This window comes from Acinetobacter sp. V104_13 (assembly GCF_031798995.1).
Lineage (GTDB): Bacteria > Pseudomonadota > Gammaproteobacteria > Pseudomonadales > Moraxellaceae > Acinetobacter > Acinetobacter pittii.
Genome location: NZ_JAVQNP010000025.1, coordinates 115,344 through 230,686, shown reverse-complemented (window position 1 = coordinate 230,686; position 115,343 = coordinate 115,344). Strand labels below are relative to the sequence as shown.

Genomic DNA, 115,343 nt, shown 5'->3' with positions numbered 1-115,343 from the left:
TCACTTTACTGGACGGGGTATATCTCAGCGCAAAGTAAATCCCATAGTCCTTATGGTTTTCATAATCTTTATACGCTGATGCATAAAAACCCCAGTTCTTGTCCAGGCTTCCACTTAAATTGGTAGACAGTAACTTATAAGAGTTATCGCTATATTTGATCTGGTTATAACCTAGATAAACCCCATAGCCTGCATAAAAGTTATAGTTAATCCCTGCCCTAAAAATCTCATCTGCCAATGCGCTATAGTTCAGGTAGTTCTGTGACTCGGCATTAATCTGGTTATCTTTTAAATATCTCACTTGAGACACACGGGCTAGGTCAAAATAGTTATCAAATACTTTGCGGTAACTGGTGTTAAATGAAATGTTCTTACTAATGCGCCCTTCCAAACCCAGCAATGCAGAATAGCCGTATTCTTCTTTATACTGGCTCGCTGCAATGTCGGCATTGATCACGCCAATACCCAAAATATTTTTGGCAAATCCTGTGCCTAGGTTCGATAACCCATCTGTTGAAGCTTCTGCACCACCGCTTAAGGTCAGAGAGTTACTGTAACCGTATCGGATCGCACCTGATGCAAAGGTGGCATCGTCATAATCATTTGAATAGAGTCCATAGTTATAACGTGGAACCCCCACATCTACTGAAAACTCATTTATGCCTTTTGCCAGAATCTTCGATGAAAAATAGTACGGCTTTTTGGTAATGCTCTGCTGTCCCGTTGCATCGGTAGTCACAAGGGTGACTTCGTTTCCTGAAATAAATGGGAGCTGTTTAATATCAAATGGACCAGATGGCACTAACCCTGAATAAATCTTTTGCTGGTTGACATATAAATCTAGGGTTGAAGGCAGTGCTGCCGAGCCAGAGAATTGCGGGAGTGCCGAAGTGACAATATCACCGCGTTGACTATAAGCACTCGACCACTGAAAACCGGCAAGACGGACACTGCTCCCCCAGTCTGGGCTATTAGAAATAAAATCACCTAGGGTATATATTCTGATCTTTTCAGGGTCGACATATTGCCACTTACTTTCCAGTCGTACCCACTTTTCATGGCTATAACTATTTTCATTACTACCGTTATATAAAACGCCTGATGAAAAGTTACCAATTGCACTGTTAAAAATACCCTCTGCCGTACCTGAGAAAACGTTCTCGTCATTGGTCATAGTCTGATACAGACTGTAATTCAGAATGGCTGCATTTAAGGGCTTCATCTTTAGCAAATTCGGGCTAGTGATCTGCTGGCCATTTAAGTCAACTGAGTAACCCGTTAACATGTTCGACGGAACTTTTAAGTTTAGAGACTGCTCATTTTCGAGATATTTAAACTGAATTCCGTTTAGATCATTAATACACACCCACTGGTTATCTGGGATATGTTCATCCATTTTTAGTCTTAAAGTTTTTAAATCACGAGAGCGGATATATAATTTTCTATCTTGATCCTGCCGTACAGATATTAAGTCTTTTGAAACATTTGAATTAACAGAAATATTTAAAAATAGCTGTATATATCCTTTATCAGAACCAAATGCATGATAAGAAGAGTCCGTGATTTCTGGAATACTTGGCAAAACAGCATTAGTACTATCTTGTAAAGATTCAGCAAAAGCATGAGTCGGCAAGTATGTAAGACATAAGGCACTTACGAGATATTTCATATGTGCCTCTTTAAAGAGATGTTTGCTTACCGTTAATATTTAATGAAATATTATATTTATGATCTGCTTGAAATTTAAAATCAGGACTAATATTAAAATTTCTCGCTTTCCCGGCAAGAATATAACCATTCACGGTGTTTACTTTAATGGGATAGCTTTTATTCGCAGTTGTATCCACAAGTATTAAGTTATTTAAAAGCGCATGTCGATTACCAACATTACTTATGGTGAGATAAGCGTTATTTTGTTCTTGTTGTATTGACCAATTCAGTTTAGTAATCGCATCTTTATTGACGACAAATACAGGTAATGACGAACGTAGTAGTACGTTAACGCCTTGATCAGCTTTACGACTATCAATTGGTTTTGGTAACTCATCAATAATAATACGATAAGTTTTTTCACCAGAAATAGGCTCTGGGTTAATTCTAACTACACGTAAGTTATAAGAGTCACTAGGTTGTAGTTTTAAAAATGGCGGACTAATTACAATCTCATCCGTAGGGATTAACTGATCTTGACCAGCATTTTGTCTCCATTCAAATACACGCACCTGCAAATCAGCACTTTCATTTGACTGGTTATATAAACTAATGGAAGATGCAGCCTGATCACTCAATATTTCAACACTAACAGGTGAAAGGCGGATTGATGCTGCATTTAGCATACTAGGCAAAAATAACAATAAACTTGTCATAACAAAGATATTTTTTTTCATGATTTGCCCAGAACGACTTTTCTCAAATTGAGCTAGCTCTCTAAATCAAGAGCTAGCAATGACGCAATAAAACTTATTAAAAATTAATAAGTCACTGTTACAGTCACAGTGTCAACATAGCTACCAGCACTTGGTAAAGTTGAGCCAGCAGGAATACGACCATAGACATTAACTGTTTGTGCTGCTCCAGTACCAGTACCGCTATATGCAGTTGTTGCAATACCAATTGCTGTTGCACGGTTAGTATCTGAGAAAAGGTTATAAGGAATATATTCGTTACTAGCCGCCCCACCAATCATACGACGTTGTGTCGATTGAGCATTTTTCCCTGCGTCAAAAGCCAAAGTCCATGGCACAGTGTTGTTACATAACACTTTAATTGCAGTCCCACCTGTTGTTGTGGTGTCTGCATCTACGTTGCTCGCAAGCGAACTTAACGTACCAAAGTCTAAAATTGCATTTGACGTAGTACCTGTTGCAGAAGTGTTGAGAACACAACTGTTTGTAATCGTTGCTTTAACAGTTAGTGTACCGGTTGCGTTAGCTGCATTTGCAACATTGATAGACGTTAAACCCATAGCAATTGCTGATAAACAAATGAGAGACTTATTCATGGTTAAAAACCTTTTTACATTACGCCAATAAAATTAATAGATGTAAAAATTAGCCTTCCCCATCACAATCACTAGTTCTTCTGACTGTTTTTTCAAAGCGTTATTTTTTTACTCTACTAATTGCGCATAATACAAAAAAACAACAAAAACACTAATGTTTGTTTCATTCCAAATATCAATTAATAATCAAAATTTTGATTGATTTCTCAATTATAAAAATTTTTATGGTTATCCCCACTCTTTTTATTAATTTTCGATAATTTCATTTACATTTTTATTAGTTTTTCTAAAAAATTTTAATTTTTCATTAGTTAAAATTTACCATCACCATTCATATTTTATAATTTTTTAAAGTTTGGTCAAAAAAAATAAGAACAAAAAGTAAGCACCTGATTATTCTATATATTTTAAATGAATAAGAAAATAATACTTTATGAATAAGAAATCTAAGTGTTTTATCACATCTTTAGAATTTTTTTAGAGATTTCAATGGCTAATGGCAGGTCTTCACTACTAAAAAGTATGTATTGCTAGCTCAACTATTTCTAAAAATTAAATGAAAAATCAAACCAAAAAATCCACCCACCATTGCAAAAAGTAACTGTACATAAGCTTTACCGTACCAAGCTAGTTCTCTAAATTGATAGTCTGTGTTATCAGAATTGATCAATAAAATATTTTTAATGTCCCAACTATGAAAGCCCTGGGGTCTTTCAGCAAAAAAGTCTAAAATAGGCATAAAACCAAAAACAAATAAAATACCAAGTAAGGGGTAAACAATACATCCTGGAAAGATAGGAGTCTTTCTCCTTTCCATATAATCAAATATTATGGCTACAACAACTAATAAACTTTGTATTAGGGTGACCTTCTTGAAAGTATCAAGATCGAAGCCTAAATAAAACATTAAAGTTAAGAAAAAAATTATTGTTAACAAAATAGAGAGTACTAATATTTTCCAATTCATTTCAGCCCTTAATAATTTTTATAAATTTATATAGTTGTATTTATATCTATTAAAATATCATTTCATTTCGCTTATATTATCAAAAAATTATTAAATAGCAAAAACAAACCAATTTAAATTAAAATAATTTTTATTATTAAATAAATCTAAAATTAACTTTCACCTATAATAATTAAAATTACTTAATAAAAAATCCCCCATCCGATGAATATTTTAATTTATCTCAGTTCAAAAAAATAAATGCCAAATTAAGCCCTATTTATGAATGTATTCTTCCTTATTCTCCAAAACTAACAATTCCATACTTGTAGTTTGACTTGCTTCTTGGCAAGGTATGTACCAGTAAAACATTAGGAATTTGTTCCAATATGGCGAGTCCAGCACAAATCATTCGACATAAATTTCTCAATACATTCTTTTCACGCCATTCTCTCTGGTTTTTATGTATTTTTACTGCGCTCAGCATCACATGGTTTCGAACCGTCTATACCCCTCATAGTATCTATTATTTTATTTCTGATACTCTCCTTAATGGTTTATGGGTAGTTACAGGCGCTTTAAGCCTATTAGGCCTCTATGATGTTTTACAAAATAAACATTCTATTTTAAGAAACTACCCAATTATGGGACATTTTCGTTTTTTGTTTGAAGATATACGCCCCGAAATTCGTCAATACTTTATTGAAGCGGATCAAGATGCTCTACCTTTTTCTCGCATGCAACGAAGCTTAGTTTATCAACGTGCTAAAAACGAAAATGCAGATAAACCTTTTGGCTCAATTATTGATGTCTATCAAGAGAATTACCGCTTTATTGTCCACTCAATAAGCCCTTGCCCACCAGCTGATCCAAAGAGCTTCCGCATTCAGGTGGGTAATGCACAATGCCTTCAACCCTATAGTGCATCCATTATGAATATCTCTGCCATGAGTTTTGGTAGTTTAAGTGCCAATGCAATTCGAGCACTCAATAAAGGAGCGCAATTAGGTGGGTTTTATCACGATACTGGTGAAGGTAGCTTAAGCCCTTATCATCTCGAAAATGGTGGAGATATTGTTTGGCAAATTGCCAGTGGTTATTTTGGATGCCGTACCCTAGATGGCAAATTCGACGAGCAAAAATTTGCTAAACAATCTCAATTGCCACAGATCAAAATGATCGAATTAAAGCTTTCACAAGGTGCAAAACCAGGCCATGGCGGTATCTTACCTAAGCATAAAATTACCGAAGAAATTGCCCAAATCCGTGGCGTTTCACGCGATCATGATTGTATTTCTCCTGCTAAGCATTCTAGTTTTTCTACCCCAATTGAAATGATGCATTTCTTACAGAAGCTGCGAACATTATCTGGCGGCAAGCCAGTTGGTTTTAAACTATGTATTGGTCAACCTTGGCAGTTTATGAGTATTGTTAAAGCAATGCTTGAAACAAAAATTGTTCCTGACTTTATTGTTGTGGATGGTTCTGAAGGTGGTACTGGTGCAGCACCAATTGAGTTTAGTGACAATATTGGTACCCCATTACGAGAGGGCTTACGCTTTGTCCATAATACTCTTGTCGGTGCAGGACTAAGAGATCAAGTTAAAATTGGTGCTAGTGGTAAAATCATTAGTGCTTTTGATATCGCTAGCACTTTTGCACTCGGTGCAGACTGGGTTAATTCAGCACGTGGTTTCATGTTTGCAGTTGGGTGTATTCAGGCACAAAGCTGCCACACCAACCAATGCCCTGTGGGTGTAGCGACTCAAGACAAAGATCGTCAAAAAGCAATTGATGTACCGACTAAATCAGAACGAGTATTTAATTTTCATAAAAATACCTTGCATGCATTATCAGAAATGATTGCTGCAGCGGGTTTACGCCATCCTTCTGATATTAAAGCTCATCATTTGGCTCAGCGAGTAAATGACCGTGAAATTAAGAACTATGCTCAGTTGCATTTTTTCTTGAAAGAAGGTGAACTTTTACAATCTGAACTTAATAATGACGATGATAATTTCTACTATCGAATGTGGAATATGGCTGATGCCAATCATTTTTAATTTATATTAATTTTTATAAGTTGAGCATCACCTTTATAGTGTGATGCTCTTCCATATTTAAACCTAATATGTGATTTTTGCTTAAATTTCACTCCCCTTTTAATTTGTATTTAATAGATTTTTCACCTAATATAAAAGTATAAATAACGTACACATTTTAATTTTATTTAATAAAAATTTTTTAATGCTTATAACAAGAAGGTACCTCATCATGTTGAAAAAAACATTCATCTCTTCTTTTGTTGCAATCGCTGTAGGCTTAAGTAGCTATGCTGTTGCTTGTACACGTGCCGTATATTTAGGTAATAATCAACATATTATTACTGCTCGCTCAATGGACTGGAAGGTTGATACAGGTACCAACTTATGGATTATGCCAAGCGGAGTTAGCCGTGACGGTAGTGCTGGTCCCAACTCAATAAAATGGACGTCGAAGTATGGAAGTGTAATTGCAACAGGTTATGAAGTTTCCACAACAGATGGGATGAATGAAGCAGGTTTAGTTGCTAATATTTTATGGTTAGTAGAGTCTGAATACCCAGATGCAAAAAAGACAGATAAGCCTTTATTAAGTATTGCAGCCTGGGCTCAATATGTGCTCGATAATTTTGCAACTGTAGATGAAGCCGTTAAGGCCTTAGAAAAAGAACCCTATACTATTATTACCGACAATGTTCCCGGTGAAACACGGCTCACCACCTTACATTTATCTATTTCTGATAAAACAGGTGATAGCGCAATTATTGAATATATTGGTGGAAAACAAGTGATTCACCATAGTCGAAGCTATCAAGTCATGACTAACTCACCTACTTTCGATAAGCAACTTGCACTTGCCGAATATTGGAAACAAATTGGTGGAACAATCATGCTCCCCGGTACAAACCGAGCATCTGATCGCTTTGCACGTGCATCTTTTTACATTAATGCTATTCCTAAAAATGATAATACAAAACAAGCACAAGCCTCTGTATTTAGTGTAATTCGCAATGCATCTGTTCCCTATGGGTTAAATACTCAAGAAGAACCTAATATCTCTTCAACTCGCTGGCGAACTGTTGCCGACCACAAACAGATGCTCTACTTTTTTGAGTCAGCACTATCACCAAATGTATTTTGGGTTGACTTAAAAAAGATTAACTTTAAAGATGGTAAAACACGTAGACTTGATTTAGGGCCTGATCAAAGCCATATCTATGCAGGTGATGCCACCTCTTCCTTTAAAATTGCAAAACCATTTGTATTTTTAGGTCCAACTACACGTTAATTTATGTCAAAATTTATTACTCTTAACATAAATAATATTAAACATACGATCTTGGAATTTATATGATGAAGAAATCTCTACTCTTATTGGGTTCATGTCTACTTACTGCAGCGTGTAGCACCACACAGGTTAGTACACCAGCTCCTAAAGAGGTAAAAACAGCTGGTCAACTAAACTGCTCACCAACTGAACTATGCCCAAGCTTATTGGTTAAATGGAATGAGAATCAAAAAAATCAGCTTCGAGTAGATGTTCATTTAAGTAGTAGTTATAACTTTTATGATATTAACGCTTTAACCTTTGATATTGATGGCAAACGATTCAATTACGAACCAACTCAAGCCACTGAAAAGACAAATGTGAGCCGATTAGTACCTAAACATTCAACCACTTACTTTGTTATTCCAAGTCAATTCCTACAAGAATTTAAAAATGCTCAAAATGTGAATGTTTTAATCAAAACAGATAAAGGAACAATCGAGCGCAATATGTATAGTCCACAAAAGCAGTCTTCGGTTTATAAAAACTTTATGCAGCTTTATCAAAATTCAAAATAAACTACAAAGATTAAATAATGCATCTATCTAGAATTTTGGATAGATGCATTATTTTTCTAATAATAAAAATGTTTTGGCTTTGCATGCAAAAAGGCTGGAATCAATCCTGTTAATGCCGCACGTATATCTGCACGTTCATTAATTAATTGATGAGAGCCTTCTTCAAGCATTAACAATGTCTGGAGTCTAAATTTACGACGAATAAATTCAATGTTGTAACGCCAATCAACCGTCTGATCTAGAGCACCTTGTGCAAGCCAGACTGGGATACGGCAAGCAGGTCGCTCTTCCATTTCTTGCATCCATTTTGACATTGCCAAAATCCAGTCCATGCCCATCATTCGAGGTTGCAGAGGATCTTTTAAACGAATAAAACGCAAAAATTCAGGATTATGATTATTACGTCTAAAATGCCTTGGTACCTGACGCTTAATACGGCGAATAATGCCTAATCCAACGGGGTTATGCCACCATGCGGTTTTTGCAGGGCGAATTAACGGAGAAAGTAAAAGTACTCGATCTACAATCGGATCTTGGCGTTTTTCAGCATATTCTAATAAGTGATGCATCCAAATTGCTCCACCTGTACTTTGACCAATACCGACCCATGGTTTAGGTAACTGATCTGCATGTTTCACATATTGATAAACAGCCATCAAAACTTGCTGGTAATGATCAAAGTTTTTAATGCTGGCTGGTGAACCATCACTTAATCCATGCCCCGGCAAATCATAAGTAATAATACTAAAGCCCTGCTCAAGAATTTCACGAATAATTGGCTGGTAAATACCGCTATGCTCAAGATAGCCATGCAATAGACAAACTGTACCTTGTATTTTTTCTACTTTGGGTTTGAAAACTTGCACATGCAAACGGAATAAAGGCATTTGGACATAGCCTTGCCAATGGTCACATTCAAGTAAATGTAAACCATACAATTTGCGATAGGCCAGCAAATCACGAGAAGGTTCTTCTAATGTGTTTAAATTGAGTGGACTCAAAACCTGCGGCGTAAGATCACGATTAGGAACCGGTAAATCTAATTGTTTTAATACGGCAGGATTGAGAAATGGAATATCTGACATTAAGGAACCTCTCGACAATCACTTGAGCCAAACAACATGTCACGAATTGTCGCAAGTAATTCATAATTTGCACGGCGGCTATGATCGTAATTTTGCACACTTGGTTGCCAACGTGTCAGTGGAGTTGGCATTGGAGCTACAACAGGAATAGTTTCTATACCATTTAAAGCAAACAGTCGGCGTGTACGTGGCATATGGTATTCATCTGTAACCAACATGACTGTCGGTGCTCCGCCTTTTTTCTGAAGCAATAAAGAGCTAAAACGGGTATTTTCACATGTATTCATACTCCGCTTTTCTAATAGCTTTGCATCAACACCGCGCTCTTTTAACCAAGCTTGCATATAAGGTGCTTCTACACCGCTAAGTACAATAGGCAGATGATTTTGTTTTTCAACTTCTAAAGTTTTTTCTAATCGCAAACGCGTATAGCCATTAACAACAATATCCTTACCATTTTTATCTAAGGTTAATCCGCCACCCAACACAACAATTGCATAAGGCTCTGATAACTTTTTAGGTTGTACGGGTAATGGATTTTTACGCACATACTCGACTTTTTGTTCAGGTTTACTGACAGCTTTTTGATGCTCTGGCACCACAGGTTTTCTTGCTAAAAACTCTGTATATTGCTCAGTAAGCGCTTTATTTTCAGAACTATTAATAAAGAGTGCTTCATCAACAGGACTACTCGCCTCATCTGCAGCATCAATTTCTGAGTTTTTAGCGACTAAAGGAACCGTTACAGATGCGGCTTGCTCTTCCGAATCCTGTTCCTTTTCTTCTAAAAGAATAATTTGCTGCAAAGCTTTATAATTCTCTTGAATATAGGTCAGATCAGATGTTCTTTTTTCACGTAACGCCTGCTCTGTCAGTTTTAAATAGGCTTGACGAGCGATCCATAAATTCGAACCTGGCTCTAAATTATCATGCTCACTTAAAGCAGCCTGTCTTTGGCTCTCAGCAGCGACTTGATTAACATCAACAGGTACAAAATAGTTAAGCCCAGCTACAATAAGTTTTGAATAAAATGGCGAATATAAAAAAACCACGAAACAGCCTAATAGTACAAATAGCACGGTGACTACTTGTACTAAACGTACCATTAAATGTACTTTTGGCATAAAACTATTCCGTATGATTTTCAATTAAACCTAAACTGTTATAAAGCACAGGCTCTGGTTCTAACATAATATGGAAAAGCTGATCAACATCACGTTGTACAGCCTGATAAGTTTTCCTTACATCAGCTAGAGATGCATTGGCATAATTCACCAGAACTAATGCCTGTTTATGGAACATCCCTACCATATCGAGTTGCTTCCCTTTCCAACCCGCCTGATCAATTAACCATCCTGCTGCAATTTTAACGTTTCCGTTAGCTTGAGGATAATGTGGAATTGTTGAGAATTGTGTGACTAAGCGATCAAACTCTTGAGGTTTAACAATCGGATTTTTAAAGAAACTTCCGACATTTGGATACTCTTTTGGATCAGGAAGTTTACTTTGTCGAATATGGATGACCTGATTTTGTAAATTTTCGGCAGTCTGATTGTCTCCAACTGCTTGTTTCAAGTCGCCGTAGTTAAGTTTTAAGTGCGGCTGTTTAAGCAATTTAAAAGTAACATGCGTGATAATGTAACGGTTCGGATCATCTTTAAAAATACTATGGCGGTAAGCAAAATGGCAGTCAGCCGCTAAAATTGTCTGAGTTTGCTTTAATTTACGGTCATACACTTGTACTGACTCAATAAACTCGCCTACCTCTACCCCATACGCCCCAATGTTTTGTACGGGTGAAGCACCAACTAAACCTGGAATAAGGGCTAAATTTTGCAAACCAAACCAGTTCTGTTCAGTGCTGTATAAAACAAAATCATGCCAGACTTGGCCTGCGCCAACTTTAACCCGCACAAAATCATCATCGTTTGATAAAACTTCAATTCCCTGAATATCAAGATGAATCACTAAAGCATTGATCTGCTGCGGTAATAACATATTACTACCGCCCGATAATACAAGTACATTTAACTTATGCTGCTCAGCAAACTCTAAAGCTGCTTCAATATCTTGAATATTGCCAACTTTAGTATAGTGAGAAACAGTTGCATCTAAACTTAGAGTATTGAATGGCTTAAGCTGTACTTGATTCTGAATTTGCATTGTGTTGAAAAACCTATTCTTAAACATTCAATTGTTTTTTTAAAATATTAACCCACGCCAAACTACTGGACTCACATTGATTGAGTACACGTTCAAAACCATCAGCACCGCCATAATAAGGATCAGGCAACGCTTGTTGTGGGTATTCAGGATCATGCTCACTCATTAAAGCTACTTTTGCACGAATTTGATGTGCGCCAAATTGGGAAACGGCTCTTTGCAACACGTCATGAATATCTTCAAAATTTTGATGATCCATTGCCAAAATCAAATCAAACTCTAAAAAGTCTTGAGTTGAAAGTTGTCTTGCACGTAAAGATGATAGGTCATAACCCCTTTTTTTGGCATGCAACTGACTACGCTGATCAGGCGATTTATTTGGATGATAATTACTCGTTCCAGCTGAATCGACAATAACATTGAGTTGATGCGCGTCACAATAATGTCTAAAAACCACTTCAGCCGTGGGAGAACGGCAAATATTTCCTAAACAGACACATAACACCTTATATTGTGTTTCCATTAGAAATTACTTCCAAACATTTGAATTACATAAAAATAAACGGGATCATGCACAATCTTAACAGACTATAAGTTTATAAGAACCAAATTGACCAGTGTGACTTGTTGCATTTTGTCAAAACTCACTTGGGTTGAAAAGGAAAATAATGTTTATCAATAGATTAAAAGTTGATAAATCAGACGATAAATTAGCTAATCTTGTATTTTTTGTAGTAATTAAATAAAAATAAAGCCCTAATTTATAGGGCTTTACAAATATCACTTTGATGCAGTGATTAATTCAATCATTTCCTTCGTAGGCCTAAAGCTGCCTAATTGCCAATGTTCAGGAGGATGCTCATCAATTCTTATCCAGACATGTTCTCGAAAAGCAGGATTTCCCTTTCCTTCTATTTCTACAAATAAATCCGTTATTCGCTTGAAAAGCTCAGCCTTACTATCTTTATCTAGTAAACTTTCTATAGTTTGTATATTTATAAATGGCATAATGCTACCTGAATTAAAGCTAGGTCTAAATTATAGACCCATACTAATTGGAGCTCCCACTGATGTCAAATCAAATTATTCCAGATCATAAATTTCCAGTAGATGTATGTGGGATCTTCAAAATTACAGAAATATTGAATGATAGATGGACGATCCTCTTGTTAAGAGAAGCTTTCTATGGGGTAACAAAATTTAATGATTTTCTAGAAAATACAGGCATATCAAAGCAAATTTTATCTAATCGTCTAAAGCATCTCATCCAATTAGAAATATTTGAATTATCAATTTATAAAGAAGTTGGTGAACGAGAACGTAAAGAATACTTACTCACTAAAAAAGGCAAAAGTCTAAATATTGTCTTACTCGCCATGCTTGAGTCTGGCGGTAATTTTATTGAAGCTGGTAAAGATGTGGTGAAAGTTTTTAATAAGAGTACTGATGATGAACTTAAATTAAAACTTGTTGATTCTTCTAATCAAGTTATAGATTTTAAGAATTTGGAACTTAAACTCATTCATTGCAAAAAATAAATTTTTATAAATTAGCTACTCTGATCATAAAGTCCTCAGTATGCTTTTATAAAGAAATAAAAAAAGCCTACTCTTTCAAGTAGGCTTTCCCCTTATGACTTTTGCGCTGATCATTCAGGTTTATTGTTGTTTAAAGCAACGGAAGGATCTTACAGAAATACTTAAGAATAAAAAAGCCAATTTACTTAACTGAATGTAAGTACTCATATGCTCCTTTTTCGTTACTTTCCAGTTTGATGACTGCATCTGTTTCGTCATTTAGTGTCAGGTTAAATACTTTTTCACCATCATATGAAATTTGGTGGCCCATACGAAACTCTGAATCAAGTGACTCAAGAATAATAAAATTTCCTTCGTTGTTCGAAGCGATATAGTAAGTGTTGTTCCGATGAACATATCTAATTGTGTACATCACTATTTAAATTCCACCTAAAAATTATGTTTTTTCTTAATAATAAAAAGATCCTTTTTCCCTTCCCAATCAAAAAAGATCCTACCGAAAACTAAACCCTCCCTTATTAATTATTCACCCTCATCACTTAGTATTTTTTCACCCTATACTATTAAATTGATATTACAGAAATACTTAATAATAAAAAACCCCGCCATTAGTCGATAGTTAGCGGGGTCTTTTGCGATTTAACTTTACTTTTACAGACTCATCTATCAGATGATATTTACCTCATTTCTGCAATAGAAAAATTATTTATTTTTAAAAAGCTTATCTGTCATTTTTCTATCAATTTTACTGCGATGCCCATTCTCAAAGTATCGATCAACATGGCATAGTTTTGTTTTAGTATCACAGAACACACCGTTTGAGAGCGTAAACGCTGAAGTATCAAAATCACCTTGAGAGAAGGCTTTATTCGCTTTATAAGTGCCTAAATATTTAGCTGTAAGCTTTTTAGAAACACCTTTTTTGTCAGCACAAATATATTTGTCACAAATTACACCTTTTGTAGGCGAATATACACTAGAACTGGTTTTCGCGATTGCTGCCGAGCTAAGCATCAAACACATACATCCCATAATACTGAGTAAAGTTTTAGAAATTTTCACTTTTTAGAACCGATAAAATTATAAATTGTTAAGGCATTATATAAATTAGAAGCTTGCCAGAAAATCTACAGAACCCTATAAATAACAAAAAGCCCACTTTTCGACGAGCGTTTAAATATCTTGGTAATCCTCACCTACATTTCGGACCCAACATTGCAAAAAAGTATTTATCTATGGGGGGCACAAGGCTTAAGAAAAGCATAGTCACTTCAGAACTACTTTATTTTAAAGTTTCTTATGCTAACTTATTCGGAGATAGAATCTTATAGAACCATTCAACAATAATGTTCAAAAATAAGGAAATAATGTATATGAGCCATTTTCAATTTCAAACTGTTCCAAATATCATCTCTGGCTTAGGCTCTATACAAGAATTACAAAATGTTTTTTCGTCAAAAGCTTACCGTAAGTTATTGCTAGTCACCGATGCAGGCATGGTTAAAAATCAATTACACCGTACCATCCTTCAAATTTTAGATACGCTCAATATTGAATATGTCATCTATGCCGATGTGCAAGCTGATCCCCCTGAACAGGTAGTACTAGATGCAGCCACTTATGCTAAACAGCAAAATGTTGATGCCATTATTGGTTTTGGTGGTGGTAGTTCTCTAGATGTTGCAAAAGTTATTGCTTTACTCGCCCACCCTAATCAGACCCAAAGTTTGCAAGAGATGTACGGCGTAAACCAAGTCACTACAGCTCGTCTTCCGCTTATTTTGATTCCTACTACAGCCGGTACAGGCTCAGAAGTAACGCCAATCTCAATTGTCACTACAGGTGAGACGACAAAGATGGGGATTGTCTCTCCAGTACTGTACGCAGACACTGCGATTCTTGATGCTACTTTTACTCAAAACCTTCCAGCACATATTACCGCTGCAACAGGTATTGATGCGATGGTACATGCTATTGAGGCATATACCTCTAAACATAAAAAAAATATTTATACGGATATTTTAGCCAAGCATGCTTTGAAGTTGTTAAATCATAACTTACCAAAAGTTCTTAAAGATGGTAATGATTTAGAAGCACGTCAAAACATGCTGTTCGGTTCAATGCTCGCAGGTCAAGCGTTTGCAAACTCGCCTGTTGCCGCTGTACATGCTTTAGCTTACCCATTGGGTGGACATTTTCATTTGTCGCATGGGCATACCAACGCCTTAGTGTTGGTTGAAGTATTAAAGTTTAATGCACCAAATGCAAAAAAATATTATGCAGAGCTTATGCAATGGCTCGACCCATACAGCAATGGCAGTACCGATGGTTTATGCGATCTGTTTATTGACCATATGCAGAACCATTTAGACCGTAGTGGTTTGACTTTAAGACTTAGTGATTTGGGTATTGACGAGTCCAGCTTACCTCGACTTGCTGAAGATGCCATGTTGCAAACCCGTTTACTACAAAATAACCCACGTGACATGACAGAAGCCGCTGCTTTGGCAATTTATCAGGCGATTCATTGATGACTAAACCAGTTTTAAAAACCCGTGATCAATTTAAGTTCTTTTTAGACATTCAAACGCGTTGGGCAGATAACGACATCTATGGTCATGTAAATAATGTGACTTACTATAGTTATTTTGATACAGCAGCCAATGCTTTATTGATTCAAAAAACAGGTTTTGATATTCATGAAGCAAAAGCAATTGGGTTAGTGGTCGATTCAGCTTGTAGTTTTCTTCAGGAATTGTCATTTCCAGAAATTATTCAAGTAGGTGTTGCGATTGGTAAAATCGGTACGACTTCATTACGCTATGAATTAGCAATCTTTAAACAAGGTCAGAACCAAGCCGCAGCTCAAGGACATTTTGTGCATGTGTTTGTTGATCGAGAAACGCGTAAGACTGTGCCAATTTCCGGGACAGTTCGTGAGATTTTAGTGAAATTTTTATTATAAGAAAAGAGGCAAAAAGAAAATAAGCAGCTCTTTTTACCTCATCTTAGCTTACATCATTGCAGGATCACTAAAGGAATCTTTACCTGTTTCGACCCGGCCAGCAAAACGTCGGTAATAATATGGATCACTCTGACTGGTGATTTCAAAATCATACCAATGCCCTACATCGGCCAAAGCCCAATGCTGCTTAACAACCTGTCCCGCTTTTACGGTAAGTTGTAACGGCGCATCTTGTCGATATGCACACGGTTTTACCGTCAATATTGCATCCTTAGTACCATCATTCATAAGTTCGACATAAACATCACCATTGGCAATGTCATAGCACACTCGAATTTCAGGTTTAACGCCACTATCAACAATACGTTGAGTATCCCCTTTGAAATGACGATGATAGCCATTTGGACCAAGTACCCATAGGTCATAACGACCTAAATTATCTTTTAAAACATCCCATTCATCATCTAAAGTTTTATTCGACTCTACAATATAACGCTTTGGAATACGGTCCAAGTTGAGCTTGTCATATACATGAAAAACCGCTGCTTGCGTACCTGTATTAGAGAAAATCAATTGCACTTTGCCATCAGTATTACAGCGTGCGCTGGTGTGTAGCTCGTAAGGTAACGCACGTGAAAGACGTATACCACTTTGCTGAATCGGTAACTTTGTATCCGTGGGTACAGGCACAGCTGGTAAAGCTTCTTGATTTTCTCTTAACTCATCTGCTTGCACACGTGTTTGTTTACCATTCAGCTGCGGTAAAATATCTGCATTTGGTGTTTTAAAGTTAAATGCACTAGTTAAATCACCACATACTGCGCGGCGATATGGACTGATATTCGGCTCTTTAACCCCAAAACGTTTTTCTAAAAACATGAGCACAGAAGTATGATCAAACACTTGTGCGTTCACCCAACCACCACGGCTCCATGGGGAAATCACATATAACGGAACACGAGGACCCGGACCATAAACGCGTCCATCAGGTGTTGGCTGTGAATGGCTTCCCTCAGGTGCAGCATGATCAAAATATTCGTCCTGCATATCGGCACTACTTAATGTCGATTTACCCGCGTACTGGCCGTTTTTAAGTCGTGATGGCGCTGATGGTGACGGTACATGGTCAAAGTAACCATCATTTTCATCAAAATTGATAATAAGTGCTGTTTTACTCCAAACCTCTGGCACAGCAGTTAAAGCATCAATAATTTCTTGAATAAACCATGCCCCTTGGACAGGACTTGAAGGGTCTGGATGTTCGCAATAAATTGATGGTGCATTAATCCAAGACACTTGAGGTAATTTACCTTCCCGAATGTCGCGTTTAAAAGCATCAAGATATTCTTCTGGTTTATTGCCCGGTAGCGTATTTGCAATGCCCTTATAAAGTGGATTTTTGGCATTATCGGTCGCAGCATCATAGGCTTTATAAGGTAGTTTTTGACCCGTATCAGCATATGGTTTATTCGGTTCGCCGCCACTTGAAACAGGATAGCCAGATGCAATGTTGGCCTTTCTAAACGAACGAAATGCACCCAACATATTATCGCCCCATTCATCTGGCATATTTTGATAACAAATCCAACTTACCCCTGCTTCTTCTAAGCGTTCGGCATAAGTTTTCCATGTATAACCACGGTCTGCCGTCGCTGGGTTACCATCAATCCAGTCCCACTCATTGTTTACAAATGAACGCTTGGTCGGTGTTGCACCATTTGTACCTGTTAAATGATAAGAACGGTTTGCATCTGTTCCAGTGTGCATAGAGCAATGGTAGGCATCACAAATCGTAAAAGCATTGGCAAGTGCAAACTGATATGGAATTTCTTTTTCTTTAAAATAACCCATAGATATATCAGTTTTGTGGGTTGGCCAGTTCGCCATACGCCCATTGTCCCAAGCCAGCTGACTGTCATCCCATGTGTGAGGCGTACCCTCTGCACGCTGTGCATTATTGGCTGTACCATCTAAATGAAAAGGCGTTAGAACTTGCCCATTACTTCTGAGCTGCTCCCAAACACGGCGGCCACTTGGCAAAGGAATCGTAAAACGATCAGCAAACCCTCGAACGCCTTTTAATGTTCCGAAGTAATGGTCAAAAGATCGGTTTTCCTGCATTAAAATAATAACGTGTTCAACATCCTGAATGGTCCCAGTTTTATTATTTGCAGGAATTGCTAAAGCTTTTTGAATACTAGATGGGAACGCTGCCAATGCCGCAGCACCAAAACCCATATTTAAAGAGTAATTTAAAAATTTACGACGTGTAATCATGATTAGGTTCTTTTTATTATTTAAGTTTATGGAGCACAGCGCATCACAGGTTTTTTCCCTGTATCTGGTGTATTTGAATTATCATTTGCCGAGTCGTTACAACCACTCAGCAGAATCGCGCCGATTAATAAAAAATATGAATATTTAAAGGAAGTCATTCCTGAGCATTGCCTTTTCATTGCTATGTACAATCCATTTAAAATCTAAAATGGCTAACATAGAAAAGTACAATGACAGTGACATGACCCCAATATTTCAATCCAGTGAAAAATATGAAAAGTCTATTATTTTCATATTCTGCACCAGATCAAAATCAGATGAATTTAAGGCTTTAATTGAATATTTTGTAGCTCGCCATCAAAAGTCTCTATAAGACTCTTAATAACTGGCTGTTGATGCAATAGCTCAGCTGCTCGGTGAAAGGCTTTTTCTTTACGCGCACTTTGAATGGTATAGGGTGTAGATGTATTTAAAGCACCATATTCAACTGTAAATTGAGTATTCGGCCATTGCTCATTTAATGCATCAATAAGGCCTTGTTGTAATTGGGTCAGCATATTTTCATATTCTTGAGGAATATGGAAAATAGTATTGCCACCAATTTCACCAGTCATCACACCATGTTGAGCAAGTTCTTGAACAGCTGGAGAAAGCTGACTATTTCTAAACCAATATTCCCACTTTTCGAGTGTCCATTCACCTTCTAAAACTTGAGGAGAAAGCTTCAAGATATCTTGAGGCATCAACTGACCGTGATCAGTTGCACTAGACTCTTTTACAACGGGAACTGTTTCAACAACAACTTCAGCCTGCACCAATGACTGCTGCTCAATAACAGGTTCAGAAGACAAATCAGGAGTTATAGGCGCATCTTGATCAAGAGAAAATTCAGCGCTAGATGTCTCAAACAAACCTTGAGGCTCAGTAGCAAAAGCTGGTTCTGGTTCAATTTGTTTTGCTTGGGTTTCTGCCTGAGCTTGTACTAAATTTTGTTCGGGTACCGGAATGAAATCTTCTTCCAGAACACTAACAGTCTTTTGAACAACTGCTGACTCAAGCCCAATCAACTCATGATGATTTGGGTCAAATACCATTAAATCCTGATTAGACTGAGGTTCATGTTCAGGTTCAGGTTCAGGTTCAGGTTCAGGTTCAGGTTCAGGTTCAGGTTCAGGTTCAGGTTCAGGTTCAACCATAGCGGGCTGGTTAATAACTTCAACAGGTTGAACCGCATTTACTGGAGTAATCTCTTGGACCGTTGGCTGAGCTTGTGAATTTAGACCTACTTCTGCTTGTCCATTTTGTTGAACAGGCTCTGACACCACAATTTCATTTGGTGCTAAAGGACGGAATGCCAACAAACGTAAAACACACATTTCAAAACCTTGCTCTTGCGTCACGGCAAGTTGCAAGTCTGAACGACCTTTACATGCGATTTGGTAATATAGCTGTAAATCTTGAGCAGAAATCAGCTTAGACAGTTGCATAATCTTGCGATTGATTTCATCGCTATATTTCAAACTCAAATCAGGTAGATATTGCAAAATTGCCAATTCATGCAATGTCGAAATGAGCTGATCAAGCACAAGTGAAACATCTAGCGCTTGGTGTCTAAATTGTAATAAAAGCTGACTAACTTTCTCACGTTGGTTTTGATGAATCGCCAAAATCAAATCATAAATGATCGTACGGTCGATTAGACCAAGCATTTCTTTAACATCTTGGTGATGTACAGAACCCTGCCCGTAAGCAATGGCTTGGTCAGTTAAAGATAATGCATCACGCAGTGAACCTTGGGCAGATTCTGCAATTTGCCAAATTGCATCCTGATCAGCATTAATTTGCTCTTTTTCAAGAATAGCGCCAAGATGCTTGGTAATTTCATCAACGGCTAAAGGTCGTAGAGTAAATTGCAAACAACGTGAAATGACTGTAATCGGTAGCTTTTGTGGATCAGTCGTTGCAAACAGAAACTTAACGTGTTCCGGTGGTTCTTCTAGTGTTTTTAATAACGCATTAAAAGAATGCGTTGATAGCATATGTACTTCGTCAATCAGGTAAACTTTAAAACGACCTTGCGTTGGCGCATACGGAACGTTGTCTAAAAGTTCACGCGTATCTTCTACTTTTGTTCTTGAAGCAGCATCGATTTCGATCAGGTCAATAAAACGACCTTCGTTTACTGCTTTACAGGTTGCACAGACTTCACATGGCGTGGAAGTCACACCCGTTTCACAGTTCAAACACTTGGCTAAAATACGTGCAATTGTAGTTTTACCTACACCACGCGTTCCTGTAAATAAATAAGCATGGTGAAGACGACCGCGTTCCAATGCACTACTTAATGCACGAGAAACATGGTTTTGCCCCACTAACTCATTGAAATTACGTGGACGGTATTTTCTAGCAAGTACTTGATACATGTATGCTCCTTGTTACAGGCATAAGCATACTTTGTTTTTAAAAGAGTGTGAACGCATAAAGCTCATATCCGTACAGATAAACTGCGAACTGACTTCTTTTCTCTACCAGAACCATTTATTTGTCTAAGGATGATCATGGTGTAACTCCTGATCTGTAACACCCTCATCCATCGTTTGCACGAGTCCCACACCATCCTTAATTTCAGCCGAATAATTTCCCTTCTCGGTAAAAATTTGCATGATCGTATAGTGGTCTTTTTGACTTTGAGTAATGGTAAAGAAATTTTGATTCGGATCGCCCTGATCAAATTTACCGATCCACCGAACAATATCTTGGTCAACAGGTTCGATCTCTACAATTTTACCCGTGCGATTAATGCCATATTCCAACATTTGGAACTTAACAGTGTCACCTACTTTTTTAAGTTCAATCACATTTGGATCATATTTAATGACCATACCTTCTGCATTTTTAATTAGTGGAAAATTAACATTAGAAGGTAGTTGATCCTTTTCTATTTCATTAAAAACAATCTGTTGCTGAGACAATCTTTCTTTTTCGGACGGACTCAAATTCAGTATATTTTGACGAGCAAATTCATTCTGATTCTCTGCCATTTTTTGCCCAGTCCCTTGCCCATTTTCTGAAGACGACGTTAAAGCAGAAGAGCTTTGCTGTGAAAAGGCAAACCAGATTAAAACTGCTAACGCCACACAAGCGATAGCAGTTCCTATTAACAATTTATTTTTCTTCATTATTTACAGCTAGAAATAGAGATTAATTATATAGAGAAATTTTCTGCGCATTCAGATTAATGACACTGACCGCATCAATTTTTCCTTCTACACCTAAACGTACGCCATATTTAGGGTTATATAGATAGGGACTCGAATAAAAATTAATGTTATTACCACCCATTGCTGTACTTCCTAACGGATGAGCAAAGCCTGAGCCAATATTGGTTGAACCATTATGGTATAGGCCTAGATTGTGCCCAACTTCATGACGCATAGCAGCGAAAGAACAACCTGCAATATCATTTGCGCCAATCATGTTATATGCAGAAGCATTAATCCAAGCCCAACCACAACCACCGTCACCAGGTTCATTACCTTGATAATAAACACCGTCTGCCAATACACGTTTACGCTCATTTTGTACCGTGGTGTCATCTCGTCCAGTCGAGATTGCTTCTTTTAAAGTGGTAGCAGGGATTTTATAAGTTAGATAACCTACATCTCTTAAATAAAAACGTGCATTCGAATTTTCAGCAGTTAAATTCGTTAAATTTACGCCTTCAATCATTCTAAGTTTTGCAGCGCTTTCTCCTAAAATTGAGTTTACCTCCGGGCTAGAAACCAACAACATATCAATTGTATAACTATCTACTGTCCAGCCTTGAGCGGTATAAATAAAACGGCGATTTTCACCATTTTTAATTGCGGTAGACAAGCCATTAGCAGCATTAATATAGGTGTCTGCCGATGCATTTGACACAATAACGACTTTATCGCCGACTTGAGCTTTAGCAGGTAGTTGTAAGGTCGGTTGCCAATTTGATGTAGACAGTTTCACCTTTAAAGTGGGCTGCGTCATATTCGGTAAAGTTGCTGGGATTGTTGCTGTAGAATCAATCACCTTTGTTGGTGAAGAGATCAGCTGCCAATATCCTTTGTCACTTACATACATAAACTCATATTGATCGCCTGTTTTAAGCGTTAAAGTCGCTTGGTTATTAATATTTGTATTATTAATTTTTGCAGACCAAGTTGCAGTAGACTTGATAATAATTCTATCCCTATCACTTGCAGTGGTCGGCAAAGTGAAATTGGAAACCCAGTTTCCATCTCCAAATGCAATTTCGGTAAGTGGACTATTAACTGTCGCTAATGACGTTCCAATTTGCTGAACATTTAGCTTCTGAGGCTTTATATATTCAGGAACCCATTTTCCTAAAGCAGAATAATATTTAAACCAATATTCAGATCCATTTTTTAATATAAAACTGCTTGGGAATAGTAAATTTGTTTTATCGATGTCCGAACTTGTACTTGCTGTAGAAATAACTTGTACGGTTGTTCCGTCACGTACATCACTTGGTAATGCAATGGTTTGTGCCCATTTGTCATTTTGAATAAGTACTTTTTGCATAGATGCAGTTGTTAATGGAACAACTTCATAGGTCGCACCATTAGTAGGACTCACAGTCGCTAACTGAGCGATCCATTTATTTTGACTGCTATTAAAGATGAATTGATAAACATCTCCACTATTTATCTTTAATACTTCTAACGGAATATTGGTATTAGAAGTATCTAAATAACTACTATAAGCAGCACTAGAACGAATTGTAATTTTGTCCAAATTATTAGCGCTTGTTGGTAAAGTAAGGTTTTTGACCCAATTCCCATTTGCTAGATTAAATTCTAAATCTGAATAACCGGATGGAATTGATCCACTATTATTATTCTGATTTGGTGAAAGTACAGTTGCGGCATATACAAGTGAAGACGCAACAATTGCTCCAATAATGAGTGATGTTTTTAATTTAAAATTCACAGCAGCCTCTTTTATTTGTTTTTAGATTTTTCGAATAGCAGGTTAGCAAACCATTTTTACGCAGTCAATTTCACAACAATTAATTTTTTATTAAATTTCAATTACATGACCACTGAATCATTTTGAAATAAAAATATGAACCTTTTTAAAGAATAGTTTGTTTATGAGAATTAAATAACCAATTTTTAATATGTAGAAAATATTAAAAAGATATTTAAGGATAAAAAGAAAGGTAGTCTCTCTTTTTATCCTTTAGTTTTAATTTACTTTCTTTGGAAAGCTAAACCAGACGAATACAGTTAAAAGGAAGAAACAAATAGCTGAGACAGTAAGCACCCAACTATGCGCATAGCTAAAAGCTTGCTGCGCAACTGCAATTAATTGCCCTCCTAAAGGATTTTCAAGGTTAGAGGCTAATTGCATGGTTTCACCAATCGAGATACTCGCTTTTTCAATTAAGTCCGTTGGGAGCTGTTCTGGCAAAATAATTGAACGACTATAAAACCAAGATAACATTAACCCAAATATAGCAACGCCCAAACCAGCCCCAAGCTCGTAAGCCATCCCTTCAATGGCACCTGCTGCACTCGCCTTTTGCGGAGGTACAGATGACATAATCGCAGCAGTTGAAGCAAGTAAGGCAATCTCAATGCTAAAGCCTAAAAAGACCATACACGTCCATGCTAAAAAGTGGTCGGTCGAAAAGTTAAGCTGGGCAAGTCCCCATAGACTAAATCCACTTATTAAAATACCAACAGTAGATACAAGTCTAAGTCCCCACTTATTCAAGCAAATTCCAGCTAATGGACCACCTAAACTAATCGCAATCATAAATGGAATAATAAACATGGCTGCCTGTAATGGAGAAAAACCATGTACAAACTGCAACTCTTGAGACAAGAGTAATTCAAAACCAACCAAAGCAATCATAGAAACAACTGCCATAACAATGCTGGTAGAAATCACTGGATGTTTAAATAACTCCAGATCAATCATTGGCGTCGTAGCTCTTTTTTGGCTTCGGATGAAGTGAATTAAAGTACTTATACCAATTACAAACATCACGATTGTAAGTACCGAGAAGTTGTACATCGCCGATTTGATTGAATAGATCAGGCTTAAAATGGCTACGACCAAAATTAAAGCTTGCCCTAAATTAATTGGCTGATCAGTCTTCTCTTGTTGTTTAGGGATAATCATCACAATCATGACCAGAACCACTAAAATAATCGGGATATTGATAAGGAATACAACTCCCCAATGGAAGTGTTCTAGTACAAAACCACCGACTAATGGACCAAAAGCTGCTCCACCACCACCCACTGTAGACCAAAGACCAAGTGCAAAATTTCTCTGCTTTTCTTCGGTAAAAGCATTACGGATGCCTGATAAAGTGGCAGGAATAAGCATAGCTGCCCCTAGCCCTAAGACAGCACGAGAAGCAATTAAGGCATAGGCAGTTGGAGAAAAAGCTGCAGCTAACGAACCCACACCAAAAACTGCGGTTCCAACAAATAATAATTTTTTAAAGCCGATACGATCACCGAGTGCGCCCATTGGCAAAATCAAACCCGCCATAATCAGTGAATAAATATCAATAACCCATAAAAGCTGATTGGCAGTTAAATTCAATGCTGCACTTAAAGATGGTGTTGCAACATGCATCACCGTTGCATCAATCGTAACTGGTAAATATATAAGGACGATAATTGTCAGGATTAACCATTTTTTTTGCATAACGCTCTTCAATATCCAAAACTTGGACATGTGTTCAAATCGTGGTTATTATATACACAATTGGACACTTGTCCAACTTTTAGCTTTAATGTATTTTGTGTCGAATTCAGTCAGGTGAAAAAACATGGCCTATCTTAATCGCGATCAACGCAGAGAAATGATTCTGCAAGCTGCCATGCAAGTTGCTTTGGCTGAAGGTTTTACAGCTATGACGGTACGTAGAATCGCAACAGAAGCACAAACCTCTACCGGACAAGTTCACCACCACTTTTCTTCGGCATCTCATTTAAAAGCTGAAGCTTTTTTAAAGCTGATGGAACAGCTCGATGAAATTGAACAAACTCTCCAAACAACCAGCCAATTTCAAAGACTCTTCATCCTATTGGGTGCAGAAAATATCGACAAACTTCAGCCCTACTTACGTTTATGGAATGAAGCTGAACTATTGATTGAGCAAGATGCAGAAATACAAAAGGCTTATAACCTTGCCATGCAAAGTTGGCATGAAACAATTGTGCAAGCGATTGAGTGTGGCCAAAAAGAAGGTGAATTTAAAAACAGATCAAATTCCACAGACATTGCATGGCGACTCATTGCCTTTGTTTGCGGCTTAGAAGGTATTTATAAACTTGGTTTACATGGTTTAGCTGAAGAAGACTTCAAGCGCCATACCGAAGCGATTATTCGCCTAGAATTATTATAAATATAGAAGCTGGCATTGATTAGAATGCCAGCTTTAAAATACTAAAATTAGAACCAGCCTTTACGACCTTTTAAAATTTGGTCGGTGCAACGTAAGGCTTCTTGAGTTAGTCCCCACAAACGATAATCGCCTGTGATTGAACCAATCTGGAAGTTATGAGTATAAGCAAAGCTGAGGTCACGCTCAGGATCACACCACGCTCCTGAACCATTGTAACCAATATGCCCAAACCCATTTTTAGCGCGTTTACCCATGGTAATAATGCGGTGATAGCCTAAACGCCAATTCATCGGAATTGGCATAACACGATCACGTGCATAACTTTGGATGGTGCTGAGCTCTTTAAATACTTCTGGGCGAATAATTTGATGTCCATCCCATTCACCTTGATTTGCTAGCATCGCATAAATTTTAGCAAGACTATTTGCAGTAAATGTGCCGTTTGCTGCTGGAATGACTGCTTGCAACCCCTCGTCACTAAAGAAACTAAGATGTTTCATTCCTTTTGGAATCATGGCATCTTGAAAGTCTTGAGGGTCTTGTCCAGTCCAAGTAATCATTTTTTCAGAGAGTGAACTCTTGCGCGTCTGTGGCTTTTTAGGTTTTTCAACTTGAGTAGATGCTGGTTTTTCTGGTTTTGGTTGAATAATTAAACGTGCTACACGATCCAACTCATTTGCAGGCGTCCCAAAATAAGCGCCGTCTAACTGCAACGGTTCAACAAGATATTTTTGCATGAGCTGATCTAAAGATTGGCCAGTTGCTTTTTCAAGTACACCACCCACAAGCCAACCAAATGTTAAAGCTTGATAAGCATTACCCTCTCCTGCAAGGAATCTTGGCTTAGTCGCCGCGACCACATCTAAGATGTGTGACCAGTCGAGCATTTCTCGCGCACTTTCGATGATATTTCGCACATCAAACATGCCACTTTGATGGCTTAGCACATGACGCAATGTCATTTGCTCTTTTCCATTTTGAGCAAACTCAGGCCAATAAGTCGAAATTGGTTTGTCGTATTCTAAAAAACATTCACTTACTAAAATATGCGCTAAAGTTGCAAGTATGCCCTTACCTGTAGAATAGCAGACTGCCAATGTGTCAGGTTGCCAAGCTTCGGTTTGTGATTTTAGACCAGTGTAGATATCTACAACTTTCTGACCTCTAAAATAAACCGCTAAAGCAGCTCCACCTTGTCCTGTTCTAGCATCTTGAAGACGGCTAAACTGGTGAGCTAAATCAATAAAACGTTCATCTAAAATACCGTGATAGTTATGGGTATCGGCCAGTAAAATTTCTTTAATCACATGAATTTCCTTGCATTTTTTGTTATTTTGCTCAAAAGCAGCCCAAACCTCTGTTCAGGCTGCTGATATTTTTATAATGCTTTTACTGTTCCTGCAACATGCGGTTTTTGTGATTTGGCATTACGAATCAAGAAATCAGTCTTTTTATCTATATTGGCAGTTAAAAACTCAACTTTTGACGGTAAGAACATTGGCAGCTTAAACCATACATCTGCTTCATAAGCATTTGGTAATTCAAGATTTGCTAATGCTTTAGCTTTGCTCCACATACCATGCGCAATGGCTTGCTTAAAGCCAAATGCTTTTGCAGTAATGGCATGAATATGAATTAAATTAAAATCACCAGACACTTTCGCATAACGGCGGCCTGTGTTTTCTAAAATATTCCACTCTGCCTTTGGAACATAAGCTGGCGCTTGTTCTTCTTTAGCTTTCTCACCCACTCTTTTCTCGACTTTTTGACGAGATAAATAAGTCGTTAAGCCTTCCATCACTACTTCATTACCAACTTTTGCTGTGGTAATAAAGTCAAACTGAACACCTTTATCATGCGGTTTTAGTTCCCCAAATTTACATGACAAAGTTAATTTTTCAGTCACAGCAATTGGTCTGGTCTGTTTAATCTGGTTACGGATATGAACTAAACCTAAAATTGGAAATGGAAAGGCTTCTGCCGTCATCATGTGCATTTGCAAACTTTGAGAAAGCACCGCTAAATAAATTGCTGGTACAAAGCCATTATTTTGAAAGCCACATACTTCGTTATAAGCTTTGAGGTGGTTCTGATCAATTTCTAAAGTATCTACCACATATTCAACTTGCGGTAATATTTTTGGACCTTTCGGCTTTTTAAAAATTAAACCTTGCACTACTTTTGGATAAGCCAATGCCGCTTTTGGTAGCTGGCTAAAATGACGAGTATTCATACCTAACCTTTTATAATTTATAGATTTTTGAATAAAAAAGGGATGCACAAGCACCCCTATTTAGCTAAAAGTGCTTAAGCGCCCAACAAGCTTTGACCACACACTCGTACAACGTTGCCGTTTACGCCTGTAGAAGCAGTTGATGCAAACCATACAATAGTTTCCGCTACATCAACAGGTAAACCACCTTGTTGCATTGAGTTCATACGGCGACCAGCTTCGCGAATTGCAAATGGAATCGCAGCAGTCATTTGCGTCTCGATAAAGCCAGGTGCTACTGCGTTAATGGTAATACCATTTTTTAAGATAGGCGCAGTAAATTTCACTAGACCAATCACACCTGCTTTCGACGCAGCATAGTTTGTTTGACCAAGGTTACCAGCAATACCGCTAATTGATGATACACAAACAATACGGCCATTTGCATTTAGACCATCGTTTTCTAACAAGTAGTCATTTACGCGTTCAGCAGCAGACAAGTTAATGTTAATTACTAAGTCCCAAAGCTCTGGCTTCATGTTTGCCAAAGTTTTGTCACGTGTAATACCTGCGTTATGAACGATAATATCTAAACCGCCTTGTTTTGCCGCAGCAGCTTTAATTTTTTCGCCCGCATCAGCAGCTGTAATGTCAATTGCCAATGTAGAACCGCCAATGTCAGCTGCTACACGGTCAAGGTCAGCTTGTTGTTGTGGTACGTCTAAACAAATAACATGCGCGCCGTCTCGAGCCAATACATGTGCAATTGCCTCACCAATACCACGGCTTGCACCAGTTACTAATGCAGTTTTTCCAGCAAGTGGTTTTGCCCAATCAACATCAACCACATCTGCTTTAGATACACGAATCACTTGACCAGATACATAAGCTGAACGTGGAGAAAGTAAGAAACGTAATGTTGATTCAAGGTTTGCACCAGCACCTTCATCCACATAGACAACTTGAGCAGTGATACCCTTTTTAAATTCTTTACCTACAGATTTGATAAAGCCTTCAAGTGCACGCTGAGCAATCGCTTGTTTTACAGTTTTTGCAGTTTCAGGAGTTGTACCAATCACAATCACTCGACCAGAAGTCGCAACTTGACGTGCAATCGGGTTAAAGAATTTATAAAGTTCATTTAACTGTTCTGAGTTTTGAATACCAGATGCATCAAATACAACTGCTTTGAATTTTGATTCTTTATCGCCTGCATTGAATGGACGTAAATTTAAACCAACTTTTGCAGCTTCTTGTTGTAAAGCAACGTTATTGCCTACATAGCTATCTGCATGAACATTGCTAAGTACTTGTGCAATCGCACCAGATAACACACTTGACGGCGCTGCGCCAACCAATACTGCACCATTCACTACTGGCTGAGCACTTTCAAAACGCTCTAATACAACTGGCGATGGTAAACCCAGATTTTTAACAACGAATTTACCAATAGGAGATTGTGTAAATGCTTGGTATTGATCAGTCATGATTATTATCTCTCAAAGAAATGAATTTTCTACGACAGGCTTCATTATGTTATGAGATGAATAGCAACAATATGAAAGCAGTCGTTCATTAGAGTTACTCCAAATCATACTTGACTTCATCTTTGGATGTCTTGACCTGAATGCTATCTACAATGTCATTCTAGTCAATACAGGTCTATTTGAATTGTGTTAAGGTAGCTTACAAGAATATCGTTATTATGCTTGGAAAAGCCTTATGAGCAAAACAACTCAAGAAAATCCAGCAGTCGAGAATTCTGCTCAGGAAAAAGTGTCAAATACATCAAAGTCGGCTTCTAACACGGCTAAGCGTAACAGCACTACTCCTAAAGCAGCAACTAATACATCAAAAACGACACGTACTCGTTCAACGACTGCACCTGCACGTAGCCCTCGCACTAAGAGCACGGCTACAACAACTACTTCTACATCTTCAAATGTAGCTGCAGCACCAAAAGCAACAAAAACCAAAACTTCTGTTCAACAGGATAAAACCATGAGCCAAAACACTGTTCGCCGCGTTGCAATTATTGGTGGCAACCGTATTCCATTTGCACGTTCAAATACTGCTTATTTCAAAGCGTCAAATTCTGACATGCTGACAGCAGCATTGAATGGTTTGGTTGAACGCTTTAACTTACAAGGTAAGCGTATTGGTGAAGTCGTTGCTGGTGCTGTTTTAAAACACAGCCGTGACTTTAATATGACTCGTGAAGTTGTATTGAGCACAGATCTTGCTCCTGAAACTCCTGCTTATGACATTCAAATTGCTTGTGGTACAGGTTTACAAGCAGCGTTTGTTGTTGCAAACAAAATTGCACTTGGTCAAATCGATGTAGGTATTGCAGGTGGCGTAGACACCACTTCTGACGCGCCGATTGCTGTAGGTGATGGCTTACGTAAAGTTTTACTTGAACTCAATGTAGCTAAAACGGGTAAAGACCGTCTTAAAGCTTTAACAAAAATTGATTTTAAAAAGCTTCTTGATGCACCAAGCAATGGTGAACCACGTACTGGCCTTTCAATGGGTGAGCACCAAGCCATCACTGCTTTAGAATGGGGTATCACTCGCGAAGCACAAGATGAGTTAGCTGCTAGCAGCCATCAAAAACTTGCTGCTGCTTATGAGCGTGGTTTCTTTGATGACTTAATGACTCCATTCTTAGGTCTTAACCGTGACAACAACTTACGCGCAGACAGCACAGTTGAAAAACTTGCTAAATTGAAGCCAGTTTTCGGTAAAGGCGAAACTGCAACAATGACAGCTGGTAACTCAACTCCGTTAACTGACGGTGCTTCTGTTGTCTTGCTTGCTTCTGAAGAGTGGGCAAAAGAAAACGGTCATGAAGTTTTAGCTTATCTTTCTTTCTCTGAAACAGCAGCTGTTGACTTCATTGGTAAAAACGGCCCTAAAGAAGGTTTGTTAATGGCTCCTGCTTATGCAGTGCCTCGTATGCTTAAGCGTGCAAACCTTAAACTTCAAGATTTTGATTTCTACGAAATTCATGAAGCATTCGCATCTCAAGTGTTGTCTACATTGAAAGCTTGGGAAGATGAAAAATTCTGTAAAGAACGTCTTGGTTTAGATGCACCTTTGGGTTCAATCGATCGCTCTAAACTGAACGTAAATGGTTCATCTTTAGGTGCAGGCCATCCATTTGCTGCAACTGGTGGCCGTATCTTAGCAACTGCTGCTAAATTGATTAATCAAAAAGGTTCTGGCCGTGCATTAATCTCGATCTGTACAGCAGGTGGTGAAGGTGTGGTTGCGATTGTAGAAAAATAATTTCTATAACGACCTAACGAAATAAGCACCCATTTGGGTGCTTATTTCGTTTCAATATATTAGCTTAATGAAGTGATGCAGCTTTGGCATCTGGGAAAAACTTATCTTCAATATGGTCGTAACACCACTGGAAAATAAAGGTATAAACCAAAATACATAAGGTTAAACCAATATCTAAAATAAGTGCATCAATGACACTCATCTGAAGCATATAGGCAATCATTGGTACAGTTGCAATCAGCAAACCACCTTCAAAACCAATCGCATGTAAAATCCGCACAGGAATCGTTCTTTCCCAATTATATTTATGCTCTACTTTTTCAAAATAGTGGTTAAAAATCATGTTCCAGAAAACTGAAACCACTGCCATAAACACACCGAGTGTACCGGTTACATCCATTGGCATATCAAAAATAAAACTTAATGCAATCGCAATGATGACCAATAAAATTCCTTCATAACTGATTGCATGAATGAGTCTTCTCTTGGAAATCAACATTTTTAAATACTCAATAATAACTTGGATAATGTGCATTTTATTTTTATAATATTGATTAATCTAATCAGGTTCTTTCAGTTTTTTTGACAGATGAATATTAATCAAGAACAACTACTCATGTTTCAAGCCGTGATTGAGACCGGCTCTTTTTCTGCAGCAGCCCGTAAACTTGGCAAAGTTCCTTCGGCTGTAAGCATGTCTATTGCCAACTTAGAGATTGATCTAGACTTAACTTTATTTGACCGTAAAGGCCGCGAACCCGTCCCTACTGACGAAGCACGGGTTTTATATGAAAAGACCTCTCAGCTTTTGATTGAGATGAATCAATGGAAACAGCATGCCCACGCCTTAAGTACAGGTTTAGAAGCTAATTTAACTATTGTGATTGTGTCTGAACTTTTACACACCAATTGGACAGACTATATTTGTCTTCTAGAGAGCCGTTTTCCAGACCTACAAATTAATATTGTCTCTGCCCCTCAAGAAGATGCTCTGCAAATGTTATTAGACGGGTCTGCCCAACTTGCACTGATGTTTGAACGCGAGCACCTAGATAACAGAGAACAATTCGTAGAGCTCAAGCAGGAAGCTCTAATTCCAGTTATTTCAAACAGCCATCCTCTAGCAAGCCAAAATCAGGTTTCTTATGAGCACATCCTCACTACACGACAAATTGTAGTTGCAAGCCGAGATGAGACGTTAAAACCAGAATTACTTTTTTCGAAACATTATTGGCGCACCGATAACCACCACTCCGCTTGTTTAATGATCTTGCGCAATTTGGGTTGGGGTGTACTTCCTCAAGAAATGTTTAAAGAAAATCCTGAATTAAAAAATAAACTTAAAGTATTGGATTTATTAGATTTCACTCCCCGATTTGAATATTATGTCGACTTGGTATGGAGTCGAGAAAGTGAGCTTGGTGCCGCTGCTAGATTTTTGATTGAACATATCCGTAAGCAACGAATGCAACCACTGCCTTAAAAATATTTCAAATTAGATGCAGAACCTAAACGTTTTTCTTTGAAATATAACAATTGATATATCGACAGCATGAATAGACTTTGTGCTATAAAGAAAACATAAGATTTATTACTGAAGATGTTGAATATCAATGACTCATACAGCACTTGACCAATTAAAAACATTAACGACCGTTGTTGCCGACAGTAGTGACCTTGATGCAATTCGTAAATTCCGTCCATTAGACGCAACGACTAATCCTTCATTGATTACGGCAGCAGCAGAACAACCAGAAAGCAAAGAGCTCATTGAAGATGCTTATTATCAAGCCAAAGAAGAAGGCTATAGCAACGATGAGTTAATCGAAAGAACCATTGATATTTTAACCGTAAAATTTGGTGTAGAAATTTTAAAACTGATTGAAGGTCGTGTTTCGACAGAAGTCGATGCAGCACTTTCATATGATACTGAAGCGACCATTAAAAAAGCGCATGAATTATGTGAACTTTACAAAGGTTATGGTATTGATCAGTCACGTATTCTGATTAAAATTGCATCGACTTGGGAAGGTATCCAAGCTGCCAAAGTGCTCGAAGCTGAAGGAATTGCTTGTAACCTCACTCTCCTTTTCGGTTTACATCAAGCCCAAGCGTGTGCAGATGCAAAAGTGACTTTAATCTCACCATTTGTAGGCCGTATCTTAGACTGGTACAAAAAAGCTGAAGGTGTAGACGCTTATCCAATCGAAAAAGATCCAGGCGTAGTTTCAGTTAAGAAAATCTATACCTATTACAAACAACAAAATATTCCAACTCAAGTGATGGGTGCGAGCTTCCGTAGTATCGATCAAGTGCTTGGCCTTGCTGGATGTGATTTACTGACGATCTCGCCAAACTTACTTACCCAGCTTGAGCAAGATACCCGTACAGTTGATGCGGCACTTGATGCATCTCAAGCAAAACAAGCAGAAGCCATTGTTAGACCAGCTCAAGATGAGCAAAGTTTTAAAGATGAACTTAACCATGACTTAATGGCATTCCAGCTTTTACAAGGTGGTGTCGATGGCTTTATTAAAGCACGTGACCAATTAAGCCTTTTGTTACGTCAGTCTTTTGGAATTGATGCGGAAATAAAATCTTAAAAAACTGCACTTTTCATACAAAATTGCCGATTTTTGTTATCATGACAAAAATCGGTTTTTTTTATTGGGTTTCTCGTGTTCGGCATAACAGATTTAACAACATATATTATTGGTACATTCCTAATTGTGTTATTGCCAGGACCCAATTCTCTTTATGTGATGTCAATCGCTTCGCGCTACGGGATTAAAACCGGATATATGGGTGCATTCGGTATTTTCACCGGTGACCTTATTTTAATGCTATGTACAGTACTCGGAGCTGCGTCTCTACTCAAGGCATTCCCATGGGTATTTGTCATTCTTAAATTAACAGGTGCACTTTATTTATCTTATTTAGGCTTTAAACTGTTACAAGGCAGTATTCAACGCTGGAAACAACGTAATCAAACTCAACCAGAAATGGCTGATTTACCAGCTTTAGATAAAGTTCATCCTTATAAAACAGCCCTCAGTATTAGTTTACTCAACCCTAAAGCGATTTTATTTTTCCTCTCTTTCTTTGTTCAATTTGTTGAACCAGACTACGCTTATCCTGCTCTGAGCTTTTTAATTTTAGCGATTATTTTACAGATCATTAGCTTTAGTTATTTAACTGCATTAATCTTCTCTGGAATTAAACTCTCGGCATTTTTTAAAGAAAACCATAAAATTGCAGCAAGCGGAATCTTTTTAGTAGGAATTCTATTTTTCGGATTTGGTTTAAAACTAGCAACCTCAACGATTTAATTATTTTTACTCTAATAAGCTTTTGGATTAGAAAGTTAAAACATTATGAACTGCTAAAAGTCCAGCATGCCATCTGTTTTAACTTCATTAAGTACAAAAAAAGTTCTGACTTGTCTTACTCCGGGTAAGCCAATAATCTTTTCACTATGAAATCGGTTAAACGCAGCCAAATCTTTAACACGAATTTTTAGAAAATAATCGACTTCTCCCGCCACTAGATAACACTCTAAAACATTTTCCAAATCACCCGAGGCTTGTTCAAATGCTTGAAAGCTGTCAGGGGTTGAACGGTCCAAAACTACACCAACTAACACCACTGTACCACGTTGAACCGTATTGGGATTGATCCGAGCACGAACATCCAAGATTGCTCCAATCTTAAAAAGACGCTGAGTATGATTCCAACAAGATGATGTACTAATACCTACTAGTTTAGCCAATTCAGCATTACTTAAACGCCCATTTTCCTGTAAGGCACGCATAATTTTCAGTTCTAGTGGAGTTAAATTTTCGGCTTTCTCATCCATAAAATAATATTCTTGATTCATTGTTATTTATGGAACGAATAATAGCATTATTTAAGAATTTAAAAATATTATTTATTTTTTAACCTAAAAATAGAAAGCACCTTCTTAAAAAAAATTGTTAAATTCACCCCAACTGGAAGCAATGGCAGAAGCCTATTAATTTTTCTTGGATTTAGAACACGTATCATGCAAAAAATTCTTCAAGATTTTTCAATTCCAGCAGTATTTGCTGGTTTTATTACCTTTCTCATTGGTATTAGTGTTTCGGCCGTTTTAGTGATTCAGGCGGCTCAAGCTTTAGGTGCTTCACCTGAACAAATCACTTCATGGTTTTGGGCTTTGGGTTTGGGTATTGGCTTATCAGGACTCATTCTTTCTTGGAAATTTAAATATCCTGTAGCAACGGCGTGGTCAACCGCTGGTCTTGCTTTAATTATGGCAACAGGTAGTGGATATAGTTTGAATGAAGCGATTGGTGCTTTTTTAGTTGGTGGTTTACTAACAGCTATTTTAGGCTTTTCAGGTATTTTTCAAAAAGCGCTGTCATACATCCCTCAAAGTTTAACAAGTGCCATGCTGGCAGGCGTGCTACTCAAATTTGGTATTTCGCTTTTCGCAAGTTTACAAAATGATTGGGCATTTGTTTTGTCCTTACTTAGCATTTATGTCATTACAAAAAGATTATGGCCACGTTATAGCATTGTATTTACCGTAATTGCAGGTATTGCCCTATGCCCTGTCTTTTTAGAATTTCATATGCCTACAGTTCAGTGGTCTTTAGCAAAACCTGTTTGGATTAGTCCTGACTTTAGCTGGTCAGCACTTTTGGGCTTAGCACTGCCACTGTTTGTGATTAGTATGGCTTCTCAATATTTACCGGGTATTGCCATGATCAAAAGTTATGGCTACAAACCACACGTGAATCAACTCATTGGCTGGACAGGTTTAACCCAAGTTGTGCTTGCTCCGTTTGGCTGTTATAGCGTCAATATTGCTGCGATTAGTGCTGCCGTAAGCTTAGACGACCAAGTTCATCCTGACCCAAGCAAACGCTATATTGCAGGTATAAGCTGCGGTTTTTTCTACATCTTAATGGGTTTGTTTGCTGCAACACTCACAAGTTTATTGATGTCTTTCCCTCATATTTTTATTGTAGCTTTAGCGGGTATTGCATTACTTGGTACGATCAGCCACAACATTGCGATTGCTTTTGCTCAAATTGAAGAGCGTGAAGCTGCATTATTTACCTTTTTATGTAGCGCTTCGGGTATTCAATTCTTCGGAATCGGCTCAGCATTTTGGGGATTGGTGGTCGGAATTATTGTATTTGTTGTTCTCAAATTTAAATCCAAAAAAAGCTAATAAAAAAAGCGTTCATAGCTCCCTATTTTCAATGCTATGAACGCTTTTTAGTATAGTTTCTTATAACTCTCTTACTACGACTGTTTTTGCCATTTTGTCGTGCCAGCCTTGTTTTTTAGCGTCAAATGCCACCCAAAAAAGACCAATACCAAATACTAAAATTGATGGAATATAGCCAATATATCGAATAATACTTTGCATGACTGTGAGCTTATTACCTGTTTTTTCATCTAAAACTTTTAAGCGCATCAAACGTTTGCCAGGTGTACCTGCAAAATACAACCAACATAAAACTGAATATAAAAAAGGAAATGCGTAGTTCACAATCAGGTCAAACCAATAGTTTTGTGGCTGACTACTTAAGCCTGTAGCAAATACTAAGTCGTAATCTCCCCGATAAAAAATCCATGCGGCTGGAATAATTGCTAAACAAAGAATAAGACTATCAATAATCATTGCGCCAAATCTTAACCAGAACCCTGCATACTCATACTTATAAGTCATGCCTACCTCACTTTGTTATTGTTTAATAGCTAAAATGGTCTTACTACTTTACTTTTATCCTAATTGAAACTTTTTTATTTTTAAATACTTAAATAAATTTTAAATTTCTTACTTTTATATTTTATTGTAATTATTTTGATCAAAAAACATCATTAACCACATATCTCTACAAAAACTTAATTTAATCTTTTAAAAACTGACATTTTTTTATGTCAGTTATATCGAAATACGTTTATATATAAATTAGATTACAAATAAATATTATATTTATTACCAAAATAAAATATCTATTTTAAATTCTTTTTTTAATAAAAGTGCTGCAAATAATAGAGCCAATCCGATTGTAATTAAAAAAACACTTAAACTGATTAATCCATAAACAATTGTTATACCGCCTAATATAGCTAAAATATAAAAAATAATTACACTGATTGTTGGCATTTCAATTTATTCCACTACTTAAAATAAAAGCAATTTATTCTATCGAGTTTATAAACGATTGCTGTTTTCAAATGTTGATTACACTATTAATTTGTATCATCATACATTAATAATGTTATTAAACTTATTTAGTGTTAATTTAGTTTAATAGACAGTGATGAAGTTCACATAAGTTTTATCTAATTTCAAAATAATGTTTTTCAGTCACAAGTTTAATTTTTAAGTTTTTATATAAGCGTTCTTTTGAGTCTTCTAGTGAAGGAACAACTTTTTCTGCAAATTTATCTTCAGTCATCAGTCTTGCATAAGTTTTGTAGCCAATGATTAACTTTTGAGGTTCTTTACCTGTTTGACTAAACTCTTCAATGAGTTTATTGACTTTCTTTGCTGTTAAATCTGCCATCTTTCTTAGCCCCCCTTTAATTTACTATTTTGTTATACGGCTTCTTTGTGACAGAAATATGAACCGTAATTTTTTGTAATTTTCATGTAAATATTAACAATTATTGGTCTACAGCATACTTATCAGTTCAAAACCAGCAAAGCAATCAATTCAACTATTTGATTTATATTTATTTTATTTAATTTCAATTACTTTTAATTGAATAGATGTCTCCATAGAATGAAATATGTTAATCTTTAATTAATAAAAGCTTCATACATATAACAACTGTAAATAAGAGGAATAACATCATGAATTACCAACATATTATTGTACCAGTAGATGGTTCTGAGATTTCTTTAGCAGCAGCTCGACAAGCAGCTCACATTGCAAAAGCATTTGGTAGTAAATTGACCGCCATTAGTTTGGTTGCGGTAGATCCTTTTAGTGGCGTAGATTTTTATTACATCTCACCTGTTGTAAAAGATTATTTTGTTGAAGCACGTGCCAACGCAGAAAAAACTCTCGCAAAAGTTAAAGCTTTATGTGCTGAAGAAGGTATTGATGCAGAGACTCAAATCATCCAAGGTGAAATTTCTTCAGATGGTATTTTGAAAGCCGTAGAAGACTTAGGTTCTGATTTGATTGTGATTGGTTCGCATGGTCGTAAAGGTTTCCAAAAACTAATTTTGGGAAGTTTTGCTCAAGATGTTTTAAATAGCACCAAGATTCAAGTTTTAGTCGTAAAAGAGTAAAATTCTTGAAAGATAAAAACCCAATCCTATGATTGGGTTTTTTAATAAAATAACTTATAGAAATTTTACACCCACTAAAAAACCCTATAGAATAGTTCACTATTCCATCAATTTCGTGAGTCACGCCAATGAAGTAAGTCTTTTTTCTCATCAATTTTTTCTTTTTTTGATGTGCAAAATAGACTATTTTTGTGATTTACCGTCTCTATTAAAAATTATCATTCTCCTATTTTGTACATCCTGTATTTATGAGGTTTTTTTATGACTCAGCAGGCATGTGTAATATCGCAACTTACCTTAGAGTTCCCTTCAAAGGTAATGTTTAAGCATCTAAATTTTAGTCTTGAATCGAATCAGGTATCTGCCCTAATTGGTCGTAATGGCCAAGGCAAATCTTTGCTTATGCAATTTTTAAATGAGACGCTTGCATTAGATTCAGTTGTTACATCAGGGCAAATATCCTGGCATGTAAAACATGCGTATTTACCTCAATTGCATCGTTTGACAGCACTGACGATTGCTGAAGCCTTAGATATCTTAGATATTTACGATGCTTTTAAAAGAGTTGAACAAGGTAATGCCGACTTCGATGATTATGATTTATTGGAAGGTAAATGGGACCTGCCCACTTTATGGAACAACCTCTTAGAATCTGCTGGTCTACCAACAGATTTAGATTTCCCAGTTAAAAATTTAAGTGAAGGTCAAAAAACCAAATTGGCTCTAAGCTGTTTATTTTTAAAATCAGATCACTATCTATTACTTGATGAGCCTAGTAATCATCTAGATCAGGAATCTAGACAATGGTTAATCGATCATTTAAAAAAACACCCGGCAGGTAGTCTTATCATTAGCCATGATCGGACTTTATTAAATGAAGTCGACCATATTTATCATTTAAATGAACATGGTCTACATCACACCACCGGAAATTATGAAAAATTTTATGGGCAGTATCAAACCAATATTGCAGCTCTAGAGCAATCTATTCAACAAAGCCAACGTGAAGTTAAGCACATGAAGCAAAAGCAACATGATGTATTAATGAAAGCTCAAAAACGAGAGCGTGCTGGCAATAAATTAAGAGAATCAAATTCTCAAGCCAAGATTTTGCTCGACTTTAAAAAGGAACAAGCAGGCCAAAGCATTGCTGCTATACAGTCTCAACACCAACGTCAGATTTCGAACAGTCAAAATGATTTAAAAGATAAGAAATTGCTTCTCGAAACGGTTAAACCTCAACAGTTTTTCTTCCCGTCTTTTCATAAGAAATCTGGTGAAATTCTGCGGATTAAAAAATTGAAACTGAAACATGGTACTCAAAAACCCATCGATCTAGCTGTACAAGCAGCTCAAAAAATTCACATAACAGGACAAAATGGTATTGGAAAATCAACTTTACTTAAGGTAATTCATGCACAGAACAATCAACCCTGTGACAGCATTCACTTATCTGTAGAGTGTTTCTATCTCGACCAGAACTTTAGCTTTTTGTGTGATGAAATGACTGTTATTGAAAATTTATCTCACATGAATAATGAACTTTCAGAACTCGAATGGAGAAATTTGCTAGGTCAACTTCGAATTCGTGGAGATAAAGGTATTCAACTATTGTCTCAGCTAAGTGGTGGTGAAAAATTAAAAGTAGCTTTATTGGCCCTTAGCCAGATAAAACCTGCACCTGAACTTCTGTTATTAGATGAACCAGAAAATCATTTGGATATTGAATCTAGAGAGCTACTTGCTAATGCTATTGAGAGTTATGAAGGTGCGGTATTACTCGTTTCACACGATCAAACGTTTGTTGAAAGCTCGGGCATGCATGAGTCATTTTCTTTAATGTAATCGTTAGTAATATACCAATTTTCAAATTTACTAGTTCTCATTTGAGAGCTAGTAAATTTCATCAGTTATTATTTTTTCACTTTGTTTAATAACTCGAGGTCTAAAGTATATTTCACAGTTTTATTTTTACGAGCACTATTACGCATTTGATAAACTTGAATAATATAATCACCGTCAACTGGTAAAGTAAGCTCTCCATTAAAACCTATAGTTGAGCCAATCAATAATGCGTTATCTTTACCTGGCTTCTTACCAGGTGCAAAAATATTAATGTAGGCTAAATTCCCCAGACTATTGATATCAAATTTTAATATTTGGCCTTTGTTCGCATAAACTCTATACCTTACATCATCGTAGCCCTGAAATTTTCCAGTTAAAATGGTATGTGGTGAACTTTGTAAAAAATTAACTTTTTGCTCAGCATTTTTGGCATAGATAGTGAACGAAGTAGCTGAAATAAGCGTGGATAGTAATAATGTTTTAATGATTTTTTTCAATTTCCAGCCCTCAGAATTAACTTTAAATTATTATATTAAAATTAATTTTATAAAAATTTACTTTATGTATGAGTTTGATGAGTAATAGTTGCTTTTTATAACTAGTAACAAATAAAGTATGTTGAAAATCTAAATTACCTTTCTCTTTTAGAATAAGAATTTAAAAGTTAAAGCGTATGGTTAATCCATAAATCTGGAAGAATTTTTAATGAATATTATTATTCGTGATGAGCAAGCCGAAGATATTGAAGCCATTGAAGAATTGACAAAAGCAGCTTTTAAAAATGCTGTGCACACAAGTCATACCGAGCATTTTATTGTTAATAGTCTAAGAGCTCACGGACAACTTACTATTTCTCTCGTTGCAATTGAAGATGAGTCTATTATTGGACATATTGCTATTTCTCCGGTTGAGATTAGCTCAGGCGAAATAGGTTGGTATGGTTTAGGTCCTATCTCAGTTAATCCAAATAAACAAGGATGCGGTGTTGGCTCGCTTCTCATCAATAAATCACTAGAAAAGTTAAAACAACTTGGCGCTCAAGGATGTGTTTTATTAGGTGATCCAAATTATTACAGCCGATTTGGTTTTAAAAATTATCCTGAGCTAATTTTTCCTGATGTACCGAGTGAATATTTTCAGGCTCTAACTTTTTCGGGCAATATTCCAAAAGCGAATGTCACATACCATGAGGCTTTTAATGCGACGCAATAATAAAAACTTACTATCTTCAAAAGAAAACTCCTAAAAATAGGAGTTTTCTTTTTCATTGGTTTTGAACAAAATTTACTTAAATATCAGCTTTTATTTAACACGCTCAATTTGGAAAACTTCAATATCGGTAGGCTTAACTCTATGCTTATCTACCTCACCAACAACACGTACTTTATCACCTGCTTTTAGTTCAAGAGGTTTCCATAAGTCATCATCAATATCAATTATGATTGAACCAGTTGCGTCTTTTAACTCAAAATGATCCCCAGCAATATGCTTTACGATCGTACCAGTTAAAGTTACTCCAGATTCATCAGCCAAAGTTTTTACTTTGGATACTGTAACTACATTTTTTGTTGCCTCTTTTAATAAAGCAGCATCTGGTTTAGCCATCACAGCACTACTTCCTAATAAAGCAAATCCAGCCAATGCTGTTAAAAGTATTTTTTTCATGACAATTACCTACTTTTTAATATTCTTAGTTATATAAACAAATTCTTTTAAAGTTATAGATTTAGCTTTTGTGGCTTTTTGTATCTTATTAGGGTCTTTGTTTAATGAGAATAAATAGTAACATTAAAAAATTCTTTAAGTTCTCTTTTCCAACAACTATTTTATGGCCTTTATTTTTTCATGAATTTACTTAAGAAAGCTTTTTCTTAAGTAAATTAAACTCAGCATTTAAATATCACTTCATTGTTAAGCAACAAGTTGTCCTAAATTCAATAAAATATTTATGGCTTTTGCCTCATCCTCGGTTTGCATAACAATCATTCTGTCATAAGAAATTCCACCAACCTCAATATAAATTTTTGGATGTGGAAGCTGAGGAATATAGACTTTTAGTGGTTGATAAAGAGCAAGAAGATAACCAAATGAATCATAAGGATAATGATCATCTTTTAATGTCTTCTTTATAACAACATAGTTGTTCAATATATTTAAAATAAAACCATATTCATTTTCAGAATGAAATTTAGCGTCCATACCTACCTCCTTGATTAGTTAATATTTTTATAATCAAACTTAAAGGTTAAATTTCTGATCTGAGGATATTTGAACCAATTTACTTTAAATATAGAGTTCTATTTAAAATAATTAGTGTCGAATTTAAATATATTTAAAACCAAGTGTATTAGTCAACATATTTTGAACGGCGCCATTAAAAATAAATATTTTGAGTTACAAATCACACTTTAAGACAAAAATAAAAAGATATAAAAAAACCCATCTTACGATGGGCTTTGAGCATTCATGTAGATTATGAATCTTTATCCATTGAATGAGGAGTTGTGGTTTTATCTTGCTGTTTTGTGTCGTTTTCACCTTGGCAAGCACTCACACTCAAAGAAATAAAGGCGGCTAAACCCAAGGTCGCTATAATTTTTGTCATGTTTCACCTCATGAATTGTTCAGATTGATGAGTTAATAAATACTTTTTATTAGTTTTACGATCAGCATAGGTTTCTAGGCTTTTTTGTAGATTTAGCGCAAAAATGTAAAGCTATTTAGTTTTAACTTTAAGTGCCCATTTAAAATTTAACTCACCAAGTTCAGAGCCCAGTACCTAAAATAAACTGAGATTAAATATTAACTGAATGCCTGAGCGTTTTGAGGAGTAAGTCATATAAGTGATCTACAGCTTTAGACTCCAAAGATGCCCGGCTTCGGTACACAGCGACCTCCATAGGTTCTAAAGGTCCTAGGCCATGATCAGCACTTAAAATAGTTAAATGCTCAGGTGCACTACACTGTGTAAACACTGCAATTGCTAGACCACTTTCCACTGCTGCAATTTGACCAGCTAAACTTGAACTGTTGTATACCACCCGATAACGTCGTCCCTGTAAAGCCAAAGAATTAATAGCACTCTTTTTGGCTTGACTAGTACTTTCATAAACTGCAATTGGGAGTGGATCTTCTCGCCAGAGTTCAAACTGTGGAGAGCCTACCCACACCATTGGTTCATGAAATAAAAGTGTTCCTTGACGAGCGTTATCTCTCGAAATTAATGCTAAATCTATATCTCCAGTTTCTACCCGTGGTATTAGTGAAGTAGACTGTTCACAAATTAATTCAATTTCAACACCTCCATAACGTGGAGCAAAACGCTTAAGTACAGGAGTTAAATATTTTGCAGCATAATCATCGGGCACCCCAAGGCGTATACGCCCCTTCAGCTCATCTCCATGAAATGCCATTTGGGCTTCTGCATGTAAGTCAAGAATACGGCGCGCATAACCTAAAAGTAGCTGTCCTTGAGACGTTAATTCAATTTGTCGGTGCGTTCGTATTAAAAGTTGGCAATGTAGGGCTTCTTCAAGTTTTTTTAATTGCATGCTAACCGCTGACTGTGATCGATATAACTCAGGTGCTGCATTTGATAAAGAGCCTGTATCTACTACGGTGACAAAACACTTTAGCCAATCAATCTGTAAATTTTTTAAAGTCATTAGAATTTATCTATTCGATTTTCAAATAGTATATAAAAGAATTATGCGCTTTTCTTTATTTATTGTCTCTTTCATACTGAGCTTATAAGAAGTTAAAACAATTTATTTTTAACGTCGCTAACGGTGAATTGATTAACAACTGAATAACTCGTTAATCACTGTCCTTACTAACAATTTTATCACTTCGTATTTCTTAGGTATTACGCACTAGGAGGAGGTTTTATGCGCCTAAATAAACAGATGCTTGCATCACAAAGTGCGACATCCACTTTCGTTTTACTTTGGGGAAGTGCTGCGATTTTTACTCGATGGGGACTCGACAGTGCCTCACCTATAGCATTATTAATTCTGCGCTTTGCCACAGCTTTGTTTGTTCTATTGTTAATTGCTATTTTTAGAAAAAGACTTTTACCTAAGCATGGAACTCGAAAGCAAGTTTTATTAACTGGACTCCTCATTATTGCAGGTTATTCAATTTGTTATTTTAAAGCCATGGCTCACGGAGTCACCCCTGGTTTAATGGCCACAATCATGGGCATACAGCCAATCTTGACGCTTTGTCTTTTAGAAAAGAGTTTACAAAAAGAGAGATTATTAGGTCTATTAATTGCTTTAGCCGGACTCATACTTTTAGTGTGGAAAAGCTTAACTATGTCTTTTATCGCTCCAATCGGAATATTCTTTGCCTTAGCAGCACTGATCTGTATAACTTTTGGTGCTATCATGCAAAAAAACATTCAACAAGCCCCAACAGATATCTTACCGCTCCAATATATAGTTAGCCTTCTAGTTTGTTTATTTATAGTTCCATTTGAACATTTTGAAATAACGTGGAATTCACAACTCATTATTTCGGCCTTATTCCTTGGAATTTTAATTTCTGTAGTTGCTCAACTTTTACTTTACCGTCTTCTAAATCAGGGCAATCTTGTAAATGTAACAAGCCTATTTTATTTAGTGCCTGTCGTTACTGCACTTTTAGATTTTTTAATTTTAAAAAATAAGTTGCCGCTTGCGGGCTTAATAGGAATGATTGCAATTTTAATAGGCTTAACGCTTGTATTTAAAAAGAAATAACTCATTTAAGGTACATTATAAAACCCTCGAATGAGGGCTTTATGCTGAGTTAAAGACTAGTCTAAACTTTTCCAATCTTTACCAATTTGAGCTAATGCTGGCAGTTCATCGCTATTAAAAACATTAGAATTACGATCAATAGCAAATCGATAGATGGGCACAGAATCAGCTTGAGTTTTTTTATAGAAACTGAAATTTTCAGTAATATGGTAATTGCCGGCTTCTGTAGATTTTACAGCTGTTCCTGATGGAATATGAATATAACTTTCACATTCCACTTCAATATTATTTCCAGCAAGATCTTGGTAGGAAAATTTCATGTTTTGATCCTTTCTAAATTTTTATGATTGAGAAAAACTTAACATGCTATCTGGCTAGATTATTGAAACTTTTTTCAACTAATTGTTTAAGTGTGTGTATTTAGTTAAAACTAAAAAAGTTGTTCAAGATAAAAATCCTATTTCTAATACTTCTACTCTCTCTCACAATCCCAATACTTTAAAAGCTCGCTCATCAAGTTCTTTAAGCTCCTCAAGTGTATATAACCGTCCTTCTGGGTCAAAAAACTTATCAAAGTCAAATTCTCCTTCTTTATATAGTTGATATCTTTTAGGCCCTAACCACTCTTTTTGAAAAAAATCATCTGTTAGTTTAAAAAACTCTTTAAATGACATATTTGCATCTAATTGGCCAATTAAATGTTCACGTTCATTTTTAGGAATATCCCTAAATTTTCTCTCATCCATAATGAAGGCTCGGCTGCCAACTAGCTGACCATTTCCATGAGTTGGAACTAGAATACTGCGGCAATGAGGATGTAAAGGCGGAACTCTTTTTGTAGGATCATTAATATCCCAAACACTACTATCAAGGGCTGCACATATTTTGGAGGTTCTGCCATCAAGAACACTTACAAATCTGACATATTCAAACTTTAACTGTTTATAGCTGTTTAAATAGGCCTGATTGGATATATGACTTCGAATCGTACGCACAGTTCGTTCAATATCAATCTTAGAGCTATTTAGTAGTCCATCTTCATATTTAAGGCGTTTAGTCCCTAGAATCCTTTGAATAATTTGTTGATTCGTCGCTCCAGTATTGAGGCCATCCCGAATTCCATACTCCACTCTTTGACGGGCGACCTCGGCAATTGTAGAAAATAACTCATCCACCAATGCTCCACCTGCTAAAGGAACACGTTTAGCAGCTTTATAGAGCTGTTCACCTTTTAATTCTTTATGTTTGCCACCAAAAACTTTTGACATATATTTGGCTTCATAGACAGCCAATGCCACAGCAGAGATGGTAAAAGTTTCAATGAGCACATCATTGGTGGTATTAAACCACTGAGAAATCAGTGCACGTAACTCTTTTAATGGGGCTGTTGAGTAAAGCCCACCCGCCAATGCGGTTTTTTCCTTTTCATTTAGCTCATCTAACAAGTTACTTAGTTTGGTAAGCATATTAACTGTTTCGGAATTAAATAAATTAAGAAGTTCATTAACCGATCTTGAAGATGCTCGATATAGATAAGCTTGATGTTGAGTCAGAACATCAAAAAGTGATTTCTGATGAAGATTAACCATAAAAATTACCTCTACAGAATTGCCCTTTTTTGTTATTTTCTATTTTCTGTCTTACCTTATGTAATTTGCTTATTATTAATATCTCTAGAATAAGTTATGACTAACAAGTGTACCTACGTAAAGTTATTTAGCTAATAGCTTATCCTTGTAATTTATATCTTTATAAACTTGTCTCGTGTCTAACTACACCATCTCTTTAATGCTGAGTAAAACAGCATTACTCGGAATATTTTTAAGTATTTTCTTTTGTTGTTTTCGCCATTCTTTATGAAATTTTTTATCAGATTTTTCGGAAAAACTATCTCTATGCTTCTGACAATCAGTATCTTCTAAATTTGCTGATTGTATACATGGCCAATTGTTTAATTGAGGTGTTAAAACCGCATTACTCATCAATGAAAGTTCTTCTAATCTAATCAAATTCATATTTACTTCCTTGGTTACATCTAGCTCCTGATGTCTTCAATATGTTCAAAACTTCATATTGCACCGTTAAAAGATAGCTATTGTTTTATTTCCTAATCCAATCAGAGCCTACACAAATACCACATCCATAAAAATGCAAAGTGCAAGTTTTGTGTATTGATTTACCAATGATGTAACTTGCTATACGTCTGAATAAATTAATTTTAAATAGAATGAAAAAGCTATTCATAAGGTTTTCTTCTCTGCTCCCTTAAATTCAGTTATACTGTTCTTAGTATGAGATGAGCCTTATATAGTTCATTGGTAGATCAATGAATGACTAAGCCCTTCGCTTTCGAGCAAGGGCTTTTTTAATGCGTGTAATTTGGAAAAATTACTTTGATCTGACTCAGCAATTCAAGCCTCGGTTTGCCTTTACTGAACAGGTCTGTTAGATTGGTCTTGTTCATCAACTCCTATTGTCGATGAATACTGAAGCCTGATTCGTAGCATCAGGCTTTTTTTATGCTAGATTTTATAAAGATCGGAACGGCTTTTCTGATAAAAGCCTATAAAAATTAAAAAGACTCTACGATCCTAAAAACAATTTCTTTTCAATAGCGCGGCGTCTAACCAATCCAGCCAAACGCTTACCGCCTGCGTTTATCCATACATCAAATTGGTTTGCGGCCCCTTTGTAATCACCTGAATTTAATTTTTTTAATAAGGTCGACTTTTTAAAGGCTCCTGCCCCGATGTTATAACTTAGTGAGACTAATGCGTCGAATTGATTTTGCGTTAAAGGAACTTTTACAGCGCCATTGACTGCACGCTCAAATATTTTCAAATCATGCTGCATATATACTTTGGCCTGCTCAAGATTACATGTGTCACCTTTTTGAACGTTCAAACCATTTGGGTATCTGGTTGTGCCATAACCAATGCTCCAGACACCTACGCCATCATCATAAGCACTGAGTCTTAATCCTTCAAAATTACAAATATGGTTTACCCCTTCCTGACTCAGAGACATCTCATCTACCGCAAAACCAATTTCCTGATCGCCATTGTCTGTTGCTGTAGCAATCGAGCTATTTGTAGCGGCACGTGACCGAGACTGAGTAGTAAAAAGCTTGCAAAGATAATCCAATATTTTTTGCATCTAATCCTCTGTCATATTACTTGTTCTAGAAACATACAACCTCATATCTCTAAACTTCTTGCCTAGCTCTCATTTTTTAATTCATTAATGATAATTTTTGAATAATATCTAGAGTTTGTTGTTGTTCAACCAAATACGCTAGAAATTAAAATGCCCAATATAAAATTGGGCTGTAGATTATTCTTCGACCTCTATGGGATCGCCATCTTCAGGTCGAATATGCCGCTCACCATCATCTGCTGGATCGACACTAGAGCCATCTTTGGTAATGGTGTTATACAACTCATCCTCTTTTTTATCATCGATGAATTCTTCATCTGCAAAATCAAGAGGCTCTTCATCATCATCAAAATTTAAGGGTTTTTCTTCATCTATCATGAGATTTATCCTTTACTTCATTTGTGTCATTTCATGCTCAAATAATTAACAGATACATTCAACATGAAACAATCATCATTTATGTAACAGACACTTTAAGATACATATAACAAAGAAAACCGCCCTCGAAGGCGGTTACTAAGCTCTAAATTGTTACGGATAATTGGCTTATATATTTTAAGAAGGTAGTTTATTATTTTTAATATAATCATCTGATTTAAAATAATTAACAATCATTTCTGCATTTTCTTCTTTTACAGGTAAAGTAGTTACTGGAATATTTTCATTTACCATACTAAAGCCTTGAGGGACCAACTGAGAAATAGGAGGAAATTTAGCTTTACCTCCTTCTGTGATTCTTTCAATAAATCCTGCAAGCCATAAAATAAACTCACCTTCATTATCAAACTTAGGCATAAGACTAAAATCAATTTTTACCGAGCATTGCTCGATGGGCTTGGTTAAGCAGTCTTCAAAATTAATAAAATTATACTTTAATTTGAATTCAGTACCTTTTATCGCATTACGAATAAGCCCAACCAAACAATTTAAATTTTCTATTACATCATCAGAAAACAAGTTGTCATTTTTAATTTTTTTATAAACCTTATCTGCTATAGCTAGATATTTTGGCATCGTAACCTCCTATCTTCTCATGCGTATATTTATATACTTCTTTAAACTATTATTTTTTTATGTAAGATAGGGTAAAACTCATAAACTAAATGTAAGAAATACAAGGTTTTTGAAATCAAATCGTCAATTAAACATCAAAAACATTTAAAAATGCGAAGTAATCAACATAAATAATCTATATATAAGAAGATTTTGAAAAATTTTCTTTCAATTTTTCATATCATTGAGAAGCGCTTTAAATAAAATCTTAGCTCTATTTAATATTTGAACTGAATTTATTCAAAGAATTTCTAGCTTTTATTATTTTCAAGGTGGTTCAAAATACTACTAATTTTTAAAAGTAAATAACCGAACAGCAAACCATTAAATATAATAAAAAGACCAACTGTGACCATTTGTGTAGACCACACTCGAATAATATCTAAATTATCATTTCTAGTTTCAACTTGCCCATATGACAAAATAAAGGCTATTCCTAAAACAATTCCAAATACAATTAGACACCACGCTACAACTTTCGTTGCTTTACTTTCAGTATGAGGCTTCTTTACTTCACTCATATTTTTACTTATAACTCTTATGAAATTATTTATTTTCTATAATAATTTTTCATTCTTTTAAAGTTCTGTTTATGTTACCTTTTGATATTAATGTAACAAATTTTTATATTTTTTTAATATATAAATAAAATGTCTTATTTTCTAACTACACTGAAATGTTAGCATTCTACTTTTGAATTTAGCTCTTAAAGATCAGTTCAATATAGCTAAAACCTACTATATCAATACTATAAATATCTAAAGAGCAGATTTAACTTACTCAAAATTATAAATCTGCTCTTAGTATTCAAACATAACTGATTTATTTTACCTGAAACTTAATATTGAATTTTCTTGCTTGCTTTCTTACCTCCGGATTAGAGGGTAAAACAAATGGACTAGAACGCCAGATAGCTTTTTCAATACTTGTTTTAAATTTTTGCTCTTCTTTATCTAAAAAGATAATTTGCTCAATTTCGCCAGTGTCCGTTAAAAAGACTTTAACACTTGCACTCATACCTGTAGAAGACTTGGGAATATCCCAGGTTTTATAAATTTTCTTTTGGTATTGTTTTTTATATTTTTCAGCCTCTGAAATAATTTTATTATCAGCCACTTGCGTAGGAGTGACTTGTTTGTGACCTGTAGCACATCCAACTAATAAAAATAAAGAAGCAACAATAGTGAAGTTTTTCATTTAAAATACCTTGTTTTCAATAACTAAAATTTAACAGTTTAAAATTTAAAAAACCACCCAAAAGGTTGTATTAATCATTGATTATTATGAGTTAGCAAAGGTGTTAAGCCACCTTTACTCCGTCCTTTTTAGTTAATATTTTATTTTTCTTTAAAAAGGAACTTCATAACGAAAATTTAGATTCGAATTTTCTGTTATATTTATATTATAGACATCTCGATCAGTGAAAATCCCATGTTCAGGTGTTTTAAAACTATTAAAAGCTTTATTCTCTGGAACTATTGGAGGTTTATTCAAATAATTTTCTTGAGAATTATATGGAGATGAAGCACAGCCAATCAGCCCAAAACCCAATAAAGATATAACTAAAAATGTCTTCATAAATTTTGTCCACTTTGATAAAAGCTACACAATTTAACAAATTGAACTGCCATTGTCACATCAGAATAATTTAGTTTAACTTAACAATAAATATATCGTATGTATTTTAAAAACAAATATTAATTTTAACTTCGATAAAAACAAATAAAGCTGGCCCATATAAGTTTTCAAAACTGGATGTATTAAAGGCCCTATTCTACTTTTAATATTTCCTTGATTTTTAACCAATGATCGACCTATTAATGTTTAGATTTTAAGGATTGTTATGCGGTTACATTTTATTGTTCATGAAGATTTTGAAGCGCCTGGCGCATATGAAATTTGGGGCAAAATGAATAACTTCAAAATTACCTATTCAAGAGTGTATTTAAATGAAGTTTTGCCAACTTCTGTTGAAGATATCGACTTTCTTATTGTAATGGGTGGCCCACAAAGTCCCGATACTACATTAGATATGTGCCCTCACTTTAATTCATTAGCAGAACAAGCAATCATTAAAAAAGCGATTGAAGCAAATAAAGTGGTTATTGGGGTATGCCTAGGATCTCAATTGATCGGTGAAGCTTTAGGTGCCAAGTTTGAACACAGCCCTGAGCGAGAAATTGGTAAGTTTCCAATTATGCTTACAGAATACGGAATAATACATTCTAAATTTTCTCACTTAGGAAAAATGACCGAAGTTGGCCATTGGCATAACGACATGCCAGGCTTAACTCCCAACGCAAAAATTATTGCTTTTAGCGCAGGGTGCCCAAGACAGATTATTGAATATTCCAAATTAGTTTATGGCCTTCAATGCCATATGGAATTAACTTCAGAAGTAGTTGAATTGCTGACTCAACATTCAGAAGTCGAGTTAAATGATGCTCACAATTATAAATTTGTGAATACTCGTGAAGAATTACGGAAGCATGACTATCAAGAAATGAATCAAAACCTCTTTATTTTTCTAAATAAATTAAAAGAAGAATATTCAAAACGATCTTAAAAAAATGAGTGTAAAAAGCCTTTTTAAATTGGCTTTTACGCTCCGCTACAGATCTTATTATTTACTAGTTGATCAAGCATACTTGAAGTCAAACCTTCAAAAATCAAATTTTAATGTTATAATACAGTGATTTACTCAATTTCAATTGGACTCCCAAAGAAATGAATAGATTTTTATTAACTTTTTTATCTTTAAATATTGGGCTTTTTTCTTCTTCCATCTTTGCTGAAACAAACACATTTCAAACGAAACAAGAATATAACCGCCCTAGATTTAATCAGCATAAAAGTATGCTTGAAGTAAATGCTAACACTCAGAACCATCAGCTGACTGAACAACAAAATTCATTTAATTCTCCTCATTCTCAAAACGTAGATTTTTTTGAAATTGCAAAACAATATCAAGAAAATGAAGCAAAGCCTTCTTCGTTTACTGATGAAACCGTGAATATGAGTGATCATGAGCGTAGTCTTTACTACATTAGACATCATGATAATGTGGGTATTCAAAGAGAAATTCGTGGCCAACAGTTTAAATCGCTAAAACAACAGCGAGATAAAGGTGTTATTTCTAATGATGTATATAAAGAAAAGGTCTACAAAATCTTAAATCAACCTAACTTTAAATAAATTTGAAGCCCTCTTCGGAGGGCTGTTCTGTGAAAATGATTAGATAAAATCTATGTTTAGTTTTTCTAAAAAAAATTAAATTACATTTATAAAATTTTGTTACTTTTTCGCTATAATGATTATAATTATCGTTTAGGATTTCGATACATCAACATGGACCGCTCATCTGCTCTTTTACTCCCAAATTTTAAGTTCAAAGTTTCTACACTTAGCTATGCAATCGGACTAGCTTGTACTTATTTAGCACTTCCTGCACATGCCGAAGATACAACCACTAGTGCATTACCGACTATTACCATTAAGGCACAAGGTAACTGGTTAGAAGAAGCAAGTGCAGAAACTGTTCACAAACATGCTGGCGCTCGAACTATTATTGACCGTAAGCGTTTAGATGAAACGGCGGCAACTTCACTGCGCGAAGCTCTAAAGCAAGTTCCTGGGGTTCAGGCTCAAGACAGTAGTGGAACAGGCGGTAGTGATGTTTCTCTCAATATTGGGGTTCGTGGTTTAGCATCTCGCCTATCACCTCGCTCAACAGTTCTAGTCGATGGTGTTCCACTTTCATTTGCACCGTATGGTCAGCCACAGTTATCTTTAGCACCTGTTTCAATTGGAAATATTGAATCAGTTGACGTTGTACGTGGTGCTGGGTCAGTTCGTTTTGGGCCTCAAAACGTAGGCGGAATTATTAACTTTGCTACTCGATCAATTCCTCAAGATTTTAGCGGAACTGTTAGCCTAACTTCAGAATATGCTTCTGGTACTGACCAAATAAAACTGAGCCCTAATTTATTTGTGGGGGGAACTTTAGACAATGGATTAGGCCTTGCCCTGTTATATTCAGGAACTAAAGGAAACGGTTATCGAGAAGCTAACAACAAAATTGATATCGATGACGTAATGCTAAAGTCTGCTTATCAATTTAATGATAAAGACTCGGTTGCTTTAAATCTGCATCATTATGAAGGTCGCGGCGAAATGCCAGAGGGTTTAACTCAAGCGCAATATGCTGAAAACCCGTATCAATCTTCTGGTGAAAAGAACTATTTTGCAGGTCGACGTACAGATGTCTCTTTACGTTATAACCATAAAGATGAAAAAAATAACTTCGAAGTTTTGAGTTACTACATCGACTCTTTCCGTACTAGTAATCTTGAGACTACACTAGCGAATGGGCAAAAACGCCTCGACTCTGCACCACGCGACTATAAAGTCTATGCAATTGAACCGCGTTACTCACGTATTTATGAACTTGGTAATACTCAAAATGAAGTGACGGTTGGCTATCGCTATTTAAAAGAAGAAAGTTCTGAATTTGCTGGACGTACTGCTTCTTATGCAGCAGGTTCATCAGTGCCAGATTTTGCTCCACGTAGTAGCAGCGAAGGTGGTACTAAAGCACATGCAGTATATATCGACAACCGTATGGAATTGGGCCGTTGGACCATCACACCAGGTGTTCGTTTCGAATCAATTGAAACCCATAATAACTTCACGGGTTATAACAAAGGACAAGCGAATACTGTTTATCCAAAAATTGATTCAGACGAATTTTTACCAAGTTTGTCTGTGATGTACTCAGCAAATGAAAACTGGAATATATTTGCAAACGCAGGCGTATCGTTCGGTCCACAGCAATACAGTCAATTAGCTCGTCTTGAAGGAACAACCGCAACGGCTACAACCGAAGGCTTACATCCTGAAAAGTCGAACAACTATGAAATTGGAACTAAATATCTAGGCAATGGTTTAAATGCCGAATTTACCGTGTTCTATTTAGACTTTGATAAAGAGCTTTCATTGGTTCGTGATGCTGCTAATAACGGGATCTGGACAGACTTAGGGGCAACCAGCCATAAAGGTGTCGAAACAGGTATTAGCTATGATTTCGGCCAATTGTCTGATGCACTGGAAGGCTTAAAAGTATATGGAAACTATACTTTCACCAAAGCAGTGGCTGAAGCAGGTCAATTTAAAGATAAAGACCTACCGTTTTACTCGCGCCATGTCGGTAATGTTGGGCTAGGTTACACTGTAGATAAATGGTCTTTAAATGCGGATATGTTTGCTCAATCTAAGCAGCATTCACCAGATCTTCCAGATAGTAATGTCTATCAAACAGAAGAAACTGCTGATGGTAAATATGGAGATATTCCGGGTTATACCACTTTTGCGCTACGTACCTCTTATGACTTAAGTTCACAAGTTAAAGGTTTAAAAATCGCGGGTGGAATCAAAAATGTCTTTGATAAGCAATACTTTACTCGCTCAACAGATTCTACAGGTGGTAAGTATGTAGGACTGCCACGTACGTTCTATCTACAAACATCGTTTGATTTTTAAAGCTAAATCAAATTGAATAAAAAGCCCTCCTCGGAGGGCTTTTTTATAAGAATTAAACCTTAGAGTACTAACCAATCTAAGCGAGCGTCGACATAAAATATTCTAATAATTTATCTCTTTCATCGATCTTATTTGCACTTAAAAGCTGGACCATTGCCCCATCAATCACAAACAAAAACATGTAGGCATCCTCAACTGTAGCGGTAACTTTTACGGTTAAAAGCAGTTTATAAATTTCATTTATGAACCAATTTCGATAGTCGCTGACGACCTTATAAGCTGCTGGATAAAGCTTTTCAATTTCAAAAATGGCTTTAAATGGCAAACGATAAAAACCCTCTAAATTTGCATGTAAAAAATAAATTTTCTTAAGTTTATCGAATGCCATGAGTTCACGGTACGAATGAATAATTGAAAACACCTCATGTTTTAATGCATCTGTTTGAAAAGTTAAGCTCATCTGAATGAGCCTTTCTTTGGAATGAAAATAGTTATAAAAAGTGGCTTTGGGAATTTTGGCTTCCTCAATAATTCGGTCAATCCCAATGTAAAACCCATATTGTTTAAACAAATCTCTTGCCGCATGTAGCACGCGAAGTGCTCTAAATGATGCTTCTAAATTTGGCATTTTTATACCGTTTAAAATAATTTTTTTGTTGTAAGTAAATGAGATAGAAATGCTGTCACTCTTAAATTGAGCGCTAAAAACAGGCATGTAAAAGCTGCACAAAAAAGGTGTGCTCGCCTATCTCAGGTTTATTGTTGCTATGATTTTTTAGTCGTAACGATTCTTAAGATGTAGAAAACCTAGAGCCGATTAAACCGTTTTAAAGACTGTTTAAATGGAATGAATAGAGAGATTTTGGCAGAGGCCAATAAAGAAAAAATAGTACGCATAACGGCGGACTCCTTTTGATTTAGAAGAGTCCTACCAATTACTGTCAAATAATGGTGGCAAGACTAGAAGGGTTGACAGACTGGTACAAAAGGAAACCAGCGCACGCAAGCGTGCCCCTCCTAGCCTCACCATAAAGGCGTGACTTAGGAGAACGCACAAAACGAAACAATACGTTGTTGTGCGCCTTTTGTACCAGCTCTGTCAAAAGCTGACTGGCAATGTGGCCAGCAGGCAAAGGATAATCGGAGAGATTTTGGGTGTCAATGTGATATTGGCTAGAAAACAGTTAAATAATTATTGTTTTTCATTCTCTTAACTTAATTTTATTTAATGTCTCACATAAAGCTTTTTTGTCGGCTTCTTTAAGTTGTAGATGCTGAACAGGCCACATATAGCTACAGCCATGAGGCGCTTTGTTGTTATTTCTCTTAAGTTCAACGGCAATATTTTTTAGAAGTTCAGTGTTTAGAGAACTAATTTTTAATCGTACTTCTGCTAAATCTTGTGGCTTCCAATTGCTTTCTGGACTCGATAACCAATCTGCGCGATAACGGTATTGAATGGCCTTGGCAACATTCATTTGCGTCACAATAAATGGCTTTACTGTTTCGCTGTTTAAGCCAAAAGATTCGGCTTCAGAAAGCGATTGATCGAGAACTTTCTTTTCTTGAGTTAAATCTTCAATAGGTAAATGCTGCTCTGCTTTATAACCTGCGACATCCTTCATATAAGATAAGCGTTCGTTAACTAAACGAGCAGTTTGAGTGTATTGTGAAGCTTGCGCGAGTGGAGGAAAACACATAAAAGCTGCCAAAGTCGACACTACTTGAACAGCTCCCTGAAAACTCTTTATATTCACTATTTAAAAACCTACCGAAATTATTGTTCTATGATCATCTCAACTCAGTACTGTATTTCAAGAACATGCGAAAGTAAAACTTCAAGATAAGCTGAGTTCTTGGCTCCATGCCGAATCAGGTTGCTGATAGATGTGTTGGCATACTTGTTTAAGAGATGAGGTAAAGTGCTGGTCTTGCCCATCCCACTTTTCAACCATGCAATAAGCAACATGAATACCTTTAGGCTGAAACTCTCTGGCTAATGACTGCGATAAAGCTCGAATGCTAGCAAACATGCTTTGGCTTAACACATCGTAATGGGTCGAGTGATTAGAGGGTGCGCCAAGAAAAATAAGGGTGCCCCGCTGTTGTTTAAGCATAGGCTTAATGACAGCTTGAGCGATACTCACCGCACTTAAACCTGTGGTCTGCCAACTATGTTCAATCTCTTCTAAAGATAAAGCTTCGATATTAGCCGAAGATGAAAAACTCGGCTGAAATACACAGAGTTCAATGGTATGCCCGTGTTTTGAGATATAACGCAATAAGCATTTTAAGTGATCTGCATTCACCAAGTTTACATGGATTGCTGTCACACCATCATTTACAGAATGGACCTGCATATTTTGCACGGCTGAATCATGTATAACCTGATAAAGATGTAATGGACAATGTGCGTTTTTATCTAGAATTACAAAATCACGCTCAATCAGTTGAAGGTCATGACCAGCCACTACAACACAGCCCTGCTTTTTTTGAAATTTTTGAAATATTTTTTTTAGCATTTTAGTCTCTCAAAATTTTTCTTGATAAGGGCGTAAATCCAACTCATGTGTCCAGAGCTGAGGTGTTTGTTGGTAAAGCATCCAATAATTTTCTGCAATTGCATCAATATTAAGTCCGCCAGTGCCACGCGTAAGACGAGCTAACCGCCCCAGACCAAATAATGCTTTATTCACTCTATCGCCATCGACCATGCCATCAATAATCACATGAGCAATATGGATGCCTTGTGATTTATAGATTTGGGCTAGATTTAAGGCATAAGCTCTTAAGGCAGATTTTCCCATTGTAAAAGCTGCGAAAAAAGGTTTGCCGCGTAGAGACGCACTCGCACCTGTAAAAATAAGCGTACCGTGATTTTGATCTTTAAAGATTTTTAGACAGCTTTGAGAAACTAAATAGGCCGATAGAAAAGTGGATTGCCACATTTGAGTAAAAAACGACAATGGACTGCGTAAAAAGATGGAAGGAATATTCCCTCCCACATTATGAATTACAGCAGTAATGCGTTCATTTTGACTTGTAATGGTGTCAAATAGGGCTTGTACTTGGTGTATATCTTCTGCATCTAAACGAAACGCTACAGCATCTCCACCATTGGAATGGATTTGGGCAGCCACTGCTTCAATTTTCTGGAAAGTACGTCCAGCAACATAGACTTTTAAGCCTTCTTTGGCGAAAAGACGACACACCGCTGCACCAATACCTTGTGATGCCCCGACGCCAATAACAACCGCACAATCTTGTTTTTTATCTAGTGTTGTTGATGTCATAGACATTTCACCCTGTTTGTTTTTTATACCATAATGCAATAAACGGACGATTCAAAATTTCTTTACTAAATTTTTTACTGGTACGAATCACTTCACCGAGTTGAGCAACTACAGCTATATCTGCAATGGTTTGGCTGTTTCCAACTAACCATTCACTTTGTGACAAAACCTGCTCAATACGGTCGAGATGTCGTATAAATTCTTCTTCAACATTTTCAGCTTTCATACGTCCTAAGCCTTGAAAGAAAAGCTGTGTTTTCAACTCGGCTAAAATAAAACCTTTTACCATAGGCTTTTCATAAGCTGGACGACCAATACTACTAATGCGAATCGCTTCTTCTAAAGCTTCTGAGTCATTTACGCGTAAATAGACTTCATAAAAATAAAGAGATTCATCTGCCCAATCTTCCCAAAGTTCAGCAAGAGCTTTTTGATTTGGATCTTCAGGGTAAAGCCGAGGTGTGTCTGGAAAGGCTTCATCTAGATAGCGAGCAATTCGAGTACTGTCTTGAATCCGTTGCCCGTTATAATCAATGACAGGTACTTTGCCGACCTTACTTAACAGAGGAACTTTCGCTCCAAGAATGCCGTTGTAGTTAACTGTGTCAAATGGAATTCCCTTGAATCTTAAAGCCCTTGAAATTTTTTGACAGAATGGAGAAATTTCCCATTGATGCAAAATAATATTCGACATTTATTCACCTTTATTTTTTAATTGCCTTTTATCTAGTTCTTTTTTAGAACTAATCAATAAATATACAGAATACTTTTTTAAGTCAAACTGTTTTTGATGACGAATAAGTTCCGAAAGCTAAGAATTATTTGATTTTTATTATTTATATCTTAACAATTTTTAAGCAATATACTTTGAACTATAGGGAGCTCTGCTATAAAAAGAGCTCCACATATAAGTTTGAAAGCTTAATAAGTCACCGTAACGACAACACTATCAGAATAGACGCCAGGTCTACTTGCGATGGCAGTGCCTTGCGGAATCTTTCCATACACAGTAGTCGTTTGAGCGCTTCCTGTAGCTGTTTTTGAGACTCCCCCTGTTCCCCCAACATTGGTTACGCCTCCCGTGGCATCCCATACCGTACTATAGTTAGAATCTTTATATAGCTGATAGGGAATAAATTCATTATTACTATTGATCATACGCCTAAAGCCTCCAGCTATACGGTTGTTTCCATCCCCTAAATAAATGCTATATGGCGTTCCAAAATTACAGGTTGTATTCACTGCCCCTTGCGCTGTGTAATCACGCTTAGTCGTACCAATATCATTAATATTGCCGAAATCTACAGTTGAGGTTGAGTTTAATTGGCACAGACTTGGGACCACAAAGTTTGCTGTTAGCAATGTATCGCCTGAATCCCAACCACCAAGTAAATCACCACATGACAAACCCAAAAGATCCATATCCCAATACAACCGAACCGAAGCCGTATATGTTCCTTGAGGGTATGCAATGAGCGACCCCGTTCGAGCTGGTACTTTTATATTTACCGAGTAACTCACAATATTATTTGATGCGACTGTTGGTACTGGGCCATACCACACATTGGAGGTTTGGTTTGTGATAGAAGACCCAGCTCCACCTACAGTTGCAGTAACCGTATACGGTAATGAAACACTGTTAATTGCATTTGTGGTTCCCGTAAATACGGTTTTCATACACATGAAATTAGAAATCTGGGGAAGTCCTAAATTCGTACAAGTAATTGTTCCTGAAAGATTTACGGTTGCATCACTATTAATATTTGCTGCTGTGTAGGTAAACGTATTATTCGTGGTCCCACTTACCGTACAAGCTGCATGCGCCGGACTAAAAAATGCATAAACGAGATAAAATAAGCAAATGCCTACAAAGTATTTTAAAGACAATGGAAAAAACTTATAGCTCTCTATTTGAGCCTTATTCATAATATTTAATGACATACATAAGGTCCCAATTTTTTAGTTGAGTACTGATTACTGTTATAAGTGAAGTCAACTTGGCAGGAGCCATGATCTAGAAGATCGACTTCAAGTTTGTTTTGTTTTAACAGGTTTGGAATAAATACTTCACCGTCGTACCCAACCATCCCATTTTGCTGACCATTAATTCGAATGGTATAACCCGGCATTAACGGTGATTTTTTTTGATCAACCAGTTTCACTAATCCAGAAATAACCTGATGAGCACCAAAGTCAACCAACGTTCCTTGACGGTAACCCACCACTGTTTTTTGATCTGTAGATTTAACATTCCAATTCAGAGGAAGATATGATGGATCTAAATAAATATGGTTCACTTGATATGGCATGAGACTAGGAATCAGAAATCTTCCAGACTTGTCAGTTTCTCCCAAATTGACCCCACCATTTATAATTTGACTTTGTGGCCCAGCATTGGTCACAACTGCGTAGCCATCTCCAATTTCATTGGCCGCAAAGATACGTCCCGCCGCCGCAACCAATGATCCTGTTGCTGAAACTGCAACCTGATCATTATCCCCAAATCGGTTATAGCGTCCCGTCAGGTAAGCTGCTCGGGCACGGTAAGACGCATAGACCGATGCATTGTTTTCATTTGTATCCTGATCTCGCTCAACATAACCGCCCCAGCCAAATGAACCAATTTGGGGTTCTGACAAACCGAATATTTCTTGGCGGTACCGTAGGCTACCGCTGTCACTAGATACACTCGTGATCGCATTCACTTTACTGGACGGGGTATATCTCAGCGCAAAGTAAACTCCATAGTCCTTATGGTTTTCATAATCTTTATAAGCTGATGCATAAAAACCCCAGTTCTTGTCCAGACTTCCACTTAAATTGGTAGACAGTAACTTGTAAGAGTTGTCACTATATTTAATCTGGTTATAGCCCAGATAAAGCCCATAGCCTGCATAAAAGTTATAGTTAATCCCCGCTCTGAAAATCTCATCTGCCAGTGCGCTGTAGTTCAGGTAGTTCTGTGACTCGGCATTAATCTGGTTATCTTTTAAATATCTCACTTGAGACACACGGGCTAGGTCAAAATAGTTATCAAATACTTTGCGGTAACTGGTGTTAAATGAAATATTTTTACTGATGCGCCCTTCCAAACCCAGCAAGGTAGAGTAACCGTTTTCATCTTTATACTGGCTCGCTGCAATGTCAGCATTGATCACGCCAATCCCCAAAACATTCTTGGCAAATCCTGTGCCGAGGTTCGACAGGGCATCTGTTGAAGCCTCTGCACCGCCACTTAAGGTCAGTGAGTTACTGTAGCCGTATCGGATCGCACCTGAGGCAAAGGTGGCATCATCATAATCGTTTGAATACAACCCATAGTTATAACGTGGAACACCCACATCTACTGAAAACTCATTTATGCCTTTTGCCAGAATCTTGGATGAAAAATAGTACGGCTTTTTGGTAAGGCTCTGCTGACCCGTTGCATCGGTGGTCACAAGGGTGACTTCATTTCCTGAAATAAACGGGAGCTGTTTAATATCAAAGGGACCTGATGGCACTAACCCTGAATAAATCTTTTGCTGGTTGACGTATAAATCCAAGGTTGAAGGCAATGCTGCCGAACCGGAGAATTGCGGGAGTGCCGAGGTGACAATATCCCCGCGTTGGCTATAAGCACTCGACCACTGAAAACCGGCAAGACGGACACTGCTTCCCCAATCCGGACTATTGGAAATAAAGTCACCTAGGGTATATATCCTGATCTTTTCAGGGTCGACATATTGCCACTTAGTTTCCAGTCGTACCCACTTTTCATGACTATAACTATTTTCATTACTACCGTTATATAAAACCCCTGATGAGAAGTTACCGATTGCACTGTTAAAAATCCCTTCTGCCGTACCTGAGAAAGCATTCTCATCATTGGTTATGGTGTTATACAGACTGTAATTCAGAATGGCTGCGTTTAAAGGTTTCATCTTTAGCAAATGTGGGTTAGTGACCTGCTGGCCACTTAAGTCAACTGAGTAACCCGTTAACATGTTCGACGGAACTTTTAGGTTTAAAGACTGCTCATTCTCGAGATATTTAAACTGGATTCCGTTTAGATCGTTGATACATACCCACTGGTTATCTGGGATATGTTCATCCATTTTTAGTCTTAAAGTTTTTAAGGCACTAGAACGAATATATAGTTTTCCATCCTTAGATTGCTTTACAGCAACCAAATCTTCAGAAGCATTTGAGTTAATCGAAATATTTAAAAATAGATGAATGAAATTAAGATCTTGCTCCTGCTCATTCGTTCCTACGTGTTTATATTTATTATCGTTACCAACAGATTTAGGAACACTCGGAACTGCAGTATTCGTATAATCTAGTAACTGTTCGGCAAAAGAATACGTAGGAAAATACGCAACACATAAGACACCTATAATGTATTTCATATAAGCCTCTTAAAGTGTGGTTTTCTTACCATTAACTGTTAGAGATACGCTGTATTTATGATTTGGTTGATAGGTAAAGTTACTAATCGAGTAACTTTTCGACTTCTCCGCAAGAATATAACCATTCACAGTATTTACTTTAATGGGATAACTTTTATTCGCTGTTGTATCTACAAGCGTTAAAGTATTTAACAACGCATGTCGGTTACCTATATTGCTAATATTTAAAGAAGGTGTGTTCTGGTTAACATCAATTTTCCAACTCAGTTTGGTAATCGCATCTTTATTTACTACAAATACAGGTAATGATGAGCGAAGTAATACATTTACTCCCTGAGCTGCTTTACGGCTATCAATTGGTTTGGGTAACTCATCAATAATAATACGATAAGTTTTTTCACCAGAAATAGGTTCTGGGTTAATTCTAACTACACGTAAGTTATAAGAGTCACTAGGTTGTAGTTTTAAAAATGGTGGACTAACTACAATCTCATCCGTAGGGATTAATTGATCTTGCCCAGCATTTTGTCTCCACTCAAATACACGCACCTGCAAATCAGCGCTTTCATTTGACTGGTTATATAAACTAATTGAAGCAGCATTTTGATTACTTAATATTTCTACATTTACAGGTGAAAGACGGATTGTTGCGGCGTTAATAGAGCTAGATAAAGATACGAATAATCCCGTAATAATAAAAATATTTTTTTTCATGATTTGCTCAAATATAACTTTTTTAATGTATTAGCCCTTTCAAAAGGGCTAACGTAATTCTAATTTATGCAAATTAATAAGTTACCGTTACAGTCACACTGTCAACATAGCTACCTGCACTTGGTAAAGTTGTTCCTGCAGGAATACGACCATACACATTTACAGTTTGAACATTACCAGTTCCGGTTCCACTGTAGGCTGTCGTTGCAATACCAATTGCTGTGGCACGTCCTGTGTCAGAGAAAAGGTTGTAAGGAATATATTCGTTGCTAGTCGCCCCGCCGATCATGCGACGTTGGGTTGATAAAACATTCTGACCACCATCAAATGACAAAGTCCATGGCACAGTATTATTACAAAGGACTTTAATTGAGGTACCACCAGTTGTTGTGGTATCTGCATCAACATTGCCAGCAAGTGAACTTAATGTACCAAAATCTAAAACGGCATTTGTTGTCGTGCCAGTTGCAGAGGTATTCAATACACAACTATTCGTTACTGTTGCTCGAACAGTTAATGTACCTGTTGCTGTAGCTGCATTTGCCGCATTGAGAGAAAATACTCCTGCAACAACTGCTGATAAATAAATAAAAGTCTTTTTCATGGCCAAAACCTTTTAAACTAAATTGTCGAATTAATAGATATAAAAAATTTAACCCTTATTCTTACAATCATTTTTATTTGACTGCTCTTTTAAAGCTTATTTTTTTATCCTACTTTCCAACATAATACATAAAAATAAATAAAATGCATGTTCACGTTATTATTTTAATTTCTAATCAATAAAACAAATTTACCTAAACCTATCTTACGGATACAAAAAAACAATATTTACAAAATATAAATATTTGATTTAAATAATTTTAATAAAAATACTAGAAAAAATATTAAGATAAATTTAAATAAATATTTCAAAATTTAGCTAACTTTAAAAAATTAGATAATTTTCTAGAGCCAATTTATTTTTTATATTATTTATCCCTTTAATTTTTATTTTATATTATTTCTTAAAAGTGCATCTTCAAAAAACTATTAAAGATTATATTTTATATAAAAATAAAATGATAAAGCTTGATCTACAGATGAACTATGACAAAGATAGTTTTGTTTATTTTAAATATTGAATAGCTATGAGATATAAAAAAATAAAGGCCTCTTTAGAGACCTTTATTTAGTAATTTTAAATAATTAAACGCTCAGCATGCTATTTAAAGTTTCAGAAACATTTTTCGATTTCACTTTAGGCTGCAATGCTTGTAAAGCTTGTTGTAGTTGAGTACGCTGAGGCTCTGCAAGCGTATACCAGCGAGATAAAACCTGTAATAGGCGTGAACCTAAAATTGGGTTTTTCTCGTCAAGATATTCTGCAAGGTTAATAAAGTGAGCTACACCAAAGCCCCAAGTATTTTCTGGATTATTTGACAAGCCACCACTTACCGCACGAATACGATTTGGAGTTGTTAAATCATAGTCTGGATGTTGAGTAAGGTACTCAATTGTTTCTGTTGTCGCATTTGGGTTTGCAGCTTGAATCATAAACCACTGATCTAAAGACAAGGCTTCATCTTTAAAACGGTCATAGAAATCAGCAAGTGCCTCTTGAGCTTGAGGTGCATTTTGCCAAACTAATACACGTAACGCACCTAAACGTTCAGACATATTGCCAGTGTTTTGATATTGGACATGTGCTAATTCAAATGCAGTTTGATCGCCCTGACGAGCCATCATCATGAGCATGATATTTTTTAATGCACGAACACCCATGGCTAACGAGAATTCTTTTTGCAAGTCTGGGTCAAGGGTAAGATAAGTATCTTTCCAGAATGAACCCAACTCTTGTGCCAAACGATTCAGTAAGGCTTCACGTTTTACATGAATATCTGCTGGTGCATAGTTCTGATCAATACGACTACCCAAATAACCTTCACTTGGTACATCAAACAAACGTGATGCTAAAAGCGGGTCACGACCAACCAACTCTGGCAAAGTGCTCTGAATAGCTTGAATGTACGCATCTGCAGAATGGTCTTCTAGCAAAATACGCTCAAGCAAGGTTTGCGTTGCTTGCCATTGGTTAAAGCCGTTGGTTTCGTGTTGAATTAAGAATGCTAATTCAGCATCGGTATAGTCAAAAACAAGATTTACAGGCGCAGAGAAATTACGGAGCAACGACACAACTGGCTGTTCAGTAACACCTGTGAATTCAATGGTTGCTTCGTCTTGATCAAACAAGTACACACCATCTTTAACATCATTTACGAATAAGCTGTCACTGTGCAATGTATATTGTTCACCTGTTTTAGCGTTAAAAAGCGCTAAAGCAACAGGAATTGGAACAGCTTTTAAATTTGGATATTTAGGATGTGCTTTTAGGCTTTGTTTAAAGCTTAAACGGTAAGTTTGTGTCGCTACATCGTACTCACCTTTTGCTTCAAGCTTTGGTGTACCCGGTTGGTTGTACCAAGTTAAGAATGCAGATAAATCGACACCGGAACCCGCAGATAATGCAGCAACCCAATCTTCTACAGTCACGGCTTGGCCATCATGACGGCGGAAATATTCATCCGTACCCTTACGGTATTTTTCTTTACCCAACAAAGTCGACATCATGCGGTTAATTTCCGCACCTTTTTCATAGACTGTAGCTGTGTAGAAGTTATTAATTTCTACAAAGTGATCTGGGCGTGGTGGATGCGATAATGGACCAGCATCTTCAGGGAATTGATGCGATTTAAGTACTGCGACATCGTCAATACGTTGAACTGCAGCAGATTGTAAATCTTCAGAGAAAGATTGGTCACGGAAAACCGTTAAGCCTTCTTTTAAGCACAGCTGGAACCAGTCACGGCAGGTAATACGGTTCCCGGTCCAGTTATGGAAATATTCATGCGCAATCACAGACTGTACTCGCATAATCGCTGCATCAGTTGTGTACTCTTCATCGGCAAGCACACATGAAGTATTAAAGATGTTTAAACCTTTATTTTCCATTGCACCCATGTTGAACTGACTAACAGCAACAATCATATAGTTGTCGAGGTCATAAGCACGGCCGTAGTGTTCTTCATCCCAACGCATTGAATGCTTTAATGCTTCCATTGCGATATGGCATTTTGGAATGTCTTTCTCGATTGCATAGATTTCTAGAGCAACATCACGCCCTTCCGAAGTCGTATAACGATCTCTAAGAACAGCTAAATCACCAATAACACAAGCAAACAAATAGCTTGGTTTTTTAGTTGGATCTTGCCAGATCGCAAAGTGACGGTTTTCACCCACCTCACCTGTTTCAAGCAAGTTACCATTGGCAAGTAACACTGGATATTTTTTGTCTGCTTCTACACGTGTCGTAAAGACTGAAAGAACATCTGGACGGTCTGGATAGAATGTAATTTTGCGGAAACCTTCAGGTTCATTCTGGGTTACAAACAATTCATCTGCTTTATATAAACCTTCAAGCTGAGTGTTGGTTTCAGGATGAATAATCACTTGAGTCTGTAAAATGACTTCATCTGGTGCATCAGTGATCACCAGTTGTTCACTATCGAGTGAATATTGTGCAGGAGTAAGATCTTGACCATTGAGCTGAATAGACTGCAACTCAAGATCACGGCCCAATAACACCAAGTCTCCAGCAGTTTGACGCTTCATGACTAATGTTGAATCAACAATTGTTTTATCGTCATATACTTGAATATCAAGATTAATGGATTCAACCAAGAACGAAGGTTTTTGATAATCTTTTAAATAAACTGTTTGATCTGCCTGAACTGGAGGCTGTGCCGCAATATTCATCTTTATTCCTTATATACTTTTCGGAAACCGTTGTACGAATTTTATGAACTTGATCATACACATTCATACATACCGTGTTTGTTTACCTTTATAAAATTAATGGGACTTCATTTATACATTTCAAATTAGAATCGTCTTTTATTAGCACAGATTAGACCAAATTTACGATAATCGTTGCTTATATAATCAATCTATACAATAAAAATAAAACAACTTCAGCTTTTAACATTTTTTAGAGTCAGCTTACATTTTGGGCATAGTTCTTGCCTTCATTAATACACCAATATAAATATTTCAATCAGAACAAGAGGTGTCAGTATGGAATTAAAAGCACATTTTCATCGTTTAGAAAATATTAAAGCGATTCATGATCTAAACGCAGCTGGTCTCGATCACCATGTGATTGCGGTGTTTTTATCTGCAGAAGGTATTTCAATGACTGCTCAGGAGGTAACTTCTATCGTCAATACTTACGACGCTTTAGGTAAAGTAAAACTACCAAGTAAAAAAGTGCAGGCACTTATTAATGCCAAAAAGCTTGGACAGAATGATGAGAGCTTGCCGTGCCCTGTTTAATTTTAATTTTTAAACCCTTATGAAAACCTAAAGTTAAGACAAGACTTTAGGTTTTCTATTTTTGCACCAAACAAAAAGACAATCTCAGCTATCGGCAATGCGGCTGTGTATAATAGCTCTATCCTTACTAATTTATGCATTCGGAGCGAAATGGTCTTACAAATTCTACAGAAACAGCTAGATGAAAGTAGCCATTGTCCTCTCTGCCAAGCTTCAATGTACTGGGTAGATGCCGAGCAATTTGAACAAGACATTCAGTTTCATGAATGCAGTCATTGTCAGCACCGTGTATTTAAAGATACGAAAATGACTTGTCATTGTGAAACATGCACAAAACAACGAAAAAAGCTTTTACAGCAAACACGTCTACAAGAACAACGCCAGTTCAAGTCAAAAGATCAACCACAACGTAGTTTGGAACAACTTAGTTTTTTGCATAAACTTTTTTTACTCAGCCTGCTCGACGATTATGCACGAGACGATGTTGCTCATGATGAATACATTCACTGGGACAAAATTAAATATCAGTCCATTACACCAAACTGGATGTTTCAAAACTATCTGATTAAGCAACTCCATAAAGATGGAATTTTAAATGCCCAAGATCAAGCGGATGAACCTCAGTGCTTTTATTTAAACATTCGCTTGGACGGTTATAGTGACCCAAGTTTATTTAGTGTAGCCCAGCAACTACGCTACTGGTTTTATGAAAATTTAAGTCTTGGTATCCCGTTTCGTAGTGCCGATGAAGTAAAAGACGTACTTTTTCAGGTGCTCTATCAAGAGATTATTCAGTTTATGCAGTTCTATTGCCGAACTTGGGGCATTCAAATTGCAGGAAGCTCTAATTTTCAAACTTTTTGCTATCGTTTAATGGATTCATTGGCAATTGGTCAGATTTATTATTTAATTCAAACCGCACTTGAGTATCTTTATAAACAGAAAGCCCTACAGCCGCGTAATGAAAAATTTATTAACACCAATTTGTTAAAGAAAACCTTAGAGCAATATCGTGAGAGAGCCTTAGCTGAAAAGTGGGAAACCTCAATGCTGCCTCGCCCTCACAATATTCCCTACAGTAAAATGAGTTATATTTTACTTAACCGCTTCTTAGGCTACGACGAACAGATCTTTGTACAACCTGTCTGGAAAGCATGGCGAAAAATTGAACCTCGATTAAACTTTTATTCAGTTAAACGCTGTATGCATTGTGGTTCAAATGATTTAAGTGTTGATTATGATGCGGCAGATTATGTTTCTTTAATTTGCCAAAGATGTAAGCATCAAGATCATTATTTTACTCACTAAATCTACAATCACTTTGGCTTAATAAGGATAATAACATGACATCAGCATCGACTTTGATTGAGCAGGTAATTGACGCTTGGCAAAACATGCAGGCAAAGACGCCTCTTGTGCAATGCATTACCAATAGCGTCGCGGCCAACTATACAGCCAATGTTTTACTTGCTTCTGGTGCTTCACCTGCCATGATCGATAATCCTTATGAAGCAGAAAGTTTTACCAAAATTTCATCGGCTTTAAGTATCAATTTAGGCACCCCGACTTCAGAGCAAATGCAGGCCATGCAAATCTCTGCAAAAACAGCACAGCTTAATAACATTCCATGGGTGCTTGATCCAGTCGGCTATGGACCAATTTTAGCTTGGCGTAGTCAAATGACAGACGAGCTTTTACAGTTCAAGCCAAGCATTATTCGTGGTAATGCTTCAGAAATTAGTACACTTGCAGGCAACCAAGTTCAATCTAAAGGTGTCGATAGTACTCTAAGTAGTGATCAAGCCTATCAACAGGCTTATACACTATTAGCACATGCGGACTGTATCGCTATTTCAGGTGAGTCAGATTATATTTTATCTAAAGAATTAGACGTCGTTATTCAAGTGAACGGCGGAAGTCCTTTACAACCAAAAATCACAGCAACAGGCTGCGCTTTGGGTGCGTTAATCGCAGCATATAGTGCAGTAACGACGCCAACAATTGCTGCTCTTTCAGCTCATGTTCATTTTGCGATTGCGGGTAAACTCGCTGCAAATCAAGCCCAAACTATGGGAAGTTTTAGCACCATCTTCATGGATTACATCCATATGCTAGATGACAACTTGATTGAGCAATATGCAGATATTAAGCTTTTAGACATACAGGCATAATCTAGGTTATACCTGTATCACACTAGACTCACTTTAAAAGTAAGTAGATGTCTGTTCATTCGAAAGCACTACTTTTACATAGTGCTGATCGCTATTCTTGATCGAAATTGCGCTTTTTTAGAATTATACAACTTGCTTAAAGTAATCTTCTCTTGGCATATCGATAAGCTCAACGCACAATTGAATTTCTTTATTAAACTCTGGCTGTAGATATTTTTTGTTGCTGAGTGCCGCTAATAACTGCTCACCCATAAGTTGTTTTTGTTCAGCTGTTCTTCCTGACAATATGTAGGCTTTTACATGAATATAAGCTTGTTCCAGTCCCAAACCAATCAAGAAAACATCATCTTTACGCGCGCGGCTTTTAATGTCTTCCGGACTAAATAGCTCTGTTTCAATCAGTGTGGTATTAATTTCTTCAAGTAATTGTTTTGCGTTTAATCCAGTTAAATTTTCTGAATAATCAACTACAACGTGCGGCATAGCCACCTCAATTTATATAATAAGTCATTAAGCTAATTAAACTTTACTCAATAAATAATAAAGCTAATCGGACCTGATCATATCCCATTCGAGGACTGGTTGCTTCAACAATTGGTCTTAGTTTGATCGAACCATCATCAGAAAAATGATCTGGATTTTGGCGCTTTTTCAGCTTCTTATAAATTTTACGAATTTCTTCGACCACTTCTTCACCCGGATGAGCAACCGAAATATCTAGCTTTTGCTCTTTATGAAGTCGAGCCAAGTGATTAATAATTGTCGCTGGGGTTAAACCACGTTCATGCGCGATGTCTTCAATCTCATAGCCTTCTTCAAACAAAACACGTGTCTCATCTAAAGTTGCCGTAGCGTAATTTTGCTTGCCACCTTTTGCGAGTTTCTTCTCATTACGAGAGATCTCGGTTTCATTTAAGGTACCGCCACAATGACGAATAAATGCTTTATGCTGAGCCGTTAAGTCTACATCTGCAAAGTTGTCTTCGGCTTCTTTTGAAAGCTCTTGGAAACGGCGATCGGCTTTGACAGCTAAACTGTCTAACTCTAAAGCTTGCTCGTTAATACCTAATAATTTTAGACCAGTTAAAGATTTTAAGCGCGACAATGCAACATAACCCTGACCTTTCTCGAAGGTATTCATCAGGTTAATTTCAGCCGCTTCTAAAGTCATCCCTTGGCTTTTATGAATAGTAATCGCCCACGCTAAACGAAGTGGGATTTGCTGAAAACTTGCAATCACTTTGCCTGCTTCATTTTCAACGGACCACGTTTCAGGAGCAACCAGCAAAGTCGTGCCATCAGTCAGTTTTACTTTCGGCAGTAAGCCATTTTCGTCATCTTCCTCAAAGCCGATGACTTCACCCAAACTTCCGTTGATATAGCCCATATCAAAGTTATTTTTTACAAACATGACTTTGGCATGCTTTTTAAGTGTGAGTTCTTCTGGCGCACGCACTGAAGATTTTAAAGTTTCTAATAACTTTTCATTACCATCTAAAACTGCATTGAATTGATGCCCTTCATTATCAATTTCATTTAAGTGCTGATAATTGATATTGTCAACATCCATATTGTGCGTATAAAGACGAGTAAAGGTCTCACCAATATCATGCGAGCGTGATTGACGCAGCGCTTGTAAATGATCGGGATGAATATTTTGTGCACGAATGGCATTTAAAATCTGGTTCAGAATTTCATCGTCTTGACGGTGCTGCTCTGTTAAATAACATACACGGAATTTAGCTTCGACCCATGCATCAGACATAAAGCAGAACTTATCACGGTTGGCTTCACCATTACGGCCTACAGGCGGCAACTGGAAGAAATCTCCAGCCACAATGACTTGAATACCGCCAAATGCTTCATCGCTTTCTTTAAAATATTTTAGAACTTGATTGACCAGATTGAGCTGTTTCGCGTGTAACATCGATATCTCATCAATCACAAGAACTTGCGCATTTTCAAGGTTTTCCTTGAGATATTTACGCTCTTTCATGCGTTTTAGATCATCATCAGTTAACAGATCTTTAATGCCAATGCCAGCCCATGTATGAATGGTCATACCGTTCATATGTGTTGCTGCAATACCTGTAGACGCCGTAATTGCCACAGGCACTTTACGTGCTTTGAGGTATTGGATGTACTGATTAAGTGTATAGGTTTTCCCTGCACCAGCCGAACCGGTTAAAAAGACATTTTCACCTGCTTTAAGCAGTTTAAGCGCAGTTTCCTGTTTCATAATCTCATATGTACATCTTCAACAGCCCATAGCTTAACGATTTTCCCGAAAAAATTAAATGAATGTGCCAAACTTTCTAAAAAGTACTTATAAATCAAAAATTAAAAGCAAAATAATATTTGGTAGGTTTTTGGTAGGTAGGAAAATAAACTTCACATCACAATACTAAGGCCATGGTGAGGCTCACCTGTAATAACAAACAATGGATTTATGGAAGAAGGAATCACTCCATGGCTTTTAAAAATATTGCAGATCAAACAAACGGTTTTTATATTCCATGCGTATCACTCTTTGGACCAGGATGTGCTAAAGAAATTGGTACAAAGGCACAAAACCTCGGCGCAAAAAAAGCATTAATTGTGACCGATGAAGGCTTATTTAAATTTGGTGTTGCAGATCTTATCGCGAACTATTTAACAGAAGCAGGCGTCGCGAGCCATATTTTCCCAGGTGCTGAACCTAACCCAACCGATATTAATGTTCACAACGGTGTTAATGCCTATAACGAAAATGGCTGTGACTTTATTGTCTCTCTAGGTGGCGGTTCATCTCACGACTGTGCAAAAGGGATTGGTTTAGTCACTGCGGGTGGCGGTCATATTCGTGACTACGAAGGCATCGATAAAAGTAAAGTCCCAATGACACCACTCATTGCAGTGAATACAACGGCTGGTACTGCATCGGAAATGACTCGTTTCTGTATTATTACCAATACCGATACTCACGTAAAAATGGCGATTGTTGACTGGCGTTGTACCCCACTTATTGCCATTGATGACCCGAAACTTATGATTGCAAAACCGGCTGGTTTAACGGCTGCAACAGGTATGGATGCGCTAACACATGCGATTGAAGCATATGTTTCTACGGCGGCAAACCCAATTACTGATGCCTGTGCAGAAAAAGCCATCACCATGATTAGCCAGTGGCTCCAACCTGCTGTTGCAAATGGCGAAAATATCGAAGCACGTGATGCGATGAGCTATGCACAATACTTGGCTGGCATGGCGTTTAACAACGCATCTTTAGGTTATGTTCACGCAATGGCGCACCAGTTAGGCGGTTTCTACAACCTACCTCACGGCGTATGTAATGCAATCTTGTTGCCACACGTATGTGAATTTAACTTAATTGCTTGCCCAGATCGCTACGCAAAAATCGCAGAGTTAATGGGTGTAAAAACTCACGGACTTACCGTAACAGAAGCTGCGTATGCTGCAATTGAGGCCATTCGTAAACTGTCTTCATCAATTGGTATTCCATCTGGCTTAACCGAGCTTGGTGTAAAAACTGAAGACCTTGCAGTGATGGCAGATAATGCTCAAAAAGATGCATGTATGCTCACCAACCCTCGTAAAGCAAATCATGCACAAGTTGTGGAGATTTTCAAAGCAGCACTTTAATACCGATGTAATGGCATATCCCTCTAGTAAGTCAAATCCCTCCGACCGTTGACTTACTTTTTTGGGGAATACTTAGCTCCAGCGGTATTCCCTTTTTTTTAGAACCTATACTCCAACCTTTTCCAAACCTGATTGACAATTCGCCCATTTCATTGAAGGATACTCAGCATGTCTTAATTACAATAGCTCGATAAAAATGAATACATCTTTAGCTAATCAAACTTATGTTCCAGATATTTTAGGTACAGGTTACGAACAGCTCACACTTAGTTTTCCTGATGATTATGAAGGGAAAGTTGTAGCCACCTTAGTGCGTAAAAAAGCCGCTCAATCTACTCAAAAAGCCGTACTATATATTCATGGTTTTTTAGATTATTTCTTTCAAACCGAAATGGCTGAGCAATTCAATGCTCAGGGTTACGACTTCTATGCACTTGATTTAAGAAAATATGGCCGCTCAAAACTGCCTCATCAAATTTTCTATAATGTGCTCGATTTAAATGAATATGATGCCGAAATTACTCAAGCATTAGAGATTATTGGTGAAGAGCAACACACTCAGGTTTTACTCGCAGGCCATTCAACTGGTGGTTTGACAGCAACGCTTTATGCTGCTCATCATCCAGATCATCCTCTTATTAAAGTGCTATGGGCAAATAGTCCGTTTTACGACTTTAATTTAAGTCTAGTCGAAAAGAAGTTTGGTATTCCAATGCTCAGTCGAGTAGGAAAATATCTACCAAAAGTTAAATTTCCAAGCCAATTAAACAAATGGTACACCACCAGTCTTCACAAGCAGCTCAAAGGCGAATGGGAGTTCAACCTTGACTGGAAACCAACCTCTGCCCCTACAGTTCAGCTCAGCTTTGTACATGCGATTCATACGGCGCAAAAAGAGATTCACCGCGGAGTTAAACTGAACGTTCCCGTACTAATTATGCATTCCCATCAAACTAAAAATCCAAAAAAATGGGGAATAGATGCGACTCAAAGTGACGTAATTTTAGATGTTAAAGATATTGAGAAACATGGTAAAAAAATTAAAGGTGATGTCTCTGTAGTCTCTATTCACAATGGATTGCATGACTTAGTCCTTTCAGCCCAGCCAGTACGAGAACAAGTCTATCAACAATTGTTCCAGTGGCTGGATCAAAAATTACTTAACTAAGCTTAGGTGAGTCAAGGTATTTTACCAGCAGTTGATGCGCAGGATGTTCACTTGGTAAGAGCTCCATAAGGCGTTCTACCGCATCAATTGCTTCAGGGAAATGAGCTAGATGCTTTAACAGTAAATCTGTTTCTTGGGTTTTAAAAATTGCATCGCTCAAGCGTGACTCAAGGCAGTCGCGCCATGCACATAAAAACGGACTTTCAGTTTTTGCCAGAAATACACCAGTGTAAAGCTGCAAAGCCGAGGCTGCATATCCCGCATCGAGCGCTTGTTCAGCTTGTAAAAAATCGGCTTCAACATGCACCAGCAAACGATATGGACGTGAACCAAGTAAACCACCCAAAATATCTCGCAGTTGAGACATTTCAGCTTTAAGCGTACCCATACTGACTTTACGTTCGCCATACAGCGCCTGATAAAGATGCTCTAAAGTTAAACCATGCGGACATAGTGCCAATATGGTTAAAATTTCAATTTGACGCGGCGTTAATAATAAACTTTTGCCGTTAAATTTAACTTGCGGCGTCGAAAATGCACGGATATGTAATTGCTGGCGCTGCTGCTCTAGCAAAGCAGATTGAATAATGGATGCACAACGTTCAGCAGCCAGAATTCCTAAACTATTATGGTTCTTCCATGTGGTTGATAAATCAACAACACCTAGCGTTTGTTTTGAGTATGGATCGATAATCGGTGCGGCATAACACACCCAATCATGAATCGACTCCATGTAATGTTCGTTTGAAAAAACACAGCTTGATTGTTGAGTTTTTAAAGATAAAGCCAAGGCATTGGTGCCCACAAATTCTTCACGCCACTGACCACCTTGTACAAAATGTACACGCTCAGCAGCACTTTGCATTTGAGCACTTGGTGCCGTCCAGATAATCGTACTGCCGATATCACCGACAGCAATTACCATTGAAGATTGCTCTGCAATATGACGTAAGTCGTCGGCACATTGGGTTAAAGCCATATCTAAAGCATTCTGTGAAGCAGTTTTTTTCTCGACTAATGGAGCCGCAAAACGCTCTTTAGGAATCGCAGCAGAGGCTGATCGTTCCCATGAGCTTGCAATACTTTGGCCGAGTTTGGCAGCGTTCTGAGGAGAGAGACTATTTTGCGTGCGCAGTTGATCAATCAACGTCCGTTGCTGCAATAAATCCTTTTTTGTGAACATTTGTAAATTCCTTATATATCCACATTTCTATTCCAACCTTTCTCCAACCTTCTTCTTTATATCCTAATTATACAAAGTACGAAAGTACCTACTGACAGGGTTCTTGTTAGTCTTTAGTCCTAAAAAGCAAAGGAATATTTATATGCGCTATATCGATCCAAATCAACCAGGCTCAAAAGTTCAATTTAAATCACAATACGAAAATTTTATTGGCGGTGAATGGGTGGCACCTTTAAAGGGTGCATATTTTGACAATGTATCTCCTGTTGATGGAAAAGCTTTCACACGTATTCCACGCTCTAGTGCCGAAGATATTGAACTCGCTCTAGATGCAGCACATAAAGCGAAAGCAACATGGAATAAAGCATCACCGACGGTACGCTCAAATATACTTTTAAAAATTGCTGATCGTTTAGAAGCAAATCTTGAAATGCTTGCGGTTGCAGAAACTTGGGATAACGGTAAAGCAGTTCGTGAAACTTTAGCAGCTGACCTTCCGCTTGCGATTGACCATTTCCGTTATTTCGCTGGATGTATTCGTGCTCAAGAAGGTGGCATCTCTGAAATTGACGAAGATACCATTGCTTATCATTTCCATGAACCACTCGGTGTAGTTGGTCAAATTATTCCATGGAACTTCCCAATTTTGATGGCAGCATGGAAACTTGCACCTGCTTTAGCGGCTGGTAACTGTGTGGTGATTAAGCCAGCTGAACAAACGCCAGTAGGTATTTTGTTGGTGGCTGAACTCATCCAAGATATTTTACCGCCGGGTGTACTTAATATTGTCAATGGTTTCGGTTCAGAAGTCGGCCGCCCGTTAGCGACAAACCCACGTATTGCAAAAATCGCATTTACAGGTTCAACTCAAACTGGACAAATGGTAATGCAATATGCGACTGAAAATATTATTCCAGTCACCTTAGAACTTGGCGGTAAGTCACCAAACCTTTTCTTTGAAGATATCATGGATAAAGAAGATGACTTCTTAGAAAAAACGCTTGAAGGTTTTGCTATGTTTGCCTTAAACCAAGGTGAAGTATGTACTTGCCCTTCTCGTGCTTTAGTACAAGAAAGCATTGCTGATCAGTTCTTAGAGATGGCTGTCGAGCGTGTAAAACGTATTAAAACTGGTCATCCACTTGATACTGAAACGATGATTGGTGCTCAAGCATCTCTACAACAACAAGAGAAAATCTTACGTTGTATTAACACGGGTCGTGAAGAAGGTGCAGAACTCTTACTTGGTGGTAACGGCCGTAAAGAAGTAGGCGATGGTTACTATGTCGATCCGACTATTTTTAAAGGTCACAATGGCATGCAAGTTTTCCAAGAAGAAATTTTTGGACCTGTACTTGCTGTGACAACGTTCAAAGACTTTGACGATGCAATTAAAATTGCCAATGACACCATGTATGGTTTAGGTGCAGGTGTATGGTCACGTTCAGCTCACATTTCTTATCGTGCAGGTCGTGCTATTGAAGCTGGCCGTGTCTGGACAAACTGCTACAACATCTACCCTGCACATGCTGCATTTGGTGGTTACAAGAAGTCTGGTATTGGCCGTGAAAATCACAAGATGATGCTAGATCATTATCAACAAACTAAAAACTTGTTGGTGAGTTATTCAACTAAACCAATGGGCTTCTTCTAAGTTTCGCACCAAGTTGATACCAAACTATCAACACCAGAAAGAAGTAAGATGACTAATCATATAAGAAGCCAGTAATTTAGATTGCTGGCTTCTTTATTTCCTATTGTTAAGCTTGAATTTTTATCATCTAGAATAAAAAAGCTCCATCTATTCTCTAAAGTGCTTCATTTAGGCATTGCTTTTGCATTGATTCATACAAACCCACTCGCAGGAGTATTGTATGAATCAACCAGAAACAGCTTCCGTCATTTCTTCAAGCACAGAAGTTTCATCAGCAGAATATTTTGCTCAGCGTCAACTCAAACAAGGTACGGTTGGTTGGTTACTCCTGATTGGTTTAGGCGTAGCGTATGTGATATCAGGTGATTTTGCTGGCTGGAACTTCGGCATTGCTCAAGGTGGTTGGGGTGGCATGTTTATTGCCACTGCCCTCGCTGCAATCATGTATCTGTGCCTATGTCTTTCTATGTCAGAAATGTCCACCATGATGCCAACAGCAGGTGGCGGTTATAGTTTTGCCCGTGCTGCTTTTGGTCCTTTTGGAGGCTATTTAACAGGAACAGCTATTTTAATTGAATACGCAATTGCTCCTGCGGCGATTGCCGTATTTATTGGCGGTTATTGCGAATCTCTATTTGGCATTAATGGCTGGATGATTTACCTCGCCTGCTACGCCATTTTTATGGGCATACACCTCAAAGGTGCTGGCGAAGCCTTAAAAATCATGTTTGCCATTACGCTTGTCGCAGCTGTTGCTCTGGTTGTGTTTATTGTGGCAATGATTCCACACTTTAATACACAAAATTTATTTGATATTCCAGTTGGCACAGCAGCTGGTGCAAGTCGTTTTCTACCTCATGGCTATTTAGGCATCTGGGCCGCAGTTCCCTTTGCAATCTGGTTTTTCCTTGCAGTTGAAGGTGTGCCATTAGCCGCCGAAGAAGCAAAAGATCCAGCAAAATCCCTGCCACGCGGTTTAATCGGAGCAATGCTCATCTTAACGGCCTTTGCCATGCTCATTTTATTCTTAGGTGCAGGTGCAGCGGGTGCAAGTAATTTACAAAACTCTGGCGCTCCCCTCGTCGATGCTCTGGTTAAAGTGTATGGCACCAATACTTGGCTTGCGACTTTTGTTAACTTTGTTGGTTTAGCAGGTTTAATCGCGAGTTTCTTTTCAATTATCTATGCCTATTCACGTCAAATTTTTGCACTCTCTCGTGCTGGCTACTTACCTACTTCACTCTCTTTAACCAATAAAAATAAAGCCCCTTATCTCGCAATTATTATTCCAGGTATTATCGGGTTCTTGCTTTCACTCACCAAAGAAGGTGATTCACTCATTTTAATCGCGGTTTTTGGTGCCACCATTTCCTATGTATTGATTCTTTTATCTCACATCAAACTACGCCTATCTAAACCCGACATGCCTCGTCCTTATAAAACTCCTGGAGGAATCTTCACTTCAAGCATTGCACTGATTTTAGCAGTCGCTGCTGTGGTCGCAGGCTTTGTTGTTAATCCGAAAGTTTGGTTTATTGCTGCCGCTATTTATATCGTATTTATTGCTTACTTTTTATTCTATAGCCGTTATCATTTAGTGAAAGGTACACCAGAAGAAGAGTTTGCAAATATTAAAGCCGCAGAACAAGAACTATAAAAAAGGATGCAACTATGAGTTATCGCAATATTGTCGCCAATCAACAGTATCACTTTGCTGACTTGAAGACCTTGATGGCAAAAGCTACACCGTTACGTTCAGGCGATGAGTTAGCAGGTGTAGCTGCCAGAGATGCAACCGAACATGTTGCGGCACAAATGACTTTGGCCGATGTACCGCTTAAAATTTTTTTAAATGAGGTTGTGGTCGATTATGAAACTGATGAGATTACCCGTTTAATTATTGATGAACATGATCTAGCAGCCTTTGCCCCTATTTCACACTTTACAGTAGGCGATTTTCGAAATTGGTTACTTGGTGAAGAAGCGACTGCACAAAGCTTAAAAGCCTTAGCGTCAGGTTTAACTCCAGAAATGGTGGCTGCTGTCAGCAAAATTATGCGCAATCAAGATTTAATTTATGTCGCCAGCAAATGTGAGGTAATTACCCAATTTCGCAACACGATCGGTTTAAAAGGCCATCTTTCTACCCGTTTACAACCGAACCACCCTACCGATGATGTGCTTGGTATTTCTGCAAGTATTTTAGATGGTTTGATGTATGGCAATGGTGATGCCGTAATTGGCATTAACCCCGCCACAGATAATCTTCATAATTTGTCAGAGCTACTAAAATTGCTTGATCATGTCATTCAGGAATATCAAATTCCAACGCAATCTTGTGTACTTACCCATATCAGCTCAGGTATTCAACTGGCTAAAAAAAATGTGCCAATTGATTTAATGTTCCAATCAATTGCCGGTACCCAACTAGCTAATGAAGGTTTTGGAATTTCACTCGATTTACTACAAGAAGGATATGAAGCCACACTTGCACTCAAGCGCGGAACCATTGGACAAAACGTCATGTACTTTGAAACGGGCCAAGGCAGTGCGTTATCCAGCAATGCACATCACGGCGTTGACCAGCAAACATTAGAAACGCGTGCTTATGCAGTCGCCCGTAAATACAATCCGCTTTTAGTAAATACAGTCGTCGGCTTTATTGGCCCCGAGTACCTATTTAACGGTAAACAAATTATACGTGCAGGTTTAGAAGATCACTTCTGCGGTAAGTTACTTGGAGTACCGATGGGCTGCGACATTTGTTATACCAACCATGCCGATGCTGACCAAAATGATATGGATGTTCTCCTTACTCTGTTTGGTGCTGCGGGCATTAACTTTATTATGGGAATTCCGGGTTCAGATGATGTCATGCTCAACTATCAAACGACCTCATTCCATGATGCCCTCTATTTAAGACAACTCCTCGGTTTAAAACCCGCTCCTGAGTTTTCAGCTTGGCTTGAACAGCAAGGTATTTTTAAACAACAAAACTCTCAAATCTGTTGGGCAGACCACATGCCCGACCAATTCTCTCGTCTGCTCATGAACTAGGGAGAACACCATGAAACTGAACCGTGATATTCAATATCCATCTTCTACCCATCAAGATCAGTGGGAAAAACTTAAACAATTTACTGATGCCCGCATTGCATTAGGACGCGCTGGTTGTAGTATCCCAACACAAGCCTTACTTGAGTTCCAGTTGTCGCATGCGCAAGCAAAAGATGCGGTTTATCAAGATATGGATGTTTCTTATTTGTCTGAGCAATTAGCACAACGGCAGCTGCAAAGTGTTCATATACAAAGTAATGCACCTAATAAAGAACTTTATCTTAAACGTCCTGATTTAGGTCGTCAGCTTTCAACTCCATCAAAAGATGCCTTAATTAAAGAGTATGCAGAAAATCCGAAGCCATATGATGTTTGTATTATGGTCGGTGACGGGCTCTCCGCAAGAGCGATTGAAGCGAATGCCATCCCATTTATTACAGCGCTAAGTGAATACATTCAGCAAGAAAACTGGAGCCTTGCACCAATTGCAATTGCGACAGGCAGTCGGGTTGCTCTTGGTGATGAGGTTGCTGAAATCTTTAAGGCACCCATGCTTGTGATGCTCATTGGTGAGCGTCCGGGTTTAAGCTCTCCTGATAGTATGGGAATTTACTACACGTTGAATGCATATTCAGGCTGCCTCGATGCTAAACGTAATTGTATTTCCAATGTCCGTTCAGCAGGCTTAAGTATTCCTGTGGCAGTACAACGGTTAATGGCACTCATGAAAAAATCAAAACAGCTTGGTTTCTCAGGAGTTAATCTAAAAGATGAGCATCAACTTTCAAATATAGATTTTGAAGAAACTCAAAAGCTATTATTTTAAGCAATGGAATATGCAAAGAGATTTATTGGAAAATAGATAATCCTTTGCATAACAATATTATCTTAACGAAAAATATCAATTTTCAGGTATTGACGATTTATACAGATATTTTCTTCTTTATATTTATCGCTATACTCCACCTATTGATCTTCTATGAATCATTTGTATGAGCACAACAAACGCCTTCCCAAAAACTATTTATGCCATTCAGCATCTTGCTTTCGAAGACCTAGGTTCATTAGAAGATGTCTTTTATCAACTTGGCTTCCGCGTCCGTTATTTTGAAGCGGGTGTAGATGATTTAACTGCTGCTTTTGCACACGATGGATTAACTATTATTTTAGGTGGCCCAATCGGGGTTTATGAAACTGAAGATTATCCATTTTTAAAAGATGAAATTGCCTTACTTAAACAACGTTTAGCAGCAGATAAACCTACACTAGGTATTTGTTTGGGGGCACAGCTTATTGCTCATGCACTTGGTGCAAAAGTATATGCAGGACATCAAAAAGAAATTGGCTGGGGTCCACTCAGCTTAAGCTTACGCGCTAATCAGGTATTATCTGCTTTGCTTAATAATGTCCATGTTCTACATTGGCATGGTGACACTTTCGACCTCCCTGAAAACGCGGTGTTATTAGCTAGTTCAGAGATTTATACCAATCAAGCATTTGAAGTTGGAAATAATATTCTCGCGTTGCAGTTTCATATTGAAACAACAGAAGAAAATTTTGAGAAATGGCTCATTGGTCATACATGTGAACTTCGCCATGCAAATATTTCAATTCCAAAACTTCGCGAAGAAAATCAGCAATATGCTCAAAATCTCGAACATGCTGCTTTTGATGTTATTCAAAAATTCTTAAAAAGAATTGGTTATGGTGGATAAACTATAAAGATTCTAATGTTCGCGGATACTAAATTTTACCATTTGGTATGATTGCTTGCTTATTTTTCAAACAAAGAGAGTGCTATATTCGCCTTTAACAAACATTTAATAAAATTTTCAGTGTATTATTAATTTGTAACACAAAATATACGTTGATTTACTATGGATATCTGGAAATTTCTTAAAAGCTTTAATACGGTCAATACTTATTTATTGCTTTCATGTATTCTCCTTATAATCTTGGTTCTTTATTTTTATGTGATTAATCCAACCTAAGCTAATTTGCCAAGGATATTAATCATAAAGAAAAAGAAAATATGAGAAGACATCTAAATAAAAAGCCCAACTGAGTTGGGCTTTTTTAAATCTGCTGTTTACTCACAACATGTTGTTCGTCTTGCGAAAAAGTAAGAGATAATCAATCTCTTACTTTTTCTCAGGCTTGAAACTATCTTTCAAATCAAGAATACGGTTGAAAACCGGTTTCTCTGGTGAATGATCATATTGATCAGCAACGAAATAGCCTTCACGCTCAAATTGGAAACGATCTTCAGGATTCGCTTGTGCCAAAGCTGGCTCAATGACAGCTTGTACCACTTTTAATGATTCAGGATTAAGATTTGCCAAGAAGTCATCATCTGCATCAGGTGCAGCTTCAGTAAACAAACGATCGTAAATACGCACTTCAGCAGGAATCCCTTTAGTTGCAGATACCCAGTGAATCACGCCTTTAACCTTGCGGCCTTCCGGATTCTTTCCTAGAGTTTCAGGGTCAATTGAACATTTCAGTTCAATCACTTCACCATTTGCATCTTTAATGACTTCATCACATTTAATCACGTAAGCATGACGTAAACGCACTTCACCGTCAGGAATTAAACGTTTAAAGCCTTTTGGCGGTACTTCTTCAAAATCTTTACGATCAATATAGATTTCCTTAGTTAAAGGAATCACACGATCACCCATATCAACATTAGGATGGCGAGCATGCGTAAGATCCATATCTTCAGGTAAATTAGTTAAAGTCACTTTAAGTGGACTTAAAACAGCCATACCACGCGCAGCAGTATTTTCTAAAGATTGACGAATACAGAACTCAAGCATTGCAACATCAACAATACCGTCAGTTTTTGACACGCCTACACGCTTACAAAAATCACGTAAGCCTTCAGGAGTAAAACCACGACGGCGCATACCGACTACGGTTGGCATACGTGGGTCATCCCAACCATTTACATACGCACCTTCCACCAATTTACGTAATTTACGTTTTGACGTAATGGTGTAATCCACGTTTAAACGTGAAGATTCGTACTGATGTGGAACAGCTTTAGATTTTACTTTTTCAACAATCCAGTCATAAAACGGACGGTGATCTTGGAATTCTAATGTACAAAGCGAATGGGTAATTCCTTCAATGGCATCAGACAATGGATGAGCATAGTCATACATTGGGTAGATTTTCCATTTATCGCCAGTTTGATGATGCTCTGAATGTAATACGCGATATAAAATCGGATCACGCATATGTACATTTGTACTTGCCATATCAATCTTGGCACGTAAAACCGCTTCACCCTCTTTAAACTCACCGCTACGCATTTTTTCAAAGCGAGCAAGATTCTCTTCAATAGAAGCATCACGGTATGGAGAGTTTTTACCTGGCTCAACAAAGCTACCGCGGTTTAACTTAATTTCTTCTGGAGATTGTAAATCTACATATGCATCGCCTTGTTCAATAAGTTGAACTGCCCATGCATATAATTGATCAAAATAACCCGATGCATAGCGTGGTTCACCATTCCAGTTAAAACCAAGCCATTTCACATCATTCGCAATACCGTCAACATACTCTTGTTCTTCAGCATCAGGGTTTGTATCGTCAAAACGCAAATTACACAAACCATCAAATTCTTCAGCCACACCAAAGTTTAAGCAAATCGCTTTTACATGGCCAATATGTAAATAACCATTTGGTTCTGGTGGAAAACGCGTTACGATCTGCTTTGCACGTCCCGTAGCCAAATCATCAGTAATGACTTGGCGAACAAAATCTAAGCCAGCCTGTTGTTCTTGCTGCGCAGAATCGACAGAGGCATGAGTATTCGGTGTCGGGTTATTAGGCAGGCTCGAGACAACATCATTAGGCTTCATAGTGTATCAATCACTTCTTTGTAGATAAATTTCGAAAAATTTAAACGCTATCTTCATTTTTCACAAAGATTTTAACGTTTTTTACTTGCCTTGTAGTTTACAGTTTGCTTATGCTTCTCTCAACCAAAAACCCATGGTCATAAGCCCATGTTTAGGAGATTAATGTAATGAGTTTTCCTCAAGTCGAATTAAACACCAATAAAGGTCGTATTGTTCTTGAACTAAATACTGAAAAAGCACCAAAAACAGTAGCAAACTTTTTAGAATATGTACGTGACGGTTTTTATGACGGCGTTATTTTCCACCGTGTCATTGATGGTTTCATGATCCAAGGTGGCGGGATGGATGAAAACTTCAAAGAAAAAGCAACTCGTGATTCTATCGAAAACGAAGCTGACAATGGTTTAAGCAATGATGTTGGTACGATTGCTATGGCACGTACTCAAGCACCTCACTCTGCTTCTGCACAGTTCTTCATTAACGTAAAAAACAACTCTTTCTTAAACCATACCTCTAAAACTGCTCAAGGTTGGGGTTATGCTGTATTTGGTAAAGTTGTTGAAGGTATGGATGTTGTTGAAGCGATCAAAGGCGTTCGCACTGGCAACCGTGGTTACCACGCTGACGTTCCTTTAGAAAACGTTGTAATCGAATCTGCTAAAATTATTTCTGAATAATTTTAGGAATAAGCTGTGACTTATCTGTTTATCTCTGATTTACACTTGTCACCTGAACACCCTCGACTTGTTCGAGGGTTTTTAGATTTATTGGTGCATTATCAAAATAAACAAACACAGCTTTATATTCTAGGTGACTGGTTTAACGCTTGGATTGGCGATGATTACTCAGCACCATGGCTTGATGAAATTGTTGAGGCATTAAAAGACTTTAACAAAAAAGGAAATCGGGTTTACTTCCAAGTAGGTAACCGTGATTTTGCTTTAAATCAGATTTTCCTTAATAAATTTAACGGTGTATTACTACCCGACATTTATTATCTTAATATTGCTGGACATCAGTACCGTTTAGAACACGGTGATGCCCTATGTACAGATGATATTTCTTATCAAAGATTTAAGAAGATTATTCGAAATCCGCTCTTAGTTGCTCTTTTACGTCGTACACCACTGAGTTTTCGTACTAAACTGGTTAATGGCTTTCGAAAAAGAAGCTCCGCAGATAAACAGCAAAAAAGCTATGAAATTATGGATGTAAATGAGCAAGCTGTACTTTCTGCTTTAACAGATGTAGATATACTGATTCATGGGCATACCCATCGCCCTGCAATTCACCAAGTACAAGCTAAACAACGAATTGTTCTTGGCGATTGGCGTGAAGATCAAGCTTATATTTTGGAAATTGATCCATCTTCAAATACACAACAGCTTGAATTGATTATCTGGAATTATTAACTAAAAATTAGTCACTTTTTATTTGAACTTTCAATTCTTTAATTTTGTTATTTAAATCAAAATCGTAAATCGCACATAGACTGGCAATAAATACAAATTTCCAGCTTATATGTGCATGATTGTGATACTCAATGTATAAAATCAAAATACTCAAAACAAATGCAAAAATGATAAAAGCTTTCACAATTCTAATTTCCCGCAGCTTACTCTTTGCATCTGTTGGCATTAAATCAATCATTTCCAATAGGCTACTAAAACTTTATATGAAATTATATTTCTTTATCAAACTACCTAGGAAATGTTTTTGAATAAAATAGCGTATGATGACAAAGATTAAATTCTCTCAATTGCCATAAGATTGATATGGAGCACACCTATGGACTTATTGAATTCTGTTAAAAGCCGCTATACAACAAAAGCATATGATTCTGAAAAGAAAATTCCTCAAGAAAAAATTAATAAATTATTAGAAATTTTACGTTTTACCCCTTCTTCAGTAAATATTCAGCCTTGGCACTTTGTAGTTGCAGACAATCTTGCAGCTAAAGAACGAATCGCAAAAGCATTAACAGGAAAGTATGCTTACAATGCCCCTAAAGTGCTTGAGTCATCACATACACTTGTATTCTGTACAAAAACGGATATTACATCTGAGTACTTAAATCAACTACTTGAGCAAGATGATCTAAGTGGCCGTTTTAAAGATGAAAAAGCAAAATTAGGTCAAAAAGATACTCGCCATGGCTACGTCGAGTTCTACCGAAATGAACAGAAAAATTTATTCGGGTGGATGGAAAATCAAACATTCATTGCTTTAGGACAGCTACTGTTTGCTGCTGGCTTAGAAGGCATCGATGCGACTCCAATGGGTGGATTTGATGAAGAAGTTCTAAATACTGAGCTCGGGTTAACTGACAAAGGCTTACGAAGCTCTGTGATTGTTTCTCTAGGCTATCGCAGTGAAAATGACTTTAATGCTAAGCTTCCTAAATCACGTCTGCCAGATGAAGTGATTTTCACATATTTATAAAAATCTCTATAGTTCAAGAGATTCTATTCTCTTGAACTATCAAGCCATAGCGCTAGCTAAACAAACTACCCCACTTATTCCTAAAAGGATCCCAAAAATAGTAGGCCATTTTAATTTTTCTTTATATAAAATCACTCCACTCGCAATTCCAAATAACACAACAAGAATATTCATGCTTGCAAAAACAATAGCAGGTGAATCTTTTAAAAGAATATGAGCTTTTACATATAAAGCAATATTTGAAAAATTGAGTATTCCTAATATTAATCCAGCTATCGTACTTTTAAACTGCCACTTTTGAGTCTTCTGTAGCAATAAATATGAAATCGACAATATAAAAGCAGTAATAAAAATAAGATTTAAAGTAAGAGTAAACTGCAGACCTAAACTACTTGTATATTTCAAGAGAATATCTACTGCAGCATAACCACACCATACACTTAAAAGAGCAAAGATCGCTTTTCGAGATTGGTGATTTGCTGAAGAATTGATTTGCCCAAATAATACGAGTAAGACTGCAAGAATTCCTAAACCTATTCCCCATAGTTTTAATGCATTAAATTGCTCATGAAAAAAGAAATATGCTGCGAGCAAAGAAAGAACAACTGAAAGGCGCTGTGCAAGTTCAGTTTTAACAATTCCTGCATATTCTAGTGATTTAGCAAGACATAAAAAAATACTAGGTAAAATTATTCCTAAAGCAAAGATTAACCACCAAGGCGTATGTTGTATTGAAACATGTTGAATATCAGGCTGAAACCACCAAAAACAAAGAAGACTTGCGCTTGCATAGTTCCATGCAATCATTTGTAGTGGTTGATAACCTTTTCTCTTTAAATTTTTTAATAGGATAGATACCAAGACACTGCTAAAAGCAGCAGCTAATATTAATAGCATTCATTAAAGCCCTATTTATTTAAATAAAATTAGTCATCATGGTAAATCATTCTCCATGACCAGTTAAATATTCTGAATCAACTTTTAAATACACATAAAAAAACCAGTCATTGTCTGACTGGTTTCTTTTTAAGATTTCAATTAACGATTATTTTCGTCGTCTTGACCATCTTCAAATTTAGAATCGTTGTCAAAACCACCTTGATGACCACCGAAGCCACCTTGACCACCGAAGCCACCTTGACCACCGAAGCCACCTTGACCACCAAAGCCACCGCCTTGACCACCGAAACCACCTTGACCACCGAAGCCACCTTGAGCGCCACCGAAGCCGCCTTGAGCGCCACCGAAGCCACCTTGAGCGCCGCCAAAGCCGCTACCTTGACCACCAAAACCGCCTTGAGTGCCGCCTTGTGCTGGGAAGCCTGTACCTTGTGCGCCTGCTGGACGTGGATTACGTGCTGGAACAACAGTTGAAATCGCGTGTTTGTAAACCATTTGACTTACAGTATTTTTTAATAAAACAACATATTGGTCAAAAGATTCAATATGACCCTGTAATTTAATACCGTTCACAAGGAAAATAGAAACAGGGATACGTTCTTTACGGAGAGAATTTAAGAACGGATCTTGTAAAGTTTGACCTTTAGACATTTTTAACTCCAAAAAAAATTTTTAAATCAGCGCAAAAAAACTATCTTTATTTTTCAACTAAAAATTATAAAAAGACAGTGTGCAAATTTTGCTTTATCCATAAGAGTTTCGCAAGTCTTCTTTCGCCTGCTTTATCGTCAAGTAAGTTTTAAAATCGTGTATTTCTTGCAAAGAACGTAACCACGTATATTGACGTTTGGCAAGTTGTCGTGTTGCAAATAAAGCTTTATCCTCCATTTCACGTTTACTTTTGAGACTTAGATCACTTTTTAATAGAAATTCTAGTGCTTGTCGATAACCCACCGAACGCATTGAGGGTAAATTTTCATCTAAATCGTATTTTTCAATTAGAGCTTCAACTTCACTCAAAAAACCGATATCCCACATTTTGCTTAATCTTTGCTCAATGCGTTGATGTAATTCTACCCGATCTGGAAGTAAAGCGTAGTTATGAAATATGTATCGATATGGTACGTTTTTTGGTTGTTCTGCCTGCAATTTAGTAATTGGTTCACCCGTAATTTTATAAACTTCCAGTGCCCGAATAATTCTTTGCTTATCAGTTACATTAAACTTTATAGCGGCAGCAGGGTCTACAGAAACCAACTCATCATAAACTGCCTGCCATCCTTCGTTTAGAGCTTTTTCTTCAATTGCAGCTCGAACTTCAGCATCAGCACTTGGTAAATTACCAGACAATCCTTCTAACAGTGCCTTGAAATATAACATTGTCCCTCCTACTAAAATAGGAGTTTTGCCACGTGAATGCATTTCATCAATCAATTTACATGCATCTTCAACAAACTGAGCAGCTGAATAGACTTCCAGAGGAGTAATAATATCAATAAGATGATGAGGATAGAGTTCTTGCTCTTCACGAGTTGGTTTAGCCGTGCCAATATCCATATCTTTATAGACAAGAGCGGAATCAACAGAAATTAGCTCAAAATTTCCACGCTCGTATAATTCACATGCCAAAGCGGTTTTTCCGCTCGCAGTTGGTCCCATTAAATTGATGACGGGCAATTGATTTGACATGTAAAACTACTCTCCTCGAGCAAATAATTTATCTAATTGAGATAATGGGAATGCACGCCAAGTTGGCCGCCCATGGTTACATTGGCTCGCAAATTCGGTTTGTTCCATTTGACGAAGTAAAGCATTCATTTCTGAAAGACTGAGTTGTCGATGTGCACGTACTGCTCCATGACATGCCATTCCAGCTAACAACTCATCTCTTTTTTGAAGTAATCCTTGTGCTTCATCATTTGGATCTAAATCATTTAAAAGCTCTGGAATAAGATTTTCAAAATCAGCTTTTTGTAATATGGCAGGCACACCACGAACAATAACTTGCTCATCACCATATAAATCAATTTCTAAGCCTAAGCGCTCAAGCTGAGGTTTTAACTCTTCAACTCTAACGGCTTGCATACGGCTAATGGAAATCACCTTAGGTATAAGCAGTTGTTGAGATGTCCAAAATTCAGGTTTATCCCAAGCATTTTTCATTTGCTGTAATAAAATACGTTCATGTGCTGCATGCATATCAACAATAATAAGCCCTTCGGTATTCTGCGCTAAAATATAAATTCCATGCAGTTGAGCAATTGCGATACCTAATGGAAATTCATCTACTTTAGCAACTGGCTCAACCACCTCATTTACCGAAAAATTAGTAGGTTGGTCACGAAGTGGGGCTAAATAAGTTTTTAAAGCATTATTTAATTGAGCAGAACCACTATATTTTGGTGTTTGATCTGCATAGTGAACAGCTTGCGGACGACTAGCGTTAAAATCAGTTAATAATTCAGTCGGTGCATGCTGAGTCTGTGGCTCACTATCTTCATTTAAAGTTTCATTTGCTCGGTGCAATGAAAATTGTTCTTGATATTTAGGCTGCGGCTGTACTGAATAATCTGATTGTTCATCTACTTTCATCGCTTGAGCTAAATCAGCACTCGCTGTCTGAAATTGGGATAGAGTTTCTTTTGCATAATGCCTTACAAACTCGTGCACTTCTCTTTGATTTAAAAAGCGAATCTCATGTTTAGTCGGATGAACATTGACATCAATATTTTCAGGATCGACTTCTAAAAAAAGTAAATAAGATGAATGTTGATGCCCATGTAAAATACCATCATAGGCCATGCGTAGCGCATGCGAAATCGTTTTATCTTTGACAATACGACCATTTACATAGACATATTGCATATCAGCCTGCGCACGTGCATCTGAAGGATGACCAAGCCAACCTGATAAACGCATACTAATACTTTCAGCATCAATCCAATATGCATTTTGAACAAATTGTGAGCCTAATAATTGCTGAACTCGCTGAAAACGTAGCTCTCCGCTATCCGCTATAGGTAAATTAATTCTTATATTATCATTATGTTCAAGCACAAAACGTATATCGAAATGTGTTAGGGCTAGACGGCGAACGATTTCTTCAATATGACCAAATTCAGTGGTTGGTTTTTTTAAGAATTTACGACGCGCAGGAACATTAAAAAATAAGTCCTGAACTCGAATATGAGTACCTTTTTGTGCTGCAACAGCTTGTACCTCTTGATGATCAAATGCTGTACCATTTACCTCAACCTGATGGCCAATACCACTTTCATCTTGGCTACTGGTCAAAGTCAATCTTGATACAGCAGCAATCGAAGCTAGGGCTTCCCCACGGAATCCCAAACTCACAATCGCATGTAAATCTTCAGCAGTTTTAATCTTACTTGTGGCATGACGCATGACAGCAAGCGCCAAATCATCCGGATGAATACCATGCCCATTATCAATGATTTCGATTAAAGTCGAACCACCTTGAGCAATCCGTACAATCAGCTCAGTCGCACCTGCATCAATTGAGTTTTCTAATAATTCTTTGACCACAGAAGAAGGTCGCTCAATCACCTCACCTGCTGCAATCTGGTTCGCTAACGCTGCGTCTAATGTATGAATACGACGTTGTGTTAGCTTTTCATCAGTCATGAAGCTGTTCCTGCAAAGTCTGGTACAAATTTTCTGTTGGTAAAGTTAACGTTACGAACCGGCTCAACTCATCATCTGACTTTTGAATGTCAATGATGATATCCGCTTGTGGAATTTCATCACTACCTTTAGAGGGCCATTCAAACAAAAATAACGCATCAGTGATATCTAAATAGTCACGGATTCCCATTAATTCAAGTTCGTACGGATCATTCAAGCGATACAAGTCAAAATGAAAAATTTCTTTATCATTAATTTTATATGGCTCAACGAGTGTATAAGTTGGACTTTTAACAGAGCCTTTGTGACCTAAAGCCTGTAAGAAATAGCGCGTAAGTGTGGTTTTACCCGCGCCCAAGTCCCCAATTAAATAAATTACACCCGACTGAACATGCTGCGCCAAAGCTTGAGCTAAACGCTCAGTATCTTCTTCATGATTTAAGACCAATTTCAATGAATACGACATAGCACACATAACATGATTCAAAATAATCGATATGATAACATTGCCCTGCCTTAAAAGCCTACTTAAGCCCTAGAAGTTGGCTTTTTTTATATCAATTTTCTTAAATATTCACACTTTCTTATGTCTAGTCCAAACGAATTTCTACCACCCATGATTGATGGAGTAAGTGCGAGTCAAGTCTATCTTCCTGTGCAAACAGATGCTCAAACTATTTATGAGTATCTCTGTGGTCACTTTCCACATATTAAAACTGAAGAATGGGAACAAAGATTTCAAGACGGCCTTATATATGGCGCAAATGGACAAAAACTAACATTAGAAAGTCCATACCAAAGTAATACGCATATTTTTTATTATCGATTTCTTGCTTATGAAGTCCACGTTCCATTTGAACATCGGATTTTATTTGAGAATGATGATTTACTGGTGGTCGATAAACCACATTTTTTAACAATTAGCCCCACTGGACAATATGTTCAAGAAACGCTTTTAGTGCGGCTAAAAAAACAAACAGGCAATGAATTTTTAACCCCTATTCATCGCTTAGACCGCGAAACCGCGGGTGTTGTTCTATTTTGCAAACGTGTTGAATCGCGTGGTATTTATCAACAATTATTTGCAGAGCGCCGAGTCAATAAAATTTATCACGCTATTGCACCTTATAAAAAAGATTTAAATTTTCCTCAAACATTATATTTGCATTTAGATAAAGGCCATCCTTTTTATACGATGCAGGTTATAGAAAATGTGAAAGCCAATACCCAGACTGATATTGAGCTTATCGAGCACAACCAGATTTGGGCAAAATATCGCTTAACTCCTACAACGGGCAAACAGCACCAACTTCGAGTGCATCTTAATTACTTAGAAATTCCTATTAAAAATGATCCATTTTATCCAGTAGTTCAGCACAAAGCTGAGGATGACTTCTCGGAACCATTACAGCTTCTGGCTAAGCATATTTCATTTACAGACCCCCTCACAAAACAGGGAATGTCTTTTAATTCCGAGTTTGAATTGACATTGTAATGTAACCGTAATGACAAAAAGATTATTTTTTATGCCAAAAAGCATTGAAATTACATTGCGATGGTTTAAAATAAATTCCTAAAAATTAAAATCATTTGGTTTTGTTATTCATGCGAAAAACAGAAGTTTATCAGGTTCGACTTGACTCCCAAGAAAAAAAGCAGGCTTTTGCTGTTTTTAAACAACTGGGAATTACCCCTGCCCAAGCAGTACGACTTTTTTTTAAACAGGTCGTATTAACTAAATCTATTCCTTTTGCTATCGAAAATCAGAATATTAATATGGAACAATTATTAAAACTGAGAAAAGCAAAAGCATCTTCATTAAACCAAAACTCATCAACTATAGCTGAAGATGATGACCATGAAGATTTATTTGAAGAGTTGAATGCACTTCTTGGTGAAAGCGACAAAACTTAACACTGTTGCATTTATAAACAAGTTTTAACGTCAAAAAGCTCTTTTTTTCGTTATGCTCTCTTTGTAAAAACATAATGATAAGTTACAAGGAGTGCCAAATGATCGTTAGACGAGCGACTTTTGAAGATTTAGAGCAACTCGCCGTTTTATTTGATGAATATCGCCAATTTTATGGGGCCTCTTCTAATTTTAATGAATCACTTCACTTCCTAAAACAACGTTTTGAGAATAGAGAAAGTGTGTTCTTCATTCATATTAAAGACGATAAAATTACGGGTTTTATTTTACTCTATTTAGGTTTTTCTTCAGTTGCTTGTTCAACTTACTATATTTTAGATGATGTATATGTTACGCCTGTTTTCCGACGTCAAGGTTCTGCTAAACAGCTAATCGATACAGCAATCTTATTTGCAAAGCAAGAGAATGCTTTGCGGATTAGTTTGGAAACTCAAAGCAACAATCATGAATCTCATCGTTTATATGAACAAATGGGATTTATTCGAGATAGTGAGTTCCAAACCTTCCATTGTTTTCTCAAATGATATTTTGAGCGAGCTGTTTTTGTTGTTCAGATAAATAAACCCATTCTCCATCTTCAAGTTCAGGTAAAACCAATTGCCCGACTTGATGGCGATGTAATGCTTCTACCTTATTTCCCACAGCTGCAATCATTCTTTTTACTTGATGATAAACACCTTGATGAATCGTCATGGTTAATTGATGCGTTTCTAATATCGCTATATCCGTTGCAGCGAAAACACCTTTTTCCTGATGTAGGCTTACACCTTGGCTCAGCATTTCAATTTGCTCTGGTGTAACCGGATCTATAGTCGTAACATGATAAACCTTTGGAACATGCTTACGGGGATGAGTTAAAGCTTGAAGATATTTACCGTCATCAGTAAGTAAAAGTAAGCCTGTTGTATCTTGATCTAGACGGCCAATGGCTTGCACACCACGTTGAATCATAATTTCGGGTAAAAGGCTAAATACGCTTTGATGATGGTGAGGTTGGTGTGAACATTCAAAACCTTTCGGTTTCTTTAACGCAAGGTAAACTTTTTCTCGATATTGATAAGTTTCCCCAAAAAGAGAAAATTCTAAATTTTCTGGAGAGAATTGCTTTTTAAGGTCACTTACAACCTCTCCATCAATACTTACAGATCCGTTTTTTATTAACTGCTGACAATATTTACGAGAACCAAACCCTTGTGATTGTAAAATTTTTTCCAGCAGCATGAAGTTTTCTCATTAGAACTAAGCTGTTATTTTAACGTAGTTTCCATTTTTTACTAAATACTACTCGCTACTGTTTTCATCTACTTAAACTAGTTCGCACCCTTACTCTTCAACGACTCGATAAATATTTTCATTCTGTTCGCTTTCAAATAATAATTCTGTAGTAGGCAAAATAATTTCATTATCAACAATAATATGCTCAATACGTTGGCTTAGTTTTAAAGATTCATTTTCATGTTCCACTAAATTTTTCTTTAGTTGTGCTTTTGCATCATGAATCTTATCAAACTGATCTTTGATCTTGATATCTATAATGTCCATAAAAATATCCCGTACTCATGAGTAATGACTATTTTTATATCATAATTTTTAAACGCTATAATTTTTAACTTGTTAATTTATATAACATTGTTTCCAAGCGTAACCAAAAATTAAAACTCCTTATCATTGAGAGATATACACTCAATTTTTAATTAAGAAGAGCTGAAATCAGCTGTATCTTTTAAAGCTTTCACATTCCAAGTCTTAAATATTATACAATTCCATTTATTTATAATGCCCTCCGCTCGCCATGCTTGCCCAATTTGATGTTAATTTAGTTGTTCTACTCGTTCTGCTTGTCTGCGGCTTATTAAGTCAAAATGCAGCTGTAACTATTGCAGCAGGTGTGTTGATTGTCGTTAAAATCACACCATTAAATGAGTTTTTCCCTTATATTCAAGCTCATGGTCTTAATTTAGGAATTCTTATTTTAACCATTGGCGTACTCACTCCAATTGCCAGTGGGAAACTCAGTGGAGAGAGTATTTTAAAATCCTTTATTAGTGTTAAGTCTATTATGGCTATCGCAATTGGCCTGTTAGTCGCCTGGCTAGGTGGTCGCGGAGTAAAACTAATGTCGAGCCAACCTGACGTAGTTGCAGGTTTACTCATTGGTACAGTTGCTGGTGTCGCTTTACTCCGTGGTGTACCAGTCGGTCCTCTAATTGCGGCAGGCCTACTCTCTTTATTCATTGGCAAATAAGAAATTGACATAAAAAAGGTGCAATAAAGCACCTTTTTAACACTTAGGCTAAATTATTTTTTAGCCAGAATAATAAGCGTTTCGCTTTAGAGAGAACTTTTCTAACTGCTTTAAAAAGCCTTCAAAATAACTTTTCTCTTTTTCTTCAGTTCGGTAGCCCGCATATAAAGTTCGTCTTAAACCTGTAGGAGAAACACAATCTAAACGACGACTAGTAACCCATCCCTTTTGTTCATACTCATTCACCACCCAATCAGGTAAAGCAGCAATACCTCGTCCACTTGCAACAAGTTGAATAAGCATTTGAGTTAAATCTGTTGTCCGTATTTGTTTAGGCTGAATATTCGCGGGGATGAAAAGTTTAGACATAATATCTAAACGGTGCTTATCTACTGGATAAGTAATTAAAACTTCTTCGGCCAACTCTTGAACTGTAATATTTTCAGCCCGCACCAAAGGGTGAGTATTTGATAAGACTAACCGTGACTCATATTCAAAAATCGGAAAATACTCAATTCCTTTTAACGCGATTGGGTCAGCTGTAATCAATAAATCAAATTCTGCATTTTGTAAGAGTTCATGTGGATTAGCTTCAAACCCCGAAGCAAAGTCTAAATCGACGTCAGGATATTGCTGGCGATACTGATTTAATAAAGGCATTAACCAGTCAAAACAACTATGGCATTCCGATGAAAAAATAATTCTACCTGTCTGTCCATGCACAATACGTGTGATATCACTATGTGTAATCTGGATTTGTGGTAAAACATCATCTGCTAACTTTAATAAGCGCTGTCCAACATTAGAAAAACTAACAGGTCTACTTCGACGATTAACTACTTCTACTCCATACCAATGGTCTAATTCTTTTAATTGATGGGAAATAGCAGATGGCGTCAAACAAAGGTCATTTGCTGCCGAAACTAATGAACCATGCTCACGTAAAGCAACTAAAGTTTTAAGGTGGCGTATTTCTAACATGGGCCCAAGCCTAAAAAACAGATTTATCTATAAATGGATAAAGCTCATCTTTGCTTTTCCATAAAACTTTCGACAAATCTTTATTGATGAATTTTATTCACTTTAACATAAAATTAGTTAGTTTGTCTCAACATGAATTTTATTTCACTATTTTTACATGGTATGAATTTAGGTATCATTCAAAAATGAAGGAAAATTAAAACGATTTTATAAAAATTTTTTAAAGTAGTTAAAAACTATAAGACAAAAATAGGCCTAATAAAGGCCTATTTTTTTAAAACACTAAAAACTATTGTGCTAAAACATTTAAGCTAATAATCGTATAGCTCTGATCTTTAGGTTTTAATTTCAAATTTAGAGGAGCTGTTACTTCTACTAAATACTCTCCAGCTTTTGGAAACGTAAGCTCAACTTGACCGTTGCTTCCTGCCTTAAACTGCTGCGCTTGCTTCTCAGTTGCACCCTTTTCTCTTAAATTCACTTCAGCATAAGCTAAAGGTTGCCCTTTTTCAGTTATGGTTAATTTAATAGGTTGAACAGCTTTAATCTGGTTAGGATGTACAGAGAAACTAACTTTAATCGGTGTATTCGGAAGTTGAATATCTGAAACTTTTCCTTTAGAAAGATAACTCTGCAATATCCACTCACGTGTTACTTGTTCTGTTTTAATTGTTTTTGTTTTAAGGTCAGTCGGAATCAAATATTCACGCTCTGCTTTCGGTGGAGCTTTATCAGCTGGCATATCAAAAAATAAATGCCATGCTTTTTGGTCGTATACATATTTCAAAGGATAATTTGCCTGAGTTTGAACAATGTATGTGCCTTCTTCAGATAGATCTACATCAAAAACAGTAGCAGACTTATTCAGGGCTTCTGAATTGACGGTTTTAAGCTCATTTTTAGGTGTAATTACAGTAAGCTTAGCATCCTTTAAAGCATATTCACTATTTAATGCTTCTTCCGCATAACCAGCAATTACGGGTACTTGAGTTTGTTCAGTTTTATAAGCTACAGGAGCTACATAAGGTTCATGAGCAAAGCCTGTTGTAGATATCAATGCAAGTGACATCATTAGAAATCTATTCATTATTACAAAATCCTGTTATACGCAAAGTTAAAATTTCAGACAAAATATAAGCGGATACAGTATACACAAATAAAAATAATTCTTATTATCATTAATAAATTTAATTTTACTAAAAAAGAAATACGCAAACTTTCCCCTCAATATTTTAGTTTTTTATTATTCTGTTCTCTTTTCCCTTATACTTCTCTTTTTGAGTCTTGCTTCAACTTATTATGGCGTCCCCGCAATCTCCTCTTTCCACACCTCAACATTACTCTCTCTTTTTAGCAATTTTCTCACTCGCTGTAGGTGGTTTTTGTATTGGAACCACTGAATTCGTCGCAATGGGACTGATTCAGGAAATTGCAAATAATTTAAATATTACAGTACCTGAAGCTGGTCACTTTATTAGTGCCTATGCATTGGGTGTAGTTATTGGTGCTCCTATCATCGCAATTCTTGGAGCTAAAGTACCTAGGAAAACTTTATTGCTCGGCTTAATGCTTTTTTATGGTGTTGCGAATGCCTTTACTGCTTTAGCTCATACACCTGAAACTGTTTTAATCTCACGTTTCATTGCAGGTTTACCACACGGAGCATATTTTGGAGTCGGTGCATTAGTTGCAGCTGAACTAGCGGGTCCATCAAGAAGAGCTTCTGCGGTTGCCCAAATGATGATGGGGCTTACAGTCGCAACTGTAATTGGAGTTCCTTTAGCAACTTGGTTAGGCCAAAACTTTGGTTGGAGAGCTGGTTTTGAGTTTTCAGCAACTATTGCTTTCGTCACTTTAATTGCTGTAGGTTTCTTTGTACCCAATATCCCAGTTCAAGCTACTGCCAGTATAAAAACTGAATTAGCTGGCCTTAAAAATATCAACATGTGGTTAACACTAGCAGTGGGTGCAATCGGTTTTGGAGGCATGTTTTCAGTTTATAGCTATGTCTCACCAATTTTGACTGAATACACAGAAGTTAATATCCAAATCGTTCCTATCGCTTTAGCTATCTGGGGTATAGGTATGGTTATTGGTGGTTTAGCGGCAGGATGGCTTGCAGATAAGAACCTCAACAAAACTATAGTGGGTGTATTAATTAGCTCAGCTATCGCTTTTGTTGTCGCTAGTTTTTTAATGAGTAATATCTATACTGCCATCGCATCTTTATTCTTAATTGGTCTCACGGTAATGGGGTTAGGTGGAGCATTACAGACTCGTCTAATGGATGTCGCAGGTGACGCCCAAACTTTAGCTGCCTCACTCAACCACTCTGCATTTAATATGGCCAATGCATTAGGTGCATTTTTAGGGGGCTGGGTACTAAGTCACCAAATGGGTTGGATCGCTCCAATCTGGGTAGGTTTTGTTTTAAGCCTTGGCGGTCTGATTATCTTACTTATCGCATTTGCAGTAGAAAAAGCCAGCAAAAAAGCTTAATTAAACAAAAGGCTAACTTATTACTTCTAATCAGTTAGCTTTCCACCACAGTGCGGGCAATAACATTTTTTCTCTCGAACCGTCTCTTCTTCCTCTAATACTTTTTCACGCATAATTTGAATAATCAGGTTATGCGCTTGCTCTTTTGGCAATCCTACTTTTTGACGGACCCGCTCTATTTCAATTTCATCATGTAAAATATCAATACCTCGTGCTTGAAGTAGCTCACGAAACTCTTGCTCCAATCTCTGATTCCGTTGATTAAGCTCATTTGCAAGTCCAGACGCCAAAATACCAGCAGGCAATGCTGCAATACCCACACCTAAAATAGTAATAAGCGCCCCTAATAACTTTCCTAGGCTAGTTACAGGAGTGACATCGCCATACCCCACTGTAGTTAAGGTAACCACTGCCCACCACATAGATTTAGGTATTGAACTAAAAGCTTCTGGCTGAGCTTTGTTTTCAACCACATAAATTCCAGAAGCAGTCATAATAATCATGATAATTAAAATAAAGATAACTGCTTGAAAAGAGCCCTTCTCGCGTTTAATCACACATAACAATATCTGTAGTGAGATGAAATAGCGTGTTAATTTTAATAAACGAAGTAGACGTAAAATCCGAAGCATACGAAGATCGATTCGTACAAAGAAATTTAGGTAAGCTGGCAAAATTGCCATCAAATCAATAATTGCTTCCCCACTTTTCATCCAATTCAAGCGGGTTTTCCATGCGGATTGTGTCGTATCTCGATCTGCAACACTCCATAACCTTAATAAATACTCAATACTAAAAATTGCGATTGAAACATTCTCAAAGTAGTCAAACCAAATACGATAATTTGAGTACAAATCATTTACTGTTTCCAATAAAACAGCAGCAACGTTACCAATAATTAAAATAACTAAAAAATAGTTAATGCATTTACTTACCGTCGTTTCATAGTCATGGTTGTGAAGATTATTATAAAAAAACTTACGTAATCCCTTCCAAGCTGAATTATACATATTGATCTGACCACTTAATATTGTAGATATAGTAAGCTCATCGCCTCTATTCACCAATATAGTCTTTAACAATTTTTGTTTTACTTACCCCAATATTTGAGCCTTAATTTTTTTTCATCAATTCGTGGCTACACATCGAAATTCATTCTCTTCCCACCACATCACATCATAGATGCCTGGATGCGATTTTAAGATAATATTTATATAATTTTGCAACACCATAATATGATGAGTAATATCAATTTTTCTAAATAGAAATTTTCTTAAAATCGGAGTATTTGGAGAAATAAAAATTGCGAATCCATTACTATATTCTTCATAAACACTAATTCCGAGATACATCGTTATTTCAGCTAAGGGAATCTCAATTTCCCACCCCCAGCTTTCACTATATAACTCTACATTTAAATGATATCTATTTTTTAATATACTAAAAATATATTGTGCAATATCTTCAGTTTTTTGAACTAAAATACCACCTTCATCAGCATAAGTTTTTTGGTCATATAATTGATAATCATCAAATTTAAATTCAACAATTGTCTTTAGCATTCTTAAGTTCCCTATATAAAATACTCATATTTTTTTTAATTATTTTCAAGTTCGTTCAAATATTTTAAAACAAAAATCAATTTAATATCTAGAGTAATATTTATTTTTACATTTTCATTAAATAAAGTTTGATCTATTTATTATTTTCTAAGTCTAATAATGTACAAAGTCTCATTTAAAATAAAAAGGAGCTGAATAATCAGCTCCTTTTTTGTACTAAATCGACGTATTAAGTCAATTGAGCAGCTTGGATTTTCTTAGTATCAACTTGATCAGCTTCTTTAGTATATTCGCTCATCTTGTCGAAGTTTAAGTATTTGTAGATGTCAGCAGAAGCACTGTCGATTTGCGAAGCGTACTGTTGATATTCTTCTGGGCTTGGTAATTTACCAAGAACCGCAGCTACTGATGCAAGCTCAGCAGACGCTAAGTAAACATTTGCGCCTTGACCTAAACGGTTCGGGAAGTTACGAGTAGAAGTCGATACACAAGTTGTGTTCGGCGCTACACGTGCTTGGTTACCCATACATAATGAACAGCCTGGCATCTCTGTACGTGCACCAGCACGGCCATAGATGTTATACAAGCCTTCTTCCATTAATTGGTGCTCGTCCATACGAGTTGGTGGAGCCAACCATAAACGAGTAGACAATGAACCACCAGGTACTTTGTCAAGTAACTGACCAGCTGCACGGAAGTGACCGATGTTAGTCATACAAGAACCGATGAATACTTCATCAATCTTGTCGCCTTGAACCTCAGAAAGAAGTTTCGCGTCATCTGGATCGTTCGGGCAGCAAAGAATTGGTTCTTTAATGTCAGCTAGATCAATTTCGTAAACTTTTAAGTATTCAGCATCAGCATCAGCTTTTAACAAGCTTGGGTTATCTAACCACTTCTGCATGTTTTCAGCACGACGAGCAAGTGTACGTGCATCGCCATAACCTTCTGCGATCATCCACTTCAACATCGTGATGTTAGAACGTAGATATTCAGCAACTTTCTCTTCAGAAAGTGTAATTGAACAGCCAGCAGCAGAACGTTCAGCTGACGCATCAGAAAGTTCGAATGCTTGCTCAACAGTCAAGTCATTTTCCATTTCTGATAAATCGATCTCAAGGATACGACCAGAGAAGATATTTTTCTTACCTTTCTTCTCTACTGTTAAATCACCCGCTTGAATTGCGTAGTAAGGAATTGCATGTACAAGGTCACGTAAAGTGATACCAGGTTGCATTTTACCTTTAAACTTAACAAGTACAGACTCTGGCATGTCAAGTGGCATAACACCAGTTGCTGCTGCGAACGCAACAAGACCAGAACCCGCCGGGAATGAAATACCGATTGGGAAACGAGTATGTGAGTCACCACCAGTACCTACTGTATCTGGAAGTAACATACGGTTTAACCAAGAGTGGATAATACCGTCACCTGGACGTAAAGATACACCACCACGGTTCATGATGAAGTCAGGTAATGTATGGTGAGTTGTTACGTCAACTGGTTTTGGATACGCAGCAGTGTGACAGAAAGACTGCATCACTAAGTCAGCTGAGAAGCCCAAGCATGCTAAGTCTTTTAACTCGTCACGAGTCATTGGACCTGTTGTATCTTGAGAACCAACTGTAGTCATTTTAGGTTCACAGTAAGTTCCTGGACGGATACCTTGACCTTCTGGTAAACCACATGCGCGGCCAACCATTTTTTGAGCTTGTGTGAAGCCTTTGCCAGTGTCAGCAGGTTGTACTGGAGTACGGAACAATGTAGAAGGTGCAAGACCTAATTCTTCACGTGCTTTAGCAGTTAAACCACGACCAATGATCAAGTTAATACGACCACCCGCACGTACTTCGTCTAAAAGTACTGGAGTTTTAAGGTCAGCTTCTGCGATTTGAGCACCATCTTTAAAAGCAGTTACTTTTGCAGCAGCATGGTCAATTTTCAATACTACTTCGTCGCCCATGTTCATGTTAGCAACGTCGATTTCTACAGGTAATGCACCTGCATCTTCCATAGTATTGAAGAAAATTGGAGCGATCTTAGAACCTAAGCACACACCACCGTCTTTTTTGTTTGGAATGTGTGGAAGTTCATCACCAAAGAACCAAAGAACAGAGTTAGTTGCAGATTTACGGCTTGAACCTGTACCAACAACATCACCAACGTAAGCAACTTGATTACCTTTCGCGATAAGTTCTTTAATTTGGCTTAATGGACCAACTTCACCTGGTTTTTCAGGATTGATACCATCACGCTCGTTTTTCAACATTGCATTTGCATGTAATGGAATGTCTGGACGGCTCCAAGCATCTTGAGCTGGAGACAAGTCATCAGTGTTTGTTTCACCAGTTACTTTGAAGACAGTGATTTTGATTTCTTCTGGAACGTCAGGACGGCTAGTGAACCATTCTGCTTCAGCCCAAGATTGTAAAACAGCTTTAGCAGCTTCATTACCAGCTTTTGCTTTATCTGCTACATCATGGAATGCATCAAATACAAGAAGAGTTTTCTTTAATGCTTCAGCAGCTAAACCTGCAAGTTCAGCATTGTCAAGAAGTTCAACAAGTGGTGCTACGTTATAACCACCTAGCATAGTGCCAAGTAAGTAAACTGCACGTTCTTTAGAAACGAGTGGTGAAGTTGCTTCGCCTTTTGCAATCGCTGCCAAGAATGCTGCCTTTACGTAAGCTGCTTGGTCAACACCTGCAGGAACACGGTTTTCAAGCAAATCTACCAAGAACGCTTCTTCGCCTGCTGGTGGATTTTTTAATAGTTCAACAAGCTGAGCTGTTTGAGCGTCATCAAGTGGCTTCGGTGGGACTCCGAGTGCGGCACGTTCTTCAACGTGTTGGCGGTAAGCTTCTAGCACGGTGTTCATTCCTCTTTTTTTGAAAAATTACTTGCAAATTCCAGCTTTCTTAAAAGCTTCACAAGTAATATGGACTACAAAAGTTTACTAGAGTTCAAGGTAAAAGTTAATGAGCGCGGGGTGTTTCTCCGTGATGCCCATTATTTTGTATCTAAATACCTGTGTTTAAATAATGAGCATATTGGGCGAAATTGAGCTATTTTTAAGCAAAAAGAGCTTCAGTCAGATGAAAATTCAATAACCTCATCCACAATTAGAATGATTTATATTTTGGCATTTTGTCATGAGGGGTTGCCAAACATTCATTCATCATTTGCTTTCTAACTTTTTCTTGGATTGCTTGAGGATCTTTTGTCAGTTCTTCTTTTGGAATTGCATAAACTTTTTCAATAACATTCAGAATGAATTTTTTAGTTATCTCATCTTCAATTTTATTTGCATGCTCAACTGCCTGCGTTTTTTCAATTGCTTGCTGACGATCAAAAACAATACTTCTTGCAGCATTTCCTACGCTAGTACAAAAGCCATGCCATTGCTCTTCTGGTGTTAATGGTTTCTTTTCTGAACAACCAACAAAGAGCAAACTCATTGCAATCAATAAAATCTTTTTCATCATTTCACTACACTAATTATTGCTGTCCATATCATACGGAAAATCATCGTTTTTGCCAAAACTGCTATAAAAAACCGAGATAACAAAATCTCGGTCTTTTGTATTAAGCACTAGAAGGGTCAGTTTCGTGTTTTGGATTAATTAAAGAATTTAATATCCGTAGGTGTTGATATTTTTGCTGCATCGCCAGCTGGTTTTAAGGTGCCATTTTTTGCATCAAAACGGAATAAACTAATATTGTTACTATAAACATTGGTTACATATAGATATTTACCAGATGCATCAAATGAGAAAGCACGCGGTTCAATACCATTCGCTTTATAAACAACGGGCTTACCTAGCAATCCATTCTGTTGGATTTTAAATACTAAAAGTTTGTTGTCTGCACCTCGATTGGCAGCAATCACATATTTACCATTTGGGCTAAGGATAATTCCACTCGCACTCTTAAATTCAGGTGTTTTATCCTCGTGGATTAGTTTTAGCTCAGCCACTTTTTTCAAATGACCATCTTGCACGTTAAATGTCACAATTTCACTTCGCATTTCTGCGGTAACATACGCATGTTTGCCATTTGGTGAAAAGACCATATGACGCGGGCCAGAACCATGTGTAAAAGTTACATCGCGGTTGGTATCCGCTTCAAGTGGCTGAGCCTTATTCGGGTTATAACGAAATGCATAGACTTTGTCATTTCCAAGATCGCTAGCATATAAATACTTGCCATCTGGACTAAAAGTTGTGGAATGAGCATGTCCACTTTCTTGGCGGCCTTTGACGTGGCCAGAACCTTCCTCAAAAACAATATTTTGTACTTTTTCACCCAAATGGCCATTTGGTAAAATTGGCAAAACAGCCACACCACCACGGCCTTTATCGAACGCTGAATAGTTCGACACAAACAGGAACTTACCATCTAAACTGATTGTTGCATGTGTTGGATGTCCACCATGACTATCCACTGTGTTCAACACTTCCACCTTTCCGTTTTGAATAGATAATGCGGTCACCGCACCTTCGTTTTCTTCATTAGTGGTATATGCAAAACGGCCATCTTTCGATTTCACAATCCAAGAAGGACTTTTCATTTTCAACACTTTAACAGGAGTTAAAGTTCCATCTTTATTCACTTGAAGCTGGTACAAGCCCTCACTGGCTTGTTTTGGTTTTTGCGCAAGCGGTGCATTAGGAATTGATGTCCATGTTCCGACTAAAGCAATTTGTTGTTGTGCAGCATTTACGGTGGAGCACCATCCAAATGACAAGAGCGTCAATGACAATGTTGCTGTTAATTTTTGAATTAGGCCACGATATTTAACGTTGATATCGTTTTCCTTGCCATTTTTAATTTCAACATAAGTATCTATATTCACTACTATATCCTTGAAAAAACCCACCTTATTTGCATTTATCAACAAGGTATATCAATCTAATTTCATTTAATGTTTCTGAAAACTAATTTATAAAACAGCAATTTTCAAGTGAATTTTCTTTAATCAATACCTATCCAAGGCTTCTTTACTCTTAAGAGAAGCGATACTTTAAATCATAAATACTCAACTTTTTTAAATGTTATGAAGGCGTTATTAAATTAAAAGCCCACAATAGTGAGCTTTTAATTTATTCATTATTGGTTTCAACTAACTAAAAGCGCCAGTTGTAGAAAAGATCGATTGCTCTTTCTAAAGATTGACTTGCTTCTAAGTATAAACGTCGATTCATTTGATAACGTAATGTGAGTTTATTTACAGGAGTAAACACCCCAACACCATAACGAATAAACAGATCCGGTGTGATATAACCCGTTAAACTCACTTGTGTATCATCACCTGTACCTTGTGCATCTAAAGCTAAACCGCTCAAACCAAACGTACGTCCAATCTGGTTAGTTAAAGCACGTGTACCACCCAAGCCCATACTAATACCCGCAGCTGCAATGGTGTTGTTTACATCAGATTTAAAACCTTCTGCATTACTTAAGCCACTCGAACCTTCATTAATACGACCAGTCACAAGCGCATTCAATGCTTCTTGCTCAGATAAACCTGCATCGTTATAGACCTGAATGTTTGGCGATGTTGCAGTACCTGTAACACGTACCCCAACCATACTACCCTGAACATTTTTGTTCGCATCGATATCTAAAGTCGGGTTAGCCAATGGTCCATTAAAACGGGCAATTGCTCGGTTTAAGTCTAGACTTTGTCCATAAGCTTCAATTTTCACTTTTTGGCTAACACCAATCGCTCCGTTAGCTCTCATTGCAGTCTCATAGCCACGTTGGCTTAAGTTTAGACGACCAACTAACGGAATATTACTGTTAAAGCCTTGGAAGATCACTTGTTTTCCAATATTAACAGAAATGTCAGCTCGAATATCCCAAGGTTTAGCGGCCCGTAAAATTGCAAGTGGGTCTTGACCTTGGCGCACGATGCGAACATCTGATGAGGTATTAATAATTGGAGCAGTTGTTTCTGGCATTGAAATACGTGCACGAGGAACATCTACAGATCCTTTTAAGCTTAAACGCTTATCAAAAGGATACATATCAAGTGTCAGATTCGGGTTGGCAATTGCTGTAATTAATGGCGCTTGACGTACCAGTAAATTATCACCTTTCAGATTTAATTGAAGGCGCGGCGCATCTTTCCACTCAAAACTACCTTTAAGCAAGCCTACACCTTGCCCACTATTAAACGCTCCATCAATTGTTGCCATATCCTGACGAATTGATGAATACACCTGCACATTGGTTAGATTCACTGGCAGAGAAATCATGCTGATCGCACCATTTTTCAGACGCATTTCACCAGTAAACTGAGGTTGAGTTAATGTACCGTTGACTTTACCAGCCAAGGCTAACGTCCCACTCATTGAGCGAACATCTTGAATAAATGGTTTCAAGACTTTTAATTGAACATCATTAAAGGCCACTTCACCATGCATTGGCATTGACGACTGGAATGGGTTGATAATCACGTTCGCATAACCCGTACCAATATCCGGTGTTTTAACATCAACACGGAATAACAAACCCTCTGATACACTTTTTGCAATCACCCCTAACTCATCATAAGCCAAAGTCGTTGCAGGATCTTGTGGATCTTCAGCAGCTAAACCGATTTCACCTTTACGCGTAATTAAACGTGCATCAAGTTTTGGATTACCACCATTTACCCACGATGCCTTAGCGTAACCATTTAATTGTCCAGTCATCGCTAAGCCTTCCGGCATAAATGCCGCGAAATCACTTAAGTCCATGTTCTGAGTTACAAAGGAAATATTCCCTCGTGCTTTACTCACTCTTACAGGCTGATCAAAACAGAGCTGACTATTGGTACTTTGCCAGCAATGTTGGCCCACATATAGCTCAGATTTCGCTGAAGAAAAAATTACTGGAGCATTTTGATTTTGTGCCAGACGAATTCGTCGTGAATCAAAACTTCCTTTCTGGATTTGACCTAACCAATCATTCTTTTGATTAAATCCACCTGCCAACTGAACATAGAACTTGGAAACACTATTATTGCCAAGTACTTTCAATAAATGTGCTTTTCTTGTTCCTGTCAAATTCACTTCAGCAGACTGGATTTCTCTATTTCCGCTACGCAGATTATTTAATTTTGCGGTTAATTGAGTCGGTGTTGTTTCCGATGTTGGAAGCTCACCCTGAATACTCAATCTCTTCACACTTACGAGTGTATTAAAAGCAAAATTATCTACGGCAATATTGGCTGTTGCTTTTAAACGTGGTTGTGATTGAACATTCAAATCACCATAAGCTCGTCCGCGCAGTCCTGGATATAACTCGTAGAGTGCTGGCGCATTCAGCTTAATTTTTAGATTTTGTGCATTGCCAGTAGCTTGTAACTGGTTCTGTCCATACACTAAAAATAAGTTATTCGCTTCAAATTGCTGAGGTAAAAAGCCATTTTGATTAGAATCCATCAATAGAGATAGATTACCCTTACCCCGAACAGGTTTATTATTTAAAAAGCCTGCAAGATTCAATTGTTGAATATTAATTCGCTTCAAGTGATCAGACCAAACCCCTTGAGTTTTCAGATTTCCTGAAATTTCACCTTTAACAGTTGAGGCAAAATATTGAGGCTTAAAGCGTACTAATGAACTATTAATATCCCATGCAATGCGGTCTTTTAAATTGACAGAACCAGTAGCATAGATTTTTCCAGCCACACCATCGTGTTGTAACTGGTTAATTCGAATAAAATCTGGCGTGCCCGCTATAGAAAATTTCAACAAACCATTTGCCTGTTTTAAGGCTTTTAAAGACCCGTCATAATTAACCGCAAAGCCTTTAAAACCGCCGCCAGCTTTAACATCATGAAATAATAATGCTGCTGTACTTTTTCCACCTAAACTTACAGTTTCTTGACCTGCTTGAGCCAATCGACCAGTTAAATCAATTTTCTCAAACTGAATAATTTGCTGGTTTGGTTTAGCGAAACCATTTGCCTTAATCGAACCGTTTAATAGATTGACCGGCGCTGCTGCATGAATACTTTGCGGATTAAAATCTTTTGCATTTAATAAAGCATTCCAAGCCAGCTGACGTTTTTCAGTAGGTAATAAAACTTTAGCCTGACCTGTTAAGCTACCTTTTTCAGCAGCAAAACTAAAATTAGGCACATTTAAGATATTATCTTTAACATTCAGGTTGGCTAGGTATTGTCCTGCTGGCAATAAAGTTTTTTCATGCTGATATACTTTTGTAGCAACCTTAATATCTTGTTGACCGTCACGTAATGTTAAATCGACTTGACCATTATCACTACTTAACCATCCAATATAAGGCATCGCACGGTCTATATTCGCCCACGCCACATTCATGAGCATTGGCTGAGGTTTATTATTTTTTTCAGGTGCCTGATTAAGCTTGAGTTTCCAAGACTCATAACGGTCAAAATCAACATTAGCAAATACTTCTGTGCCTTTTTCTAAAGAACCAGTTGAAGCAATAGCAGCATCTAAACTTGGCGGTAAAAAGTCTTGAACCACCTGAGGAATTGCTTTGTCTTTAGGATTAATGCGATCTAAACGACCTTTGATGTCCCAAGTCACATGATCTTTCCAATTCACCAGACCTTTAAGATTAACGGCACCTTTCATAACTTGGCCATTGAAATCGGTAATATTAAGCTGATGAACTAAATCAGTATTCATTAAAGCGTTGTACTGACCTTCAGGTAAATTCTCACCCTTTAAATCTGTATCAAGTGCCAAATTAAGCTGTTTAATATCACCTTGAAACTTGATCACACCATTTTTTGCAAATAGTTTTTGTTCTTGTAGCAAAGGTAAATGATAGTTTTTTAATAATAGTTCACCTTGCATTGGAACTTCATCGCGAACAGGATGCAATATTACCCAACCTGTTAATAGATCGGGAGTGGTTGTTGCAACCCCAGCTTTTATAGTATCCAAACTTCCCCGAGCAGCCACTTTAATATTTTGAATATTTAAACTTTTTAAAGATGGAATTCTTAAATCTGCTGTGGCATCTAATGGATATTTACCACTAAAGTCCATTTTGCCTGTGGCGTTGTGGACTGAAAGATAGCCCATATCCATACTGGATTTTTCAAATTCTAGTTTTGTCTCTGACCAGAGCGCATCTTGCAAATGGACATTATAAAAACTTACATCTGAACTCGACAATTTAAGCTCTAAATGGTCGACATCACCTTCATCTACGCGTAAAACAAAGGGTAACTTGATTGGTTTAAATTCAAACGGTTTACCAGAAGGCGGAGTTTTATTAATAATGCGTAAGTTGCGCACATCTGCATGGCTTAAATGTACTTCTTTTTCTAATAATAAAGAGCGCCATCCTAAGCCTACATCAGCTCGATCTAATGAAACATCAACGTCTTTTAATTGCACCAACACATTTTTGAGAATAATGCCTCGCAATAAGTTGCCGCCTTCATATTCATATTTAATTATTTTCTGAGCTTCTAAAACTCGATCTAATAAAAAACGGCTTCCGCGGTCCGTTGACATCATGATGACTAACGAAGAAGCCAATAATAACAATATGATCAATATCGTCAGCAAGAAGCTACGCAAAATGCGACGCTTCTTCTTAGGAGAGCTTGGTGCCGAAGTGGGCTGCTGTTCTACTTCCGCCATAAAATAAACCTAATAAAATTTTATTTTTAAAGTTGTGGGCCTATAAAGAAATGTAAACGAATCGGATGGTTCTCATCTGAAATACCCGAAGCGACATCTAAACGGATTGGGCCGATTGGAGACTTCCAGCGAATTCCGACACCAACGCTATAAGCTGCTGGATTACTGAAATCTTTATCATAAGCATTACCAAAGTCAGAGAAAACAGCTGCTCGCCATCCGTCTTTGAACTGATAGTTATATTCTAAAGAGCCTACAGCTAAAGCTTGGCCCCCAATTTTATATCCATCTACTTCTGGAGAAAGACTTTTATAGTCAAATCCACGAATTGTTTGGTCACCACCCGTAAAGAATCTAAGATTGTATGGAACTTTGTCAAAATCATCTGTAAAGATATAGCTCAGGTCAGATCTTCCGACGAATTGGTGATCATCATTTTCACCTAGAGAATAAATAAATCTCCAGCCTGCACTCGCAATTGCCATATTGGCATCTGACAATAAACTCTCGCTGCCTAATTCTAATTTATAAGTTTGTTTAAAAGCTTTTGTTGGGTTTAAACGTGTATTACTTGAGGTTTTAGATGTTTCATAACTAAACAATAATGCTTCTTGCTCAGATGCAGCAGTTTTAAAAGCATCTGGTAATTCAGAAATATCAACATTACCTTTTTGGGTCAAACGATCTAAACGATAGCGGACCCCAATAGTGTGCTGCCAATTACCTAATGGACGTTTGATTATACGCTCACCGCCCACAACGGCAGATTCGGTTAACAGGCTTACATCCGGACCAATATCATCCCGTGTTTCACGCTCATAACCGCCCACAATATTGAAATAGTCATTTAACGGATGTTTATAGGGAATACTATATCGACCATCAATCGATTGACGAATTTCAGAAACTTCTAAGTTGGCATCAAAAGAATGACCATATTTATTTACGATAGAACGGCGATATTGACTACGTAAACGCGCACCCGTATCGGTTCCATAACCAATACCAGTTTCCAAACTATTTAACTTGTCAGCATTTAAAGTCACAATAACTGGAATTCTTTTTGTTTCACGTGCTTGGGCTTGTAAACGATCCTGTTCAGTTTCCTGTTCATCATGCTGAACTGCAGCGCTTTGCAACATCGCAGTTTGAGGTTCTGCCTGTTTTGCATTTTGTGTTCCAGCAAACTGTTTTTCATCGACCACGTTTTGCGTAACTTCTTTATTGGATGTCGCTAATTGACGTGCTTTCGCAAGTTGTCGTTGTTCTGGTGAAAGTAAATTAGACTCATCAACATCAATATTTTGCTCATCCACCAAAGCTTGTAAATCAGGCGGTAGCTCAAGTGGCTTTTCAATAGGGTCTGGCTTAATACTATCAACCAAGGTGTAATTAAAATAACGTGAGTTGGTTAGGTTATTTGCGAGCGCATTTACACGCCAGAAAGCATAGTCATCACCCTCTTTCCAAGGTGCCATACTTTCTAAGATATTTTGATTTAATGGCAAAGGTTTCGAAGGATCGCTCATACGAAACTCGACCTTATCTAATTTATAACGCTCACCTGTCTCGTAGCGTAAATTAATATCGGCCTTATTTTCTGGCTGACTTACTTTTACATCATGCAATCGCCAATAAGCATCAAAATAACCGTTATCAGATGCTGCATCGACAATACGGGTTTTAGTGGTTTCATATAAACCGTGGTTAAAAATATCACCCACATCTTGATCGGGAACTAAACGAATAACCTGAAATTGCGGCTGCTTTTCGCCTGGACCTGTAAACTCAATATTTTGCTCATTAATTCGTACTGGTTCATTTGGTGTCACTCTGACACGAACACGACTCGGACTTAATTTTTCAAATCGGAACTCAGCATTATAGTAGCCAACAGCTTGAGCAGCCTGATTACTTAATGTTCTAAGCTGAGGTAAAGCAGCATTAAAGTCTTCAAAAGATTCTTGAGTAAAAGTTGACAACTTACCTTTAATATTTTTAGCTAACACATCTGAAGCACCTTCTACCTCTGCGCTAATACGCGGTACTTGTTCCATCGGAATTGCACGCGGTGGACGTACTTTATTTAAAATACGCTTAAAGAAACCAGCTTGCTCAGGCGGTTCTTCGGCCTCTGGTGTCAATTCAGGCAGTGTTTTTCCAGTCTCATTGGCTTCAACTACAATCTTACTATCAGACTTAATCTCTTGCATAAGCTGATCAATATTTACAGGTGCCTGATTAATTTGATTTAATTCAGATTGAGTTGCATCGCTTACAGTAACTTCAGGGAGTTTCTGAGTCCCATTTTGAAAGTTCTGTGCTTCATTCTTCGCTTCTTCCGCTACCCTATAAATTTCATTTGCCATGTTTTGATCAACAGGCATATCGGGTAAATCTTCAAGATTATCAAGAGTAATTGGCTTAAATTCATCAATTTGATTTGGAAATTGTTCTTGTTGTTGCAATATAGCCAAGCTATCTTGTTGCTGCTGAGCTTGGGTTACAAGTGTAGCGATATCTGTAACTGGAGCAGTATATTGCTCGTTAACCTGAGCTGATTGTTCAGTTGACTCATCAGATACTGTCTGGTTTAAAGTTGTTGATGAACTATTCTCAACAGAAGTTTGAGCAAAACTTGGCGTTACGCAAACGCTTAACAACAAGCTGCTACAAATAAGTTTAGGAATGCCCTGCATTTTTAAAATTAAATGCATAGAATGTGAGAGAGTTGACTGTTTAAACTTAATTTTAGAAGGCATAGAAAACTCTAGACTTATTTTTTAATAAAACGCACCAATGTGAGTGTAAAACTCACTCAAAACCATTGATTTTTCATTTAATCAAGCGTTAAAAATATCATACATGGTTTTCGATGCAAATTAACACTCGGTCACATTTTTTTATAAAACACAATGAAGTTTGCACATGATGAAACAAGATGAGCACCTGATGACCTCACGTCGGTTTGTACCGATGTTTTTTACCCAGTTTTTTGGCGCATTAAATGATAACGTTTTTAAGCAAGCTTTATTATTGGTGATTACTTATGGATGGATTCAGCAACAATCTGCTCCCGTAAGTACTCTTAATAATTTGGCAGCCCTCTTGTTTATTCTGCCATATTTCTTTTTTTCAGCCACAGCTGGACAAATCGCCGACAAATACGAACGATCTCAACTCGTCCGTGGTATTAAAATTTTAGAAATCATCATTATGCTCATCGGTACTGCAGGTTTCCTATTAGGAAACTTATGGCTACTTCTTTTTGCTTTATTTTTGATGGGGACACATTCGACATTCTTCGGCCCGATTAAATACGCAATTTTGCCTGAAATCTTAAAACCGAACGAGTTAATGTCGGGTAATGCGCTATTTCAATCCGGCACATCCATGGCGATCTTGTTCGGGATGATCTTAGGTGGTGCCGTAATTGCCTCATCAGATGGTAATTTATTGTGGATTAGTATCACCGTAGTGGCTATTGCTTGCATAGGCTATTTATTTAGTCGCTTCATTTTGCCGCAAAAAGTTGCTGCACCTGACTTAAAGATTGACTGGAATTTCATCCGTACCAGCTTTCAAACCATTAAATATGCCAAAAGCTTACCACTAGTATTCACAATTTTGCTAGGCAACTCATGGTACTGGTTTTATGGTGCGACTTATTTAACTCAAATTCCGCAGCTTACCCAGCAAAACCTTCATGCATCAGAAAATGTCGTTAGCCTGTTACTGACTTTCTTTTCAGTCGGTATTGGTGTGGGTTCTCTTCTTTGCCGTAAAATTGGTGGTTCAGAAATTAATATTAAAATGGTGCCGATTGGTGCAATTGGCCTTACTGTTTTTGCGCTCTACCTTGCTGCCAGTTTAGCTTTTGTACCAGAAAGAACTGGGGCATTACTTACCTTAAAAGATGTTTTTACCCAAGGCTGGGTTTACTACCATGTCATGATTGCTGTGACTTTATTGGGTATTAGTGGCGGTTTTTATATTGTTCCCCTATATGCCATGATGCAGGCTTATTCACCACGTTCACATCGTGCACGTGTTGTTGCAGCGAATAACATTTTAAATGCTGTATTCATGGTTTCTTCTGCAATTTTTTCAATCTTAATCTTAAGTGTTTTAAAAATTGATATTAAAATACTATTTATTATTACAGCTGTACTTAGTGCAATCTTTAGTATCTGGCTTCTCGCTAGACTAAAACCAATGCTTGCCACAGCCCACCTTTCTTTAGAGGACTAATTTATGCGCCACTATACTGGAATTGATCAACTTATTAACTCATTTGATCAGGCATTGCGTAGTCTTGTTCCGGGCGCAACAGCAGCACAGCGTCAAAATCCAGCTGAAACAGTAGAAACAAAACTTGGTGTAGAAGATGCTCGCCATGTCGCAGGTTTAATGCGTGTTAACCACAGTGGTGAAGTATGTGCTCAAGCACTGTACCATGGGCAAGCCTTAACGGCGAAATTGCCAAATGTACGCCAAGAAATGCAACAAGCAGCGATTGAAGAACAAGATCATTTAGCTTGGTGTGAAGATCGTTTAAAAGAATTAAACAGTCATACAAGTTTGTTAAACCCAATCTGGTACGGGTTGTCATATGGCATGGGTGCCCTTGCTGGTATTGCAGGTGATAAATATAGCTTAGGTTTTGTTGCTGAAACTGAGCGTCAGGTTAGTCTGCATTTGCAAGATCATTTAAACCAGTTACCCGCTCAAGATGAACGTTCTCGTAAAATTTTAGAGCAAATGAATGAAGATGAATTACATCACCGTCATACTGCACTTGAAGCAGGCGGTGTTGAATTACCATATGCAGTAAAAATTACGATGACTGCTATTTCAAAGTTAATGACAAAAACCAGTTATTATCTTTAAAAACCAAAGGATTGATCTCATTCAGATCAATCCTGTTTAAAATATTATTTTAAGCCGTGATCATATTTGAAACGTTCGATATCTCGAATTGAGTTCCAATAGTTTCTGTTAATACGGTCACGATCAATTTGTAATTCTCTTAAAAGTTTACGATAGCGTTCGCGCTCTTCTGGCTTTAATTTTTCGTTGTAAGCATTATCAGAATATTGCTTAAACTTTTCGTCATAACGGTCATATTCATTTTTTGCATTGTAGTAATCGGAAGCTGCTCGATAATAAGGTCTTAAACGATTACGCTGCTCGATTGGGCATACATTAATATTGCCGTTACCCTCTAAAGCGTTATAAAAAATATTTGATGGCTGGCAATAATACCCTAAACCCTCTTTATACCCACGTTCATATGACTTTTGATCTGGAACAATATTGGCTTTTCCACACGCTTTATAATATTGATCTAAACGTGGCGAAGACCCCTTTGAACCATCTTTCTCACCCACTAATGACCAATTCGCAGTCTTACATTCTTCTACGCTCATTGCAGCACAACCTGAAAGGCTAATTGCTAAAATGGCTAAACCGATATTTTTCATATTAAGAGAACTCAAAAATAAAAATTAAAAAAACGCAAAAAATAAAATTCCAGTACATGTGCCATATAAGCCTTGCTCAATTCA

111 protein-coding genes (1 of these 111 only partly in view) are annotated in these 115,343 nt (G+C 37.2%); 39 read left to right on the top strand and 72 right to left on the bottom strand.

Annotated features, from left to right (window positions below):
* The 4 genes from RMB06_RS10650 to RMB06_RS10635 all read right to left on the bottom strand — a co-directional run.
* On the bottom strand, positions 1–1,669 hold the 5' portion of the coding sequence (locus tag RMB06_RS10650) for a fimbria/pilus outer membrane usher protein (protein WP_311079417.1). 770 nt of this gene lie to the left of the window's left edge; the window shows 1,669 of its 2,439 coding nt (coding positions 1–1,669); it begins with the start codon at positions 1,667–1,669; the stop codon falls past the left edge of the window.
* 10 nt (positions 1,670–1,679) lie between these two features.
* Entirely contained in the window at positions 1,680–2,387 is a 708-nt protein-coding gene (locus RMB06_RS10645) for a molecular chaperone (protein ID WP_014207027.1), read from the bottom strand.
* Positions 2,388–2,470: 83 nt separating this feature from the next.
* A complete protein-coding gene (locus RMB06_RS10640) occupies positions 2,471–3,001 on the bottom strand; it encodes a spore coat U domain-containing protein (protein ID WP_005068793.1) in 531 nt (176 codons plus the stop codon).
* A 535-nt stretch (positions 3,002–3,536) separates the two neighbouring features.
* Complete coding sequence (locus RMB06_RS10635; protein ID WP_311079416.1) at positions 3,537–3,968, bottom strand: hypothetical protein; 432 nt, start codon at positions 3,966–3,968, stop codon at positions 3,537–3,539.
* Between the two features lie 368 nt (positions 3,969–4,336).
* On the opposite strand from RMB06_RS10635, the gene RMB06_RS10630 reads away from it, so the two are divergent.
* The 3 genes from RMB06_RS10630 (at position 4,337) to RMB06_RS10620 (ending at position 7,834) form a co-directional block, all read left to right on the top strand.
* Positions 4,337–6,010 carry an FMN-binding glutamate synthase family protein gene (locus RMB06_RS10630; protein WP_016145697.1) on the top strand — a complete coding sequence of 558 codons (1,674 nt, stop codon included), beginning with the start codon at positions 4,337–4,339 and terminating at the stop codon, positions 6,008–6,010.
* Between the two features lie 211 nt (positions 6,011–6,221).
* Positions 6,222–7,277 carry a linear amide C-N hydrolase gene (locus RMB06_RS10625; RefSeq protein WP_068611438.1) on the top strand — a complete coding sequence of 352 codons (1,056 nt, stop codon included), beginning with the start codon at positions 6,222–6,224 and terminating at the stop codon, positions 7,275–7,277.
* A gap of 62 nt (positions 7,278–7,339) precedes the next feature.
* Entirely contained in the window at positions 7,340–7,834 is a 495-nt protein-coding gene (locus RMB06_RS10620; protein WP_311079411.1) for a hypothetical protein, read from the top strand.
* A 56-nt stretch (positions 7,835–7,890) separates the two neighbouring features.
* Here the strand turns inward: RMB06_RS10620 and RMB06_RS10615 are convergent, their stop codons facing one another.
* From RMB06_RS10615 to RMB06_RS10595, 5 genes are all read right to left on the bottom strand, one after another.
* Complete coding sequence (locus RMB06_RS10615) at positions 7,891–8,919, bottom strand: alpha/beta hydrolase (RefSeq protein ID WP_002115207.1); 1,029 nt, start codon at positions 8,917–8,919, stop codon at positions 7,891–7,893.
* Positions 8,919–10,043, bottom strand: a complete 1,125-nt coding sequence (locus RMB06_RS10610; RefSeq protein ID WP_057062191.1) for a YdcF family protein — start codon at positions 10,041–10,043, stop codon at positions 8,919–8,921. The genes RMB06_RS10615 and RMB06_RS10610 overlap by 1 nt, the downstream gene beginning before the upstream one ends.
* 4 nt (positions 10,044–10,047) lie before the next feature.
* Positions 10,048–11,082, bottom strand: a complete 1,035-nt coding sequence (gene murB / locus RMB06_RS10605) for a UDP-N-acetylmuramate dehydrogenase (RefSeq protein WP_064786337.1) — start codon at positions 11,080–11,082, stop codon at positions 10,048–10,050.
* 19 nt (positions 11,083–11,101) lie between these two features.
* Positions 11,102–11,605, bottom strand: a complete 504-nt coding sequence (locus tag RMB06_RS10600) for a low molecular weight protein-tyrosine-phosphatase (protein ID WP_002115216.1) — start codon at positions 11,603–11,605, stop codon at positions 11,102–11,104.
* 257 nt (positions 11,606–11,862) lie between these two features.
* Positions 11,863–12,090, bottom strand: a complete 228-nt coding sequence (locus RMB06_RS10595) for a tautomerase family protein (RefSeq protein ID WP_311079404.1) — start codon at positions 12,088–12,090, stop codon at positions 11,863–11,865.
* 62 nt (positions 12,091–12,152) lie between these two features.
* Here RMB06_RS10595 and RMB06_RS10590 point away from each other — a divergent pair, with 62 nt between their 5' ends.
* Positions 12,153–12,620: a helix-turn-helix domain-containing protein gene (locus RMB06_RS10590; RefSeq protein WP_017398914.1), complete on the top strand. Its 468-nt coding sequence runs from the start codon at positions 12,153–12,155 to the stop codon at positions 12,618–12,620.
* 181 nt (positions 12,621–12,801) lie between these two features.
* Here RMB06_RS10590 and RMB06_RS10585 read toward each other — a convergent pair whose 3' ends face one another.
* Both RMB06_RS10585 and RMB06_RS10580 read right to left on the bottom strand, forming a co-directional pair.
* Positions 12,802–13,032, bottom strand: coding sequence for a hypothetical protein (locus RMB06_RS10585; protein WP_005068773.1), 231 nt, complete (start codon positions 13,030–13,032; stop codon positions 12,802–12,804).
* 290 nt (positions 13,033–13,322) lie between these two features.
* A complete protein-coding gene (locus RMB06_RS10580) occupies positions 13,323–13,652 on the bottom strand; it encodes a YcgJ family protein (protein WP_311079540.1) in 330 nt (109 codons plus the stop codon).
* Between the two features lie 341 nt (positions 13,653–13,993).
* On the opposite strand from RMB06_RS10580, the gene RMB06_RS10575 reads away from it, so the two are divergent.
* Both RMB06_RS10575 and RMB06_RS10570 read left to right on the top strand, forming a co-directional pair.
* Positions 13,994–15,151 carry an iron-containing alcohol dehydrogenase gene (locus RMB06_RS10575; protein ID WP_311079401.1) on the top strand — a complete coding sequence of 386 codons (1,158 nt, stop codon included), beginning with the start codon at positions 13,994–13,996 and terminating at the stop codon, positions 15,149–15,151.
* The gene (locus tag RMB06_RS10570) at positions 15,151–15,585 is read left to right on the top strand and encodes a thioesterase family protein (protein ID WP_311079400.1); all 435 of its coding nucleotides are present in this window, start codon (positions 15,151–15,153) and stop codon (positions 15,583–15,585) included. The genes RMB06_RS10575 and RMB06_RS10570 overlap by 1 nt, the downstream gene beginning before the upstream one ends.
* A gap of 48 nt (positions 15,586–15,633) precedes the next feature.
* Here RMB06_RS10570 and RMB06_RS10565 read toward each other — a convergent pair whose 3' ends face one another.
* The 6 genes from RMB06_RS10565 to amvA form a co-directional block, all read right to left on the bottom strand.
* Positions 15,634–17,862: a phosphocholine-specific phospholipase C gene (locus RMB06_RS10565; RefSeq protein ID WP_311079399.1), complete on the bottom strand. Its 2,229-nt coding sequence runs from the start codon at positions 17,860–17,862 to the stop codon at positions 15,634–15,636.
* Positions 17,863–17,888: 26 nt separating this feature from the next.
* Positions 17,889–18,041 (bottom strand): hypothetical protein, encoded by a 153-nt coding sequence (locus tag RMB06_RS10560; protein ID WP_157662837.1) that lies wholly within the window; start codon positions 18,039–18,041, stop codon positions 17,889–17,891.
* A gap of 144 nt (positions 18,042–18,185) precedes the next feature.
* Positions 18,186–20,285 carry a DNA polymerase III subunit gamma/tau gene (locus RMB06_RS10555; RefSeq protein ID WP_311079398.1) on the bottom strand — a complete coding sequence of 700 codons (2,100 nt, stop codon included), beginning with the start codon at positions 20,283–20,285 and terminating at the stop codon, positions 18,186–18,188.
* Positions 20,286–20,408: 123 nt separating this feature from the next.
* Positions 20,409–21,041, bottom strand: a complete 633-nt coding sequence (gene cpaB, locus RMB06_RS10550; protein ID WP_025466524.1) for a metalloprotease secretion chaperone CpaB — start codon at positions 21,039–21,041, stop codon at positions 20,409–20,411.
* A 22-nt stretch (positions 21,042–21,063) separates the two neighbouring features.
* On the bottom strand, positions 21,064–22,845 hold the full coding sequence (gene cpaA / locus RMB06_RS10545) for a metalloendopeptidase CpaA (RefSeq protein ID WP_086355328.1): 1,782 nt from the start codon (positions 22,843–22,845) through the stop codon (positions 21,064–21,066).
* 258 nt (positions 22,846–23,103) lie between these two features.
* Positions 23,104–24,582, bottom strand: a complete 1,479-nt coding sequence (amvA, locus tag RMB06_RS10540) for a multidrug efflux MFS transporter AmvA (protein WP_311079396.1) — start codon at positions 24,580–24,582, stop codon at positions 23,104–23,106.
* A 124-nt stretch (positions 24,583–24,706) separates the two neighbouring features.
* On the opposite strand from amvA, the gene RMB06_RS10535 reads away from it, so the two are divergent.
* Entirely contained in the window at positions 24,707–25,285 is a 579-nt protein-coding gene (locus RMB06_RS10535; RefSeq protein ID WP_016145712.1) for a TetR family transcriptional regulator, read from the top strand.
* A 47-nt stretch (positions 25,286–25,332) separates the two neighbouring features.
* On the opposite strand, the gene RMB06_RS10530 is transcribed toward RMB06_RS10535, so the two are convergent.
* From RMB06_RS10530 to RMB06_RS10520, 3 genes are all read right to left on the bottom strand, one after another.
* Positions 25,333–26,592, bottom strand: a complete 1,260-nt coding sequence (locus RMB06_RS10530) for a serine hydrolase (RefSeq protein WP_086355329.1) — start codon at positions 26,590–26,592, stop codon at positions 25,333–25,335.
* A 71-nt stretch (positions 26,593–26,663) separates the two neighbouring features.
* Entirely contained in the window at positions 26,664–27,518 is an 855-nt protein-coding gene (locus tag RMB06_RS10525) for a MaoC/PaaZ C-terminal domain-containing protein (protein WP_017480915.1), read from the bottom strand.
* Positions 27,519–27,592: 74 nt separating this feature from the next.
* Positions 27,593–28,984, bottom strand: coding sequence for a 3-oxoacyl-ACP reductase (locus tag RMB06_RS10520; RefSeq protein WP_311079394.1), 1,392 nt, complete (start codon positions 28,982–28,984; stop codon positions 27,593–27,595).
* A gap of 235 nt (positions 28,985–29,219) precedes the next feature.
* Here RMB06_RS10520 and RMB06_RS10515 point away from each other — a divergent pair, with 235 nt between their 5' ends.
* Entirely contained in the window at positions 29,220–30,788 is a 1,569-nt protein-coding gene (locus RMB06_RS10515; protein WP_086355330.1) for an acetyl-CoA C-acetyltransferase, read from the top strand.
* Positions 30,789–30,852: 64 nt separating this feature from the next.
* Here RMB06_RS10515 and aceI read toward each other — a convergent pair whose 3' ends face one another.
* Complete coding sequence (gene aceI / locus RMB06_RS10510; RefSeq protein ID WP_005073799.1) at positions 30,853–31,287, bottom strand: chlorhexidine efflux PACE transporter AceI; 435 nt, start codon at positions 31,285–31,287, stop codon at positions 30,853–30,855.
* Positions 31,288–31,377: 90 nt separating this feature from the next.
* On the opposite strand from aceI, the gene RMB06_RS10505 reads away from it, so the two are divergent.
* The 3 genes from RMB06_RS10505 (at position 31,378) to leuE (ending at position 34,117) form a co-directional block, all read left to right on the top strand.
* Positions 31,378–32,271: a LysR family transcriptional regulator gene (locus RMB06_RS10505; RefSeq protein ID WP_311079393.1), complete on the top strand. Its 894-nt coding sequence runs from the start codon at positions 31,378–31,380 to the stop codon at positions 32,269–32,271.
* Between the two features lie 130 nt (positions 32,272–32,401).
* A complete protein-coding gene (gene tal, locus RMB06_RS10500; protein ID WP_202732265.1) occupies positions 32,402–33,391 on the top strand; it encodes a transaldolase in 990 nt (329 codons plus the stop codon).
* Positions 33,392–33,466: 75 nt separating this feature from the next.
* Positions 33,467–34,117 carry a leucine efflux protein LeuE gene (leuE, locus tag RMB06_RS10495; protein WP_016803130.1) on the top strand — a complete coding sequence of 217 codons (651 nt, stop codon included), beginning with the start codon at positions 33,467–33,469 and terminating at the stop codon, positions 34,115–34,117.
* Positions 34,118–34,170: 53 nt separating this feature from the next.
* Here the strand turns inward: leuE and RMB06_RS10490 are convergent, their stop codons facing one another.
* Complete coding sequence (locus tag RMB06_RS10490) at positions 34,171–34,644, bottom strand: Lrp/AsnC family transcriptional regulator (RefSeq protein WP_202732264.1); 474 nt, start codon at positions 34,642–34,644, stop codon at positions 34,171–34,173.
* A gap of 186 nt (positions 34,645–34,830) precedes the next feature.
* On the opposite strand from RMB06_RS10490, the gene RMB06_RS10485 reads away from it, so the two are divergent.
* Positions 34,831–36,006 carry a benzoate/H(+) symporter BenE family transporter gene (locus RMB06_RS10485; protein ID WP_202732263.1) on the top strand — a complete coding sequence of 392 codons (1,176 nt, stop codon included), beginning with the start codon at positions 34,831–34,833 and terminating at the stop codon, positions 36,004–36,006.
* A 60-nt stretch (positions 36,007–36,066) separates the two neighbouring features.
* On the opposite strand, the gene RMB06_RS10480 is transcribed toward RMB06_RS10485, so the two are convergent.
* The 3 genes from RMB06_RS10480 to RMB06_RS10470 form a co-directional block, all read right to left on the bottom strand.
* Positions 36,067–36,510 carry an RDD family protein gene (locus RMB06_RS10480; RefSeq protein WP_005073782.1) on the bottom strand — a complete coding sequence of 148 codons (444 nt, stop codon included), beginning with the start codon at positions 36,508–36,510 and terminating at the stop codon, positions 36,067–36,069.
* Positions 36,511–36,780: 270 nt separating this feature from the next.
* Positions 36,781–36,951, bottom strand: coding sequence for a hypothetical protein (locus RMB06_RS10475; protein ID WP_202732262.1), 171 nt, complete (start codon positions 36,949–36,951; stop codon positions 36,781–36,783).
* A 175-nt stretch (positions 36,952–37,126) separates the two neighbouring features.
* Positions 37,127–37,354: a hypothetical protein gene (locus tag RMB06_RS10470; RefSeq protein ID WP_032055776.1), complete on the bottom strand. Its 228-nt coding sequence runs from the start codon at positions 37,352–37,354 to the stop codon at positions 37,127–37,129.
* A gap of 290 nt (positions 37,355–37,644) precedes the next feature.
* On the opposite strand from RMB06_RS10470, the gene RMB06_RS10465 reads away from it, so the two are divergent.
* A complete protein-coding gene (locus tag RMB06_RS10465; protein WP_002115225.1) occupies positions 37,645–38,088 on the top strand; it encodes a universal stress protein in 444 nt (147 codons plus the stop codon).
* Between the two features lie 261 nt (positions 38,089–38,349).
* Positions 38,350–39,933, top strand: coding sequence for an ATP-binding cassette domain-containing protein (locus tag RMB06_RS10460; protein WP_064786288.1), 1,584 nt, complete (start codon positions 38,350–38,352; stop codon positions 39,931–39,933).
* Positions 39,934–40,001: 68 nt separating this feature from the next.
* Here the strand turns inward: RMB06_RS10460 and RMB06_RS10455 are convergent, their stop codons facing one another.
* Both RMB06_RS10455 and RMB06_RS10450 read right to left on the bottom strand, forming a co-directional pair.
* Entirely contained in the window at positions 40,002–40,430 is a 429-nt protein-coding gene (locus tag RMB06_RS10455) for a PPC domain-containing protein (protein ID WP_202732261.1), read from the bottom strand.
* Positions 40,431–40,452: 22 nt separating this feature from the next.
* On the bottom strand, positions 40,453–40,584 hold the full coding sequence (locus tag RMB06_RS10450; RefSeq protein ID WP_202732904.1) for a hypothetical protein: 132 nt from the start codon (positions 40,582–40,584) through the stop codon (positions 40,453–40,455).
* 54 nt (positions 40,585–40,638) lie between these two features.
* On the opposite strand from RMB06_RS10450, the gene RMB06_RS10445 reads away from it, so the two are divergent.
* The gene (locus tag RMB06_RS10445) at positions 40,639–41,145 is read left to right on the top strand and encodes a GNAT family N-acetyltransferase (RefSeq protein ID WP_202732260.1); all 507 of its coding nucleotides are present in this window, start codon (positions 40,639–40,641) and stop codon (positions 41,143–41,145) included.
* 90 nt (positions 41,146–41,235) lie between these two features.
* On the opposite strand, the gene RMB06_RS10440 is transcribed toward RMB06_RS10445, so the two are convergent.
* From RMB06_RS10440 to RMB06_RS10425, 4 genes are all read right to left on the bottom strand, one after another.
* Positions 41,236–41,598 (bottom strand): NirD/YgiW/YdeI family stress tolerance protein, encoded by a 363-nt coding sequence (locus RMB06_RS10440; protein WP_017386739.1) that lies wholly within the window; start codon positions 41,596–41,598, stop codon positions 41,236–41,238.
* A 246-nt stretch (positions 41,599–41,844) separates the two neighbouring features.
* A complete protein-coding gene (locus RMB06_RS10435) occupies positions 41,845–42,132 on the bottom strand; it encodes a hypothetical protein (RefSeq protein WP_005068707.1) in 288 nt (95 codons plus the stop codon).
* A 274-nt stretch (positions 42,133–42,406) separates the two neighbouring features.
* Positions 42,407–42,538, bottom strand: coding sequence for a hypothetical protein (locus RMB06_RS10430; RefSeq protein WP_002114618.1), 132 nt, complete (start codon positions 42,536–42,538; stop codon positions 42,407–42,409).
* A gap of 190 nt (positions 42,539–42,728) precedes the next feature.
* The gene (locus tag RMB06_RS10425; protein ID WP_005073761.1) at positions 42,729–43,598 is read right to left on the bottom strand and encodes a LysR family transcriptional regulator; all 870 of its coding nucleotides are present in this window, start codon (positions 43,596–43,598) and stop codon (positions 42,729–42,731) included.
* A 222-nt stretch (positions 43,599–43,820) separates the two neighbouring features.
* On the opposite strand from RMB06_RS10425, the gene RMB06_RS10420 reads away from it, so the two are divergent.
* The gene (locus tag RMB06_RS10420; protein ID WP_311079392.1) at positions 43,821–44,675 is read left to right on the top strand and encodes a DMT family transporter; all 855 of its coding nucleotides are present in this window, start codon (positions 43,821–43,823) and stop codon (positions 44,673–44,675) included.
* A 56-nt stretch (positions 44,676–44,731) separates the two neighbouring features.
* Here the strand turns inward: RMB06_RS10420 and RMB06_RS10415 are convergent, their stop codons facing one another.
* From RMB06_RS10415 to RMB06_RS10375, 9 genes are all read right to left on the bottom strand, one after another.
* Positions 44,732–44,995: a hypothetical protein gene (locus tag RMB06_RS10415; protein WP_032005906.1), complete on the bottom strand. Its 264-nt coding sequence runs from the start codon at positions 44,993–44,995 to the stop codon at positions 44,732–44,734.
* Between the two features lie 162 nt (positions 44,996–45,157).
* Positions 45,158–46,264 (bottom strand): minor capsid protein, encoded by a 1,107-nt coding sequence (locus RMB06_RS10410; protein ID WP_311079391.1) that lies wholly within the window; start codon positions 46,262–46,264, stop codon positions 45,158–45,160.
* A gap of 183 nt (positions 46,265–46,447) precedes the next feature.
* On the bottom strand, positions 46,448–46,690 hold the full coding sequence (locus RMB06_RS10405; RefSeq protein WP_032005902.1) for a hypothetical protein: 243 nt from the start codon (positions 46,688–46,690) through the stop codon (positions 46,448–46,450).
* Between the two features lie 568 nt (positions 46,691–47,258).
* Complete coding sequence (locus tag RMB06_RS10400) at positions 47,259–47,831, bottom strand: lysozyme (RefSeq protein ID WP_202732258.1); 573 nt, start codon at positions 47,829–47,831, stop codon at positions 47,259–47,261.
* 177 nt (positions 47,832–48,008) lie between these two features.
* Positions 48,009–48,209: a hypothetical protein gene (locus tag RMB06_RS10395; RefSeq protein WP_005073749.1), complete on the bottom strand. Its 201-nt coding sequence runs from the start codon at positions 48,207–48,209 to the stop codon at positions 48,009–48,011.
* A 177-nt stretch (positions 48,210–48,386) separates the two neighbouring features.
* Complete coding sequence (locus RMB06_RS10390) at positions 48,387–48,845, bottom strand: hypothetical protein (protein ID WP_064786272.1); 459 nt, start codon at positions 48,843–48,845, stop codon at positions 48,387–48,389.
* A 290-nt stretch (positions 48,846–49,135) separates the two neighbouring features.
* A complete protein-coding gene (locus RMB06_RS10385) occupies positions 49,136–49,405 on the bottom strand; it encodes a hypothetical protein (protein ID WP_068611974.1) in 270 nt (89 codons plus the stop codon).
* A gap of 301 nt (positions 49,406–49,706) precedes the next feature.
* Positions 49,707–50,081, bottom strand: coding sequence for a TonB C-terminal domain-containing protein (locus RMB06_RS10380; RefSeq protein WP_005073742.1), 375 nt, complete (start codon positions 50,079–50,081; stop codon positions 49,707–49,709).
* 150 nt (positions 50,082–50,231) lie between these two features.
* Positions 50,232–50,462, bottom strand: a complete 231-nt coding sequence (locus RMB06_RS10375) for a hypothetical protein (protein ID WP_311079390.1) — start codon at positions 50,460–50,462, stop codon at positions 50,232–50,234.
* A 265-nt stretch (positions 50,463–50,727) separates the two neighbouring features.
* On the opposite strand from RMB06_RS10375, the gene RMB06_RS10370 reads away from it, so the two are divergent.
* The 3 genes from RMB06_RS10370 (at position 50,728) to RMB06_RS10360 (ending at position 54,422) form a co-directional block, all read left to right on the top strand.
* Positions 50,728–51,450, top strand: coding sequence for a type 1 glutamine amidotransferase (locus tag RMB06_RS10370; protein ID WP_311079389.1), 723 nt, complete (start codon positions 50,728–50,730; stop codon positions 51,448–51,450).
* A 161-nt stretch (positions 51,451–51,611) separates the two neighbouring features.
* Positions 51,612–52,079: a hypothetical protein gene (locus RMB06_RS10365; RefSeq protein WP_311079387.1), complete on the top strand. Its 468-nt coding sequence runs from the start codon at positions 51,612–51,614 to the stop codon at positions 52,077–52,079.
* A 153-nt stretch (positions 52,080–52,232) separates the two neighbouring features.
* A complete protein-coding gene (locus RMB06_RS10360; protein WP_311079386.1) occupies positions 52,233–54,422 on the top strand; it encodes a TonB-dependent siderophore receptor in 2,190 nt (729 codons plus the stop codon).
* 76 nt (positions 54,423–54,498) lie between these two features.
* On the opposite strand, the gene RMB06_RS10355 is transcribed toward RMB06_RS10360, so the two are convergent.
* The 10 genes from RMB06_RS10355 to pepN form a co-directional block, all read right to left on the bottom strand.
* Entirely contained in the window at positions 54,499–55,050 is a 552-nt protein-coding gene (locus RMB06_RS10355; RefSeq protein WP_311079385.1) for a TetR/AcrR family transcriptional regulator, read from the bottom strand.
* Between the two features lie 574 nt (positions 55,051–55,624).
* Positions 55,625–56,182 carry a chorismate mutase gene (locus tag RMB06_RS10350; RefSeq protein WP_311079537.1) on the bottom strand — a complete coding sequence of 186 codons (558 nt, stop codon included), beginning with the start codon at positions 56,180–56,182 and terminating at the stop codon, positions 55,625–55,627.
* 78 nt (positions 56,183–56,260) lie between these two features.
* The gene (locus RMB06_RS10345; RefSeq protein ID WP_032052240.1) at positions 56,261–56,944 is read right to left on the bottom strand and encodes an SDR family NAD(P)-dependent oxidoreductase; all 684 of its coding nucleotides are present in this window, start codon (positions 56,942–56,944) and stop codon (positions 56,261–56,263) included.
* Positions 56,945–56,953: 9 nt separating this feature from the next.
* Positions 56,954–57,715 (bottom strand): SDR family NAD(P)-dependent oxidoreductase, encoded by a 762-nt coding sequence (locus RMB06_RS10340; protein WP_068612003.1) that lies wholly within the window; start codon positions 57,713–57,715, stop codon positions 56,954–56,956.
* 7 nt (positions 57,716–57,722) lie between these two features.
* Positions 57,723–58,409 carry a glutathione S-transferase family protein gene (locus RMB06_RS10335; protein WP_068612005.1) on the bottom strand — a complete coding sequence of 229 codons (687 nt, stop codon included), beginning with the start codon at positions 58,407–58,409 and terminating at the stop codon, positions 57,723–57,725.
* 227 nt (positions 58,410–58,636) lie between these two features.
* Positions 58,637–59,656, bottom strand: a complete 1,020-nt coding sequence (locus RMB06_RS10330; protein WP_068612007.1) for a spore coat U domain-containing protein — start codon at positions 59,654–59,656, stop codon at positions 58,637–58,639.
* Positions 59,647–62,106 carry a fimbria/pilus outer membrane usher protein gene (locus tag RMB06_RS10325; protein ID WP_202732253.1) on the bottom strand — a complete coding sequence of 820 codons (2,460 nt, stop codon included), beginning with the start codon at positions 62,104–62,106 and terminating at the stop codon, positions 59,647–59,649. The genes RMB06_RS10330 and RMB06_RS10325 overlap by 10 nt, the downstream gene beginning before the upstream one ends.
* A 9-nt stretch (positions 62,107–62,115) precedes the next feature.
* Complete coding sequence (locus tag RMB06_RS10320; RefSeq protein ID WP_032004775.1) at positions 62,116–62,820, bottom strand: molecular chaperone; 705 nt, start codon at positions 62,818–62,820, stop codon at positions 62,116–62,118.
* Between the two features lie 73 nt (positions 62,821–62,893).
* The gene (locus RMB06_RS10315) at positions 62,894–63,430 is read right to left on the bottom strand and encodes a spore coat U domain-containing protein (protein ID WP_014207080.1); all 537 of its coding nucleotides are present in this window, start codon (positions 63,428–63,430) and stop codon (positions 62,894–62,896) included.
* A 578-nt stretch (positions 63,431–64,008) separates the two neighbouring features.
* Positions 64,009–66,615: an aminopeptidase N gene (pepN, locus tag RMB06_RS10310; protein WP_311079383.1), complete on the bottom strand. Its 2,607-nt coding sequence runs from the start codon at positions 66,613–66,615 to the stop codon at positions 64,009–64,011.
* 318 nt (positions 66,616–66,933) lie between these two features.
* Between pepN and RMB06_RS10305 the strand changes: the two genes are divergently transcribed.
* The 3 genes from RMB06_RS10305 to thiM all read left to right on the top strand — a co-directional run bounded on the left by RMB06_RS10305 (position 66,934) and on the right by thiM (position 69,362).
* Entirely contained in the window at positions 66,934–67,191 is a 258-nt protein-coding gene (locus tag RMB06_RS10305; protein WP_002119338.1) for a hypothetical protein, read from the top strand.
* Between the two features lie 150 nt (positions 67,192–67,341).
* A complete protein-coding gene (locus tag RMB06_RS10300) occupies positions 67,342–68,499 on the top strand; it encodes a hypothetical protein (protein WP_311079381.1) in 1,158 nt (385 codons plus the stop codon).
* 35 nt (positions 68,500–68,534) lie between these two features.
* On the top strand, positions 68,535–69,362 hold the full coding sequence (gene thiM, locus RMB06_RS10295) for a hydroxyethylthiazole kinase (RefSeq protein WP_311079380.1): 828 nt from the start codon (positions 68,535–68,537) through the stop codon (positions 69,360–69,362).
* Positions 69,363–69,485: 123 nt separating this feature from the next.
* On the opposite strand, the gene RMB06_RS10290 is transcribed toward thiM, so the two are convergent.
* Positions 69,486–69,845 (bottom strand): 5-carboxymethyl-2-hydroxymuconate Delta-isomerase, encoded by a 360-nt coding sequence (locus RMB06_RS10290; protein ID WP_199983749.1) that lies wholly within the window; start codon positions 69,843–69,845, stop codon positions 69,486–69,488.
* 43 nt (positions 69,846–69,888) lie between these two features.
* Complete coding sequence (locus RMB06_RS10285) at positions 69,889–71,601, bottom strand: AAA family ATPase (protein ID WP_311079378.1); 1,713 nt, start codon at positions 71,599–71,601, stop codon at positions 69,889–69,891.
* 230 nt (positions 71,602–71,831) lie between these two features.
* On the opposite strand from RMB06_RS10285, the gene RMB06_RS10280 reads away from it, so the two are divergent.
* Together RMB06_RS10280 and RMB06_RS10275 are read left to right on the top strand one after the other, a co-directional pair.
* Complete coding sequence (locus RMB06_RS10280) at positions 71,832–73,004, top strand: iron-containing alcohol dehydrogenase (RefSeq protein WP_311079376.1); 1,173 nt, start codon at positions 71,832–71,834, stop codon at positions 73,002–73,004.
* A 196-nt stretch (positions 73,005–73,200) separates the two neighbouring features.
* Entirely contained in the window at positions 73,201–74,172 is a 972-nt protein-coding gene (locus RMB06_RS10275; protein ID WP_311079374.1) for an alpha/beta hydrolase, read from the top strand.
* Here the strand turns inward: RMB06_RS10275 and RMB06_RS10270 are convergent.
* Complete coding sequence (locus tag RMB06_RS10270) at positions 74,165–75,355, bottom strand: helix-turn-helix domain-containing protein (RefSeq protein ID WP_075384017.1); 1,191 nt, start codon at positions 75,353–75,355, stop codon at positions 74,165–74,167. The two genes, RMB06_RS10275 and RMB06_RS10270, sit on opposite strands and share 8 nt — an antisense overlap.
* A gap of 142 nt (positions 75,356–75,497) precedes the next feature.
* Between RMB06_RS10270 and RMB06_RS10265 the strand changes: the two genes are divergently transcribed.
* The 5 genes from RMB06_RS10265 (at position 75,498) to RMB06_RS10245 (ending at position 81,781) form a co-directional block, all read left to right on the top strand.
* A complete protein-coding gene (locus tag RMB06_RS10265; protein WP_086355340.1) occupies positions 75,498–77,009 on the top strand; it encodes an aldehyde dehydrogenase family protein in 1,512 nt (503 codons plus the stop codon).
* Positions 77,010–77,229: 220 nt separating this feature from the next.
* Entirely contained in the window at positions 77,230–78,666 is a 1,437-nt protein-coding gene (gene eat, locus RMB06_RS10260) for an ethanolamine permease (RefSeq protein ID WP_086355341.1), read from the top strand.
* Between the two features lie 14 nt (positions 78,667–78,680).
* A complete protein-coding gene (locus tag RMB06_RS10255) occupies positions 78,681–80,066 on the top strand; it encodes an ethanolamine ammonia-lyase subunit EutB (protein ID WP_311079370.1) in 1,386 nt (461 codons plus the stop codon).
* Positions 80,067–80,076: 10 nt separating this feature from the next.
* Positions 80,077–80,892, top strand: coding sequence for an ethanolamine ammonia-lyase subunit EutC (eutC, locus tag RMB06_RS10250; RefSeq protein WP_311079367.1), 816 nt, complete (start codon positions 80,077–80,079; stop codon positions 80,890–80,892).
* Between the two features lie 166 nt (positions 80,893–81,058).
* The gene (locus RMB06_RS10245) at positions 81,059–81,781 is read left to right on the top strand and encodes a glutamine amidotransferase (protein ID WP_311079366.1); all 723 of its coding nucleotides are present in this window, start codon (positions 81,059–81,061) and stop codon (positions 81,779–81,781) included.
* A 426-nt stretch (positions 81,782–82,207) separates the two neighbouring features.
* Here the strand turns inward: RMB06_RS10245 and RMB06_RS10240 are convergent, their stop codons facing one another.
* Entirely contained in the window at positions 82,208–83,935 is a 1,728-nt protein-coding gene (locus RMB06_RS10240; RefSeq protein ID WP_017385407.1) for a glutamine--tRNA ligase/YqeY domain fusion protein, read from the bottom strand.
* A gap of 167 nt (positions 83,936–84,102) precedes the next feature.
* On the opposite strand from RMB06_RS10240, the gene RMB06_RS10235 reads away from it, so the two are divergent.
* Positions 84,103–84,612: a peptidylprolyl isomerase gene (locus RMB06_RS10235; RefSeq protein ID WP_002122280.1), complete on the top strand. Its 510-nt coding sequence runs from the start codon at positions 84,103–84,105 to the stop codon at positions 84,610–84,612.
* 15 nt (positions 84,613–84,627) lie between these two features.
* A complete protein-coding gene (locus RMB06_RS10230) occupies positions 84,628–85,347 on the top strand; it encodes a UDP-2,3-diacylglucosamine diphosphatase (protein ID WP_311079361.1) in 720 nt (239 codons plus the stop codon).
* A 7-nt stretch (positions 85,348–85,354) separates the two neighbouring features.
* On the opposite strand, the gene RMB06_RS10225 is transcribed toward RMB06_RS10230, so the two are convergent.
* Positions 85,355–85,585: a hypothetical protein gene (locus tag RMB06_RS10225; protein WP_311079360.1), complete on the bottom strand. Its 231-nt coding sequence runs from the start codon at positions 85,583–85,585 to the stop codon at positions 85,355–85,357.
* Positions 85,586–85,723: 138 nt separating this feature from the next.
* Here RMB06_RS10225 and nfsB point away from each other — a divergent pair, with 138 nt between their 5' ends.
* The gene (gene nfsB / locus RMB06_RS10220) at positions 85,724–86,377 is read left to right on the top strand and encodes an oxygen-insensitive NAD(P)H nitroreductase (RefSeq protein ID WP_311079358.1); all 654 of its coding nucleotides are present in this window, start codon (positions 85,724–85,726) and stop codon (positions 86,375–86,377) included.
* 39 nt (positions 86,378–86,416) lie between these two features.
* Here nfsB and RMB06_RS10215 read toward each other — a convergent pair whose 3' ends face one another.
* The 5 genes from RMB06_RS10215 to tsaE all read right to left on the bottom strand — a co-directional run bounded on the left by RMB06_RS10215 (position 86,417) and on the right by tsaE (position 91,388).
* Complete coding sequence (locus RMB06_RS10215) at positions 86,417–87,274, bottom strand: DMT family transporter (RefSeq protein ID WP_311079357.1); 858 nt, start codon at positions 87,272–87,274, stop codon at positions 86,417–86,419.
* Positions 87,275–87,415: 141 nt separating this feature from the next.
* Positions 87,416–87,928 (bottom strand): RNA chaperone Hfq, encoded by a 513-nt coding sequence (gene hfq, locus RMB06_RS10210; protein ID WP_068557462.1) that lies wholly within the window; start codon positions 87,926–87,928, stop codon positions 87,416–87,418.
* A gap of 93 nt (positions 87,929–88,021) precedes the next feature.
* Entirely contained in the window at positions 88,022–88,966 is a 945-nt protein-coding gene (gene miaA, locus RMB06_RS10205; protein ID WP_068562735.1) for a tRNA (adenosine(37)-N6)-dimethylallyltransferase MiaA, read from the bottom strand.
* A gap of 6 nt (positions 88,967–88,972) precedes the next feature.
* Positions 88,973–90,922 (bottom strand): DNA mismatch repair endonuclease MutL, encoded by a 1,950-nt coding sequence (mutL, locus tag RMB06_RS10200; RefSeq protein WP_311079354.1) that lies wholly within the window; start codon positions 90,920–90,922, stop codon positions 88,973–88,975.
* Complete coding sequence (tsaE, locus tag RMB06_RS10195) at positions 90,915–91,388, bottom strand: tRNA (adenosine(37)-N6)-threonylcarbamoyltransferase complex ATPase subunit type 1 TsaE (RefSeq protein WP_311079352.1); 474 nt, start codon at positions 91,386–91,388, stop codon at positions 90,915–90,917. Before tsaE ends, mutL begins: the two co-directional genes overlap by 8 nt.
* Before the next feature lie 120 nt (positions 91,389–91,508).
* On the opposite strand from tsaE, the gene RMB06_RS10190 reads away from it, so the two are divergent.
* From RMB06_RS10190 to RMB06_RS10180, 3 genes are all read left to right on the top strand, one after another.
* The gene (locus tag RMB06_RS10190; protein ID WP_311079350.1) at positions 91,509–92,417 is read left to right on the top strand and encodes a pseudouridine synthase; all 909 of its coding nucleotides are present in this window, start codon (positions 91,509–91,511) and stop codon (positions 92,415–92,417) included.
* A gap of 110 nt (positions 92,418–92,527) precedes the next feature.
* Positions 92,528–92,836, top strand: a complete 309-nt coding sequence (locus RMB06_RS10185; protein ID WP_005068595.1) for a type II toxin-antitoxin system RelB/DinJ family antitoxin — start codon at positions 92,528–92,530, stop codon at positions 92,834–92,836.
* 98 nt (positions 92,837–92,934) lie between these two features.
* Entirely contained in the window at positions 92,935–93,378 is a 444-nt protein-coding gene (locus tag RMB06_RS10180) for a GNAT family N-acetyltransferase (protein WP_002122286.1), read from the top strand.
* On the opposite strand, the gene RMB06_RS10175 is transcribed toward RMB06_RS10180, so the two are convergent.
* Positions 93,371–94,075, bottom strand: coding sequence for a pseudouridine synthase (locus RMB06_RS10175; protein WP_032055701.1), 705 nt, complete (start codon positions 94,073–94,075; stop codon positions 93,371–93,373). The genes RMB06_RS10180 and RMB06_RS10175 overlap by 8 nt on opposite strands.
* A gap of 102 nt (positions 94,076–94,177) precedes the next feature.
* Positions 94,178–94,396, bottom strand: a complete 219-nt coding sequence (locus RMB06_RS10170; protein ID WP_002122273.1) for a hypothetical protein — start codon at positions 94,394–94,396, stop codon at positions 94,178–94,180.
* 250 nt (positions 94,397–94,646) lie between these two features.
* Between RMB06_RS10170 and RMB06_RS10165 the strand changes: the two genes are divergently transcribed.
* A complete protein-coding gene (locus RMB06_RS10165) occupies positions 94,647–95,099 on the top strand; it encodes a DUF441 domain-containing protein (protein WP_017480868.1) in 453 nt (150 codons plus the stop codon).
* Positions 95,100–95,159: 60 nt separating this feature from the next.
* On the opposite strand, the gene RMB06_RS10160 is transcribed toward RMB06_RS10165, so the two are convergent.
* On the bottom strand, positions 95,160–96,080 hold the full coding sequence (locus tag RMB06_RS10160) for a LysR family transcriptional regulator (RefSeq protein ID WP_002122195.1): 921 nt from the start codon (positions 96,078–96,080) through the stop codon (positions 95,160–95,162).
* 289 nt (positions 96,081–96,369) lie between these two features.
* On the bottom strand, positions 96,370–97,167 hold the full coding sequence (locus RMB06_RS10155) for a DUF4198 domain-containing protein (RefSeq protein WP_311079345.1): 798 nt from the start codon (positions 97,165–97,167) through the stop codon (positions 96,370–96,372).
* 212 nt (positions 97,168–97,379) lie between these two features.
* Between RMB06_RS10155 and RMB06_RS10150 the strand changes: the two genes are divergently transcribed.
* Positions 97,380–98,579 carry an MFS transporter gene (locus tag RMB06_RS10150; protein WP_119685252.1) on the top strand — a complete coding sequence of 400 codons (1,200 nt, stop codon included), beginning with the start codon at positions 97,380–97,382 and terminating at the stop codon, positions 98,577–98,579.
* Positions 98,580–98,605: 26 nt separating this feature from the next.
* Here the strand turns inward: RMB06_RS10150 and RMB06_RS10145 are convergent, their stop codons facing one another.
* From RMB06_RS10145 to RMB06_RS10115, 7 genes are all read right to left on the bottom strand, one after another.
* A complete protein-coding gene (locus RMB06_RS10145; RefSeq protein WP_311079342.1) occupies positions 98,606–99,589 on the bottom strand; it encodes an ion transporter in 984 nt (327 codons plus the stop codon).
* Between the two features lie 117 nt (positions 99,590–99,706).
* Complete coding sequence (locus tag RMB06_RS10140) at positions 99,707–100,141, bottom strand: hypothetical protein (protein ID WP_005068573.1); 435 nt, start codon at positions 100,139–100,141, stop codon at positions 99,707–99,709.
* A gap of 229 nt (positions 100,142–100,370) precedes the next feature.
* Positions 100,371–103,010 carry a bifunctional aconitate hydratase 2/2-methylisocitrate dehydratase gene (locus RMB06_RS10135; RefSeq protein ID WP_311079340.1) on the bottom strand — a complete coding sequence of 880 codons (2,640 nt, stop codon included), beginning with the start codon at positions 103,008–103,010 and terminating at the stop codon, positions 100,371–100,373.
* 253 nt (positions 103,011–103,263) lie between these two features.
* Positions 103,264–103,626, bottom strand: coding sequence for a hypothetical protein (locus tag RMB06_RS10130; RefSeq protein ID WP_005073636.1), 363 nt, complete (start codon positions 103,624–103,626; stop codon positions 103,264–103,266).
* A gap of 134 nt (positions 103,627–103,760) precedes the next feature.
* Positions 103,761–104,996, bottom strand: a complete 1,236-nt coding sequence (locus RMB06_RS10125) for a lactonase family protein (RefSeq protein ID WP_262727903.1) — start codon at positions 104,994–104,996, stop codon at positions 103,761–103,763.
* 271 nt (positions 104,997–105,267) lie between these two features.
* The gene (locus RMB06_RS10120; RefSeq protein WP_311079334.1) at positions 105,268–109,776 is read right to left on the bottom strand and encodes a translocation/assembly module TamB domain-containing protein; all 4,509 of its coding nucleotides are present in this window, start codon (positions 109,774–109,776) and stop codon (positions 105,268–105,270) included.
* 26 nt (positions 109,777–109,802) lie between these two features.
* Positions 109,803–112,538, bottom strand: a complete 2,736-nt coding sequence (locus tag RMB06_RS10115) for an autotransporter assembly complex family protein (protein ID WP_311079332.1) — start codon at positions 112,536–112,538, stop codon at positions 109,803–109,805.
* 166 nt (positions 112,539–112,704) lie between these two features.
* On the opposite strand from RMB06_RS10115, the gene RMB06_RS10110 reads away from it, so the two are divergent.
* Together RMB06_RS10110 and coq7 are read left to right on the top strand one after the other, a co-directional pair.
* Positions 112,705–114,027, top strand: coding sequence for an MFS transporter (locus tag RMB06_RS10110; protein ID WP_014207111.1), 1,323 nt, complete (start codon positions 112,705–112,707; stop codon positions 114,025–114,027).
* A gap of 3 nt (positions 114,028–114,030) precedes the next feature.
* Positions 114,031–114,666: a 2-polyprenyl-3-methyl-6-methoxy-1,4-benzoquinone monooxygenase gene (coq7, locus tag RMB06_RS10105; RefSeq protein WP_002119684.1), complete on the top strand. Its 636-nt coding sequence runs from the start codon at positions 114,031–114,033 to the stop codon at positions 114,664–114,666.
* Between the two features lie 44 nt (positions 114,667–114,710).
* Here the strand turns inward: coq7 and RMB06_RS10100 are convergent, their stop codons facing one another.
* On the bottom strand, positions 114,711–115,259 hold the full coding sequence (locus RMB06_RS10100; protein WP_017398502.1) for a DUF2799 domain-containing protein: 549 nt from the start codon (positions 115,257–115,259) through the stop codon (positions 114,711–114,713).
* Positions 115,260–115,343: the final 84 nt, after the last annotated feature.

Coding starts and splice junctions, on each gene's coding strand:
- tsaE (WP_311079352.1), bottom strand. CDS start 91,388: ATGTCGTATTCATTGAAATTGGTCTTAAATCATGAAGAAGATACTGAG.
- amvA (WP_311079396.1), bottom strand. CDS start 24,582: ATGCAAAAAAAATGGTTAATCCTGACAATTATCGTCCTTATATATTTA.
- RMB06_RS10345 (WP_032052240.1), bottom strand. CDS start 56,944: ATGCTAAAAAAAATATTTCAAAAATTTCAAAAAAAGCAGGGCTGTGTT.
- cpaB (WP_025466524.1), bottom strand. CDS start 21,041: ATGAAGAAAAATAAATTGTTAATAGGAACTGCTATCGCTTGTGTGGCG.
- RMB06_RS10375 (WP_311079390.1), bottom strand. CDS start 50,462: ATGAAGACATTTTTAGTTATATCTTTATTGGGTTTTGGGCTGATTGGC.
- RMB06_RS10165 (WP_017480868.1), top strand. CDS start 94,647: ATGCTTGCCCAATTTGATGTTAATTTAGTTGTTCTACTCGTTCTGCTT.
- RMB06_RS10430 (WP_002114618.1), bottom strand. CDS start 42,538: ATGACAAAAATTATAGCGACCTTGGGTTTAGCCGCCTTTATTTCTTTG.
- RMB06_RS10425 (WP_005073761.1), bottom strand. CDS start 43,598: ATGACTTTAAAAAATTTACAGATTGATTGGCTAAAGTGTTTTGTCACC.
- RMB06_RS10475 (WP_202732262.1), bottom strand. CDS start 36,951: ATGCCAACAATCAGTGTAATTATTTTTTATATTTTAGCTATATTAGGC.
- hfq (WP_068557462.1), bottom strand. CDS start 87,928: ATGTCTAAAGGTCAAACTTTACAAGATCCGTTCTTAAATTCTCTCCGT.
- RMB06_RS10385 (WP_068611974.1), bottom strand. CDS start 49,405: ATGAGTGAAGTAAAGAAGCCTCATACTGAAAGTAAAGCAACGAAAGTT.
- RMB06_RS10225 (WP_311079360.1), bottom strand. CDS start 85,585: ATGATTGATTTAATGCCAACAGATGCAAAGAGTAAGCTGCGGGAAATT.
- RMB06_RS10420 (WP_311079392.1), top strand. CDS start 43,821: ATGCGCCTAAATAAACAGATGCTTGCATCACAAAGTGCGACATCCACT.
- RMB06_RS10265 (WP_086355340.1), top strand. CDS start 75,498: ATGCGCTATATCGATCCAAATCAACCAGGCTCAAAAGTTCAATTTAAA.
- RMB06_RS10290 (WP_199983749.1), bottom strand. CDS start 69,845: ATGCCGCACGTTGTAGTTGATTATTCAGAAAATTTAACTGGATTAAAC.
- RMB06_RS10635 (WP_311079416.1), bottom strand. CDS start 3,968: ATGAATTGGAAAATATTAGTACTCTCTATTTTGTTAACAATAATTTTT.
- RMB06_RS10595 (WP_311079404.1), bottom strand. CDS start 12,090: ATGCCATTTATAAATATACAAACTATAGAAAGTTTACTAGATAAAGAT.
- RMB06_RS10585 (WP_005068773.1), bottom strand. CDS start 13,032: ATGTACACAATTAGATATGTTCATCGGAACAACACTTACTATATCGCT.
- RMB06_RS10410 (WP_311079391.1), bottom strand. CDS start 46,264: ATGGTTAATCTTCATCAGAAATCACTTTTTGATGTTCTGACTCAACAT.
- RMB06_RS10590 (WP_017398914.1), top strand. CDS start 12,153: ATGTCAAATCAAATTATTCCAGATCATAAATTTCCAGTAGATGTATGT.
- RMB06_RS10175 (WP_032055701.1), bottom strand. CDS start 94,075: ATGCTGCTGGAAAAAATTTTACAATCACAAGGGTTTGGTTCTCGTAAA.
- RMB06_RS10525 (WP_017480915.1), bottom strand. CDS start 27,518: ATGAATACTCGTCATTTTAGCCAGCTACCAAAAGCGGCATTGGCTTAT.
- RMB06_RS10620 (WP_311079411.1), top strand. CDS start 7,340: ATGATGAAGAAATCTCTACTCTTATTGGGTTCATGTCTACTTACTGCA.
- RMB06_RS10645 (WP_014207027.1), bottom strand. CDS start 2,387: ATGAAAAAAAATATCTTTGTTATGACAAGTTTATTGTTATTTTTGCCT.
- mutL (WP_311079354.1), bottom strand. CDS start 90,922: ATGACTGATGAAAAGCTAACACAACGTCGTATTCATACATTAGACGCA.
- RMB06_RS10465 (WP_002115225.1), top strand. CDS start 37,645: ATGAATTACCAACATATTATTGTACCAGTAGATGGTTCTGAGATTTCT.
- murB (WP_064786337.1), bottom strand. CDS start 11,082: ATGCAAATTCAGAATCAAGTACAGCTTAAGCCATTCAATACTCTAAGT.
- pepN (WP_311079383.1), bottom strand. CDS start 66,615: ATGAATATTGCGGCACAGCCTCCAGTTCAGGCAGATCAAACAGTTTAT.
- RMB06_RS10625 (WP_068611438.1), top strand. CDS start 6,222: ATGTTGAAAAAAACATTCATCTCTTCTTTTGTTGCAATCGCTGTAGGC.
- RMB06_RS10120 (WP_311079334.1), bottom strand. CDS start 109,776: ATGGCGGAAGTAGAACAGCAGCCCACTTCGGCACCAAGCTCTCCTAAG.
- RMB06_RS10365 (WP_311079387.1), top strand. CDS start 51,612: ATGAATAGATTTTTATTAACTTTTTTATCTTTAAATATTGGGCTTTTT.
- RMB06_RS10335 (WP_068612005.1), bottom strand. CDS start 58,409: ATGTCGAATATTATTTTGCATCAATGGGAAATTTCTCCATTCTGTCAA.
- RMB06_RS10185 (WP_005068595.1), top strand. CDS start 92,528: ATGCGAAAAACAGAAGTTTATCAGGTTCGACTTGACTCCCAAGAAAAA.
- RMB06_RS10180 (WP_002122286.1), top strand. CDS start 92,935: ATGATCGTTAGACGAGCGACTTTTGAAGATTTAGAGCAACTCGCCGTT.
- RMB06_RS10155 (WP_311079345.1), bottom strand. CDS start 97,167: ATGAATAGATTTCTAATGATGTCACTTGCATTGATATCTACAACAGGC.
- RMB06_RS10520 (WP_311079394.1), bottom strand. CDS start 28,984: ATGACTGATCAATACCAAGCATTTACACAATCTCCTATTGGTAAATTC.
- RMB06_RS10560 (WP_157662837.1), bottom strand. CDS start 18,041: ATGAAAAGGCAATGCTCAGGAATGACTTCCTTTAAATATTCATATTTT.
- RMB06_RS10505 (WP_311079393.1), top strand. CDS start 31,378: ATGAATATTAATCAAGAACAACTACTCATGTTTCAAGCCGTGATTGAG.
- RMB06_RS10215 (WP_311079357.1), bottom strand. CDS start 87,274: ATGCTATTAATATTAGCTGCTGCTTTTAGCAGTGTCTTGGTATCTATC.
- RMB06_RS10390 (WP_064786272.1), bottom strand. CDS start 48,845: ATGCCAAAATATCTAGCTATAGCAGATAAGGTTTATAAAAAAATTAAA.
- RMB06_RS10445 (WP_202732260.1), top strand. CDS start 40,639: ATGAATATTATTATTCGTGATGAGCAAGCCGAAGATATTGAAGCCATT.
- RMB06_RS10490 (WP_202732264.1), bottom strand. CDS start 34,644: ATGGATGAGAAAGCCGAAAATTTAACTCCACTAGAACTGAAAATTATG.
- RMB06_RS10485 (WP_202732263.1), top strand. CDS start 34,831: ATGCAAAAAATTCTTCAAGATTTTTCAATTCCAGCAGTATTTGCTGGT.
- RMB06_RS10320 (WP_032004775.1), bottom strand. CDS start 62,820: ATGAAAAAAAATATTTTTATTATTACGGGATTATTCGTATCTTTATCT.
- RMB06_RS10300 (WP_311079381.1), top strand. CDS start 67,342: ATGGTCTTACAAATTCTACAGAAACAGCTAGATGAAAGTAGCCATTGT.
- RMB06_RS10460 (WP_064786288.1), top strand. CDS start 38,350: ATGACTCAGCAGGCATGTGTAATATCGCAACTTACCTTAGAGTTCCCT.
- RMB06_RS10305 (WP_002119338.1), top strand. CDS start 66,934: ATGGAATTAAAAGCACATTTTCATCGTTTAGAAAATATTAAAGCGATT.
- aceI (WP_005073799.1), bottom strand. CDS start 31,287: ATGTTGATTTCCAAGAGAAGACTCATTCATGCAATCAGTTATGAAGGA.
- RMB06_RS10240 (WP_017385407.1), bottom strand. CDS start 83,935: ATGAAGCCTAATGATGTTGTCTCGAGCCTGCCTAATAACCCGACACCG.
- RMB06_RS10630 (WP_016145697.1), top strand. CDS start 4,337: ATGGCGAGTCCAGCACAAATCATTCGACATAAATTTCTCAATACATTC.
- RMB06_RS10565 (WP_311079399.1), bottom strand. CDS start 17,862: ATGATTACACGTCGTAAATTTTTAAATTACTCTTTAAATATGGGTTTT.
- RMB06_RS10270 (WP_075384017.1), bottom strand. CDS start 75,355: ATGTTCACAAAAAAGGATTTATTGCAGCAACGGACGTTGATTGATCAA.
- RMB06_RS10470 (WP_032055776.1), bottom strand. CDS start 37,354: ATGGCAGATTTAACAGCAAAGAAAGTCAATAAACTCATTGAAGAGTTT.
- tal (WP_202732265.1), top strand. CDS start 32,402: ATGACTCATACAGCACTTGACCAATTAAAAACATTAACGACCGTTGTT.
- RMB06_RS10405 (WP_032005902.1), bottom strand. CDS start 46,690: ATGAATTTGATTAGATTAGAAGAACTTTCATTGATGAGTAATGCGGTT.
- RMB06_RS10100 (WP_017398502.1), bottom strand. CDS start 115,259: ATGAAAAATATCGGTTTAGCCATTTTAGCAATTAGCCTTTCAGGTTGT.
- RMB06_RS10535 (WP_016145712.1), top strand. CDS start 24,707: ATGGCCTATCTTAATCGCGATCAACGCAGAGAAATGATTCTGCAAGCT.
- RMB06_RS10150 (WP_119685252.1), top strand. CDS start 97,380: ATGGCGTCCCCGCAATCTCCTCTTTCCACACCTCAACATTACTCTCTC.
- RMB06_RS10640 (WP_005068793.1), bottom strand. CDS start 3,001: ATGAATAAGTCTCTCATTTGTTTATCAGCAATTGCTATGGGTTTAACG.
- eutC (WP_311079367.1), top strand. CDS start 80,077: ATGAAACTGAACCGTGATATTCAATATCCATCTTCTACCCATCAAGAT.
- RMB06_RS10600 (WP_002115216.1), bottom strand. CDS start 11,605: ATGGAAACACAATATAAGGTGTTATGTGTCTGTTTAGGAAATATTTGC.
- RMB06_RS10415 (WP_032005906.1), bottom strand. CDS start 44,995: ATGAAATTTTCCTACCAAGATCTTGCTGGAAATAATATTGAAGTGGAA.
- RMB06_RS10580 (WP_311079540.1), bottom strand. CDS start 13,652: ATGGGATGTATGTGTTTGATGCTTAGCTCGGCAGCAATCGCGAAAACC.
- RMB06_RS10570 (WP_311079400.1), top strand. CDS start 15,151: ATGACTAAACCAGTTTTAAAAACCCGTGATCAATTTAAGTTCTTTTTA.
- RMB06_RS10400 (WP_202732258.1), bottom strand. CDS start 47,831: ATGCAAAAAATATTGGATTATCTTTGCAAGCTTTTTACTACTCAGTCT.
- RMB06_RS10355 (WP_311079385.1), bottom strand. CDS start 55,050: ATGCCAAATTTAGAAGCATCATTTAGAGCACTTCGCGTGCTACATGCG.
- RMB06_RS10115 (WP_311079332.1), bottom strand. CDS start 112,538: ATGCCTTCTAAAATTAAGTTTAAACAGTCAACTCTCTCACATTCTATG.
- RMB06_RS10235 (WP_002122280.1), top strand. CDS start 84,103: ATGAGTTTTCCTCAAGTCGAATTAAACACCAATAAAGGTCGTATTGTT.
- coq7 (WP_002119684.1), top strand. CDS start 114,031: ATGCGCCACTATACTGGAATTGATCAACTTATTAACTCATTTGATCAG.
- RMB06_RS10395 (WP_005073749.1), bottom strand. CDS start 48,209: ATGATAGATGAAGAAAAACCCTTAAATTTTGATGATGATGAAGAGCCT.
- RMB06_RS10480 (WP_005073782.1), bottom strand. CDS start 36,510: ATGACTTATAAGTATGAGTATGCAGGGTTCTGGTTAAGATTTGGCGCA.
- RMB06_RS10360 (WP_311079386.1), top strand. CDS start 52,233: ATGGACCGCTCATCTGCTCTTTTACTCCCAAATTTTAAGTTCAAAGTT.
- RMB06_RS10575 (WP_311079401.1), top strand. CDS start 13,994: ATGAGCCATTTTCAATTTCAAACTGTTCCAAATATCATCTCTGGCTTA.
- RMB06_RS10145 (WP_311079342.1), bottom strand. CDS start 99,589: ATGTATAATTCAGCTTGGAAGGGATTACGTAAGTTTTTTTATAATAAT.
- RMB06_RS10170 (WP_002122273.1), bottom strand. CDS start 94,396: ATGGACATTATAGATATCAAGATCAAAGATCAGTTTGATAAGATTCAT.
- RMB06_RS10610 (WP_057062191.1), bottom strand. CDS start 10,043: ATGCCAAAAGTACATTTAATGGTACGTTTAGTACAAGTAGTCACCGTG.
- RMB06_RS10325 (WP_202732253.1), bottom strand. CDS start 62,106: ATGAAATACATTATAGGTGTCTTATGTGTTGCGTATTTTCCTACGTAT.
- RMB06_RS10140 (WP_005068573.1), bottom strand. CDS start 100,141: ATGCTAAAGACAATTGTTGAATTTAAATTTGATGATTATCAATTATAT.
- RMB06_RS10330 (WP_068612007.1), bottom strand. CDS start 59,656: ATGTCATTAAATATTATGAATAAGGCTCAAATAGAGAGCTATAAGTTT.
- RMB06_RS10555 (WP_311079398.1), bottom strand. CDS start 20,285: ATGTATCAAGTACTTGCTAGAAAATACCGTCCACGTAATTTCAATGAG.
- RMB06_RS10255 (WP_311079370.1), top strand. CDS start 78,681: ATGAGTTATCGCAATATTGTCGCCAATCAACAGTATCACTTTGCTGAC.
- RMB06_RS10130 (WP_005073636.1), bottom strand. CDS start 103,626: ATGATGAAAAAGATTTTATTGATTGCAATGAGTTTGCTCTTTGTTGGT.
- nfsB (WP_311079358.1), top strand. CDS start 85,724: ATGGACTTATTGAATTCTGTTAAAAGCCGCTATACAACAAAAGCATAT.
- RMB06_RS10190 (WP_311079350.1), top strand. CDS start 91,509: ATGTCTAGTCCAAACGAATTTCTACCACCCATGATTGATGGAGTAAGT.
- RMB06_RS10285 (WP_311079378.1), bottom strand. CDS start 71,601: ATGAAACAGGAAACTGCGCTTAAACTGCTTAAAGCAGGTGAAAATGTC.
- RMB06_RS10340 (WP_068612003.1), bottom strand. CDS start 57,715: ATGACATCAACAACACTAGATAAAAAACAAGATTGTGCGGTTGTTATT.
- RMB06_RS10160 (WP_002122195.1), bottom strand. CDS start 96,080: ATGTTAGAAATACGCCACCTTAAAACTTTAGTTGCTTTACGTGAGCAT.
- RMB06_RS10245 (WP_311079366.1), top strand. CDS start 81,059: ATGAGCACAACAAACGCCTTCCCAAAAACTATTTATGCCATTCAGCAT.
- RMB06_RS10275 (WP_311079374.1), top strand. CDS start 73,201: ATGAATACATCTTTAGCTAATCAAACTTATGTTCCAGATATTTTAGGT.
- eat (WP_086355341.1), top strand. CDS start 77,230: ATGAATCAACCAGAAACAGCTTCCGTCATTTCTTCAAGCACAGAAGTT.
- thiM (WP_311079380.1), top strand. CDS start 68,535: ATGACATCAGCATCGACTTTGATTGAGCAGGTAATTGACGCTTGGCAA.
- RMB06_RS10440 (WP_017386739.1), bottom strand. CDS start 41,598: ATGAAAAAAATACTTTTAACAGCATTGGCTGGATTTGCTTTATTAGGA.
- RMB06_RS10515 (WP_086355330.1), top strand. CDS start 29,220: ATGAGCAAAACAACTCAAGAAAATCCAGCAGTCGAGAATTCTGCTCAG.
- miaA (WP_068562735.1), bottom strand. CDS start 88,966: ATGTCAAATCAATTGCCCGTCATCAATTTAATGGGACCAACTGCGAGC.
- RMB06_RS10280 (WP_311079376.1), top strand. CDS start 71,832: ATGGCTTTTAAAAATATTGCAGATCAAACAAACGGTTTTTATATTCCA.
- RMB06_RS10615 (WP_002115207.1), bottom strand. CDS start 8,919: ATGTCAGATATTCCATTTCTCAATCCTGCCGTATTAAAACAATTAGAT.
- RMB06_RS10380 (WP_005073742.1), bottom strand. CDS start 50,081: ATGAAAAACTTCACTATTGTTGCTTCTTTATTTTTATTAGTTGGATGT.
- RMB06_RS10110 (WP_014207111.1), top strand. CDS start 112,705: ATGATGAAACAAGATGAGCACCTGATGACCTCACGTCGGTTTGTACCG.
- RMB06_RS10435 (WP_005068707.1), bottom strand. CDS start 42,132: ATGGACGCTAAATTTCATTCTGAAAATGAATATGGTTTTATTTTAAAT.
- RMB06_RS10370 (WP_311079389.1), top strand. CDS start 50,728: ATGCGGTTACATTTTATTGTTCATGAAGATTTTGAAGCGCCTGGCGCA.